This window comes from Streptomyces sp. NPDC096132 (assembly GCF_044763345.1).
Lineage (GTDB): Bacteria > Actinomycetota > Actinomycetes > Streptomycetales > Streptomycetaceae > Streptomyces.
In genome coordinates this window covers 55,580-169,725 of the sequence record NZ_JBIWGA010000004.1, presented here as the reverse complement: position 1 = coordinate 169,725, position 114,146 = coordinate 55,580, and the positions used below count along the sequence as shown (strand labels likewise).

Sequence of the window (114,146 nt, the reverse complement as noted above, 5' to 3'; positions counted from 1 at the left end):
GCGCCCGGAAGCGCCCACCGGCGGACACGGACAAGGCCCCGACCGCCGCGCGCCCGTCCCACCGGCCCGCCGCCCGCCCATGCCCCCGGCACCGACCGCGCGACCACTCAGTGGTGTTCGTCCGCGCGCTCCAGCAGCACCACCGGCTGCCGGGCGAAGAGTTCCGCCACGCGTGCGTGTCCCTCGAAGCGCCGCTCCGGGGCCAGGACGTCGGCCCACCGCCCCGGTGGCAACGGCAGTCGGGTGTCCCGCCAGCCGCCGGCCTCCGCCAGCCGCAGGGACAGCCGGGTGACGGCCGTGACCGCCTCGCCGGAGCGCGCGAACGCCAGGCAGTGCTGCGCGGCCGGTCCCTCGGCGGTGAGCGGCTCGTACGTCGCCGCGGTCCCGAAGGCGTCGGGCCGGCGCCGGCGCAGCCGCAGCGCGGCCCCGGTCAGCTCGGCCTTGGGGCCGGGGTCCTCGGGCGGGAACCGTACGGGACGCCGGTTGTCCGGGTCCACCAGGGCGAGGTAGTCGCCCTCCGTGCCCTGGTAGACGTCCGGCACCCCCGGCATCGTGAGATGCACCAGCGCCGTACCGAGCACGTTGGCCCGGATGTGCGGCTCCAGCGCGTCACGCAGGGCCGCCACCCGCGCGCCGGGCGCCCCGCACGGCCCCGCCGCGACGAACGCGGCCACCGCCTCCTCGTACGGCGGCTCCTGCTCCGTCCAGCTCGTGTACAGGCCCGCCTCGCGCGCGTGCTTGAGCAGTGCCTCCTGGACGCGCTCGGGGGCCGCCGGGCCGAGTCCGAAGACCGTCTGCCAGGCCGCCCACGCCAGCTGCCCGTCCGGCACCTCCTCCTCCGCGCGCGTGGCCTCCTCCAGGACCTCCCCCCAGCGGCCCGGGCACTCGGTGAGCACGGCCAGCGCGGCCCGTACGTCGGCGCTGCGCTTGGTGTCGTGCGTCGACACGACCGTGCCGGCGGCCGGCCAGTCGCGCTGCACGCGTGCGCAGTACGCGTGGAAGTCCTCCGGGGACACCCACGGGCGGCCCGGCTCGCCGCCCACCTCGTTCGCCGCGAGCAGCGGCACGTACCGGTAGAACGCCGTGTCCTCCATCGACTTGGCGCGCAACGCGGACGCGGTCTGCGCGAACCGGTCCCGGAACTCCGCGCGCCGGGGCCCCTCCCCGCCGAGCACCAGCGCGCGCACCACGTCGACCGCGCCCGCCTCCTCCGGCACCACGAACGCGTGCCGGGCCTGGGCCGCCGCCTCCTCGGTGACCACGGCGGCCGCGTCGCCCGAGGCGTACGGCCGGTAGACCTCCATCCGCACCAGCAGCTCCTCCAGTGCCGTGCGCAGCGCCCACGGCGCCCGGTCGCGCAGGGCCGGGTCCGGGGCGCTCGCGCACACCCGGGACGCGAGCCGGGTCAGCCGGTCCAGCTCGGCGGCCAGCTCGTGCCTGAGCACCTCGTACGCCGCCCGTCGCGCGGTCGCCGCCCAGTCGCCGCCGCGGTCCGTCTGCGGGGCCGCGAAGCGCCGGTAGAGGGCCAGCAGGTCCCGGGCTCCCGCGGGGTCCGTGAAGAGGCCGTCCACGCGGCGCAGGGCGTCGTAGCCGGTGGTGCCGGCCACGGGCCAGGAGTCCGGCAGCCGCTCGTCGTCCGCGAGGATCTTCTCGACGACCGTCCAGCGGCCCCCCGTGGCCTCGTGCAGCCGCTCCAGATAGCCGTCGGGGTCGGCGAGGCCGTCCGGGTGGTCGATCCGCAGACCGTCGAACACGCCCTCGTGCAGCAGCTGGAGGATCTTGCCGTGGGTCGCCTCGAAGACCTCCGGGTCCTCCACCCGCACCCCGATCAGCTCCGAGATGCTGAAGAACCGCCGGTAGTTCAGCTCGGTGCGGGCCAGCCGCCACCACACCGGCCGGTACCACTGGGCGTCCAGCAGCCGCGGCAGCGGCAGCTCCTCGGTGCCCTCGCGCAACGGCAGGACATGGTCGTAGTAGCGCAGCACACCGCCGTCCACCCGCAGGTGCTCCAGCTCGGCGCCGACGGGACCGCCGAGCACCGGGACGAGCAGCCGGCCGTCCCGTGCCTCCCAGTCGATGTCGAACCAGCGCGCGTACGGCGACTTCGGGCCCTCCCGCAGCACCTCCCACAGGGGGCGGTTGTGGCGCGGGACCATCGCCATGTGGTTCGGCACGATGTCCACGACCAGCCCGAGCCCGTGCTCCCGCGCGGTGCGCGCCAGCGCCCGCAGCCCCTCCTCACCGCCCAGCTCCGCGCGCACACGCGCGTGGTCCACGACGTCGTAGCCGTGCAGGGAACCCGGTACGGCCTCCAGGACCGGTGACAGATGCAGATGCGAGACGCCGAGCGAGGCCAGGTACGGCACGGCGGCCGCCGCGGCCGCGAACGGGAACGCGGGCTGCAGCTGCAGCCGGTAGGTGGCCGTGGGCGGACGGGAAGCGGGGCGCGCAGGGGTCATGAGAACCTACGTACCCGCCCTGCCCCCTTTCGTGTCACCGCCGTCACCGGGCGGGCGCTCAGGCCGGCCGCTGCAGCACCGTCATGCTCCGGTCCACCAGCGTCAGCCGGTCCCCGGCCTGCACCTTGCGGCCCCCGCCCTGCGCGACCGCCTCCGGGTCGGCGGTGTCCACCACCACCTGCCACTGCCGCCCGTGGTCCACCGGCACCAGGAACTCCAGCTCCTTCGGCGACGCGTTGAACAGCAGCAGGAAGGAGTCGTCGCTGATCCGCTCCCCGCGCGGGCCCGGCTCCGAGATCGCGTTGCCGTTGAGGAACACCGACAGCGCCGAGGCCTGCGCCCGCTCCCAGTCCCGCTGGGTCATCTCCTTGCCCTCCGGGGTGAACCAGGCGATGTCCGACAGCTCGTCGTGGGTGCCCTCCACGGGCCGCCCGTGGAAGAAGCGCCGCCGCCGGAAGACGGGGTGCTCCCGGCGCAGCCGCGTCAACGCGCGCGTGAAGTCCAGCAGCTCGCTGCCCGGCTCCTCGGCGTCCGGCCACGCCACCCACGCCAGCTCGCTGTCCTGGCAGTAGGCGTTGTTGTTGCCCCGCTGGGTGCGCCCGAACTCGTCCCCGTGGCTGATCATCGGCACGCCCTGGGACAGCAGCAGCGTGGCGATGAAGTTGCGCATCTGCCGGCCGCGCAGCCCCAGCACCCCGGGGTCGTCGGTCTCGCCCTCCACCCCGCAGTTCCAGGACCGGTTGTGGCTTTCGCCGTCCCGGTTGTCCTCCCCGTTGGCCTGGTTGTGCTTGTCGTTGTACGCCACGAGGTCGTGCAGGGTGAACCCGTCGTGGCAGGTCACGAAGTTGATCGAGGCCAGCGGGCGGCGGCCGTCGTCCTGGTAGAGGTCGGAGGAGCCGGTCAGCCGGGAGGCGAACTCCGCGAGCGTGCGCTGCTCGCCCCGCCACAGGTCGCGCACGGTGTCGCGGTACTTGCCGTTCCACTCCGTCCACAGCGGCGGGAAGTTGCCCACCTGGTAGCCGCCCTCGCCCACGTCCCACGGCTCGGCGATCAGCTTCACCTGGGAGACGACCGGATCCTGCTGCACCAGGTCGAAGAACGACGACAGCCGGTCCACCTCGTGGAACTGCCGGGCCAGGGTCGCCGCGAGGTCGAAGCGGAACCCGTCCACGTGCATCTCGGTCACCCAGTACCGCAACGAGTCCATGATCATCTGCAGGACGTGCGGGGACCGCATCAGCAGCGAGTTGCCGGTGCCCGTGGTGTCCATGTAGTAGCGGGGATCCTCCGCCAGCCGGTAGTAGCGCTGGTTGTCGATGCCCCGGAAGGACAGCGTCGGCCCCAGGTGGTTGCCCTCGGCGGTGTGGTTGTAGACCACGTCGAGGATCACCTCGATCCCCGCCTCGTGCAGGGCCCGCACCGCCGACTTGAACTCCAGCACCTGCTGGCCGCGGTCGCCCCAGGAGGCGTAGGCGTTGTGCGGGGCGAAGAAACCGATCGTGTTGTAGCCCCAGTAGTTGTTCAGGCCCATGTCGACCAGCCGGTGGTCGTTGACGAACTGGTGCACCGGCATCAGCTCCAGCGCCGTCACCCCGAGCTTGGTCAGGTGTTCGATGATCGCCGGGTGCGCGAGAGCCGCGTAGGTGCCGCGCAGTTCCTCCGGCAGCCCCGGATGGCGCATCGTCAGGCCCTTCACATGGGCCTCGTAGATCACCGTGCGGTGGTACTCGGTGCGCGGCAGCCGGTCGTCGCCCCAGTCGAAGTACGGGTTGACCACCACCGAGGTCATCGTGTGCGGCGCGGAGTCGAGGTCGTTGCGCCGGTCGGGGGAGCCGAAGGGATAGCCGTACACCTCCTCGCCCCAGCGGACCGCGCCGCCGACCGCCTTCGCGTACGGGTCGAGCAGCAGCTTCGCCGAGTTGCAGCGCAGCCCGCGCGCGGGATCGTACGGACCGTGCACCCGGAAGCCGTAGCGCTGCCCGGGCATGACGCCGGGCAGGTACGCGTGCCGGACGAACGCGTCGCTCTCCCGCAGTTCCACCGCCGTCTCCGAGCCGTCGTCGTGCAGCAGACACAGCTCTACTCGGTCCGCGGCCTCCGTGAAGACCGCGAAGTTCGTGCCGGCGCCGTCGTACGTGGCACCGAGGGGGTACGCCTCTCCAGGCCAGACCTGCATGAAACGACTCTTTCAGGTGTGCCGCCGCGCCGGGGGCGCCTTGCCGTCGAGTCTCCCGGAAAGTAATGGAACCACCTGCGCCTTACGCCCCTCTTACCTGTCGACCAGCGCATACGCCGGCATACGGCGCATGACGAATCAGTGGGGCAGATCAACGTACTCCCGGGCAACAGGGGGAGTAGGGGGCAATTGTGCGCACGACAGTGCGTCGCCACCTGGGCAAGGTGGTGGCGGGTACGGCCATCGCGGTGGCCGCGACAGCCGTGATGGTCGCGATCACCCTGCCGGGCACGGCGGGGGCGGACGACAAGGGAGGCAGCGGGACCGGACAGAGCGCCGGGCAGGCGGCCGCCGCCGGCGACAGCGGCTCGGTGCCGGCGGGCGTCGTCGAGGCCGCGCCGGACGAGGGCGACAAGGGCGTGGGCGGCGACCCGCTCACCGACGACGAGATGCAGCGGGCCGAGCGCCTCGCGCTCAGCCGTCAGCAGTTCAACGCCGGCCAGAACGTCGAGGGCGAGCGCGGCCCGCAGAACCTGGGCGTGGAGCTCGCCGCTCCCGACGCCGACGAACTCGACGACCCGGACGCGCCCCGGCGCGCCGAGGTGACGTTCTACGACTACAAGAACGACACGGTCGTCACCAAGACCGTCAACCTCGACACCGGCAAGGTCGAGAACACCGGCACCCAGCGCGGCGTCCAGCCGCCGCTGAGCCCTGCCGAACAGGACGAGGCGGCCCGCGTCCTCATCGCCGACCCGCTCGGCGCCGGCCTGAAGGCCGACTACAAGGACGCCACCGGCAAGGAACTCACCTCTCCGGACCAGCTGGAGCTGTCCAGCATGATCTACCACTCGGTGCCGGGCGCCCAGCCGGCCGCACTCGACAAGTGCGGCGAGCAGCGCTGCGGACGGCTGCTGCTGAAGGCGAAGAACGGCCCCTGGATCGACACCCGGTCCCTGGTGATCAACCTGAGCACCGGCAAGGTCACGAGGCTCGACGGCTGACACGGCCCGCACGTCCACTTTTCCCAACCGCCATCTCCTGCCAGGGAGTCATGTCCTCATGCGCGTCACCAGAATGAGCCGTACCCAGAAGGGGGCGGCCGTCGGCCTGTCCCTGGCCGCGCTGGCCGCCGGCGCGACCGCCGGGGCCGGCCCCGCCGTCGCCCAGCCGAAGACCGCCCCCGCGGCGGCGGCCGCCGCCGACTGCAGCGCCGCCTACCGCATCGAACAGAAGCTCTCCACCGGCACCACCTGGCGCATGTGCTGGCGCTTCGAGGCCAAGTCCGGGCTCGTCCTGGAGAAGGTCACCTACCAGCCGCCCGGCGAGACCAAGCCGATCCGCGTGCTGACCAGCGCCAAGATCGCCCAGATCCATGTGCCGTACGACGACGGCAAGGCCGAGTACAACGACGTCACCGACTACAACTTCGGCTCCGGGCTGGTCAATCTGGCCCCCGCCGAGTGCCCCGGCGGCACCATCAAGACCATCAAGGTCCCGCAGCCCGGCGAGCCCAGCACGAACGTCAAGGGCATGTGCACCACGACCCGTTCGCGCGGCCACGCCTACCGCATGCAGGCCGACAACAACAAGGTCTACCAGGCCCAGGGCAAGGACCTGCTGATCTACACGGTCAACAAGGTCGGCTGGTACGAGTACATGACCGAGTGGCGCTTCTCCGACGACGGCACGGTCAACATGAACGTCGGCGCCACCGGCAGCCTCTCGCCCTTCGACTACGACGCCGGCGACGGCCGCGGCTGGCCCATAGGCAAGGGCGCCAAGGCCTACGCCACGAGCCACAGCCACAACGTCTTCTGGCGGCTCGACTTCGGCCTGGACGGCTCCTCCGCCAACAAGATCGAGCAGTACGACTCGGTGGTCAGCGCCCCCGCGAGCGGCCAGCAGGGCCCGACCAACAAGACCACCCGCACCCCCGTCACCAAGGAACTCGCGGGCGACGCCAAGAACATGCGCTGGTGGCGCGTGGTCAGCAACATCGGCAAGAACAAGGACGGGCACGCGCGCAGCTACGAACTCGTCCCCGGCGCCACCACCAAGTACCCGGGACGCAGCTTCACCAAGCACGACGTCTACTTCACCGAGTACAACAAGTGCGAGATGTACGCCACCAACAACCCCCTCAACTGCGGTACGGGACACCCGAAGGCCGTCGACGGCTGGGTGAACGGGCAGACCCTCAAGCACCCCGTGGCCTGGGTGAACGTGGGCTTCCACCACGTCGCGCGCGACGAGGACCAGCAGCCCATGCCGGTCCACTGGCAGGGCTTCTCCATCGCCCCGAGGGACGTCACGGCCATGAATCCGCTCACGCCGCCGGCGCTCAAGGGGGAGAACGGCGACCCGTTCCCCGACAGTTGAGAAACGACCTGCCCATCCGGCTGCACCGCTGACCGGTCCCGGAGTACCCTTCCTTGATCGTTGAGACGGGGAGAGCTCAACGGAGCGGAAGGCGGTGCTTGGGTGGGCTCGGGAGGGCTGGAGCTGCCCCCTGGTGACGAGGGTCACGAGGGGAGCTCCGCAGACGTCCCGCCCGGAACGGTGTCCCTGGCCCGGCCGATGGAGACGAACGCCATCGGACCGGAGCTGGACTGGGACGCCGACGCCTGGCGCGAGGTGCGCACCCGCGCCCAGCGGGCCGGCCGGGCCTACATCTGGCTGAACCTCGTCGAACAGCGGCTGCGCGCCGTGGTGGCCGCCGTGCTGCGGCCCATCTACGAACCCGTCCACGGCGACGAGTGGGTGGTCGCCGCGGCCGGCCCCGCCGGGCAGGAATGGGTCCAGCGCGCGGTCGCCGTCCGCGAGGTCAGCCGTCGCAAGGGCTACCTGCTCGACCCGGCCGACGACAACGTGATCTCCTTCCTCACGCTGCCGCAGCTGCGCGAGCTGATGGTGCAGCACTGGCCGTGCTTCGAGCCGTACCTCGACGACCGCCGGGACGTCGAACTCGCCCTGGACGAGCTGGAGGTGACCCGCAACGTCGTCTCCCGCAACCGGGCGCTGTCCGAGGCGGTGCTCAACCAGGCCGAGCGGGCCTCCGCGCGGCTGCTGGAGATGCTCGGCACCGGCGGCGACGTGCCGTCCGCGCGCCGGCTGCCCGTCGACGCCGTCGAGGACCTCGTCGGTGACCGCTACGCGGACGTGGTCGCCGTCCACTCCGACCGGGTGCGGCTGCTGCGCCAGTTCCCCGCCGAGGACATCTTCGACGGCTCACGCCGTATCGACGCCATCGGCATAGGCCTCAACCTGCTCGTGCAGAACTTCTCCGGCCGCCGCCTGGTCCGCCTCGCCGAGGCCGGCGCCCGGGTCCGGCTGCTCTTCCTCAACCCCGCCTCCAGCGCGGTCAAGCGCCGCGAACGCGAACTCGGGATGAAACGGGGCGAACTGAGCCGCGCGGTGGAGATGAACATCCTCCACATGCGCCGCGTCCGCTCCCGGCTGCGCGATCCGGGCGCCTTCCAGATCCAGGTGTACGACGAGACGCCCCGTTTCACCGCCTACCTCGTGGACGGTGACGGCACCGACGGCATCGCGGTCGTCCAGTCCTATCTGCGGCGCATGCGCGGCATGGAGGCGCCCGTGCTGGTGCTGCGCAACGGCAACCGCGTGGTCAAGTCGGGCGAGCTGGACGAAGGGGGCCTTTTCGCGGCCTACCGCGAGGAGTTCGAACTGGCCTGGGCGGATTCACGACCGGTGTCCTGATTCGTCCCGTACTCGGGCGGCCCCCGCGCTGCCCCGTCGGAGTGGTAAGCGGAACGCGGTCCTCTGATTGTCAGTGGCGCATGCGAAGGTGGAGACCACTGGGGGAAGCACCACCAAGAAGGGGGGCCATCATGGCCTGGTACCGGGAGCTGCTCGTCGGCTTCGACCTGGAGACGACCGGGACGGATCCGCGCGAGGCGCGCATCGTCACAGGCGCCGTGATCGAGGTCAGGGACGGGCAGGTCCTGGGACGCAAGGAGTGGCTCGCGGACCCGGGCGTGGAGATCCCGGCCGACGCGGTCGCGGTGCACGGGATCAGCAATGAGCGGGCCGCCGCCGAGGGCGGCCCCGCCGACCGGGTCGCGGACGCCATCGCCGACGTCCTGACGGGCTACTGGCGCACCGGAGTGCCGGTCGTCGCCTACAACGCGGCCTTCGACCTGACCCTGCTCTCCGCCGAACTGCGCCGCCACGGCCTGCCCTCCCTGCGGGAGCGGCTCGGCGGTCTCGATCCGGCGCCGGTCGTCGACCCGTACACCATCGACCGCTGGGCCGACCGCTACCGCCGCGGCAAGCGCAACCTCGAAGCGGTCTGCGCCGAGTACGGCGTCACCCTCGACTCCGCCCATGACGCCTCCGCCGACGCCCTCGCCGCCGCCCGGCTGGCCTGCGCGATAGCCGCCCGCCATCCGAAGGTCGGCGCCCTCGGTCCGGCGGAGCTGCACCGCCGCCAGATCGAGTGGTACGCCGAGTGGGCGGCGGACTTCCAGAGCTTCCTGCGCCGCAAGGGCGAGGCGGACGCGGTGGTGGACGGCTCCTGGCCGGTGCGGGAGCCGGCGGACAGCCCCACCGTGTAGGGCGTGCTCCGGGCCACGGCTTGGAGGGCGTACTCCGACCCCGTCCTGGAGCGGCGGGTTCAGAAGGAGTACCAGCGCACCGCCTCGTCCCCGTCCCGCAGGGACGCCACCCTGCGCTCGAACTCCTCCAGCGCCCTGGGGTTGGTGGGCGCGTGCTGGGCGACCCAGGCGCAGCTCGCCGTCTCCCGGGCGCCGCGCAGCACCGTGCAGCCCTCCCACTCCCGTACGTCCCAGCCGTAGGCCTTCGTGAAGGAGTCGTAGGCCTCGGCGGGCAGGCCGTAGCGGTCGCGGGACAGGGCCATGACCACCAGGTCGTGCTCCCGCAGATCGGCGGAGACGGTCTCCAGGTCGACCAGGACCGGGCCGTCGGGGCCCACGTGCACATTGCGCGGCAGGGCGTCGCCGTGGATCGGGCCGGGCGGCAGGTGGGGGGTGAGCGCGGCGGCGGCCGCGGCGAAGCCGTCGCGGCGCTCGCGCAGATACGCCGCGTCCGCCGGGTCGATCGCCTCGCCGGCGAGCCGCAGCCAGCGCTCCACCCCGGACAGCAGATCGCGCGGCGGCAGTCCGAAGGAGGGGGTGGGCAGGGCGTGCACCAGGCGCAGGAGTTCGGCCAGATCCCGTGGCTCGGCGGGCCGTACGGGGTCCGGCAGCCGGTGCCACACCGTCACCGGGTGCCCCTCGACCAGCAGGGGTGCCGGTTCGGCCGCCCGCACGGCGGGGACGCCGGCCCCAGCCAGCCAGGCGGCGATGTCCAGCTCGCGCCGGGCGCGGTCCAGGAGCTCGGCGTCCCGGCCCACCTTGACCACCAGGTCACCGGCGGCGAACACTGCGTTCTCCCCCAGGGCGAGGAGCCGCGCGTCGCGTGCCGGACCGGGCAGCACCCCTGCCGCGGCCAGTACGTCCCGCGCCCTTGCCTCGTCCATCGTCCGCCTCCGTGTCGTGTCCGGTTCCGGTCAGTCTCGCATTCGCACAGGTCGGGACGGGGGCGCGGTCCCTTGACGGGACAGCGCGCGGTCACGACCATGAACACGCCAATCGGTCGCGCGAAGGGGATGATTCCGTGACATTGGTGGTGGAGGCCCGGCGGTCACCGCGCCGCACCTCCGATCGCGGCGCGTGGTTCCTCGTCCTGCCCGCCCTGATCCCCATCCTGGTCCTCAGCGTCGGCCCGTTGCTCTACGGGATCCTGCTGGCCTTCACCGACGCCCAGTCGGGCCGCACCGCGCCCACACAGTGGATCGGCGGTCTCAACTTCTCCGACCTGCTGCGGGACACGCTGTTCTGGGAGTCGTTCCGGATCGGCCTGGTGTGGGCGATCGGCGTGACCGTCCCGCAGTTCCTGCTCGCCCTCGGCCTCGCCCTGCTGCTGAACCAGGACTTACGGCTGCGCTGGCTCGCCCGTGCCCTCGCCATCGTCCCCTGGGCGATGCCCGAGGTCGTCGTCGGCGTCATGTGGCGGCTGGTCTACAACCCGGACGCCGGCATCCTCAACGAGACCCTGCGCGACCTCGGCCTGGGCGACGGCCGGGACTGGCTCAGCGGGCTCGCGACCGCCCTGCCCGCGGTGATCGTCGTCGGCGTGTGGGCGGGCATGCCCCAGACCACCGTCACCCTGCTCGCCGGACTGCAGAACACCCCGCGCGAACTCCACGAGGCGGCGGCGGTGGACGGCGCGGGCGCCTGGCGCCGCTTCCGCACGGTCACCTGGCCCGCCCTGCGGCCCGTCGCCCTCGCGATCACCGCCCTCAACCTCATCTGGAACTTCAACTCCTTCGCCCTGGTCTATGTGCTGACCAGCGGCGGCCCCGGCGGCCGCACCCGGCTGCCCATGCTCTTCGCCTACGAAGAGGCCTTCCGCTACGGCCAGTTCGGGTACGCGGCGGCGATGGGCTGTGTGATGGTCGCGGTGATCTCGGTGTTCCTGGCCCTCTTCCTGGTGGGCCGGATCAGGGGAGGTGACACGAGGTGAGGACCCGCCCCACGGCCCGTGCCGGTCAGTACGCGGCCCTGCTCGCCTACCTCGTCTTCCTCGCCCTCCCCTTCCTCTGGCTGCTGTCGATCGCCTTCAAGCCGCCGCGCGAACTGGGCAGCCTGCACCCCACCTGGATCCCGAGGAACCCCACCCTCGCCAACTTCCGCCAGGCCTTCGACGAACAGCCGCTGCTGCAGGCCGCGTTCAACTCCCTGCTCGCCGCGCTGAGCGCCGCCCTGATCGCCGTGTGCGTCGCCACACCGATGGCGTACGTCATGGCCAGGCACCGCACCCGGCTCGCGCGCGCCGCGACCGGCTGGGTGGTGGTCAGCCAGGCCTTCCCGTTCGTGCTGGTGATCATCCCGCTGTTCCTGGTCCTGAAGAACCTGCGGCTGATCGACTCCCTCGCAGGGCTGGTCATGGTCTACGTGGTGTGGGCACTGCCGTTCGCGCTGTGGATGCTCGTCGGATACGTCCGAGCCGTCCCCGTCGAGCTGGAGGAGGCGGCGGCGGTCGACGGTGCCGGGCGGCTGCGGACCCTGGTGTCGGTGACGGCGCCGCTGCTCGCCCCGGGGATCGTGGCGACGGCGCTGTTCGCGTTCATCACCGCGTGGAACGAGTTCTTCTTCGCGCTGGTGCTGCTGAAGACACCGGAGAAACAGACCCTGCCGGTCGTGCTGACCCACTTCATCGGGGCGGAGGGCGTGGCCGATCTCGGGCCGCTGGCCGCCGCCGCGTTCCTCGCCACCCTTCCCTCGCTGGTCGTCTTCGCGCTCATCCAGCGGCGGATCACGGGCGGCATGCTCGCCGGGGCGGTGAAGAGCTGATGCGGACCAGACTGCTGTGCCTGGCCCTGCTGCTGCTCCTCGCGGGCTGCTCCTCGGGCGGCGGCGGGCGCGACGACGCTCCCGTCACCCTCCGCTTCCAGTCCCTGGCCTGGCAGGAGGAGTCCGTCGAGGCCAACAAGGAACTGGTGAAGGAGTGGAACGCCACCCACACCGACGTCAAGGTCGAGTATGTGCAGGGCAGCTGGGACAGCGTCCACGACCAGCTCCTCACCTCCTTCGAGGGCGGCGAGGCACCCGACGTCATCCACGACGCCTCCGACGACCTCGCGGACTTCGCCTACGGCGGCTACCTCGCCGAGCTGACCGGCCTTCTGCCCGCCCGCCTCAAGTCCGACATCCCGCAGCGCAGTTGGGAGACGACGACCTTCGGCGGCGGCGTCTACGGAGTGCCCTTCCTCCAGGAACCACGGGTCCTCGTCGCCAACGCGACCTGGCTGAAGCGGTCCGGCGTACGGATCCCCACCCCCGAACACCCCTGGACCTGGGCCGAGTTCAGGACGATCACCGAGCAGCTGAGCGGCGACGGCAGGTACGGCGTCGCCTGGCCGCTGAAGGATCCCGTCTCCGCCACCCTCAACCTCTCCCTGTCGGCGGGCGGCCGGCTGTTCCACCGCGACGCGGACGGCAGGGTGACCGTCCGCTTCGAGGCCGGCGACGAGGTCGTCCCGCGCACCGTCCACGACCAGGTCGGCACCGACCGCAGCGCCTCGCCCACCACGCTGGGCAGCGGCGGCTCGGACACCCTGCCCGGCTTCTTCGGCGGCAGGTACGCCATGGTCCCGCTCGGCTTCTCCTACCGCCAGCAGATCGCCCAGCAGGCGCCGAAGGGCTTCGACTGGCAGGTGCTGCCCGCACCGGCCGGCGTCGACGGGCTCGCCCAGGGAGTCAGCCCGCAGACGCTGTCCGTGGCCGAGGACAGCCCGCACAAGAAGGAGGCCGTCGCGTTCATCGACTTCCTGCTCCGGCCGAAGAACATGGTGCGCCTCGCGCTCGGCGACTGGATGCTGCCCACCGGCACCGAGGCACTGAAGGACCCCGCCCTGCACACCACCGAGAACGACTGGGCGACCGGCACCGCCCTCGCCGGCCGGCTGCGCCCGGCGCCCGCCCAGTCGGTCCGCGGCTACCCGGAGTGGAAGGACAAGGTGGCCACGCCGGCCTTCCAGGAGTACTACAGCGGCGCCATCGACCTCGACGAACTGCGCACCCGACTCGAGCGGGACGGAAACCTGGTGCTGGCCCGCTACCAGCGCTGACCTGCGACGATCCAATTACGTTGCACGAGACGGTTCGTCTCGCCTACGGTCGACGGCATGACCGATCGCGCCCACATCGCCATGTTCTCCATCGCCGCCCACGGCCATGTGAACCCCAGCCTGGAGGTGATCCGCGAGCTCGTCGCGCGCGGGCACCGGGTCACCTACGCCGTCCCGCCCGTCTTCGCCGAGAAGGTCGCCGCCACCGGCGCCGAGGTCAAGCCGTGGCACTCCACCCTGCCCTCGCCCGACGACGACCCCGCCGCCTGGGGCAGCACCCTCCTCGACCACGTGGAGCGCTTCCTCGCCGACGCGATCCAGGCACTGCCCCAGCTGGCCGAGGCCTACGACGGGGACGAGCCCGACCTCGTCCTGCACGACATCACCGCCTACCCCGCCCGCGTCCTCGCCCACCGCTGGGGCGTCCCCGCCGTCTCCCTCTCGCCCAACCTCGTCGCCTGGGAGGGCTACGACGAGGAGGTCGGCGCACCGCTGTGGGCCGAGCCCAAGCGCACGGAGCGCGGAAAGGCCTACTTCGCCCGTTTCCACGCCTGGCTGGAGGAGAACGGAATCACCCGCCACCACGACGACTTCGTCGGCCGCCCGGACCGCTCCGTCGTGCTGATCCCCCGGGCACTGCAGCCGCACGCCGACCGGGTGGACGGGTCCGTGTACCGCTTCGTCGGCGCCTGTCAGGGCGACCGTGCCGCCGAAGGGGAGTGGACGCGGCCCGCGGACGCCGAGAAGGTCGTCCTCGTGTCGCTGGGGTCGTCCTTCACCAAGCGGCCGGACTTCTACCGGGAGTGCGTGCGCGCCTTCGGCGACCTGCCCGGCTGGCACACGGTGCTCCAGATCGGCAGGCACGTCGGCGCCGACGAGCTGGGCGCCGTACCGGAGAACGTGGACGTGCGTTCCTGGGTGCCGCAGCTGGCGGTCCTGAAGCAGGCCGACCTGTTCGTCACGCACGCCGGCGCGGGCGGCAGCCAGGAGGGGCTGGCCACGGCGACGCCGATGATCGCCGTACCGCAGGCCGTGGACCAGTTCGGCAACGCGGACATGCTGGTGGGGCTCGGGGTGGCCAGGCGACTGGACACGGCGGACGCGACCGCGAAGGCGCTGCGGCAAGCGGCGCTCGCCCTCGTCGACGACCCCGAGGTCGCCCGCCGGCTCAAGGACGTCCGGGCGGAGATGGCCGAGGAGGGCGGTACGCGCCGCGCGGCCGACCTCATCGAGGCTGAACTGCCCGTCCCCCAGCGGTAGTCCGGCCGCCGCTCAGAGGTAGGCCGGGGTGTCGATGCGCGCCTTGTAGACGATCGGGCCGCTCCCCGGTCCGGCCACCGCGCCCGCGAGCGCCCCCTTCAGCAGGCTCCGTCTGTCCATGTGTCGTCCTTCCCCCGTCGGCAACGCGTATGGTCCGCGGGGTCAGATGACACGGGAGGGCCCGTCGGTTCCCCCGGAACCGACGGGCCCTCCGCCGAAGCGGCCGCGATCAGACGGTCAGCCGCTCGTCCTTGTCGTCCTGAGCCGCCGTCGGCGCGATCGCCTCCGAGGACTCGTCGTGGGTCATGTCCGGCAGCCACCGCAGCCACGTCGGCAGGTACCAGTTGCGCTCGCCCAGCAGCGCCATCACCGCGGGGAGCAGCACACCCCGGATGATCGTCGCGTCGATCAGCACCGCGGCCGCCAGGCCCACGCCCATCTGCTTCATGGACTGCATGGACAGCGTCCCGAAGATCGCGAAGACGGCGACCATGATGACGGCGGCGCTGGTCACGACACCGGCCGTGGTGACCACGCCGTGCTGGATGGCCTCGTTCGTGGTGCGGCCCCGCAGCCGTGCCTCACGGATCCGGGAGACCACGAACACGTGGTAGTCCATCGACAGGCCGAACAGGATCACGAAGAGGAACAGCGGCAGCCAGGTGACGATGGCGCCGACGCCCTCCGCGCCCACCAGCGAGGCGCCCCAGCCGTGCTGGAAGACGGCGACGAGGATGCCGTAGGCGGCGCCCACCGACAGCAGGTTGAGCACGATCGAGGTGATCGCCACCGTCAGGGAGCGGAACGACAGCAGCATCAGCAGGAAGGCGAAGACCACGACGAACGCGAACACCGGGACGACCGAGCCGACCAGCTGGTCGTTGAAGTCCTGGTTGCCCGCGACCTGTCCGGTGATCGGCGCCTGCACGCCGTCGACCTTGCCGAGCGTGGCCGGCCGCACCTCGTCGCGCAGCTTGTCCAGGCTCGCGCCCGCCTTGTCCTGGTCGGAGCCGCCGACCAGCGGGACGTAGACGAAGGCGACGTTCTGCGCGTCGTGCAGCTTGATCTCGACCGGGCCGCGCGAGGCACCCGTGCTGACCGCCTGCTCCTTGAAGCGGGCGAGCGCGTCCTTCACCTCGGAGGAGTTGATGTCGTCCGCCTTGACGACGACCGTGGCCGGCTCGGAGCCGCCCGGGAAGGCCTCGTTGACCCGGTTGTACGTCTGCACGATCGGCAGCGAGTCGCCGAACTCCTGGTCCAGCGTGAGGTTCTGCGTCTTCATGCCGACCGCCGGGGCGGCGACGGCGAGCAGCGCGCCGGCCGCGACGACGACGGAGAGCACGGGCTTGGCGAGCACACCCTTGAGGACGGCCGACCAGAACCGGCTGCCGTTGTTCCCGCCGGTGCGCCGCCGCAGGAAGGGGATACGGCCCTTCTCCACCCGCTCGCCGAGCAGCGACAGCAGGGCGGGCAGCACGGTCACCGAGCCGACCATCGCGACCGCCACCACCATCAGCGAGGCCAGGCCCATCGCCTCGAACGTGGCGAGCCCGGTGAACAGCATGCCCGCCATCGCCACGCACACGGTGACACCGGAGACGATCACGGCCCGGCCGCTGGTCGCCGCCGCGATCCTGAGCGCGGTCTCCGCGTCCCGGCCCGCGGCCCGCTCCTCGCGCTCACGGCGCAGGTAGAACAGGCAGTAGTCGACGCCCACGGCGAGACCGACCAACAGCATCACGGAGCTGGCGGTGTCGTCCATCGGCTGGAAGTGGCTGACGATCGCCATCAGACCGGTCGTCGCCATGATCGCGGTGACCGCAAGCGCCACCGGCAGCAGCGCCGCGACCAGCGCACCGAACGCGATCAGCAGAATGCCCAGCGCCACCGGCACCGCCGAGAGCTCGGCCTGCTGGAAGTCGTCGCCGAACGCGTCGTCGAACGTCTTCATCATGCTGGCGCCGCCGATCTCCTCGATCCGCAGCGAGGAGTGGTCCTTCTGTACGCCCTCGACGGCCTCGAGCACCGGCTCGACCCGCTCACCCGCGGTCTCGGACTCGCCGCGCATGTCGAACTGGACGAGCGCGCTGCGGCCGTCCTTGGAGATCGTGTCCGTGTCGTACGGCGAGGTCACGTCGGTGACCTTGCCGGTGCCCTCCACGGCCTTCACGACCGCGGCGACGGCGGACCGGAACTCCGCGTCCGTGGCCTTGAGCGACCCGTCCTTCGCCTGGAGGAGCACGGTCTCCCCGGCCGGCTCCTCGATCCCCGCGTCCTCGACGATCTTCGCGGCGGTGTGGGTCTCGCCCCCCAGCTGGTCGCTCTCCTTGACCTCGACCGTGCCCGCCGCCGAGCCGATCCCCATGGCCAGGACGACGAACAGCACCCAGATGCCGACAGCGGCCCATCGGTGGCGTGCGCTCCAGCCGCCGGCCCGGGCTGCAAGGCCCCGTACCCGCGTATTTCCGTTTGCCATGACGGGCCTGCCCCCTCGTGAGCGGTGGCAGCCCCCTGCCGCCACCTTTCGATTCGAAGGTATGCGCCGGATAAGGGCATCTCGTCGTGCTGCCCGGTGAAGTGCGGGCCGACCGGGTCCTCCCCTCGGACCGGGCCGGCCTCACCGCAGGGGAGGAGGTGGGCCCTTACATCTATCTTGTGATCTAGGGGGCGGGACCCAGGGTTCGGCTCCTAGGGTGGGCGCATGACGACGACGTACGCGGCCCTGCTGCGCGGCATCAACGTGGGCGGCGCCAAGAAGGTCCCGATGGCTGACCTCCGCACCCTCCTGCAGCGGCTCGACTACGGCGACGTACGCACCTACCTCCAGAGCGGCCAGGCCGTCTTCTCCTGTGCCCACGGCGACGAGGAGAGCCTCGCCGCCGAGCTGGCCGGGGCGATCGAGGAGCACTTCGGTTTCGGGGTGGACGTGATCGTGCGCGACCACGCGTATCTGAAGAGGGTCGCGGAGGCCTGTCCGTTCCCGGCCGCCGAACTCGAGGCCAAGCAACTGCACGTCACCTACTTCTCCGCGCCGGTCGAGGCCGAGCGCTACGCGGAGATCGACCGCGCCGCCCACCTCCCCGAGGAGTTCCGCCTCGGCGACCGCGCCCTGTACCTGTACACCCCGGAGGGCCTCGGCCGCTCCAAGCTGGCCGAGACGCTGTCCCGGCCCCGCCTGAACAAGGGGCTCGTCGCCACGACCAGGAACTGGAACACGGTCGTGAAACTCGTCGAGATGACGGAGTCCTGATCATCCCCCCGATCATTTGACGAGCTGTCCGTACAACCGCGGTCGTGGGTGTGCGAGGCTCGGAGGATGCGCTACATCATCATCGGGGCAGGGGCGGTCGGCGGCACCGTCGGCGGCCGGCTGGCGGAGGCCGGGCAGGACGTCGTCCTGGTCGCGCGGGGCGCGCACGCGGCGGCGCTGCGGGAGGACGGGCTGCGGCTCAGGGTGCCGGAGGGCGAGCTGACGCACCGGCTGCCCGTGGTGGCCGGACCGGCGGAGCTCGGCGTGCTGCGCGCCGACGACGTCCTCGTCCTCGCCGTGAAGACGCAGGACAGCGAGGCGGCGCTGCACACCTGGGGCCCGGCCTCGGTCGAGGGCGGCGGCACGGCCGCCGAGCGGCTGCCGCTGGTCTGCGCGCAGAACGGCGTCGAGAGCCAGCGCCTGGCCCTGCGCCGCTTCCGGCACGTCTACGGCGTCTGCGTCTGGCTGCCCTCCACCCACGTCGAACCCGGCGTGGTCTCCGCCGCCGGCGCCCCGCTCACCGGCATCCTCCACCTCGGCCGGTACCCGCACGGCACCGACGACACGGCCCGCCAGATGGCCGCCGATCTGGAGAAGGCGCACTTCGAGGCACCGGTCGTCGAGGACGTGGCCCGCTGGCAGTACGCCAAGCTGCTGTCCAACCTGGGCAACGCGCTGGAGGCGGTGAGCGGGCCGGCCGACGACCCGGAGGCCCAGGCGCTGTTCGCGCGGGTGCGGGCGGAGGGCGCGGCCGTGCTCGACGCGGCCGGGATCGCCCACGTCAGCCCCGAGGAACAGCGTGCGGTGCGCGGCGACAAGGTCACCCTGATGCCCCTGGACGGCGTCCCGCGCGGCGGCGGCTCCTCCTGGCAGTCCCTGAGCCGGGGCGCCGGCACCATCGAGGCCGACTACCTCAACGGCGAGATCGCCCTCCTCGGCCGACTCCACGGCGTCCCGACCCCGCTGAACGAACTGCTGCAACGACTGGCGAACGAGTTCGCCCGGGAGCGCCGGGAGCCCGCTTCCCTGCCGGTGGCCGAGCTGACGCGCCTGGCCGACGAGGCGGTGGCCCGAGCGGACCGGTGAAGGCGCGGTGATCATTCAGCGCGCGGGGGCACGGACCCTTCAGGCCCCGACCGGTGAAGGCGCGGTGATCATTCAGCGCGCGCGGGGGCACTGAGCCGTCAGGCCCCGACCGCCGTCAGCGCCGGCCGCCGTGCCGCGTCGTACCGCTCCAGCAGGACCCGCGCCACCTCCGGCGCCGGGCCCAGCACATCGGCCAGGACGTCCGCCTCCGCCGCGCCCCGCGCGATGCGGTCCGGCAGGAAGCCGGGGGCCAGGACGTACGGCGCGACCGCGACCCGGGCGCAGCCCAGCTCGCGCAGCTCGCGCACCGCGTCCTCGGTGCGCGGCAGGGATGCGGAGGCGAACGCAGGCCGCACGGCGCACCAACCGGTGTGCCGCCACTCCCGCGCGATTGCTGCGATCACTGCGATCGCCTCCGGGTCCGTGGACCCCGCCGAGGCCAGCACGACCCCGGTCGAGGACTTGTCGGCGGCGCTCAGGCCGGCCTCGTGCAACCGCCGTTCCAGCGCCGACAGCAGGAGCGGGGACGGGCCCAGCACCTCCGCCTGGCGGATCCGCAGCTGCGGCGGCGCGTCCCGCAGGACCGCCGGGATGTCCGCCTTCGCATGGAAGGCGCGGGTCAGCAGCAGCGGCAGGGCGATGACGTCACGGACGCCCTCCGCCGCCAGTGACTCCAGCACCCCCGCAACGGAGGGGATGTTGAAGTCGAGGAAACCGGTCTCCACGCGCAGCCCGGGCCGCAGCGACCGCACCCGCCGTACGAGGGCGTGGACGGTCGCCGCGTGCCGCGGATCGCGGCTGCCGTGGGCGATGACGAGAAGAACCGGTTCCCTGTGCATACGCCGTCGCTCAGCCCTTCACCAGCAGACCGCGGCTGCGCAGCACCCGCCGCTCCAGCGGGCTGAAGATCAGCAGGTCGATGGCGATGCCGACGAACAGGATCAGGATGATCGCCTCGAACACCATGGACATCGAACTGGTGTTGCGGCCGTTCTCCAGGAGCGCGCCCAGGCCGATGCCCAGGTCGGGGGAGGTGGCGATGATCTCCGCCGCCATCAGCGAGCGCCAGGAGAACGCCCAGCCCTGCTTCAGACCGGCCAGGTAGCCCGGGAGCGAGGCCGGCAGGACGATGTGCCAGGCGCCCCTCAGACCGGTGGCGCCCATCGTGCGGCCCGCCCGCAGGAACAGCGGCGGCACCTGGTCGATGCCGGACACCAGACCGTTGGCGATGGACGGCACGGCACCCAGCAGGATCACCGCGTACATCATCGAGTTGTTCAGCCCCAGCCAGATCACGGCCGGCGGCACCCACGCCACCGACGGCAGCGACTGCAGACCGGACAGGATCGGGCCGATCGCCGCCCGCACGAACTTCACCCGCGCCACCAGCAGACCCAGCGGGGTGCCGATGGCCAGCGCGAACAGGAAGCCGAGCAGACCGCGCGAGACACTGGTCCAGACGTACTCGAGGAGCTTGCCCTCCAGCCAGGCGTCCTTGAACTCGGTGCCGACGTCGGCGGGCGAGGGCAGCTTCGACGGGTCGTCGACGATCTTGAAGGTGATCAGCGCCTGCCAGACCACGATCACGACCGCGATGGCGATGATCGGCGGCAGGATCTTGTTGGTGAACGTCTGCCGCAGGGAGTTGCCGCTGACGGCCACGGTGTCCAGGGCGTCCAGACCCGCCTCCACCGAGGCGATCTGCCCGGCGCTCTCGGTGCCGGCGTCCGTCGTCTTCGTCTCAGTGCTGGCCATGACGGCGGATCTCCCCACGCAGGACATCGGTGATCTCGAGGGACAGTTCGGCGACGGGGGCGTCCTCGATGCGGCGCGGCTGCGGAATACCGACCGTCCACTCGCGCGCCACCCGGCCCGGCCGGGAGGACAGCAGGATGACCCGCTGCGCGAGGCGGACCGCCTCCCGCACGTTGTGCGTGACGAACAGGACCGACAGACCGGTCTCCGCCCAGATCCGGGTCAGCTCGTCGTGCAGCACATCACGCGTGATCGCGTCGAGCGCCGCGAACGGCTCGTCCATCAGCAGCAGCCGCGCGTCCTGCGCGAGCGCCCGCGCCAGCGCCACACGCTGGCGCATACCGCCCGACAGCTCGTGCACCCGCTTGCCGTACGAGCCCTTCAGCCGCACCAGCTCGAGCAGCTCCTCGGCCCGGCCGCGCCGCTCGTTCTTGGGAACCCCGCCCAGCTTCAGGGCGAGTTCTATGTTCTTGCCCGCGGTCAGCCACGGGAACAGGGCGTGCTCCTGGAACATCAGAGCGGGACGCCCGTCGGTCGTGATGCTGCCCGACGACGGGTCGTCGAGACCCGCCACCAGGTTCAGCAGCGTGGACTTGCCACAGCCGGAGGCACCCAGGAGGGTGACGAACTCTCCCGGCGCGACATCGAGGGTGATGTCGTCCAGGACGAGTTGCTGCCCGGCGGGCCCGGCGAAGGACTTCGAGACGTGCTCGATGCGGGCGGCGTACTCCACCGACTCGGCGCCGGCCGCCTTGGCGAGGGTGGTGGCCATGGTCGTCACCTCCTGGGAACTCATCCGACTTACGGGTTACTGGACGCCGAGACCGGCGTCGTCGACCGTGCTCTCACCCTCGGCCTCGAGGACCTTGTTGAGGATCGTCAGGTCGTAGATGCCCTTGAGCAGCGGGTCCTCCAGCAGACCGGCCTTCACCGCGTGCTCGGCCTCGGTGTTGAGGGTGGAGGCCAGCGGGTCGTTGGTGAACTGGATCGACTTCCACGCCGGGTCCAGGACGTCGGCCGGCAGCTCCTTGCCGGAGTCCACCTTCAGCTGGGCGTTGGCCGCGGCCTTCGCCTCGTCCGGGTTGGCGTTGATGTACTTGTTGGTGTCGACCGAGGCCTTCAGCACCGCCTCGACGGCCTTCGGGTGCTCCGTGAGGAACTTCTGCGACACGATGATGTTCGTGATCACGAACTTCTTGTCGGGCCACAGCGACGCCTCGTCGAGCAGCACCTTCGCACCCTCGGCGACCAGCTTGGACGCGGTCGGCTCCGGCACCCACGCGCCGTCGATGGAACCGGCCTTGTAGGCGTCCGGGGTGACCTTGTTGTCGGTGCGGACGACCGAGACGTCGCCCTTGCCGCTCTCGGCGTCGACCTTCCAGCCCTGCTCCGCGATCCAGTTGAGGAACGCCACGTCCTGCGTGTTGCCCAGCTGCGGGGTCGCGATCTTCTTGCCCTTGACGTCCGCCAGGGTCTTGATCTTCTTCGGGTTGACCACGAGCTTCACACCGCCGGAGGCCGAACCGCCGATGATGCGCAGGCTCTTGCCCTCGGACTTGGTGTAGCCGTTGATCGCGGGGGAGGGGCCGATCCAGCCGATGTCGATGGAGCCGGAGTTCAGCGCCTCGATCTCCGACGGGCCGGCGTTGAAGATCTGGTACTGGGCCTTGGTGGCCCCGAGCGCCTTCTGGAAGTAACCCTTCTGCACGCCGACCAGCGCGGTCGCGTGGGTCAGGTTGCCGAAGTAGCCGATCTTGACGGAGTCGAGACCGTCGATCTTCTCGGCGCCGGCGGCGACCTTCTGGTTGGACGAGTCGTCCTTGGCCTCGGATCCGTAGCCGCAGGCGGCGAGGGTGAGGAGGGGGAGAGCGGCTACGGCGGCGAGGCCGCGGCGAAGAAGCGTTGAGCGGTTGGCAGGCACGGGAGGGGTTCCTCTCGTTGGCCCGGCGGTCACGGACTTTCAGGTCGTGGCCGGGTAATCGGCAAAGGGTCTTCGTCGCTTCCGGGACGTCGGGTGGGGGGACGGGGCGCGCAAGCGGTGCGCGTACGTCAACACACACATCGCGCTACTCCGCCCTGCCCGCTGCCGAGGGCGCCGCTGCCGACACGGCCGCCCTCCTTCGCGAACGTCGCGTAGAAATCCGTCGGGTTCATGTCTCAGAAGTCCCAACCGTCGTCGTCGGACTCGTCCTTGACCGGTTCGGGGGAGGCGAACGACTCGCCGACCATTCCGGCGGTGAGCGTCGTGCCGTCCGCCGGGTCGATCAGGATGAACGATCCGGTGCGCCGCGAGTCGGCGTAGGAGTCCACCGGCAGCGGCTCCGCGGTGCGGATCTTCACCCGGCCGATGTCGTTGGCGACGAGCTGTCCCGGGTGCGGGTGCAGGGACAGGTCGTCGAGCGTGAGCCGGGACGGGATGTCCTTGACGATCGCCTTGACCGTGCGGGTGCCGTGCTTGATCAGCACCCGGTGTCCGACGGTCAGCGGCTGGTCGGCGACATGGCAGACCGTGGCCTCCACGTCCTGGGTGGTGGCGGGCGCGTCCTTGCTGGGCACGATCAGGTCGCCGCGCGAGACGTCTATGTCGTCCGCCAGCAGCACGGTCACCGACTGCGTGGTCCACGCCACGTCCACCGGCTCGCCCAGCAGGTCGATCCCGGAGATCGTCGACGTACGGCCGGACGGCAGGACGGTGACCGGGTCGCCCACCCGGAAGGTGCCCGCCGCGATCTGGCCCGCGTAGCCCCGGTAGTCCGGGTGCTCGGCGGTCTGCGGCCGGATCACGTACTGCACGGGCAGCCGCGCGTGGCAGTGCGCCAGGTCGTGGCTGACGGGAACGGTCTCCAGGTGCTCCAGGACCGTCGGGCCGCCGTACCAGTCCATGTTCGCGGACGGCTCCACCACGTTGTCGCCGGCGAGCGCGGAGATCGGGATCGCGGTGACCTCCGGGACGCCCAGCTCCGTCGCGTACGCCGTGAACTCCTCGGCGATCGCGGCGAACACGGCCTCCCGGTAGTCGACGAGGTCCATCTTGTTGACCGCGAGGACCACGTGCGGGACGCGCAGCAGGGCCGCGATCGCCGCGTGCCGGCGGGTCTGCTCGACGACGCCGTTGCGGGCGTCGACCAGGATCACCGTCAGCTCGGCCGTGGAGGCACCCGTCACCATGTTGCGGGTGTACTGCACATGGCCGGGCGTGTCGGCGAGGATGAACCGCCGCTTCGCCGTGGCGAAGTAGCGGTAGGCCACGTCGATGGTGATGCCCTGCTCGCGCTCGGCGCGCAGACCGTCCGTCAGCAGCGCCAGGTCGGGGCCCTCCTGCCCGCGCGAGGCGGAGACCCGCTCCACGGCCTCCAGCTGGTCGGTGAGGACCGACTTGGAGTCGTGCAGCAGCCGTCCGACGAGGGTGGACTTGCCGTCGTCGACGGAACCGGCGGTGGCGAACCGCAGGAGCGTGGTGGCCGAGAGCTCCTCGGCGGTGATCGTGCTCATGGCTAGAAGTACCCCTCGCGCTTGCGGTCTTCCATCGCGGCCTCGGACATCTTGTCGTCGGCACGCGTGGCGCCGCGCTCGGTGAGCCGGGAGGCGGCGATCTCGGCGATGACGTCGTCGAGGGTCACCGCGTCGGAGTCGACGGCACCGGTGCAGGACATGTCACCCACGGTCCGGTAGCGCACGAGCCGCTTCTCGACCGTCTCCCCGTCCTTGGGGCCGCCCCACTCACCGGCGGTCAGCCACATCCCGGACCGCTGGAACACCTCCCGCTCGTGCGCGAAGTAGATCTCCGGCAGTTCGATCTTCTCGCGGTCGATGTACTGCCAGACGTCCAGCTCGGTCCAGTTGGAGAGCGGGAAGACGCGGACGTGCTCGCCGGGGGCGTGCCGGCCGTTGTACAGGTTCCACAGCTCGGGGCGCTGGCGGCGCGGGTCCCACTGGGAGAACTCGTCGCGCAGGGAGAACACCCGCTCCTTGGCCCGGGCCTTCTCCTCGTCGCGGCGCCCGCCGCCGAAGACCGCGTCGAACTTCTCCGACTGGATCCTCTCGGTGAGCGGCAGGGTCTGGAGCGGGTTGCGGGTGCCGTCCGGGCGCTCCTTGAGGACACCCCGGTCGATGTAGTCCTGCACGGACGCGACATGCAGCCGCAGACCGTGCTCGGCGACGACCCGGTCGCGGTACTCGATGACCTCGGGGAAGTTGTGCCCGGTGTCCACGTGCAGCAGCGAGAAGGGGACCGCCGCCGGGGCGAACGCCTTCAGCGCCAGGTGCAGCATGACGATGGAGTCCTTGCCGCCGGAGAACAGGATCACCGGGTTCTCGAACTCGCCCGCCACCTCGCGGAAGATGTGCACCGCCTCGGACTCCAGCGCGTCGAGGTGGCTGAGGGCGTACGGACTGGCCGTGCCCTCCTGAGCCGTGGCGACGGTCGTCACACCAGTCCCCTTTCGCTGAGCAGGGCGTACACCGACGCCGCGGACTCCCGCACGGTCTGATCCTGGGACTCGATCCGCAGATCGGGCGACTCGGGCGCCTCGTACGGGTCGTCGACGCCGGTCAGCCCGGTCAGCTCGCCCGCCGCCTGCTTGGCGTACAGGCCCTTCACATCGCGTACGGAGCACACCTCGACCGGAGTCGCCACATGCACCTCCAGGTACGCCGACCCGCCCTCCTGGTGGCGCTTGCGCACCGCCTCCCGGCTGTCCGCGTACGGCGCGATCACCGGCACGAGCGCCTTCACGCCGTTACGGGCAAGCAGCTCGGCGAGGAAACCGATGCGCTGCACGTTGGTGTGCCGGTCCTCGCGGCTGAAGCCGAGGCCCGCCGAGATGAACTCGCGGATCTCGTCGCCGTCGAGCACCTCGACGCGGTGGCCCTCCTCACGCAGCCGGCCGGCCAGCTCGTACGCGATGGTGGTCTTGCCGGCACTCGGCAGACCCGTGAGCCAGACGGTGGCTCCGGTCGTCACGTGGTTCTCCAATGTCTGTGTCATGGGGGGTCAGCCGTGCAGTCCGCACTCGGTCTTGGCGCGTCCCGCCCAGCGGCCGGCGCGTGCGTCCTCGCCCTCCAGGACCCGGCGGGTGCAGGGGGCGCAGCCGACGGAGGCGTAGCCGTCCATCAGCAGGGGGTTGGTGAGGACACCGTGTTCGGTGACGTACGCGTCGACGTCGTCCTGGGTCCAGCGGGCGATGGGGGAGATCTTGACCTTCTGCCGCTTCTCGTCCCAGCCGACGACCGGGGTGTTCGCCCGGGTCGGGGACTCGTCACGGCGCAGGCCGGTGGCCCAGGCCTGGTATCCCGCGAGGCCCTCCTCCAGCGGCTTCACCTTGCGCAGCTTGCAGCACAGGTCGGGGTCGCGGTCGTGCAGCTTCGGCCCGTACTCGGCGTCCTGCTCGGCGACCGTCTGCCGCGGGGTGAGCGTGATGACGTTGACGTCCATCACGGCCTCGACCGCGTCCCGGGTGCCGATGGTCTCGGGGAAGTGGTAGCCGGTGTCGAGGAACACCACGTCCACACCCTTGAGGACCCGGGAGGCCAGGTGGGCGACGACCGCGTCCTCCATGGAGGAGGTCACGCAGAAGCCCTTGCCGAAGGTGTCCACCGCCCACTGGAGGATCTCCAGGGCGGACGCGTCCTCCAGGTCACGGCCGGCCTGCTCGGCGAGTGCCTTCAACTCCTCGGTCGTACGGCCTTCCTGAACCGTCGTCATATCCGATCCCCTCCCGTTTCCGTGCGCTGAACGCCCCGGGCGAGCAGCCCGAGGAACTTCAGCTGGAATGCGCGGTTGCACGCCGCGCATTCCCAGGCGCCGTGGCCCTGCTCGCTCGGACGCAGGTCCTCGTCGCCGCAGTAGGGGCAGTAGAAGGGGGCGGCCCGCTCGCTCATGAGAGGGCCTCCTCGCCGGCGCGCGCCGCCCAGGTCGCGAACCGCTCGCCGTCCTCGCGCTCGTCCTGGAACCGCCTCAGCACGCGCTCCACGTAGTCCGGCAGCTCCTCCGAGGTGACCTTGAGACCGCGGACCTTGCGGCCGAAGCCGGCCTCGAGGCCGAGCGCGCCGCCCAGGTGCACCTGGAAGCCCTCGACCTGCTCGCCGTTCTCGTCCAGGACCAGCTGGCCCTTGAGACCGATGTCCGCCACCTGGATACGGGCGCAGGCGTTGGGGCAGCCGTTGATGTTGATGGTGATCGGTTCGTCGAAGTCCGGGATGCGGCGCTCCAACTCGTCGATCAGCGAGGAGCCGCGCTGCTTGGTCTCGACGATGGCGAGCTTGCAGTACTCGATGCCGGTGCAGGCCATGGTGCCGCGCCGGAACGGCGACGGCTTGGCGGTCAGGTCCAGCGCCTCCAGGGCCTCGACCAGTGACTCGACCTGCGCCTCCTCGACATCGAGGACGATCATCTTCTGCTCGACCGTGGTACGGACCCGGCCGGAGCCGTGTGCCTCGGCGAGGTCGGCGATCTTCGACAGCGTGGCGCCGTCGACGCGACCGACCCGCGGGGCGAAACCGACGTAGAAACGGCCGTCCTTCTGGCGGTGCACGCCCACGTGGTCGCGCCAGCGCTCCACCGGCTGGGCGGGGGCGGGACCGTCGACCAGCTTGCGCTTGAGGTACTCGTCCTCCAGCACCTGGCGGAACTTCTCCGCGCCCCAGTCGGCGACCAGGAACTTCAGGCGGGCGCGGGTGCGCAGACGGCGGTAGCCGTAGTCGCGGAAGATCGAGATGACGCCCTCGTAGACGTCCGTGACCTCGTCCAGCGGGACCCAGGCGCCGAGCCGGACGCCGATCTTGGGGTTGGTGGACAGGCCGCCGCCGACCCACAGGTCGAAACCGGGGCCGTGCTCGGGGTGGTTCACCCCGACGAACGCGATGTCGTTGATCTCGTGCGCCACGTCCAGGAGCGGTGAGCCGGAGATCGCGGACTTGAACTTGCGGGGCAGGTTCGAGAACGCCTTGTTGCCGATGATCCGGCGCTGGATCTCCTCGATGGCCGGGGAGCCGTCGATGATCTCGTCCTCGGCGATACCGGCCACCGGCGAGCCGATGATCACACGGGGTGTGTCGCCGCAGGCCTCGGTGGTGGACAGACCGACCGCCTCCAGGCGGTTCCAGATCTCGGGGACGTCCTCGATGCGGATCCAGTGGTACTGGACGTTCTGCCGGTCCGTGATGTCCGCGGTGCCGCGGGCGAACTCCTGCGAGATCTCACCGATCACCCGCAGCTGTTCGGTGGTCAGCCGGCCACCGTCGATGCGGACGCGCAGCATGAAGTACTTGTCGTCCAGCTCCTCCGGCTCCAGGATCGCGGTCTTGCCGCCGTCGATCCCGGGCTTGCGCTGGGTGTACAGGCCCCACCAGCGCATACGGCCGCGCAGGTCGTTCGGGTCGATCGAGTCGAAGCCGCGCTTGGAGTAGATCGTCTCAATGCGTGTCCGCACATTGAGACCGTCGTCGTCCTTCTTGAACTGTTCGTTGCCGTTGAGCGGGGTGAAGTGACCCGCGGCCCACTGACCCTCACCGCGGTGACGGCTCACCTTGCGGCGGGGCGCGGAGGCGGCAGGGTTCTGCGGGGTGGCGGCCATGGTGAATACGTCCTTCGGGACAGGCGGAAAGCGGCTCTTACCTGCGCGTACGGGCGCATGAGGGCATACGTGCGCATCATTGCGCAGGGGGGAGGCTGGAACGGGGGCGGCGGGGCTGGGGCTGTACTCAGCGCGCCGGACAGATGGCGCTGGACATGCGGCCGAGATCGACGTGCCGTCGACTCACCAAGGCAATTCCAGTTCCAGACATGACGGAAGCGTGTCACGGCGATCTGGACACAGTCCAGCTTTATCCGCCATGTGGACACCCTTGTCCCGAGATGTGAGACAAGGGTGTCGTCGATCACATGGGCTGCGCAGACCCTTGTCCACGCAGGTCAGAACGGGTATGCGCGCCCGGTCAGGCGGGGTGCGCGCCTGGCCAGGGGCCCGGCGCGGCGACCTGAGGCTGTTCCTCCACCTTGGTGTCGAACAGCTTGAATCCCCGGCGCTGGTAGTTCGCCATGGCGTGTTCGCCGTCCAGGCTGCAGGTGTGCAGCCACACCCGCTTGGTCTGCGGCAGCTCCGGCCGGCGGTCCCCGAGGTCCCAGGCGCGGGCGGTCCCGTACGACAGCAGGTGCCCGCCGATCCGCCGCCCGCGGAAGGCCGGGATCAGCCCGAAGTACGCGATCTCCACGACCCCGTCGTCCTGCGGCTCCAGCTCCACGTATCCGGCGGGTGTGCCCCGGTCGTAGGCGACCCACGTCTCGACCCCCGGACGCGCCAGGTGCTCCGCCCAGCGCGCGTACGGCCACCCCAGCCGGTCGATCCAGCGGATGTCCCCGCCGACGGACGCGTACAGGAAGCGGCTGAACTCGGGCGAGGGCACCTCGGAGCGGACGATCCGGACGTCACCGTCCGGCGCGGCGGCCGGAAGGAGATCGGTCGGCGCGGTCTGCTCCAGGGACCAGGTGGTCACGGGGATGTTCGTCATGCGGTCAGGGAATCATCGCGCCCGAGGATCTGTCGATCGCGGTCCATGGGTCGGGCCACCCGGGCCACCCGACCCGTCTCTCGGCGCTACCGGGCCGATCCGTCGACCGAGCCCAGTGGTGTCGCGAACAGCATCCGTCCCGACTGCGTCCAGACCTCGCCGGTCTCCGCCCAGTAGGAGAGGGACTCGGTGTGGCCGCTCCAGCAGTCGTGCGACTCGGCCGTGCCGCACTCCGCGGCCTCCGCGCCCTCGGTGGTCTGCCGCCACAGCACCCCGTGCCGCTCCCGTGCCCCGGCCGCCCGGCTGACGTACCACTCGCCTTCGTACGACAGCACGCCCCGCACGCCGGTGAGCTTCGTCTCGTACGCCTCCGACGCCCGTACCCGCCCGTCGGTGCCCGTGGCGAGCAGGCCCTCGTGGCCGTCGGCCGTGCTGAACGGGTACCGCCACAGCCGGGCCGAGCGGTCGCCGCCGTCCAGGGTCCACTCGCCGGCGACCAGGCTGTCCGGGGCCGTGCTGCGGTCGAGGGAGACGGTGGTGGGGCGCGGGGAGTCCGAGGCGCCGTCGAGCCGGTAGGAGCCGACGGCCGGCAGGACGAACCGGTAGCCGTGCGCCGACCAGCCTCCGGTCACCCGGCCGACCGCCTCGCCGGTGACATCGGCGCGCTGGACGCGGTTCATGTCGTACACGTACAGCGCGGACGAGTCCCCGTCGTCGGCGGTGACCAGCAGCTTGTCCTGGTACCAGACCATCCCGGAGACGTGCGAGGCCAGCCCCCGGTAGTCGCGGCCGCCGTCCACGGGGACGGCCAGCAGCACCCAGGTGTACGAGAGGCGGTCCAGGTCGTTGGCGTCGACGAAGGCGACCCGGGCCAGGCCCCGGTCGTCCGCCGTGCCGCCGCTGCGGGACCAGCCGGAGAGGATGACCCGGTTGGTGCCCCAGACGCCGTCGTCGTCCGCGTCCCCGGAGGTGGTGACCGCGCCCGCCTGCCAGCCCTCGGTGTCGTCCGCGTTCCAGCAGTACGCACGCGTGGCCGCGGGGGAGACCGGCAGGTCCGCGCGCTCGGCCGTCGAGCAGCCGTCGGCGTTGCGCAGTGCCCGGTCGGCACCGGCCAGCACCGCGCCCACCCCGACCGGCTTGCCCATCCCGGCGGCGAGCCGGTCCAGGTCGGCCTGCGGAACCAGCTCCTCCGTCAGCGCCGTCCGCTGCGTCCCGGACGCGGCGAGCGGCTTCAGGGGGCCGGGGCCGTCGTCGGTGACCGTGGCCTGGGAGGCGCTGATCATGGTGGCGGCGGCGGTGAGCGCGAGGGCGGTTCCGGCCAGGAAGGCGCGTACTGCCCTGCCCCGCCTGCGCCGGCGGTGTCGGCCGCGATGTCTCATTCGTCCTCCCGAGGCGGGCCAACTGCGCCTGATGATCCGTACGTTGACCGAGGAGCAGGTGGGGTGACCCGTAGAGGGATGCTACGGCAGTCGACCGCCCTCCCGGACGAAGACCTCGCAAATATGCGGAAGATGCCACCGGGTGCAGCATTGTTGCTACCGTGGGGATTTCGTTCACTACAGCACGTGTGCGGGCCGCGTGGGTGCCGTCAGTGGATACGGGCCCGCTCCCGCAGCACCGCGGGCGCCGTGGAGTGGGGCAACAGGCCCGCCGGGTCGGCCGGGAGCAGCAGTTCGACCTCCGCCTCCTCGCAGAAACGATACGGCCGGTGTTCCAGGAAACCCCCGAGATACCGCCGTACCCGCGACATCTCGGCCCGTACCGTCACCGTGCGCGCCGGGTCGCCGAACATGTCCTCGGCCAGGCCCGACGCACTGCGGCCACCCCGGTGCACCGCGAGGAGGTACAGCAACTCGGCGTGCCGCGGACTGAGTTCGTGGGACCAGCTGCCCGCGCCGCCCGACACCGTCACCGACCAGCGACGCGACCGGGCCAGGTCCAGCACGATCCGGGTGGCACCGCGCGGCGACCGCTCGCCCGCCTCGTCCACCGCCCGCACCAGCCAGCCCCCGGCCAGCGGCTCCAGCGCGCACAGCCCCACCGCCGGCAGCCACCGCCGCCCCGCCGAGGGCGTCTTGGGCAACGCGATCCGGTTGACGTACGGCATCCCGGTCACCGCCGCCGTCCAGCCGTCCGCGTCCACCACCGCCGCCCGGCCGCCCAGCCGGGCCAGCACCGGCGCCGCCACCGCCCGCAGCCGCTCCAGCGACCCCACGTGCAGCTCGCGCAGCCTGGCCTCGGCGAGCTTCGCCACCGAATCGACCCAGGCCAGCGTCGCCGGATGCATCGTCTCGAGCGGCCCGCTGACGTCGACCACACCGAGCAGCCGGCCGTTGCGCGGATCGGAGATCGGGGCGCCCGCACAGGTCCACGTGCCGTGCGTCCGCACGAAGTGCTCACCGGCGAACACCTGCACCGGCCGGCGCACCACCGCCGGCGTCCCCACCCCGTTCGTGCCGACGACGCCCTCCCCCCAGTCCGCGCCCAGCTCGAACCCGAGCCCGTCGGCCTTGCGCAGCACGGGAGAACAGCCCTCCCGCCACAGCACCCGGCCCTCGTCGTCGGCGACCACCATGATGTGCTGCGCGACGTCCGCCACCGACAACAGGCCCTCCCGCAGCACCGGCAGCACCTCCCGCAACGGCGACTCCTCACGGCGGCGCCGCACTTCGTCGGCGCTCAGCAGCCCGGCGGACAGCCCGTTGTCGGGATCCACCCCGCTGCGCAGCATCCGCTCCCAGGACTGCTCGATCACCGGGCGCGGCGCGACCCGCGCCCGCTGGCCGGCCAGCCGCGCGTCGCGCACCTCGTTGAGCACCCGCGCCGCCCGCGCGGCGTCGACGGCCACGAGCTGCGCCACGTTCATCGGCGAGTGGGCCACAAGAGCCTCCCGGGAGGATCACGAAGGAGACGACCGGACATCAGGTTTCCGCACCGACTGTTTTCAGTCGTGCCGAAGGCCCCCATCTTGCCGTCCGCCCCGGCCGGAGGGGTGTACTCCGGTCACAACCACCAACAAGTTGCAACCCCCTGCAACCCTGGTGAACATCCACACCGTGTCCGAAACTTGAGCCACGCCGTCCCGAGCGGCGATTCTGGCCTCGCAGGGCCAAAGCTGCGGGGGTGGTGCCGTGTCGGCGCAGCACCACCCCCGCTCCCTGTCTCCGCAGCTCAGCACCCCGTCAGACACGGGGTGCGGCCCGCTCCACGACAGCCGCCAGATCCAGACTGTGCGGAAGCGTCCCGAACGCCGCGCCCCCGTCCCCGCCGAGCCGCGACGCACAGAAGGCATCAGCCACCTCCGGCGGCGCGAACCGGACGAGCAGCGCCCCCTGGAGCACCAGCGCGAACCGCTCCGCCAGCCGCCGCGCCCGCGCCTCCACCCCCTCCAGATCGGCCAACTCCGTCAACAGCCCCTTGATCGCCCCGTCCAGCCGGTGATCGGCCCCGCGCGCCCGCCCCACCTCCCGCAGATACGCGTCCAGCGCCTGCGGCTCCCGCTGCAACGCCCGCAGCACATCGAGGGCCTGCACATTGCCCGCACCCTCCCAGACCGAGTTCAGCGGCGACTCGCGCACCAGCCGCGGCATCCCCGACTCCTCGACATAGCCGTTGCCGCCCAGACACTCCGCCGCCTCCACCACCAGCGGGGCACAGCGCTTGGTCACCCAGTACTTGGCGGCCGGCACCGCGATCCGCAGCAACGCCCGCTCCTGCTCGCCGCCGTCGTCACAGGCCGCCGCCAGCCGCAGTCCCAGCGTCGTCGCCGCCTCCGACTCCAGCGCGAGATCGGCCAGCACATTGCGCATCAGCGGCTTGTCGACGAGCTTCCCGCCGAACGCCTCACGGTAGGTGCAGTGGTGGACGGCCTGCGCGACCGCCGCCCGCATCAGCCCCGCCGACCCCAGCACACAGTCCACCCGGGTCGCGGCGACCATGTCGATGATGGTGCGCACCCCACGCCCCTCCTCCCCGACCTGGCGCGCCCACGTCCCGTCGAACTCCACCTCGCCCGACGCGTTCGACCGGTTGCCCAGCTTGTCCTTGAGCCGCTGCAGCAGGAAACGGTTGCGCGTGCCGTCCTCCAGCACCCGCGGCACCAGGAAGCACGTCAGGCCCTCCGGAGCCCGCGCCAGCACCAGGAACCCGTCCGACATCGGCGCCGAGCAGAACCACTTGTGCCCGGTCAGCGCATACGTCCCCGCCTCTGCCAGCGGCACGGCGGCCGTCGTGTTGGCCCGTACGTCGCTGCCGCCCTGCTTCTCCGTCATCCCCATCCCGAACAGCGCCCCCGCCTTCAGCCGGGCGGGCCGCAGCTCACGGTCGTAGATCGTGGACGTCAGCCGGGGCTCCCACTCGGCGGCCAGCTCCGGATCGGTGCGCAGCGCCGGCACGGCCGCGTGCGTCATCGACAGCGGACAGCCGTTGCCCGCCTCGACCTGCGTCCACACCACGAACCCCGCCGCCCGCCGCACATGCCCGCCCGGCCGCCCCCACGCGGCCGTCAACCCGGCGCTGACACCCTTGCCGAGCAGCCGGTGCCACGCCGGATGGAAGTCGACCTCGTCGACCCGGTGCCCGAACCGGTCGTGCGTACGCAATGTCGGCGGATGCTCGTTCGCCTGCACCGCCCACTCCTGCAACTGCGCCGACCCGGCGGCCCTCCCCAGCGCGGACAGCTCGCCCTGCGCCTCCTCCAGCAGCCCGGGATCCAGGTGCCGCTCCACGGCGGACACCAGGGCCCGGTCGGTGCCGTAGACGTCGTACCCGCTCAGCGGAGGGGGCTGGTTGGTCACGGTGTGCGTGCTGCCTGCCATACCGCGAACCTACCCCCGGGTACGTCCCTCATGGCCACCCGAGCCCCGCGTGCCGCTCCCCGGCCGGGCCACGCCGCCTTGCCGGAGGTGAGTGCGGACCCGAACGGCGGATACCTTTAGGGCGTGCAGCCAGCAAGACAGTCACCCGAGCAACCCGGAGGCCCCACGGGACGCCTCCACCGGGCGCGTGCCCTCTACCGGAACGTCTCCAAGCGGCGGACCGCCTGGCTGCTGTTGAAGGACACCGTCAACTCCTGCATCGAGTACCGCATCCTCGGCCTCGCCGCCGAGGCCGCGTTCTTCACCCTCCTGTCCGTGCCGCCCCTGCTGCTCAGCCTCATCGGCCTGCTCGGCTACGTCGACGACTGGACCGGCACCGACTCCATCAGCAGCCTGGAGAGCAACCTCCTGGAGGCCTCACGCACGGTCCTGTCCGACAAGGGCGTCAGACAGATCGCGCAGCCCATCCTCGACGACGTGATGAAGGGCGGCCGGCCCGACGTCATCTCCATCGGCTTCCTGTTCGCCCTGTGGTCCGGATCGCGGGCCGTCAACGTCTTCATCGACACCATCACCGTCATGTACGGCCTCGACGGCGTACGCGGCATCGTCAAGACCCGGCTGGTGGCGTTCCTGCTGTTCATCGCGGCCCTGCTGATCGGCTCGGTCGCGCTGCCCCTCATGGTCGCCGGACCGGACGCCGTGGTCAGGATCGTGCCCTGGTCGGCCACCGTCGTCCAGGTCCTGTACTGGCCGGTCGTGATCGTCCTGTCCATCGCCTTCCTGACCACCCTCTACCACGTGTCCGTGCCCGTGCGCTCCCCGTGGATCGAGGACGTCCCCGGCGCCCTGGTCGCCCTCGCCATGTGGGTCCTCGGCAGCTTCCTGCTGCGCATCTACCTGACGAACACCATCGAGGGCGCCACGATCTACGGCTCCCTCGCCGCCGCCGTCGCCGTCCTGCTGTGGATCGGTGTGTCCGCCTTCGCCGTCCTGGTCGGCGCCGCCGTCAACGCCGCCATCGACCGCGTCTGGCCCGCCGCCGCGACGGCCGCCGCCCGCGCCGCCAACGAACGGATGCGCGAGGAGGAGGCCGCCGAGTACGTCGCGCGCATGGCGGCCGCCCGCTCCCACGACGACGACCCCGACGACCCGGACATGCCGTCCGAGTTCCCCGAACGCTGGTCGCGCTTCCTCCCCCCGGACGACGTCACGGGCCGCCTGCGCACCCACGCCAAGAGCTCCCCCAAGCCCAACGGCGCGAACGGCGCGAACGGCGCGAACGGCGCGAACGGCGAGGAGCCGCCGCAGGGCGGGAGGTGAGGAGGGGCGCCCCCGCGGGGGATGACCCAGGGTGCCCCACGGCAGATGCCCCGCGGGGGATGCCCCACGCAGGCCTCACGCCTTCCAGACGCCCGCCCCCGCCGCCTCCCGGGCGAACTCCCCGAAGTCCCGCGCCTCGCGACCGAGCACCTCGCGTACACCGTCGGAGAGACGGGAGTTCCTGCCGTCGAGCAGCGACTCGAACAGTTCCACCAGGAACTCCACTTCCTGCGCCGGCACCCCGAACCCGGCCGGCCGCTCCCCGTACCGCCGTGCCGGCACCGGCGTGTACGTCAGCTCACGCCCCGCCGCCCGCCCGACCTCCGCCACCGCCTCCCGGAAGGTCGGCAGCCGCGGCCCCGACACCTTCAGCGCCCGCCCCGCGTACCGGTCCCCGTCCGTCAGCGCCGCCACCACCACATTGGCGACGTCCCGCAGGTCCACGAACGGCTCACGCACCTCCCCGCCCGGGAACACCAGCTCCCCGCTCTGCCGCAGCTCCTCCACCAGCGGCCCCTCACTGAAGTTCTGCGCGAACCACGCGGCCCGTACGACCGTCCACCGCGCGCCCGACCCGGCCAGCGCCTCCTCGGTGGGCCGGGCCCGCTCCTCGCCCCGCGCCGACAGCAGCACCAGCCGCCGCACCCCGAGCGACACCGCCTCCCGCGCGAACAGCCCCACGTCCCGTGTCGCCTCCGCCGAGCCGACGTCCGTCGGACGCACCAGATACGCCGCGTCCGCGCCCCGCAGGGTGTCCGCCCAGGTCGAGCGGTCCAGCCAGTCGGAGCCCCGGGCGCGCGAGGCCGCCCGCACCGTCAGCCCGGCCGCCTCGGCGGACCGCGCCACCCGGCCGCCCGTACGACCGGTCGCGCCGCCCCCGCCTGGTACCGGGCGCTGGCCGACCCGGTCGTGGGCCGCGTCCTGCGCCTCGTCCAGGACGACCCGGCGCACCTCTGAACCGTGGCGTCCCTCGCCGCCAAGGCGGGCGTCTCCCCGGCCGCCCTGGCCCGCCGCTTCACCCACCTCGTGGGCGAACCCCCGATGACCCACCTCACCGGCCGGCGCCTCGCCCTCGCCGCCGACCGTCTGCGCACCACCGACGACACCCTCGACGCCATCGCCCGCCAGGTCGGCTACGGCAGCGCCTTCGCCCTCTCCAGTGCCTTCAAGCGGGTGTACGGCGTCAGCCCGCAGGAGCACCGGACCCGGACGGCGTGACGGCACGTGAGGAGCCGTGGCTCCTGGTGACCGGTCCCGGCGGTGACGGCCAGGCCGGCCGCGACGGCCGCCGGTGCCGTGTCCGGCGGGCGGCGTAGCCTGGCGTACGTGTACGAGGAGCGGCCCTCCCGCCTGGCCGGGGCGGTGGTCTGGACGAACACGCCCGTGCCGGGGCCCGGCGCACGGCCCGTGCTGCCCGACGGCTGCATGGACCTGCTGTGGAACGACGGCAGGCTGCTCGTCGCGGGCCCGGACACCCACGCGTACGTCCCCGACGGACCGCCCGCGACCTGGGCCGGCATCCGCTTCTTCCCCGGCACCGCACCCGCCCTCCTCGGCGTACCGGCCCACGAACTGCGCGACCGGCGGGTGGAGTTGGCCGACCTGTGGCCGACGGCCCAGGTGCGGCGCCTGACCGGCCGGATCGCCGCGGCCGCCCATCCCGCGTCGGCGCTGGAGGAGGTGGCGCTGGAACGGGCCGCGCCACCCGACCCCGAGCTGCGCCGCCTGGTCACCGCACTCGCCGAGGGCCGCCCGGTCTCCGCCACGGCCGATGAACTCGGCCTCGGGGCACGCCGGTTGCACCGCCGCTCCCTCACCGCCTTCGGCTACGGGCCCAAGACGCTGGCCCGGATCCTGCGGCTGCGGCGCGCCCTCGACCTGGCCCGCGCGGGAGTGCCGTACGCGGACACGGCGGCCCGCACGGGATACGCCGACCAGGCCCATCTCTCCCGTGATGTAAGGGAGTTCACCGGGACGACGCTGAGCGACCTACTGCGAGGGTAGCGGCGCGAACAGGTCGACGCCGTTGCCGTCGGGGTCGTGGACGACGGCGTACCGCTGGCCCCAGAAGGCGTCCCACGGCTTGAGTTCGCCGTGATGACCGGCGCCCACCAGCTCCTCGTACACCGCGTCCACGTCGGAGGGGCCGTCGCAGCGCAGCGCGAGCGAGGCCCGGCCGCCCCCGGACGGCGGGCGCCAGCCGGGGTGGAAGGAACGGACCGTGTCCTCGGTGTCCAGCATCAGCCGCAGCCCGCCCGGCAGCCCGGCCTCGCTGTGCGGCTCCCGCTCGGCTCCGTCGGGGAACGCGAACCCGAGCCTGCGGTAGAAGGCGACGGAGGCGGCCATGTCGGAGACGACCAGCCCGATGGCATCGAAACGTGTACTCATGCGCCCAGGCTAGGCAGGACGCGAGCGACCGGTCTTGAAGGAAACGGACACCTGAAGGCGTCCGTCAGCTGAAGGCGACCGGCCCGTTCGGGGTGTCCACCGTGAAGGAGAAGGCGGCCGGGCCCTCGGTGACGAGGAGGTCGGTGCCGAGAGCGGCCAGCAAGGGGCGGATCTCGTCGGGTGCGGGAGCCGTGGCGGTCAGCTCACGCAGCGGCGTGACGGGCAGGCCGGAGTCGGACGGGTGGGTCGCGGTGCCCCAGTCGATGAGGAAGGGCACCAGACCGGAGGGGTGCGGCGAGCCCCCGTCGGTGAGCCGCCAGCGCAGCAGGCTGCCGTCGGGGCGGCGCCGGCTCATGTCCCGCACGTCACCCGGGTCGTACCCCTGCGCGCGGGCGGCCGCGACCGCCGCGTCCAGGTCGGCGGGGCTGATCGCCCAGGTCAGGGTCCGCGGGGCGGCCAGGCCGTCCACGCCGAAGGGGCGCGGGCCCGACGGCGCGGGCTGGTCCGGATCGGGACCGAGGATCTCCAGATAGGCGCGACCGCCCAGTCCCACCAGGTGGTTGCGTGTGCCGTGCCCGATGTGCACCCCGCCCGGCGCCGGCGCCACTCCCGTGCGCCGGGTGAACTCGGCGACCGTCGCCGCCAGATCGGGCGTTGCGAGGACGATGTGGTCGAGACGTGCGGGAATGGTGTTCATCCCGCCCGAGCCTACGCGCCCCGCCATTGAAAGGCCGCGCCTGTGGGACACCTGTGCGGCAGGATGGCCCGCATGATGCGTACCCTGCGCGCCCTCCCGGCGCTGTCGCTGCTGCCCCTGCTCCTCACCGCCTGCGGTGACGAGCAGCCGGGTGCGGCGGCGGACCCGGACGAACTGGCCACCAGGGCCCAGGCGTTGGGGATCGCCCCGGAACTCGTGTACACCACCGACGTCCAGGGCTACACCCTCGCCCAGCAGTCCGTCGGCGTGTACGGCGACGACGGTTTCTCCGCCGCCTACGTCTCCCGCGAGAGCGGCAAGTTTCTCCAACTCGCCGTGGACCGCGGCACCTTGACCGCGGCGAGCTGCCCCGACCAGCCGGTCGCCGGCACCGACGGGACGTCCACCACCTGCGAACGCGATGGCGACACCTGGTACCGCACCACCGACGGCCACAGCGAGTACGCCCGGCCCGAGAAGGACCTCGTCATCCGGATCAGCGGCGACGGCGTATCCCGCGACGACCTGCGCGAGGCCGCCGAGAACACCCATCGCCCCACCGCCGGCGAACTCGACACCCTCCTGCCCTCCGCCCCCGCGCGCGGCGAGCCGGTGGAACGCGGCGACCTGCCGCCGGTGGGGGACGGCGCACCGAACAACGACGTTGGCGCGGGCGGCTGAGAGCGAAGCCGCCGAGGCGGGGTGGGCCGGATCCCGAAAATTTCGCCCCGATGATCTCCCTGGGACACGGCCCGTCCCGGTCATAGGCTCGGCCGCATGACCGCCCGCCTGCTCGTCTACACCCGCACCACCGCCTACCGCCACGACTCCATCCCGGCCGGGATCGCCGCCATACGCACACTCGGCGACTTCGACGTGGACGCGACCGACGACCCCGCCGCCTTCGAACAGTCCCTGGACGGGTACGCGGCGGTCGTCTTCCTCTCCACCAGCGGCACGGTGCTGACCCCGGCCGGGCGGGAGCGGCTGGCGGCGTACGTGGAGGCGGGCGGCGGGTTCGTCGGGGTCCACGCGGCGGCCTGCACGGAGTACGACTGGCCTTACTACGGTGCGCTGTTGGGGGCGTGGTTCGACCGGCACCCCGAGTACCAGCCGGGCAAGGCCGTCGTCGAGGACCGGGACCATCCGGCCACCCGGCACCTCCCCGCCGTATGGGACTTCGTCGACGAGTGGTACGACTTCCGCTCCAACCCCCGTGGCGGGGTGCGGGTGTTGGTGTCCGCCGACGAGTCGTCGTACGACGGTGGCGGCATGGGCGCGGACCACCCCCTGGTGTGGTGCCGGGAACAGGGCGCGGGGCGCGTCTTCTATACGGCGCTCGGGCATGCCTCCGAGGCGTACGACGACCCGGACTTCCGCGCTCACCTCCTCGGTGGCCTCGACTGGGCGGCGCGGCGGGTATAGAGCGAGGGCCTTGCGCAGAGCGAGGGCTTAGTGGCACGGGCGCCCGAAGCGGCCCCGGCCCGGCCCGTCCCATCCCGTCCCACGCGGTCCCCGTACGATCCGCTCTCGGCCGGGACGCCGCCGCCCAGGGCGTGGACCGACCCGGGTCGGTCCACATCGGCCGACAGGCCTCGCCGTGGCCGCCCCGCGACCGTGACCCTTGCCCATGCCAAGCAGAACGAGCCGCCCCAGGGGGAACCACGGGGGCCGGCGGTTCGGAGAGGAAGACTCCATGAGCATGCGCAATCGGGCGGTCGCCACGGTGGCGGCCGCGTTGCTGGTCGCCGGGGGCACCGCAACGGCCGTGGCACCGGCGGCGAACGCCGCCCCGTACCACGGAATCGACGGCAACGGCGTGGTCCAGGACGACTGGCAGGACGAGGAGAACCTCGGCGTCGACGACTACGCCAACAGCAACGCCGTCGCCCTGTGGGAGACCGTCCTGTACGCGGACGGCGCCCAGTACGAGGACGAGGACGGCGACTGGCACCCCTTCACGAAGCGCCAGATCGACGGCTCGTTCGGCCCGGAGACCGAGTCGGCCACCCAGTGGTGGCAGGACCGCCACGGTCTCCCCGACAACGGCGTCGTCACCAGCGACTGCTGGGACTCCGCGCAGAACCGGCTCCACACCGCCGCGCGCAGCACCGTGCAGTACTGGGGCAGTGCGCGAGTCGTCTCCTTCAAGAGGGTCGGCGGTCAGTACCGGGTGAAGCTCAGGGGTACCGGGGCCTGGAAGACCGCGTACTACGACAGGGTCGGCTGAGCACGCCGTCGCCCGGGGGGCGGGTGACCGAGGGGCCATCCGCCCGGGTCACCCGCCCCCCGGGGGCAGAAGCCACAGCAGCCCCACCACCATCAGGGCGATGACGGCGAACGCCGCCAGCGCGGCCGTCCGCCAGCGCCGGTACTCGACGCCGGGCGGGACCGGCGCGGCCTCCGGCGGCCCGACGGGCACCGACGCGTCGTGCGGCCAGGTCGGGTCGGCCAGGTCCCACAGCGCCAGCAGCCGCGCCTGGTCCACTCCCGCCAACCGGCACAGCGCCTGCACCGCTCCCCTCGGCGGCTGTTTGGCCCCGCTGAGATACCGCTGCCAGGACGATTTGCTGTACGCGGTCCGCCGGGCCAGTTCGGCGAGGCTCAGGCCCGTACGGTCCTTCAGGCCACGCAGTTGCTCGACCAGGTGCCGTGCCTCCCTCGGCAGCGCATCCGGCAGCGGCCGCCAGCGCGTCATGGTCGCCCCCCCCAAGTGCTCGCCGCCACGCCGTGCCCGGGCGGACGGCCCCTCCCCGCCGCATCGTTCGACGCCCCGTTGTCCCGGCCAGTTCCCTTCCTCCGTTTATGAGCGGGTGTGAACGAATCCGGTCGGTACGCTTCAGAAGCGGTTCGACCCGTCGCGCGGACGCGCCGTGCTCGCCCGTTCCACCAGCCGCGTCGACAACTCCGTCCGTGTCCCCTCCGGACGCTCGCCGTCCATCATCCGCACCAGCAGCCGCAGCGCCGTCGCCGCCATCTCCGCCAGCGGCTGACGGACGGTGGTCAGGGCCGGGGTGGTCCAGCGGGACTCGGGCAGATCGTCGAAACCGACCACGCTGATGTCGTACGGGATCCTCAACCCCCGTTCCAGGACTGCCTGGTAGACCCCGAGGGCCATGTGGTCGGAGCAGACGAAGACGGCCGTCGGCGGCTCCGGAAGGTCGAGGAGTTCATGCATCCGCCGGTGGGCCACGGACTCCTCGAAGCCGCCGTTGCGCACATACTCGGCGCGGTGCGGCAGGCCCGCCGCCGCCAGCGCCGAGCGATAGCCGGCCACCCGGGCGCTGCTGCACATCTTGCGGCGAGGCCCGGCCACCACGGCGATCCGTTCATGCCCGAGCGCCAGCAGATGCTCGGTCGCGGTCACCCCGCCCTGCCAGTTCGCCGCCCCCACCGACACCACCCCCGGCGGCGGCTCCACCACCGGATCGATCATCACGAACGGGGTGCGGTGCTGCTCCAGCCAGGCGTACTGAGAGTCCGTCAACTCCGCCAGGTTGAACAGCACTCCGGCCGATCCGCGCACGGTCAGCTTGTCCAGCCAGCCGCGCTGCGGCCGGCCCACCCGGGTACGGGACAGGGCCGCGGAGACCACCACGTCCAGACCCGCGTCGTGCGCCGCCTCCTCCACCCCGTGCAGGACGGCCCCCGACCAGGAGCTCTCCAGCGAGTGCACCACCAGGTCGACCAGCCGGGGCGGCTTCGAGGCGTCGAAGCGCGGTCTGCGCACATAACCGAGCCGGTCCAGCGCCTCCGTGACCCGGCGTCTGGTCTCGGGGGCGACGTCCTCCCGGCCGTTGACCACCTTGGAGGCGGTGGGTACGGAAACCCCCGCCTCACGGGCCACGACCGCCAGCGTCGGACCGGCCGTCGCACTCGCACTCTCCGTGCGCACCATCCGGAACCCACCTCTCCGGCCCGCCCGAGGGCCAGCGAAAGCTCGACCAGCGCCCTTTCGGAGCCGACCCGAACAGACGGCTCACAGAAAGCGCTTGCTATCCTAGGGGTGGCTCGGCGAGGCGTGAAGACGTCGGGGATCGCTGGATCTTGGGCCCCCGAAGTTTCGAAAATCGGGGTGGGGGTGGCGGCGCTGCGTCATCCGGGTGGTACGCACGTCAGCCGGAAGTCCCGGAAGTCCGCCGTGAACGACGCGTCGACGAGATCCCGTACGTGGATACCGGCCAGCGTCCCCGTGAAGCGCAGCCGGCCGCCGTGGTCGTCGGACAACCGACCGCAGTCCAGCGGCGGCCCGACCGGTGTGCGCACCCCCTCACGGACGTACCAGAAACTCGCCTCCACGCCCTCCACCGTCACACCCAGCGTGACCGCCCCCCTCACGTCGACGTCCACGACAGCGGCCTGCCGCGCCCCCGTCTCGTCCCGCTCCACCAGGCTCAGTACGGTCCGGCCCCCGCCCCGCCACTGCTGTCCGCGCTGCGGCTCACCCGGGGGCTCCGCCCAGGTCAGCTCGAGGGAGAGGTACGCCTCCGCGTCGTAGCGCAGGATCAGACCCGCGGCCTGCGTGAAGGTGAACGGCCGTGCCTCGACGGTGACTTCGGCGGTGGCCCGGTGCTCGGTGAGGCGCTGGGCGAGCAGGCTCTGCGCCCAGCGGGACTCCGGCCCCTGGCGCCCGCGGAGCCGGATCCAGCCCGGGCGGGAATCGACGTCCGCCCACGACGGGTCGGGCGGTTCCCGCAGGCTGCTCCAGGGCCAGCCCAACGGGTCCTCGGGGGAGGGGCGTTGAGGAGGCCGACGGTGGGGGGCGGCTCTCGGTACGGCGACCTCGACCGCCGGGTGCCAACCGCCCTGCCGCAGCCGGGGTCTGCCCTCGGCGTCCCACGTCACCGCCTGGATCGCGGTCTCGCGGCCGAGCGTGCAGCGGGGACCGTCCGGGGTCGACAGGGGGCGGGCCGTGAGGTGGCTCAGGAACCACTCCCCGTCCGGCGCCTGCACCAGCTCGCCGTGTCCCGCCTTCTGCAGCGGCAGCCCCGGATCGTCGCGGGACGTCAGCAGCGGGCGGTCGTCGAGTTCGTACGGGCCGGTGAGGCGGCGGCTGCGGGCGGTGCGCACACCGTGCTCGAAGCCGGTCCCGCCCTCGGCCAGGATCAGGTGGTACCAGCCGTCGCGCCGGAGCAACTTCGGCCCCTCCACGAGCCGTTCGTGCTGGAGCAGAAGGTGCGTGGCGCCCAGCGGGGTGAGGGTCTCGCGGTTCAGCTCGGTGAGGACGATGCCGGCGAAGCGCTGTCCGCCGGGCCGGTGGTCGTTCTGGAGGTTGAGCAGCCAGAGCCGCCCGTCCTCGTGGAAGAGGGCGGGGTCGAAACCGTGACCGGCGACCCGGCGCGGTGGCGTCCAGGGCCCGTTCACTTCGGGTGCCGTGGTGACGTACGTGTCCTGGTCGAAGTACGGCGTGCCGACAGACCGCACGACCGTGTAGACGATCCAGAAGCGTTCGCCGTCCCAGCTCAGCGACGGCGCCCAGATGCCGCCCGAGTCAGGGACCCCGGCCAGCGTTCCGCCGGGTGCCGCTCCCTGGACGTGGCCCGCGTACTCCCACTGCGCCAGGTCGCGGGAACGGTGGACCGGGATGGTCGGGAACCACTCGAAGGAACTGGTCGCCACGTAGTACCAGGCGCCGACCCGGATCAGGGACGGGTCGGGCGCGAGGCCGCGGATGACGGGGTTGCGGGCGACGGTCGGCTGTATGCAGTCGGTGACGCTCTGCATACAATCTGCGGTCGACTGTACGGTGCCGCCCGTATCCGGCTCGGCGCCTACGGTATGCGGCTCAGTGCCCCCGGCCTCCAGCTCGGCGTCCACAGAACTCACTTGAGCGCCCCCAGAGTGACCCCGGTCCGCCAGTACCGGCGCATCGCGACCATCACGACGGCCATCGGCACGATGGAGAGCAGGGCTCCGGTCAGGACCAGTCCGGTGAGGTCGACGCCGGACTCCATACGCTTGCCGCTCCAGTTGTACAGGCCCAGGTTGAGCGTCCAGTTCTCCTCGCCGCGCAGGACGGTGAGGGGGAGGAAGAAGGCGTTCCAGGTGTTGACGAAGGCCAGCAGGAACACCGTGGCCCCGCCCGTGGTCATCATCCGCAGCACGATGCTGACGAAGATGCGCAGCTCACCGGCGCCGTCGAGCCGCGCCGCCTCCAGGAGTTCGTAGGGGATCGTCGCCTCGGTGTAGACCTTGGCGAGGTAGACGCTGAACGGGTTGATCAGGCAGGGGACCAGCATCGCCCAGGGGGTGTCGACCATGCCGATCGCCGAGAACAGCAGATAGAGCGGCAGGGTGAGCAGGGCGAGCGGGATCAGGAACGAACCCACCACGCACGCGAAGACCAGGTTGCGGCCCGGGAAGTCGAAGCGGGCGAGGCCGTAGCCGGTGGCGAGGGCGATGACCGTGCCGCCGAGGGAGCCGACGCCGGCGTAGAGCAGGGAGTTGGCGGTCCAGCGCAGGAAGATGCCGTCCTCGTACGTGAACAGCTGATGCAGGTTGTTCCACAGGTGCCAGCCGGAGAACCACAGACCATTGCTCTGGTAGAGCCCGATGCGGTCCTTCGTCGCGGCCACGATCAGCCAGTAGACGGGAAACAGGCTGTAGACACTGGCCAGCACCAGGCCGATCAGCACGAACCGCTGGCCGCCCCTTCCGCGGGCTGCCGGGTCGGGGCGGCTGAGCCTGCGGACGCTGTGCGTCCTGGGGCGGTCCTCGGTGAGGGTCATCAGTCGGCCTCCTTCGAAGTGAGCCGGTAGAAGAGGAAGGAGGCGACACCCAGGATGAGGGCCAGCAGTACGGACAGGGCGGCGGCGTAGTGGTAGTTGCTCGCGTTGAACGCCTGGTTGTAGATGATCATGATGGGGGTGAAGCTGTCGTCCACCGTCTGCGGGGTCACGTTCCGGAACAGGGCGGGCTCGTTGAAGATCTGCAGCATCTGGATGATGGAGAGCAGACCGGTCAGGACCAGCGCCCCGCGCACATAGGGGACCTTGATGCTGCGGGCGATGCGGATCTCGCTCGCGCCGTCCAGACGGGCGGCCTCGAACAGCTCGCGGGGCACGGCCTGCAGCGCCGAGTAGATGATCACCATGTTGTAGCCGATGCCGTGCCAGGTGAGCAGGTTGCCGATGGACGGCCACACCAGGGACGGGGCGAAGAAGTTCCAGTCGAAGCCGAGGGCCTTGCCCAGCGTGGTCAGCGGGCCGACCTCGGGGCTGTAGAGGTTGACCCACACGATCGCGGCCACCACGCCGGGAATCATGTACGGGACCAGCAACATGATCCGGAAACGGCCGGCGGCGCGTGACGTGAGCGTGTCCAGCAGCAGGGCCAGCACCAGGCTGATGAGCAGCATCAGCGGGATCTGCACACAGGCGAACAGCACCACGCGCAGGATCGAGCCGAGGAACGCCGAGTCGGTCAGCCCCTGTTCGTAGTTCTCCAGCCCGGAGAACCTCTCCGTGGAGCCGCCCAGCCCGAGCCCGGACTGCTGGGTCCGGTACAGCGACTGGTGGACGGCGTAGCCGATCGGGACCAGATACAGGAAGACGAAGCCGAGCTGGAAGGGCACCGTGAACGCGGCCCCCTTCCAGCGCAGTGAGCGGATCATCGGCCGGCGCCTCAGCCCTTGACGCTGATGCCGCGGGACTTCAGGTCGGCGACCGTCCACGCCTGCATGTGCGCGAGGAGGTCGGTGACCTTCTGCTGCTTGGCGACCACCTTGCCCCACTGGCTCTGCAGCTCCGTGAACATCGCGGTCCAGTCGGGGCCGAAGGTCCAGTCGCTGGTGACCGTGGAGAGGCTGTCGGTGACGACCTTCTTGGCGGGCTCGTAGTTCGTGCCGAGCAGCTTCTGGGAGATCGCCTGGTCGACGTAGTCGGCGCTGTCGGACAGGCCGGGCATGACGCCGCTGCCGGTCTGCGGGTTCGCCATGCTCTTGACCGCCCCCGTGTCGGTGGACAGCCACAGCGCGGCCTCCGCGGCCTGCTTCTTGTACTTGCACTGCTCGGTGACCAGGTTGATGTTGGCGCTCTGGTTGGTGCCGGCCGGCGTCTTCGCGGCCTCTCCCTTGTACGTCGGCCACGGAGCCAGCGCCCACTGGCCGAAGGACTTGGTGAAGCTGTTCACCATGCCGCCCATCTGCCAGGTGGAGATCTGCCGGGTGACGGTGCCGCCGTCGTCGTAGTTCTGCTGCAGGGCGGCGTAGTCGGCGAACGACAGCTTGGAGTTGAGGTCGTTGTCGATGACCTGCTGGATCACCTCGGCGGCCTTCAGACTGCCCTCGTCCTGGAAGTTCACCTTCCAGGAGTTTCCGTCGATGGAGTACCAGTGCGCGCCGGCCTGCATGGCGAGCACCTCCAGGGTGCTGGGGTCCTCACCGGCGTAGTTCGTGACGTGGATGCCGTGCTTCTTCAGCACCTTGCCCGCGGCGATGAAGTCGTCCCAGGTCGCCGGTGCCGTCAGGCCGTACTTCTTGAAGACGTCGGTGCGGTAGATGGTGAAGGCCGGCGCCGCGCTGGTGGGCACGCCGTAGACCTTGCCCTGCACCTGGGCACCCGCCCAGGCACCGGGCAGGAACTTGTCCTTGCCCGACCCGACGTATGCGCTGATGTCGGCCAGGGCGCCCTGCGACACCCAGCTCGTCACGTACTCGGCCGTGTTCTGCAGCAGACAGGGCGCGTTCTTCGCCTTGATGGCGTTCGCGAGCTGCTTCTGCATGGTCAGCTGGTCGGTGACCTTGGTGTACTTGAGCTGGACGTCCTTGTGCGACGCGTTGAACATCTTGACGATCGTCTCCTGGCCGTTCGCCCAGCCCCAGAAGGGGAGGGTGACCGGGCCGGACGCCGAGGAGTCCCCGTCGCCCGACCCGCCGCAGGCGGAGAGCAGACCTGTCAGCGCGAGTCCCGCGACAGCGGCGCGGGCGAACCTTCTCCGGGGGCTGGTGGAGTTCATCTGACCGTGATCCTTCGGGAAGTAGGCGTCTCGGAAGAAACGAGAACGGCGGCTCGGTACTGGCCGGGAACGCTGGCCGGCACATCGGCTGCGGCATCGGCTCGCGCTCGTGGGGATCGGCCGAAGCGGAGAGTGCGTAGAAACCGGTTGCTGAGGACCGTAGGGCGTGCGGTCCGGCCTTATCAAGGGGTGTGCGGGAAAAAGTTGCCGAAAGGGAGAGAATTTGAGATGTCGATGCAGGTCAAGTGGGGGAAACCGTTTACGAGAGGTCGTCGCTCAGCCGGGCGTGACGGGCCGGAGGCGCGACAGGCCGGATTCCCGTCGGTGACGGGCGCGTGACGGCTCCGGATCCCTGTCGACAGGGCCTACGAGACTGTCCTGGCCGGCTGCTGATCCGCGCCGTCGGGAAACCGGCGAGGGCCCGCCGCCTCTGTGCCGGCCATGCGCTCGTCCGCGTCAGGCGACGCGGGCCAGATCCGCGTGCCGCACCTCGTGCGCCGGCGGCAGCCCCCCCGCCAGGCGCTCCAGTTCCTCGACGACGATGCGGCCGAGCCGCTCCAGCTCGTTGCCGAGGGAGCCCGCGATGTGCGGGGTGAGGAACACGTTGGGGAGGCGGTACAGGGGTGAGTCGGCGGGCAGTGGCTCGGGGTCGGTGACGTCCAGGACCGCGTGCAGCCGTCCGGAGACCAGCTCGTCGGTGAGCGCGCAGTGGTCGACGAGGGCGCCGCGGGAGGTGTTGATCAGTACGCCGCCGTCCCGGACCAGGGCGAGACGGGCGCGGTCCAGCATGTGGTGGGTCTCGGGGATGTCGGGCGCGTGCAGGCTGACGATGTCGCTGTGCCGCAGCAGGTCCTCCAGGGAGAGGAGCCGGGCGCCGAGTTCGGCCGCCTCGGCCACGTCGACGTACGGGTCGTGGAGGAGGACCTCGAAGTCGTACGGGCGCAGCAGTTCCAGCAGGCGGCGGCCCACCCGGGAGGCCCCGATGACGCCGATCCGCCGGCCGAGGTTGCCGGTGGCGGCGGTTTCGGCGGGCGTGGGCTGGGCGTGCGTCCGGCGATAGCGCTCGCGGTGGGTGAACGCGTCCTTCCCCGCGAGCAGGATCATCGCGAGCGTGTACTCGGCGACCGGTACGGCGTTTCCGGTGACCGCGCTGGAAACGGTTACCCCACGTTTCCACAGGGCCTCCCCGATCAGTGAGCGCACGGACCCCGCGGCGTGCAGCACCGCGCGCAGCCGCGGCACGGCGGCGAGCGCCTCCGTGTCGAGGTGGGGGCAGCCCCAACCGGTGATCAGGACATCGGCGGTGGCCAGCGCCGACGCGGTGGCGGGGTCGGCGAAGTCCCGTACGACAAGGGCGGGATCGATCTCCGCCGTCCGTCGCAGCCGGGCCAGCAGCGGGGCGGGGAACAGCAGGGGGAGGTGCACGGGATCCATGGCGAACACGGCCCTGGGCAGCTGGGCGCTGGGCATGACACTCCTGAGGCGCGTAGGAAACGTTTACTGAAGGCGGGTTCTACCGTAGGTCCGCTCTGGAGACGTGGTCAATCGGTCGGATGGATCGTCCGGCGGGAAATCTTTCGGCTGGGTTCCGCGGTAAAGAGCCACTTCAGAGCTGCTGTCGGCGTGGCGGGGCGGGCGTGTGCCGCTCACGTGGAGTGAAGGAAGGGTCCCGCAACCGGTTGTGAGGGCGTTTCTCCGAAAGCGGTACGGGGCCGGCTTGTGGAGCAGCGGGCTGGGCGGGGCGGTGGTCACTGGAGGTCACGATCGCGCCGATCTCTGAGTATGTGCAGGTCAGAAGGTTGTGCGTGGAGAGCGTCGGGGGTCTTCGAGGCTCGGTGGGGGCGGCTGCGGCCCGTGCACAGAGTTTTCGAAAGTCTGTGAGGCCTCTTGACGCGCTTCTGTGAGCGGAACAAGCTCTGGCCCATCCGGTCATGGCAACCGGTTGCCATGCGGTGCTCGGTGCTCCCGCTCGCCGCACCCGTAACTGCGCCGCCCGTGTCCGCCGGACCGGTCACGCCGCAGCCCGCTCCCTCGACACAGAAGGCGAGGCCCTCATGCGTTCCCACCCCGCAGCCCACCCCGGCCGCCGCCGTTTCCTCGCTCTCGCGGCCGGCACCCCCCGTCATCGGCCTTCAGGTGGCCGTGTCCGTGATGTACGTCGCGCCGATCCTGCTGATCTTCCTCGTCACCCAATGCTGCTTCGTCGCCGGGATGTCCACGTCCGGGCTGAAGTAGCTCGCTGGCACTGGCCCGTGCGACCGGTCATCCGCACCTGCCCCGAGTAACCGATTTCCACCGACCCGCCGCCCTTCCCTGCCCCCTGCCTGCCTGCCTGCCTGCGCCTGGCCTGTCGCAAGGAGTCACGCTTGACTTCTCCCCCGCCTAGAGGCGGGGGATTCCAGTGGTCGCCCGCTGGGTTTCCTGCTTCACCGACGACCGCCCCGTCCGGGAGGACTCCCGTTGAGGTCTTACACCGTCTCCACAGGCTGCTGCCGCCAGCCCGGCGGCCAGGATGTTGCGCGCCGCGTTCGCGTCGCGGTCGTGCACGACACCGCAGTTGTCGCACGTCCACTCGCGGACGTTCAGCGGCAGCTTCTCGCGGACCGTGCCGCAGTTCCCGCACAGCTTGGAGCTGGGGAAGAAGCGGTCGATCACGACGAGTTCGCGCCCGTACCAGGCGCACTTGTACTCCAGCATCGAGCGGAGTTCCGTCCAGGCCGCGTCGGAGATGGCGCGAGCGAGCCTGCCGTTCTTGAGCAGGTTGCGGACGGTGAGGTCCTCGATCACGACCGTTTGGTTCTCACGGACGAGTCGAGTCGACAGTTTGTGGAGGAAGTCCCTACGGCGGTCGGTGATCCGCGCGTGGACGCGGGCGACCTTGCGTCGGGCTTTCTCCCGGTTGGCGGAGCCCTTCGCCTTCCGGGACAGCTCCCGTTGGGCGCGGGCGAGGCGGGCCCGGTCCCGGCGCTCATGCCTGGGGTTGGCGACCCTTTCCCCGGTGGACAGCGTCACGAGGGACGTGATCCCGGCGTCGATGCCGACTGCCGCATCGGTAGCGGGGAGCGGAGTGATGGTCTCCTCGGCGAGCATCGAGACGAACCAGCGGCCCGCGCTGTCACGGGACACGGTCACCGTGGTCGGCTCCGAACTTTCCGGGAGAGGGCGCGACCAGCGGATGTCCAGCGGCTCCGCCATCTTCGCCAGCGTCAGCTTCCCGTCACGCCACTTGAACGCACTGCGGGTGTATTCGGCCGACGCACGGGACTTCTTACGGCTTTTGTAGCGAGGGTACTTGGCCCGCCTGGCGAAGAAGTTCCCGAACGCCGCTTGAAGGTGCCTCAGTGCCTGCTGGAGCGGAACCGACGACACCTCGGCCAAGAAGGCGAGTTCCTCGGTCTTCTTCCACTCCGTCAGCGCGGCGGACGACTGCACATAGGAGAGGCGACGATGCTTGCCGTACCAGGCCCGAGTGCGTTCCTCCAACGCCTTGTTGTACACGAGGCGGACGCAGCCGAACGTGCGCGACAGCTCAGCCGCCTGCTCGTCGGTGGGGTAAAAGCGGTACTTGAATGCCCGCCTGACCTGCTGGGTCATATCTCACATTCTATCAGATTCCGTGTGAGTAAAGAGTGTCGGTCGGTGTCCGATGAACGTCGTCCGTCCTGGAGGTGGTTCGCCTTTTCCGTCCCGCTCTGCGGGAGCTTCGATTCCTCCCCGGCCGAAGCCGGGAGTGTCCACGAAGGAGAGCCCCTATGAACACGCCCCTGTCCCGCCGTACCGCCCTCCAGGCCGCCGGTGCCACCGTGCTCGCCGCCGGACTGTCCGGCGGCCTGACGGCCACGGCGGCGCACGCGGACGCCGACACCTCCGCCCCGAAGCTGGTCACCTACCCCCGCCCGGCCACCCTGCCGACCAACACCAGCTTCAAGGTCCGCGTCCGCACCGCTCCCGACGGCGAGTGGCAGACCCTCGACATCTACCGGCCCCAGCTCGAGGAGATCAACGCCACCACCGGGTCCGGCAAGGTCTACAACACCTCGATGGTGTACTTCGACTTCCGCGGCTGCGTCGAGGTGGAGGTCACGTACCTCAAGGGCGGCACCACCAAGGCGAGAGTGCGGCCGAACGCGCTGGGCATCACGCCCGAACTCCTCGGCGACACCCTGCGGTTCACGCTCGACGAGCCGAGGGACGTCGTCGTCCAGATCAACGACGAGATCTTCGACTGTCTGCACGTCATCACCAACCGCGTCGACCCCCACCCGCCCTCCGCCGACGACCCCGACGTCATCTACTTCGGTCCCGGCGACCACACCGTCACCGGCAACGTGCTCACCGTGCCCAGCGGCAAGACCGTCCATCTGGCGGGCGGAGCCGTCCTGCGGGCCCAGGTCTACTTCAAGGACGTGGAGAAGGCCGCGCTCACCGGCCACGGCATGCTCTACGCCGGCCCCGGCGGGATCCTCTGCGAGGGCAGCAGGAACATCCGGGTCGAGGACGTCATCATCATGAACCCGAACGGCTACGCGGGCACGTTCGGCGAGAGCGAGAACGTCCATGTGAACAAGGCCCGTTCGTTCAGCTCGAAGGGCAACGGGGACGGCTTCGACGTCTTCTCCTCCAGCGGGATCGTCTTCGACGGCTGCTTCATGCGCAACTCCGACGACTGCTTCGCGATCTACGCCCACCGCTGGAACTACTACGGCGACACCCGCGACATCACCATCCAGAACTGCACCCTGTGGGCCGACGTCGCCCACCCCGTCAACGTCGGCACCCACGGCAACACCGACGCCCCCGAGGTGATCGAGAACCTCGTCATCAAGAACGTCGACGTCCTGGACCACCGCGAACCCCAGATGAACTACCAGGGCTGCATCGCCCTCAACCCCGGCGACTCCAACCTGATCAGGAACGTCCGCATCGAGGACGTACGGATCGAGGACTTCCGCTGGGGCCAGGTCATCTACATGAAGGTGATGTACAACCCGAAGTACAACACCTCGGTCGGGCGCGGCATCGAGGACGTCTACGTCAAGAACCTCAGCTACACGGGCACCCACGCCAACCCGTCGCTGTTCCTCGGCTACGACGCCGACCACGCCGTCAAGAACGTCACCTTCGAGAACCTGGTGATCAACGGGCAGGTCATCGCCGACTCGATGAAGAAGCCCAGCTGGTACTACACCACCGACGCCATCCAGTGGTTCTACAACGAGCACGTGATCAACCTGAAGTTCCTGACCACCGCCGAGGCGGAGGCGGCCGCACAGTGACCCCGATCAGCCGCCGCGGCCTGCTCAAGTCCTCCACTGCGCTGCTGCTCGCCGCGGGCACGAACACCCTGTTCGTCCCCGCGGCCCGGGCGGCGGCGGACGGCACGGGCGACTCGCCGGCCTTCACCTTCACCCACCCCGGCCTGCTGCACAGCGCGGCCGACCTCGCCCGTATGAAGGCGGCGGTCGACGGTCGGCAGTCGCCCGTCCACGACGGCTTCCTCGCGCTGACCGCACACAGTCGATCGCAGACTGCATACACCATTCAGAACACCGGCCAGATCACCTCCTGGGGCCGAGGCCCGTCCAACTTCATGAACCAGGCCGTCGCCGACTCGGCCGCCGCCTACCAGAGCGCCCTCATCTGGGCCGTCACCGGAGACCGCGCCCACGCCGACAAGGCCCGCGACATCCTCGACGCCTGGTCGGCCTCCCTGACGATCGTCACGGGCGCCGACGGCCCGCTCGGCGCGGGACTGCAGGCCTTCAAGTTCGCCAACGCCGCCGAGCTCCTGCGCCACACCGGTTACGACGGATGGGCGGACTCCGGCATCGCCCGCTGCGAGGACTCCTTCCTGAACGTCTGGTATCCGGCGATCTCCGGATACATGCTCTACGCCAACGGCAACTGGGACCTGACGGCCATTCAGTCCATCCTGGCCATCGGCGTGTTCTGCGAGGAACGCACCCTCTTCGAGGACGCCCTGCGCTTCGCCGCGGCCGGCGCCGGAAACGGCGGCGTCGCCCACCGTGTCGTCACCGCCGACGGCCAGGGCCAGGAGTCCGGCCGCGACCAGGGCCACGAACAGCTCGCCGTCGGCCTGATGGGCGACGCGGCCCAGGTCGCCTGGAACCAGGGCGTCGACCTGTGGGCGTACGACGCGAACCGCATCCTCGCCAACGCCGAGTACGCCGCCCGCTACAACCTCGGCGGCGACGTCCCCTTCACACCCGACCTCGACCGCACCGGCAAGTACATCAAGAAGACGGTCTCGGCGACCGGCCGCGGCACCCTGCCCCCGATCTACGAGATGTACTACGCCCACTACGCCGGCGTCCGCGGCCTCGACACCCCGTACACGAAGGCGGCCGTCTTCCGCGGCACGGCCGGCGCCCGGGTCGTCGAGGGCAGCAACGACGACCTGCCCGGCTGGGGCACCTTCGCCCATGCCGGCGCGACCGCCCCCGGCCCCGCCGTCCCCGCACCCCCGGCCGGCGTCACGGCGACGGGGGAGGGGGAGGCGGTGACGGTGTCCTGGCTGCCCTCCGTCTGGGCGACCGATTACACGCTCCTGCGCGCCACCGACCCCGACGGCCCCTACGAGCAGCTCGCCACCGGCGTCACCGAGCCGACGCACACCGACACCGGCGTCCGCCGGGGACGCACCTACCACTACACGGTCACCGCCTCCAACTCCCTGGGCGTGAGCGGAACTTCGGCCGTCGCCTCGGCAGCCGCCGGCCTGCCCGCGCCCTGGGCCACCGCTGATGCCGGCGCCGTGCGCACCCCCGGGTCGGCCGCGTTCGACGGGGAACGGTTCGTGCTGGAGGCATCCGGAACCGCCGACACCTACCGCGTCGCCCACCTGCCCCTGCACGGCGACGGCACGGTCACCGCCCGCATCGTGTGGCCGCTCAGCTCCCAGTACTCCAAGATCGGCGTCACCGTCCGGGCCTCCCTGGACGCGGACGCCCCGCACGCCTCGATGCTCGTCCAGGGGCTGCCGCTGCACACCTGGAGCGGCGTGTGGACCGTCCGCCCGAGCCGGGGGGCGCCCGTCTCGGCCACCGGCAGCACGCCCGTGCCCCCGTCCCAGCAGGAGGCGATCACCACCAAGGCCTCCTTCCCGATCTCGAACCTCGGCGCGCTGCCCGAGTCGGCGACCCCGCTCGAGGCGCCGTACGTCGAGGGCGCGGGCGACGGCTACCGGCTGCGGGCCCCGTACTGGGTGCGCGTGACGCGGAAGGGCCGGCGCCTCACCGGCTCGATGTCCGCAGACGGTATGCAGTGGACCGTAGTCGGTACGACGGAGGTCGACGGTATGCCGCACCTCGCATACGCCGGTCTCGCCCTGACCTCCTCCCTCGGCATCGACGAGGACTACGCCGAAACCGGAACCGGCGCCTTCGACAACGTGAGCGTGACGTGCACCCACGGAGACGCCTGGCGCACACCGCGCCCCGCCCGCACCGCCACCGACCTGCGCGCCGCGGCCGCGGCCGACGGCGTCCGGCTGACGTGGACCGACCCCGACCTCTCCGCCCGTTACACCGTGCTGCGCGCCCCGCGCCCCGACGGGCCGTACCGCACGCTCGCCACCGCCGTCGGGCCGGTCGGCTTCGGCACCCGCATCCGGTACACCGACGCGACCGGTGCGCCCGGCACGACGTACCACTACGCGGTCGCCAAGACCAACTGCGGGGGACGAGGCCCTCGTTCGGACGCGGTCGGGGCCGTCGCCCCTTCCGCCGACGGTCTCCAGGGCGGGTCAACCCCCGCCGAGGACACGGCACTTCCCGCGCTGCCCACGCCGTGGACGGGTGGCGACCTCGGGGACGTGGTCGCCGACCGGCGGGACTACGGCACCCTCGGCGTCGTAGCCGTCCTCACACCCGGCAGCACGGTCCACGCCGACGGGACGTTCGTCGTCAGTGGCGCCGGAGTCGATCTCAACGTCAACTCCCAGGGCATGACCGGGCAGTTCGTCCGACAGACGGTCACCGGCGACTGCGAGATCACCGCCCGCCTGCTGTCCCGTGAGGGCGCGAGCGCCGACCGGGTGGGGCTGCTGATGGCCAAGTCGCTGTCGCCGTTCGACCAGGCGGCCGGAGTGATCGTCACCGGCGGCACCAGCGCCCAGCTCATGCTGCGGCCGACGGTGGCCGGCGCCTCGGCCTTCACCGGGACGACCGCCGTCCAACTGCCCCTCCTCCTACGGCTGAAGCGCACCGGAACCACCTTCGCAGCCTCCCTCTCCACCGACGACGGCGTCACCTGGACCCCCCTCGCCGCAGGCGCGATCCCCGGCTTCGGTGACGCCCCCTACCACGTGGGCCTCGTGGTCTGCTCCCGCAGCCAGACGGCCCTCGGCACCGCACGGTTCGGCGAGGTGATCGTCACCTCGCCGTAGACACCGGGATCCCCCACGGATCCCCCACGATGGGAGCCGCACACCCATGAGCCGCACATCCCCCCACCACCGGCAGGACGAGCCGACGCAGGTGAGCCGCCGCGGTCTGCTGAAGACCGCCGGCGGTCTCACCGCGGCCCTCGCCCTCGGCGCCGGAGCCACCTCGGCCGCCACCACCGCCGACGCCGCGCCCGCGACCTTCACCCACCCGGGCATGCTGCACAACGCGGGTGACATCAACCGGGCCAAGGTCAGGGTCGCCGCCGGCACCGACCCCTGGCTGTCCGGCTGGAACAAGCTGACCGCCAACTCCCACTCCCAGTCCACCTGGACCCCCCGGGCCACGGCCACGATCATCCGCGGCGGCACCGGCGAGAACTACGGCCTCCTCTACAACGACATCGCCGCGGCCTACCAGAACGCCCTGCGCTGGCGCGTCGGCGGCACCGAGGCCAACGCCCGGTGCGCCGCGAACATCCTCAACGCCTGGGCCACCACCCTGACTTCGGTCACCGGCAACGCCGACCGGTTCCTCGCCGCCGGGATCTACGGCTGGCAGTTCGCCAACGCCGCCGAACTCATGCGGGACTACGACGACTTCGACCTCGCCGCGTTCCAGAGCATGATGGAGGACGTCTTCTACCCGCTCAACAACAGCTTCCTGACCCAGCACAACGACGCCTGCATCACCAACTACTGGGCCAACTGGGACCTGTGCAACATGGCCTCGATCCTGGCCATCGGCATCCTCAACGAGGACTCCGCCAAGTACGACCAGGCCGTCACCTACTTCAAGTCGGGTGCCGGGAACGGTTCGATCGCGCACGCCGTGCCGTACCTGTACACCGACGACGACGGCTACGCGCTCGGCCAGTGGCAGGAGTCCGGCCGCGACCAGGGGCACACCGTCATGGGCATGGGCCAGATGGGCGCGATCTGCGAGATGGCCTGGAACCAGGGCGACGACCTGTACTCCTACGACAGCCGCCGCTTCATGAAGGCCGCCCAGTACGTCGCCAAGTACAACCTCGGCGGCGACGTACCCTTCACGACCTACACCTGGGGCAGCGGACAGAACTGCGCACAGCAGTCGCAGACCGCGATCTCCGCCTCCTCCCGCGGCCAGGTCCGCCCGGTGTGGGCCATGCTCCACTTCCACTACAACCGGCGCCTGTATCTGGACGACAAGTACATCTCGCAGATGTACTACGACCTCGTCGCCCCCGAGGGCGGAGGCGGGGACTACGGGTCCACCAGCGGTGGCTACGACCAGCTCGGTTTCGGCACCCTCATGTACGCCAAATAGCCCTGCTACAGGCTCGTGCACCGGAATACCCCGCACCGGTGTGGTGCTCTGGTACTACCGGTGCGCGAGCGCGGCGAAGGGCTGGTGAGCAGATGGCGGCAGACCAGACGAACCCCGTGGCCGAGGACCAGGAGGACCCCGACCCGGTCGTCGGAACCCCCTACGGGGCGGTACGAGGACGGTACGAGCACGGCATCGCGGTCTTCCGGGGGATCCCCTACGCGGCACCCCCCTTCGGACCCCGCAGGTTCCGGCCGCCCGGACCGCCCGAGCCCTGGGAGGGGGTGCGCGACGCGGGCGCCTTCGGGCCGACACCGCCGAAACCGCCGTACTCCGAGGCCTTCGCCCAGTACCTGTCCGACCCGGTCGTGCCCGGCGACGACTGTCTCAACCTCAACGTATGGACGCCCGAGCCCGGGCCGGGCGCCCGCCTCCCCGTCCTGGTGTGGCTGCACGGCGGCGCGCTGACCAGGGGTTCCTCGGCCGTGGCGGTGTACGACGGACGGCACTTCGCCCGCGACGGAATCGTGTTCGTCTCGGTCAACTACCGGCTCGGGGTGGAGGGCTACGGACTGTTCCCGGACGCCCCCGCCAACCCAGGCCTGCGCGACCAGCTCGCCGCGCTGCACTGGGTCCACCGGTCCATCAGGGCCTTCGGCGGCGACCCCGACAGGGTCACCCTGGCCGGACAGTCCGCCGGAGCCATCAGCATCGGCGCGCTCGTCGCCGCCCCGCAGGCCCAGGGCCTGTTCCGGCGGGCCGTCCTGCAGAGCGGGGCGCCGGAGGCCTTCGAACGCGACAAGGTACGCCGCATGGTGCGCCGTATGGCCACCCGGCTGAAGATCCCCGCCACCGCCGAGGCCTTCGCCGCGGTCGACCGCGATCTGCTGCTGCGCACGCAGGCCGACGTGGGCAGACTCAGCAGCCCCGTCCTCGGCGGGCCCGCCTTCGGCGTCGTCGTCGACGGGGACCTCGTCCCGCGCGATCCCCTCCAGGCCCTCGTCGACGGCGACGCCGCCACCGGAACCGACCTCCTCCTCGGCTGGACCCGCGACGAGTACCGCCTGTGGCTCGTCCCGGGCGGCCTGCTGGAACGCGTCGACCGGCTCGGCGCGGTCGCCCTGGCCGGAGCCATGGCCCGCTGTCACTGCGGTCACGAGGTGCCCCGCGGGTACCGCGCCCTGCACCCGGAGTCCGGCACGGCCGAGATCGTCGGCCAGATGGTCACCGACCGCCTGCTGCGCCTGCCCCTGCACCGCCTCGCCGACGCCCGCCCCGGAACGTCGTACGTCTACGAGTTCGCCTGGCCCTCCCGTCGCCCCGGCCTCGGCGCCTGCCACGCCCTCGAACTCGGGTTCGTCTTCGACACCGGTGACACACCCGAGTCCGCGAAACTCGCCGGAGAGGGAGCCCCACAGGAACTGGCCGACGACATGCACGCCGCGTGGGTGCGGTTCGCGGCGACGGGCGACCCGGGGTGGGAGCCGTGGGACGCGCGGCATCCCGTGCGGGTGTTCGGCGACTCCGCGCATACGGACGACGGTGGATCGTATACCGCATACGGTCTCCGTGATCGGGAGCTGGCCCTGTGGACGACTGCCTCCATCCCCGCCCGGCCCGACGACGTACCGGCCGCCACGCCCGAGCCGCTCACCGACGGCCGGATCATCCGCAGTACGGAACTCAGATCGGCCGTACGCCGCCTGCGCCGCCCCGGAGGAGTGGGGCGCGACTGAACCGCGCCTCACCGCACAGCCAGCGACCCTTTCCCCACCCCCGCCACCGAGTCCCGCACCACCACGTGCGTTCCCAGCAGCAGGTGCTCACCCGGTGCGTCGGGGGCGCGGTTGAGGACTGTGCGCACCGCGAGGCGGCCGAGCTCCTCGTAGGGGACGTGCACCGTGGTCAGGGAGGGATGCAGGTCGCGGGCGAAGGGGATGTCGTCGTAGCCGGCCAGCGACACGTCGCCGGGGACGTCCAGGCCGGCCTCGTGGAGGGCGGTCAGGGCGCCCGCCGCGACCATGTCCGTGGCGGCGACGACCGCCGTGAAGTCCAGGCGCCGCTCCAGGGCCCGGCGCAACAGGCGGTGACCGGTGTCGCGGGTGAAGTCGCCGTGCAGCACCAGAGCCGGGTCCACGTCGATGCCGCGGGCCCGGTGGGCCTGGGTGTAACCGCGTTCACGGCCCAGCGCCGTGGTGTGGTCCGGTTTGCCGCCGAGGAACAGCACCCGCCGGTGCCCCTGGGCGAGGACGTGCGCGACCAGGGCGAAGGCGCCGCCCTCGTTGTCGTACTCGACGACCGTCACCGGCGCGCCCGGACCCAGCGGCGGGCGCCCGCACAGCACCAGCCGGGATCCCGCCGAGGCCAGCGAGTCGGCGATGCGGCGGGTGCGCTCGCGGTACTCCGGGGTGTCGGCGGCGCCGCCGACCAGGATCACGGCGGTGGCCCGCTGGGCCCGCATCGTCTCGACGAAGTCCAGTTCGTGCCGTACGTCGCCCTCCGTGCTGCACACCAGGCACAGGTGCCCCAGCCGGTGCGCCTCGCGCTCGACGCCGTGCGCCATGTGCGCGAAGGACGGCCCGGTGATGTCCTCCAGCACGAACGCCAGGGTGGGCGTCCCGGCCCCGGCGACCGCCTTGGCGCGGGCGTCGGCTACGTAGTCCAGTTCGCCCACGGCCTGCAGGACCCGGGTGCGGGTCTCGGCGCTCACCGGGTACACCCCGCCGAGCACCCGCGACACGGTCGACGCGGACACCCCCGCCCGGGCCGCCACGTCTCGGATGGTGCTGCGCGCCGCGTCCGCGCTCTTTCTGGTCATCCCGCCCCTCCCCTCGGAAACACCGGCAGCAACCGGTTTCCATGAGCGGAGGCTAGCAGCGGTCGCCCGCGTCGGCGGAGATCTACGACGTTCCCAGTGTGCGGGCGATCGACGCCACCGCCCGCGGGCCGACCCGGCAGCAGCCGCCGATCAGCCGCGCGCCCGACTCCCGCCAGCCCAGGACCTGTTCGGGGGTGAAGGTGGAGCGGCCGTTCCACGCCCGCGCCCGGGCGTCCCAGACCTCGCCGCTGTTGGGGTAGACGACGACCGGCTTGCCCGTGACCCGGGCCGCCGTCGCCACGGCCGCGTCGACGTCCTCGGGGGCGCAGCAGTTCACGCCGACCGCGATCACCTCGTCCACGTCGGCGGCCAGGGCGAACGCCTCGTCCAGAGGCTGTCCGGCCCGCGTCCGTCCACCGTCGACCGTATACGAAAGCCAGGCCGGTACCCCGAGCCCCCGTACACCGCGCAGCAGCGCCTGCGCCTCGTCGGCGTCCGGCACCGTCTCCAGCGCCAGCACATCGGGCCCGGCCGCGGCCAGCACCTCCAGCCGGGGCCGGTGGAAACGTTCCAGCTCCTCGACGCTCAGCCCGTAGCGGCCCCGGTACTCGGAACCGTCCGCGAGCATCGCACCGTACGGCCCCACGGACGCGGCCACCCACAGCGGGTGCGCGCCCCCCTTGTCACGGGCCTGGCGGGCGGCCTCCCGGGCCAGTTCCACGCTCAGCGCCAGCAGCCGGGCAGCCTCCTCGCGGGCGATCCCGCGTCGGGCGAACCCCTCGAACGTCGCCTGATAGCTGGAGGTGATCGCCACGTTCGCGCCGGCCTCGAAATAGGCGAGGTGCGCCTCGGTGATCGCCTCGGGCCGCTCGGCCAGCAGCCGCGCGGACCACAGCTCGTCGCTCAGGTCGTGCCCGGCGGACTCGAGCTGGTTGGACATGCCGCCGTCGAGGACCACGGTTCCTGCGGCAAGGGCTGCGGCGAGCGGTGCGCCGTGCGGGGGAGCGGTGTCGCTGGTCATGTCATGACGCTAGTCGAAGGAGTGGCGGGACGACCGTCCCCGTCCAGTTCGTGAACAGATCGCCCACCATGTGGGAGACGGTCTCGCTAGCCTTGGGGGATGCCGCCACACACCGACACCGACCTCGTGACCGCCGAAGCCGCTGAGTTACTCGGCTCCTCCGGCGGATCCGTCGTCCTCTCCCCGCTCAGGCACAACCCGAAGAACGGCGTCACCGGCGGTGTCTGGACCGTGTCCGCGGGAGACCGTTCGGCCGTGCTCAAGGTGCTCACCCGCGCCAAGGAGACGGAGGGCGGCTGGGCCGCCTCGGACGACCCGCGGCACTGGAACTACTGGCGTCGCGAGGCCGAGGTCTACGCGTCCGGGCTCGCCGCGCACTGGCAGCCGTACGGCATCCGCGCTCCCCGGCTGCTGGCCTGCGTCGAGCGGCCGGACGGCGACCTGGCGCTGTGGCTGGAGCACGTGCCGGGCGAACCGGCCACGGCATGGCCCCTCGCCCGGCACATCGAACACCTCCGCCGGCTGGGCCGGGCCCAGGGGGCGGCCCAGCCGGCCGACCGGCCGTGGCTGACGCGGCGCTTCCTGCGGCAGTACGTCGAGAGCAACACCCTCGGCCAGGAGCTCCTCGACGACGCCGCGGCCTGGCGGCAGCCCCTGGTCCGCGACCACTTCCCGCCCGGCCTGCGCGCCGGCATGGTCCGCCTGCACCACGACCGGGAATGGTTCTTCGACGTCATGGAGAGGCTTCCGCGCGCCTTCGGGCATCTCGACATGTGGCCGGCGAACGTCCGCTCGTCGGACGGGACGGACTCCGTGGCGCTCGACTGGGCCTTCGCCGGCGACGGCGCGCTCGGGGAGGACCTCGGCAACTACCTCCCGGACACCGTGTTCGACCTCTTCCTGCCCGCGGCCCGTCTCCCCGCGTACGCGGCGGCCGCCTACGACGCGTACCTGCACGGCCTGCGGGAGAGCGGGTGGCGTGGTGACGAACGGCTCGTACGCCTCGCGGTGTGCGCCTCGGCCGTGAAGTACGACTGGCTCACCGCCCGCATGCTGGCCCGCGCGGGCGAGCGGCAGCTCGACTACGGCGGCGAACGCACCGTGTCGCCCGAACTCCGCTACCGTGAACGGGGGTTGACACTCGCCTTCCTCGGCGAATGGGCGGCGGAAGCACGCGTGCTGGCTCCCCGGCTCGGATTTCCCGAGGCCCCCAGCGGCAGATAGCGGCGCTCCTGCGCCGTCTGCGGCCCGCCGCACCTGCGCCGCGCGCCGTCCCGCCGCTCCTACGCCGCGTGCCGTCCGCCCGCCCGGCGGGGCCGGGCCCGTCGGCGCAGTGTCATCGGCATCCCGAGCCCCGCGAGCAGTCCCGCGGCGAGCACATACGGCCACCACCCCATGTCCCCGCTCATGCCGGTGTTCGCACTGCGGGGCTCCGCCGCCACCGCTTTGGAGGAGGCCCGATTCCGGGCGGAGGGCGACGGGCTCGCGGTGTCGGCGGTGAGCAGGACGTCGTTGCCGTCGCCGCCCCGGTAACTGATCCGGTACACGGTGTCGGCGAGTTTCACCTCGGCGCCTTCCCGCAGCCCCTCGAAGGTGCCGGAGACCGCGCCGCGCCCGGTGTGATCGAGAACGGCGATCTCCTTCGCCGCTTCCTCCGCCTCCGCCTTCGCCGACAGATCGAGCCCGCCTGCCAGCCGCACCCGCCCGCCCACCTTCAACGGCCGTTCCCCCAGGACGAGATGGCCCTGCCCGTTCTGGGTGTAGTCACCACTCACCGTCAACCCGCTCGTGACCACACCCTCGTTGGTCACGGACCCCCTCACCGCGCCCTTGCCGACGAGCGTGCTCGTCACCCGCAGCGCCGAGCCGCCCATGTCCAGCCGCGCGCCCGCCGAAGTGAGCCTGATGGCACGGCTGTTGACGAGGGTCGCTCCGGAGCGCAGGGCGAGGGTTCCCTTCCGCACCGTCGTCGTGCCGGTGTACGTCACCGAGGATCCGGTGAGGGTCGTGGTCGCCGCCCCGGACTGGACGAGTGCGCCGCTCCCGCCGATCGTCGACAGGGAGACCGGTGTTTTGGTGTTCCGCACGACGAGCGTGCCGTCGTTCACGATCCGCCGCCGGGTCGTGCCGGTGAGCAGTGACCCGTCTCCGCCCGCCGCACCCGACCCCAGCCGCAGCACCGCGCCCTTCTCCACGGTGGTGGAGCCGTCGTAGTACTGGGCGGCCGCGAAGGTGACGTCGTTCCCCTTGGTGCCGGCGATGACGACGTCCCCGGCGCCGGGTGCGGCGAGCGTGTCGTGGTACTTGCCGCCGCCGATGGGCGCGCCGAGCGTCACCGGCCCGTTGTAGTCGAAGGTCAGCAGGGACCGGCGCCCGCTGCGCTCGTGGAGATTGATGTAGACGGTGTCCTTCGTGCCCGGCATGAAGATCCGGTGCGTGGTGCCGTCGCCCCACCGCACGTCCGCACCCTCGATGTTGGTGCCGCGCTTGTTCAACTGATGGGGGATCGCCCGCCAGTTGATGCCGGGATCGCTCAGGGACGGGTTCGTGTCACCGCCCCGGTCGCTGTAGCTGTACTGCCCGGTGAGGACGACCTTGCTGCCGGGCCGGCTGTGGACGTTGACGTCGCTGCCGTACTCCCGCTGGTAGAAGTCCTGGCGCAGGGTGATCGTCTGGTACAGCGGGGTGTCGATGATCCAGGAGCCCTGGTTGAGGATGGCGCGGGCGTTGGGCAGCGACACGGGGTACTCGGGGCGGCCGACGGCCATGCCGGTGCCGTTGTCGATGACCCCGGAGAAGGGGTGTGTGCCCGCCAGGTCGAGGGTGCCCCACATGTTGCGCGGCTGGGTGACCAGACCGGAGCCGCTGATCGTGCCGATGTTGAAGGTGCGGGTCAGCGACAGGCGGAGGGTGCCGTCGACACGGACGTTGAGCTGGTTGAGCCGATAGCCGGGGGTGTCGTACGGGAAGTGGCCGATGAGACCGGTGCCGCCGCCCGTGCCGTACTGCAGGGTCGCCCCGCGCTCGACCGTGATCGCGGGCGGGTCGGGTCGGGTGACGGTCGTGTACGGGTGGTTGCCGCCCTGGGTGCGCACCACCTGCCGCTGCCGGGCCTTCGGCAGGGTGAAGTCGCTGTCCCTGGTGAGGATCAGCGTCCCGCCGCCGCGCACGGTGAGCGTTCCCTGGCCGCGGAAGACGCCGTCGTACGTCGTCGTCCCGGACGGCACGGTGACCACCGTGTCGCCGGTGAGGGTGACGTCCCGGTTCGCCCGTACGTCGGCGGTGACGTCCCGGACGCCGGCGGCCGCCGCCGGGGGAGCGGTGGCCAGGAGGGCGGCGACGGCCGCGAGGGCGCCGGCGGCCGCTGCTGAGGTGTGGAGGGGGCTGCGCACGGTTCGGAGACGGATCACGGCCGCCACCGATAACAGAAATTTCGTCTCCTGCCGCTCGGAGAGCGGTCGCGCCGCCGGAATCCTCCAGGCCGCGCCGCAATCCTCCGGAAAAGGCTTTCTATCAAGTCCCGCCCGACCCGTTGACCTGCTCGTAACACACCCTTACCTTTTCGGCGTTCGTCATTCCACATGTCGTTCGCAGTTCCGAACGCCCCTCTCGCGAGAGGCAACCGCGTGCACCCCAACCCGCTCGTCCCGCACCGCGCCGACCCCCAGATCCACCGTCACACCGACGGCTTCTACTACTTCACGGCGACCCACCCGGACTACGACCGCATCGTCCTGCGCCGCTCCCGCACCCTCGCCGGTCTCGCCACCGCCGACGAGTCGGTCATCTGGCGGGCCCATCCCACCGGGGACATGGGCGCGCACATCTGGGCGCCGGAACTCCACCGCGCCGACGACTCCTGGTACGTCTACTTCGCCGCGGCCCCCGCCGAGGACGAGTGGGCGATCCGCGTCTGGGTCCTGGAGAACACGAACCCCGATCCGTTCCAGGGGAGTTGGACGGAGAAGGGGCGCATCGAGACGGCCTGGGACACCTTCTCCCTCGACGCCACCACCTTCACCCACCGGGGCACCCGGTACCTCGCCTGGGCGCAGCAGGACCCCACCCGTGAGGGGCACAACACCGCGATCCTGCTGTCCGCGATGGCGAACCCGTGGACCCTGACGGGTCATCAAGTCATCCTGTCCGCCCCCGAGTACGACTGGGAGTGCGCCGGCCACCAGGTGAACGAGGGCCCGTACGTCCTGCAGCGGGGCGGCCGGATCTTCCTCACCTACTCCGCGAGCGCCACCGACCACCGCTACTGCGTCGGCCTGCTCACCGCCGACGCCGACGCGGAACTGCTGGACCCGGCGGCCTGGTCCAAGTCCCCCGTGCCGGTGTTCACGAGCAGCGCCTGGGCCGGTGTGTACGGCCCCGGCCACAACGCGTTCACGGTCGCCGAGGACGGCGAGACCGACGTCCTCGTCTACCACGCCCGCTCCTACCAGGAGATCGACGGCGAACCGCTGGACGACCCCAACCGCCACACCCGGATCCAGACCTTCGGCTGGAAGCCGGACGGCACCCCCGACCTCGGCGCGCCCGTCGCCGAGACCGTGAAGGAGAGTGCGTGAGATGAGACGTGTGTACGCCACCCTGCTCGCCCTCTGTCTGGCGCTGATCGGCGCCCTCGCCACCGCCGGGCCCGTCCAGGCGGCGGCCCTGACCGTCCCCAACGGCGTCCAGTTCACCGACACCTCCGGCAATGTCGTGCACGCGCACGGCGGCGGGGTCATCAAGGTCGGCAGCTACTACTACTGGTTCGGCGAGGACCGCAACGCGGACAACACCTTCCGGTACGTGGACGCCTACCGTTCCACGGACCTGAAGAACTGGGAGTTCAGGAACCACGTCCTGACCCAGTCCAGCGCCTCCGAGCTCGCCACCGCCTACATCGAGCGGCCCAAGGTCGTCTACAACGCGTCCACCGGCAAGTTCGTGATGTGGATGCACAAGGAGAACGGCACCGACTACAGCGAGGCCCGCGCGGCCGTCGCCGTCTCCGACACCGTCGACGGGACCTACACCTACCAGGGCAGCTTCCGCCCGCTCGGGTCCTACATGTCCCGGGACATCACCACGTTCGTCGACACCGACGGAACCGGTTACATGGTCTCCGCCGCCAACGAGAACTACGACCTGCACATCTACCGGCTCACCGCCGACTACACGGCCATCGACAGCCTGGTCGCCAACCCCTGGGCGGGCGGACACCGCGAGGCGCCGGCCCTGTTCAAGCGCAACGGCGTCTACTTCATGCTGACCTCGGGCGCCACCGGCTGGAACCCCAACCAGCAGCAGTACGCCACCGCGACCAGCCTGTCCGGCCCCTGGTCGTCGATGACGAACGTCGGCGACTCCACCGCCTACGGCTCGCAGACCGCGTATGTCCTCCCGGTCCAGGGCACCTCGGGCACCTCCTACCTGTACATGGGCGACCGCTGGGGCAACTCCTTCAGCGGCACCGTCAACGACTCCCGCTATGTGTGGCTGCCGCTGACCTTCCCGACCTCGAGCACCCTGTCCATGTCCTGGTACCCGGAGGTCACCGTGGACACGGCCGCCGGGACGGTGACCGGCACCAGCGCCACCTACAACACGCTAGTCGCCCGGCACTCCTCCAAGTGCGCCGACGTGACCAGCCAGTCGCTGTGGCAGGGCACCCAGATCAAGCAGTACACCTGCAACGGCGGCAACAACCAGAAGTACTGGTTCAAGTCGGTGGGAAGCGGTTACTACCAGCTGGTGGTGCGCAACAGCTCCCTCTGTGTGCAGGAGAACGCCAACACCGTCTCCCAGGAGAACTGCGACGGCTCGGCCACCACCCAGCAGTGGTCCGTGACCGCCGGCGGCAGCTATGTGAACATCAAGTCCCGGGCGAGCGGCGAATGCCTCGACGTGAACGGCGCGTCCACCGCCAACTCGGCCGCGATCATCACGTACACCTGCAACGGCGGCACGAACCAGCAGTGGACACAAGGAACATGACGTGACGTCAGGCGAGCAGGTCGATCGCGTCGATCGACGTGCCCGCGCTGAGGAAGGACGTCGTCCCCGAACCGCTCGCCACGTAGATCTTCAGCTGGTTGTAGGCGCTGGTGTCCGTCAGCCAGGCGGACGCCGGCACGCTGTAGGTGAACGTGTAGTTGTTGCCCCGGTAGGAGCCCACGGTCAGCGACCGGGTGCTCGGCTGGGTGGGCGGGGAGGGGACGGCCGACGTCCAGGTGTCGTTGACGACGATCTGGGGGCGGCCGTTGGCGTAGGCCGTCGTCACGCCGATGCGCAGGGTGTGCGCGGCGGCGGCCTGGGCGGCGGTCAGTCTGAAGTAGACGATGATGCCGCTGTTGACGTCCTTCCACAGGTAGCAGGGGAAGGCGGACGTCTCGGTGCCGCTGCCGATCACCACGTTCCCGGTCCAGGACGCCGCCCGGACGTCGGAAGGGTGCGCGTACGTCATCAGGTCGGCGTTCTTGAAGCCGCCCGGCGTGCCGTTCCAGTCGCCGATCCGCCAGATCGCGCTCGCGTTGCCCGGGTCGTTGGAGGACGGGATGGCGATCGTGTTCAGGGTGGTCGTACCGCCGGCGGATACGGTCACCTGTGTACTGTATACAGCCAACTCGCCCTTGTAGACGGTCAGTGTGTACGTCCCCGGCAGTATCCCGGCGACCGAGAAGTACCCGTCCGAGGCCCGCGCCGACCCCCAGTACTGGGCGGCCGAGTTGGCGAGCCCCACCGCGTACGGGTACGCCGTGTCGCGCCCGCTGATGCCGACGCCGGCGACCCGGCCCCGGCCGCTCGCGGCGACGTACCCGGAGATGCCGAGGGAGTCCGCCCAGGACGTGGTCAGGGTCCCGGGGAAGAGCGACGAGGACGGCGCGCCGCCGTCCGTGAGGGCGATGACGTAGGGGCCCTGGAGGCCGAAGCGCTGGGCCTCGGTCTGGTTCTCGCCGTAGTACAGGATCTCGTACAGGCCGCCGCCGTCGGCGCTCTGGTGACGCAGCAGGGAGCGGTAGAAGGGGCCGCCGGAGGCCTTCTCGTGGTTGCTGCGTACGATCCACAGTCCGACGGATCCCGTCGACCAGCCGATGTAGTTGTAGTCGATCACGCGCAGCTTCGAGTAGTGCTTGGAGCGGGTCTGGCCGTCGGACTTCGCGAACACGTCCGAGGCCTCGATGGTGGAGGACGTGTAGGTGTAGGAGTCGGGCTCGTCGTTGAGGAACAGGCCCTTCTTCACGCGGACGATGTAGCGGGTCGCCGAGACCGAGGTGTCGGCCTTGTTGGTCCACAGGTAGACGTTGTTCTCGCCGCTGCGGGCCGCGTAGTAGTGCTTGAGCGTGCCGTAGGTGACCGAGATCAGGATCGTCGATCCGGACTGGGCGATCGTCACCGTCGAGGTGCCGAGACCGGATTCGATGTGCGAGTTCTTGCCGTCGTAGCCCTGGTACTCGGTGCCCTTGTAGACCAGCGAGGTCAGGTCGCCGTTGGTCTTGCTGACCTTGAAGACCAGGCTCGCGCCGGTGTCGACGACGTAGTTCGAGCCGTCGTCGCTCCAGCCGAAGGCCGCGGCGGACGCGGGGGCGGCGAGCGGGCCGGCCAGGGCGGCCGAGCCGGCGGCTGCCGCGGTGCCGAGGACGAAGGCGCGGCGTCGGACCGGGTGGGGCTCGGATCCGGACATGGGGGGGCCTCCTTCGGGAGGTGTGGGGTGTGCGGGTGTGGGAGAGAGTGACAGTTGAATCGATTTCGCGAAAGGGCTTTCGCTTGCGGGAGGTTGGCAATCTTGTGAAATCGGTTCAGAGTCTAGAAAGCGCTTGCAGGAGGCGGTACGGTCCAGCCGCCAGGACTGCCACCGTGACGGAGGAGCCTCGAGTGAGACGTTTCAACATCGCCGTGCCGGCGGCGCTGACGCTGACCGCCGTCCTGACGGCGGTCCCCGTCTCCGCCCAGGCGCACGAGCGCCGGCCCGCCCCCCTCGGCATCGACCACTGCACCGCCACCGCCTGCCACTTCGACGTCCCGCCCGGCACGTACGACGTCAAGGTCGTCCTCGGCGGCGGCGCCGACTCGAGCACGAGCGTCAGCGGCGAGACCCGGCGGGCGCTGCTCCCCGAGACCGCCGTCCCGGCCGGCGAACGCGTCGCCCGCAGCTTCACCGTCGACGTCCGTACGCCGGAGGGCGAACCGACCGGCGCCGAGGGAACTCCCGGCCTGGATCTGGCATTTGGCGGTACGGCACCCGCCCTCGCCGACATCCGGGTGACCCCCGCGCGGCACGCCCGGCAGATCTTCCTCGTCGGCGACTCCACCGTCTGCGACCAGCCCGGCGACCCCTACACCGGCTGGGGCCAGGAACTGCCGCAGTATCTGCGCAAGGGCGTCTCGGTCGCCAACTACGCGGACTCCGGGGAGAGTACGGTCACCTACCTGCAGAACCCGCAGCTGTGGGCCACCGTCCAGCCGCTGATCCGACCGGGCGACCTGGTCCTGATCCAGCTCGCGCACAACGACAAGACGACCGACGAGGTGACGTACCGCGCGAACCTGGAGACACTGGTGGCAGGGGTCCGGGAGAAGGGCGGCAGGCCCGTCCTCGTCACCCCTGTCGTGCGCCGCTGGTTCAACGCCGACGGCACGCTGAACAACGGAACGGCCCTGCTGGTCAACGGACTCGGCGTCGACCACCCGGCGGTGATCCGCTCGGTCGCCGCCACGCAGGACGTACCGCTGATCGACCTGACCGCGAAGACCAAGGCGCTGGTGGAGTCGCTGGGCGTCGAGGGCTCCAAGGCGCTGTACCTGTACAACGAAAAACGCGACAACACGCACACCTCCGTGTACGGCGCCACGGTCTACGCGGGCCTGGTCCGCGACGAACTCGTGGCGCAGCGTCTGGTGCCGAGGGGCACTGTGCGGGTGGGATGAACTCCTGGGGGCGCCCCGACCGGAACCGGGACGCCCCCAGGTCCTGCCCCCGGGCTCCCGGTTCCCGCACGGGAACGGGGCTCCCAGCTCCCGCACCAGCCGCGCGCCGAGAGAGAAACCGCCGATGCAACTGCCCCCGCCCGATCCCGCCCTCAGCCCCCGCACCGGCTACACCCGGGCCCACTGGGAGGCGGCCGCCGACGCCCTGCTGGCCGCCGTGGAGCCGTACGCCACCGAGGACCTCGCCCTCTACCACTTCCCCGGCGACCGGCAGAGCTGGGCGGGCCGTCTCTCCGACGGTCTGGAGGGGTACGCCCGCACTCTGCTCCTCGCCGCCTTCCGCCGTGACGAGACGGCGCTTCAGCGGTACGCGGACGGACTGGCGGCCGGTGTGTCCGGCGTCTGGCCCCGTATCGAGGACCGGAGCCAGCCGCTCGTCGAGGCCGCGTCCGTCGCCCTCGCGCTGCGGCTGACCCGACCCCTGCTGTGGGACCGCCTGGACGACTCCGTACGCCACCGCGCGGCCGCCTGGCTCGGCGACGCGCTGACCGCCGAACCCTGGCCCTGCAACTGGGAGTTGTTCCCCGTCACGGTCGGCGGCTTCCTCCAGGAGATCGGCTACGAGGCCGAGGCGTCCCGCAAGGCGGTCGACCGCGGTCTGGAGCGGATCGAGGAGTGGTACGTCGGCGGCGGCTGGTACACGGACGGCGACGGCCGTAAGTACGACTACTACAACGGCTGGGCGATGCACCTGTATCCGGTGCTGCACGCATGGCTCGCGGACGACAGTCGACTGCTGACTGTATACGGTGACCGGCTGGAGGCCCACCTCGCCGACTACGCCCGCCTGTTCGGCGGCGACGGCGCCCCCGTGCGCCAGGGCCGCTCCCTCACCTACCGCTTCGCGACGACCGCCCCACTGTGGCTCGGCGCCCTGACCGGCCGCACCCCGCTGCCGCCCGGCGAGACACGCCGGCTGGCCTCGGGCACGCTGAAGTACTTCCTGGAGCGGGGCGCAGTCGACGAGCGCGGCCTGCTCACCCTCGGCTGGCACGGCCCCGACCCCTCCGTCCTGCAGGGCTATTCGGGTCCCGCCTCCCCCTACTGGGCGAGCAAGGGCTTCCTGGGCCTGCTGCTGCCCCCGGACCACGAGGTGTGGACGGCGCCGGAGGAGCCGGGCCCGGCGGAGCGGGAGGACGCGGTCACGCCGGTCGGCGCGCCCAACTGGCTGCTGCAGTCGACCCGTGCGGACGGCCTGGTCCGGCTGCACAACCACGGCAGCGAGGACGTCCGCTACGACCCGTACTACACACGGCTGGCGTACTCGACGGTGACGGCGCCTTCGCCCTCGTCCTCACCGACGCCCTCATCGTCGTCCTCAGTCACGTACGACAACAGTGTGATCGTCGGGGACGACCCGAGTCGTACGGGTATCGAGCCGCTGGGCGTGGGGGAGGGCTGGGTGGCGTCGCGGCACACCGTGGGCGGCGGGGTGCGGGTCACCAGTGTCGTGCTGGCGCACCGGGCGACGGAGGTACGGGCGCATCTGGTGACAGGGGCGGAGCCGGGGACGCCGGTACGGGTGACGGGGTGGGCGGCCGCGGAGGGGGTGCGGGCCGACCTCGCCCCGATCTTCGGCCTGGACGATTCCGCCGGACCCCTCGCAGGTACTACTGGACCCCTCACAGGTACTACTGGATCCCTCACAGGTACTACGGGAGAGGGCGACACCCTCTTCGTCGCGCTCGCCCGGCTCACCGCCGAGCCGGCACCGGTACCCCTGGAGGAGACGGTCTCGGTGCGGGTGGAGGGACAGGACCGGATCCATGTCCGCTGGAGCGGGGGCCCCGAGGTCCGGGTGAGCGTCTCGGGGAACGCGGTGAGCACCACGTTCTGAGCCCTCGGCTGCACGCCGGGCCCCGGCGCGGCCGGGGCCCGGGGGCCGGATCATCCGTCTCAGGGCTTGAGGCGGGCGATCCGCAGGGTCTTCGTGGTCGGCGAGGCCCCGCTGAGCGGCTTCGCGTACGTCGGGGTCACGGGGGCGTACGCCCAGGTCAGGGTGGAGTCCTTGAGGACCGCGATGTCGCCCGTGATGCGGGTGCTCACCACCTTGTCCGCGCTCTGGAACTTGCCGTTCCAGTCGATGAGACGCAGATGGGTGCCGGTGAAGGTGCCGGTGCAGGTCCCGGAGGCGCACTTGGCGTTCTTCAGCGACTCCCAGGACAGCAGGAGCCGGTCCTTGCCGTACGGGGCGATGTGGACGTTCACGTTCTCCGTGCCGGCCGCGCTCGTGAGGTACACCGCCTTGCCGGGACCCGAGTTGCGGTTCTTCATGAAGGCGACGGCGACCTGATGGGTGCTGGTCTTCGGCTTGACCGTCCAGCCGCGGCCGCTGGAGTCGTCCGGGTTCTTCTTCGCGGAGGCGGCCCCGCGCGAGGCGAACGCGGTGGCGTAGCGGCCGGTGGAGGACTTCACGAGGTCGCCCGTGCGGCCGGGGAAGGTCCCGCCGCAGTAGCCGGCCCAGCACTGCTCGCGCTGTACGACCGGGGCGACGTCCGGGGCGGCGATCCCGGTGGAGACGAACAGCCCCGAGCGCCAGTCGTCGAAGCAGAGGGAGGTGAAGGCGCCGGAGGTCTCGGCGTGCAGCGCGATGCCCTCGTTGTGGCTGCACCCCCAGCCCCAGCCGCCGCTGAGCTTGGACCCCTTGGCGCTGATGTAGGTCAGCTTGTCGCCGTAGTGCCCGTCGGCGAAGCCGCCCGCGCCGTGCACGACGAAGTAGGCGCCGTACTTCTTGCCGTTCCAGGTGAGCTGACCGTCGAGGGTGGGCGACGTGTCGTGGGAGGCGGTGCCGGTGAGCTTGGTGCGGAACGTCTGCTTGCCGTTCGTGTAGCGGACGATCGCGGCCGCCGTCTCCTTCCACTTGTTGGTGTCGGAGACACGCGTGAGCAGCGCGAAGCCGTCGTTGTGCGCGACCAGGCCGCCGACTTCCTTGGCGCCCTTGACGACCGTGTCCGCACCCGAGCGCTTCCCGGCGGCGGTCAGCGGGGTGACGTGGATGCCGTCCGCGGCGGGCCAGGCCACCCGCAGCGTGCCGTTCGGGGCCACCGCGGTCGTCGTCCGGGTCCACTCGCGCGTGTTGTTGTAACCGGCCGAGAGGTAGGGGAACTTGGCGGTGAGGGCCACGGCCGTGGTGGTGGGGGTGAGGTTCGGGGCGGCGGTGGTCGTCGCGGCCCCGGCGGTGGCGTACCACGCGCCGGCGAGCACCCCGGCGGCCGCGAGGGCGCCGATGGCGGGCTTGCGGGCCGCGCGGATGCGGCGGTGGCGCGTTGTCCGTCGTGCAGATGTCATGGCCTGTGGTTGCCACCGGGGCGGGAAAGGGTTGCCGTGACGGGAGAGAATTCCGGGGTACGGGGGACGGCACTGGCCGCACCGGGGTTTCTCCGTTGCAGCGGGTGACGGCGTGCACAACAATCCGGGCATGACTTCTGCCATCCGCCACGTGACGATCGACTGCTCCGACGCCTACGCCCTCGGCAGCTTCTGGTCCGAGGTGCTCGACCAGCCCCTCCACGAGGACGACAAGCCCGGGGACGAGGAGGCGCTGATCGAGGGCGCGGGCCTGCTCTTCGTCACCGTTCCGGAGGGGAAGACCGTCAAGAACCGCATCCATTTCGACCTCGAGCCGCAGGACCGGACCCGCGAGGAGGAGGTCGAACGCCTGCTCGCCCTCGGCGCCACGCTGGTCCACGACCACCGCAGGGCGGACGGCAGCGGGTGGGCCTTGCTCGCGGACCCGGAGGGCAATGAGTTCTGCGTGGAGCGCAGTGCGGCGGAGCGGGCGGCCACGGCATCCGGCTGAGCGGCGCCGTCGCCCGGGCCCGCCCGATGTCGTCGGCCGTTGTTCGGCGGGCGCCGAAGGGTCGGACCCCTAGCGTGGACGTATGCCCGTGACCCCGTTCGCCGCCCTTCACCACGCCGACGCGCCGCTCCTGCTGCCCAACGCCTGGGACCATGCCTCCGCGCTGGCCCTGGCCCGAGAGGGCTTCCCGGCGATCGGCACGACGAGTCTGGCCGTCGCCGCGGCCGCCGGGCTGCCCGACGGGACGGCGGCGACCCGTGACGAGACCCTCCGCCTCGCCCTGCTCCTCGGCTCGGAGCCCTTCCTCCTCTCCGTGGACGCGGAGGACGGGTTCAGCCAGGATCCGGACGAGGTGGGGGAGTTCGCGCGGCGGCTCGCCGCCGTGGGAGCCGTCGGCGTCAACCTGGAGGACGCGCTGGGGCCTGCCGACCGGCACGCCGCGAAGATCGCCGCCGTCAAGCGCGCCGCACCCGGCCTCTTCGTCAACGCCCGTACGGACACGTACTGGTCGGGCGCCGACGAGCGCGAGGACGACACCTGGCACGAAACCCTGTCCCGCCTCGACACCTACCGACAGGCGGGCGCGGACGGCGTGTTCGTCCCCGCGCTGACCGACCCGCGGCGGATCGCCGACCTCGTCGCCCGCCTGGACGTGCCCCTCAACATCCTCTACTCGCCGGCCGGCCCGACCGTCCCCCACCTCGCCGACCTCGGGGTGCGCCGCGTCAGCCTCGGCTCGCTGCTCTACCGGCGGGCCCTGGGCGCGGCCCTGGAAGCGGTCACGGACATCCGTGACGGCCGGACACCAGGGGGGCGGACACCGACGTACGGCGACGTCCAGGCCCTGGCGGAAACGGACCCTCTCGGCTGAGGCCGCGCTCACAGGCCGGTGCCCGAGCCGCTCGGGACCTTCCCTGCCGGGAGGTCAGTCGTCCTCGGACTCCGCTCGGGCCCCGTCGTGCGTGTCCTCGCGGGGCCAGTACGTCAGGGCCGTGTGCAGCGCGTCGATCGCCTTGTCCCACGACCGCTGTACGTCCCGGGGCGCGCCGAACGACCCGCCGGCCTCCAGGGCGCAGTACCCGTGGAAGGTGCTGCGCAGCAGGCGGACGGCGTCGGTGAGGTCGGGTTCGGTGAGGCCGTAGGCGCGGAGCATGCCGTGGGTGATCTCGGCGGTGCGGCGCAGGGCGGGGGAGTCGACGACGAGTTCCTGGTCGATACGGATCTGCGCGGCCGCGTACCGTCCCGGGTGCTGGAGGGCGTACTCCCGGTAGGCCCCGGCGAAGGCGGCGAGCGCGTCCTTGCCGGCCAGCCCGGCGACGGCCACCGCGATCCGGTCGATCATCTCGCCGCCCACGAACAGGGCGAGCCGGGTCCGCAGGTCCTTGAGGTTCCTGACGTGGGAGTACAGACTCGCGTCCTTCACGCCGAAGCGCCGGGCCAGCGCCGAGATGGTGACGCCGTCGGAGCCGGCCTCGTCGGCCAGCTCGGCGGCGGCCGCGACGAGACGGTCGGTGGTGAGGCCGGCGCGGGGCATGGGGGACCGCCTGGTGTACTCGACTCGGGCTTTGAGCAGGTCAGGGGGAATCCTAGAGGCGGCCGGGCCGGCGTGCCCGGAGGCCCGAGTGCGCGAAGCAGCGGCCCGCCCCCGACCCCGGTCCGCCCCGGCCCCCGAGGGCTCCCGCCCTGGGACGGGCCGGGGCGTCCCGCTCAGCCGATCGGCGCGTACAGCACGCCCAGCTTGTCCACCTCGTCGCCCGAGCGGCCCGTGAAGCCGACGATCTGCCAGCCGGTGGGTGCCGTGAAGGTCGTGGTGTCGCTGGTCGCCGTTCCGGCGGACAGGGTGCGTGCCTTGTCGGTGGTGAAGGCGGCGGAGAAGATCCTTGTGTGACCGTCCTTCTGACCCTGTGTCAGCTTCACGGACGTGAGGTGCTCGCCGGCCGCCAGGGTCAGGGAGGTCGCGGTGCCGCCCGTGCCGCCGTGGGTGAGCGTCGTGCCCCCGTCGTGCGTCAACGCCACCGCGTCCAGGCGGGATCCGCCCCGCAGGGTCAGGGTGCGCGGAGCCGGGGCGGTGGGCAGGTCGTCCGCGTCGTTGAACGCCGTGCCGTGCGGACCGCCGAAGAAGTCACTGGCCCGCAGGGAGGAGTTGAGGGTGTAGGAGAAGTCCACCGTGTGCGGGAAGTGGTCGGAGAGATTGCCGCCCGCGGAGTCCAGGAACGACGCCCACTCGTTGTTGTAGCGGGTCGCCGTCAGGGACAGCAGCCTGCTTCCCCGGTAGAAGACCTTGTCCACCACCTCGCAGTCGTTCGTCGGCGCCGTCGTCGGGCACAGCAGCGCGTCCGCGCCCTGCGTGGGCCGGACGCCGCCCTTCACCAGCTGCACCCACGCGTCCGTCAGCCCGTTCTCGTCGGCCAGAGTGCGGATGTTGTCGCCGCTGCGGGTGTACCGGGTGTTGGTGTCACCCATCACGATCACCGCGTTGCCCGAGGAGTTCGCCTGGATGAAGTCCGACAGCTGCTCGATGTTGGCGCGGCGCGCGGCCAGCGCGTCGTCGGTGTCGTCGGCGTTGGTGTGCACGTTGTAGAGGTCCACGAAGACGCCCTCGGCCAGCCGCACCCGGGCCAGCGTGAAGCCCTTCGGGGTCAGGCAGTTGGTGCCGGTGCAGTCGTTCCAGCGCACCCGCTCGAAGTCCTGGAAGGCGTAGTCGGAGAGCGTGTTGAGTCCGTCGCCGATGCCGGCGCCGCCGCTGGTCGCCGTGCGGTACGGATGGTTGTCACCCGCGTACAGCGCCGCGTGGTAGTTGAAGTCCTCCTGGACGTTGACGATGTCGTAGGCCGTCAACCGGGGTGAGATCAAAGGGGTGTTGGTGGCCGGGTGGCCCGAACTCAGGCCCTCGGGCAGGCCCGCGACGTTGTAGGTCAGGACGTTGAACGTGCCCGTCGTGGCGGCGGCGGAGTCCGCCTGGGCGGGTGCGGCGGCGGCCGCGGTCAGGCCGGTCAGGGCCAGGACGGCGGCCGCGAGGGTGCCGATGAGTCGTCTCATGTGGGGGTGTCTCCGGTCGGGGGAGCGGCAAGAGAGCTGAACAGTGCTCAAGATTGGGGCCGACCGGTGTGACGCACAAGGGTTGTCGAGGAAACAGTGAGTGCCGGGACGAAATCGCTTGCTGCCCTCCCCTCCGCGGGGCCGCCGTCGGAAGCGGACCGGCGGCCGCGGCCCGGCCGGGGTCACGCGTTCGGATTGATCCCGTTCGACAGCCCGGTGTACGCCGGCTTCGCCCCGTAGCTCTCGTTGTACGGCAGTGCCGCCCCGTATCCGCTGAACGTGCCCGGCACCCACGAGTACTTGTCGGTGACGCCCCACAGGGTGACGCCGGCGCAGCGCGGCACACCGAGGCAGTTCTCGCTCGCCGTCTTGTAGTCGGTGGACTGCTGGGCGAGTTCGGCGGAGGAGGCGGGCAGCGGGATGCGGATGTCCAGTTCGGTGACCGACACCTCCAGGCCGAGGTCGGAGAACCGCTTCAGGTTCGGCTTCATCGTCGACGGCACCTTGCCCACCTCGAAGTGAGACTGGAAGCCGATGCCGTGCAACGGCACACCCTGCGCGAGGAGTTGCTTGGCGAGCGCGTACAGGGCGTCGCTCTTGGCGTTGTCCGCCTCGATGTTGTAGTCGTTGATGTACAGCTTCGCGTTCGGATCGGCGGCGTGCGCCCACTTCAGCGCGTTGGCGATGTACCCGGTGCCCAGCTTGGTCTGCCACAGCGAACCGCGCATCGAACCGTCCTCGTTGAACGTCTCGTTGACCACGTCCCAGGCGTACACCTTGCCCTTGTAGCGCCCGACCTCGGTGTCGATGTGGCTCTTGAGGATCGTGTTCAGCTCGCTCGCCGAGAAGTTGCCGTTCTTCAGCCAGGACGGCAACTGCGCGTACCAGACGAGGGTGTGGCCCCGTACGCCCTGGTTGTGCGCGGCGGCATGCGCCACCAGCCGGTCGGCGGCGGCCCAGTTGAAACTGCCCCGGCTCGGTTCGACGGCGTCCCACTTCATCGCGTTCTCCGCCGTCACCGAGTTGAACTCCCGGTCCAGGACCGTGGTGTACGACGAGTCGGAGGTCAGCGGGGTGTCGCCGACCGCCGCGCCGATCTTCACGCCGCGCCCGTCCGCGTAGCCGCGCAGGGTGGTGGCGGCCGAGGCGTCGGGCGTGAGACGCGGCAGCGCCACGGCCGCCGTGGCGACGAGCGCGCCCGCGACGGCGAGCGGGACGGGACGCAGGAGGCGGCGACGGCGCCGGTGGTTCACCGGTGTGTGGGGCACGGCTGCTCCTCGGAGCTGGGGGAGTGGGGATGCGGGTCTTCCCCTGTGTGTCGCCGCCGGGGAACGTAAGGTTGCCGGGAAATCGGAGGGGGACGAGTGGCGTACAGGGCGCGCAGCGGCGGCCGATCGCAGCGGACCGTCACCGGCAGCGGACCCCGACCCCTCTGGCGGCAGCGGGACTTCGGGATCTTCTGGGCCGCGCAGACGCTCTCCTTCCTCGGTGACTCCTTCGCGCTGATCGCCCTGCCCCTGCTCGTCCTCCAGGCCACCGGCTCGCTCGCCCGGATGGGCCTGCTGACGGCGGTCGGCGGCGCCGCCTCGGTCGTCGCCGCGGTGTTCGCGGGGGCGGTGGTCGACCGGGTGGACCGGCGCCGGCTGCTCATCGCCTGCGACCTGGTCCGGATGGTGCTCTACGGGCTGATCCCCCTGGTGTGGCTGTTCGGACCGCGGATCTGGCTGCTCTACGCCGTGCTGCCCCTGTGCGAGGCCGTGGGCATGCTGTTCGCGGTCGGCTACGTCACCGTCGTCCGCGGTCTGGTCGGCACCGGGCAGCTCACCGAGGCCAACGGGCGCCTCAACGCGACCGCCGCCGCGGCCGGCGTCCTCGGCCCGCTGTGCGCCGGCCTGCTCGCCGCCTGGACCGGCCCGGCCGCCGCGGTCGGCGTGGACGCGGCCAGCTTCGGCGCCTCCGCCGCCTGCCTGGCCGTCGTACGGATCCGCAGGCGGCCACCGGACGAGCGGGCACCCGAGCGGGCGGGGCTGTGGCGGGACCTGCGGGCCGGGGTGGCCTTCCTGTACGGCCATCCCGTACTGCGCGCCCTGACCGCCCTGCTCTTCGTCTTCAGCTTCCTCACCCTCGGCCTCAACGACCTGGTCATCTACCACCTCAAGCACGATCTCGGCCACGACGACGGCACGGTCGGCACCGTCATGGCGACCGGGGCGCTCGGCACCATCGCCGGGTCCCTGCTCGTCGCCCCCGTGCGCCGGAGGCTCGGCTTCGGACCCACCTGGACGGCGGCGGTCGCGGTGAGCGGGATCGCCGTCGCGGGGCTGGGCCGGGCACGGGACGTGCCCGTCGTCGGCGCCCTCGCCGCCGTCTTCCTGGCCTGCGTCGCCGTGGCCGGCACCTGCTCGATGTCCCTGCGCCAGGAGGTGACCCCGGAGCCCCTGCTCGGGCGCGTCACCTCCGCCTTCTGGACCCTCCACTACGCGGCGGCCCCGGTGGGCGCGGCCGTCCTGACGTGGACGGCGGAACACCACGGGACCGCCCCCGTGGCGCTCGCGGCGGGCGGCGCCTGCGTCCTGGTCGCGGGGGTCGCGCTGCTGACACCGATACGCGGGGCGGGACGGGGATGACGGGCCGCCGCCGTGGACGCTCGAGCGCCCTCCGGCCGCGGTGGCCGAAGGGCGCTCTACGGTGCCGAAGGGCTCAGACGCCGATGTCGAAGAAGAAGAGCTGCACCAGGCGGTGGCTGCCGTGCTCCCCGGAGAAATGCTGGTACGACGTGGCCGAGTGCAACAGCTTGGCGTCCCAGATCACGAGCCGGTTGTACTGGCCGGAGATCGACTCGACGAGCTCCCAGTTGTCCCCGTTCTCGAGGTTGTACGCGTCGTAGACGACCGAGCGCGCGGCCTCGACAGCCTCGGGGCTACCGAGGCGAGCCTCTTCCTTCGGGTGGTTGGGGGCGCGCCGGCAGCCGTAGGTCCTGTCGCGCCAGAAGCTGGTACCGGCGCCGGCGGGCGGGTTCGGGTTCAGGTAGATCGCGGCGGCGTAGGTCTGCGAGTCGTGGTGCCAGACCAGCGGGTCGTCGTGCGCGGTCTGCTGGAAGACGCCGTTGGCGTTGTGGCCGAGCCATTCGGTGACCGGGGTGCCGAGCAGCCGGGAGAACTCCTCGCGCAGGCCGGGCCAGAGGAACCGGTGGTCGCTGCGCAGGCCTTTGAAGTACCGCGCGTCGGTGTGGTAGCCGGTGCTCAGCGCGATCCCGCGCACCTCGTCCGGGTCGTCGAGGAAGTCGTCCACGGACAGCAGGTGCGGGGCGGAGGGGGTGAACATCCGCTTGGCGGAGGGCTTGCGCTGTGCCTCCCTGAGGGTGTCGGCGGGTACCTGCATCGGCAGCCGCGCGGAGCCGCTGGAGATGAGGTATCCGCCGTCACCGCGATCCGCCAGGACGACGGCGACCTCACCGCCGAAGTGGACCTGATCGCCGGGGATGAACGCCATGGCCGGACTTCCTTCGTCGTGCGGTGACTGACACTCGAAGGTTACCGGCCGACTTGTCGGGATTGATGTGCTTGGTTGCTTAAATAGCTATATCGGAGTATTCGCGGATGCCGGTCATCCGTTCACGCCGGTGTAGTGCTTGAGGCTCCACCGCCACAGCAGCCGGGCGCCGAGGTACGCCAGCGCGCCCAGCAGCGGGGAGGCCGCCGCCAGCCAGTAGGGGACGATGGTCTCGTGGCCGTGGCCCGTGAGGACGGCGGCCGGGAGGTAGGCGACGAACGCGAGGGGAAGGCCGTAGGTGAGCAGGCCGCCGACCGCCCGGGGGAGCACGTTCAGCGGGTAGCTGCCGAAGGTGCCGAGGAGTTCCTCCAGCCAGCTGCCCCAGTAGTCGGCGGCCGGAAAGCGCAGCGAGGCGCCGGCCAGAGCAGTGAACAGGGCCGCCTCCAGGAGCATGCCGCCGATGACCGACACCACCAGGTACGTGATCCGGCCCGACGTCCAGTCCAGGTCGCTGCGGCTGAGCGCGCCCGCCATCAGCCCCACCGCGACCGTCAGGTCACCGATCGCGTTGGTCGGGAAGTAGGACAGCTGGACCTGGCGGTGCACCGGCATCGGACGCACCAGGTAGGTGTCGATGACTCCTTCCTGGATGTGCCGGCCGAGACCGAACGTCCGGCCCAGGAACAGCACGAACAGCCCGTGCGCCAGCATGCGGGTCGCCGGGATCAGCAGCACCTCGGAGCTGTCCCAGCCGCCCATCCCGGTGAACCGGGTCAGCAGCACCGTCGCGAAGACGATGACGGACACCTGCCAGACCGCGCCGATCGCGATCATCATCAGGAACTCGGAGCGGTACTCGAGTTGGGAGCGGAAGTTCAGGCGCGTGATGCGCCACGCGATCCGTACGGCGTTCAAGCGCATCAGCCTCCTTGGGAGATGACACGGCGGCCGGCCTGCCGCCACAGGAAACGGGTGACCAGCGCGAGTACGACGACCCAGGCGGCCTGGATCGCCAACTGGCCCGGCGCGTCCGAGAGTTGGATGCGGCCCACGTACAGCGACAGCGGCACGCTGAGGGTCGCCTGGAAGGGCAGGAAGGAACTCAGGGTCACGAACCAGTCGGGGAAGAACCACAGGGGCGCGTACACCCCGGCCAGCAGGTTCTGCGCGAAGATGAGGATCATGACGGCGGCGCCGTTGCGCAGCGTCCAGAAGCAGAGCTGGTCGATGACCAGCATGACGTAGTACAGCACCCACTGGCCGAGCAGCAGGCTCAGCGCGAACACGCCGCCCGCGGCCGCGGAGTGGGGCGGCTGCACGACTCCGGCCGCCAGGCACACCGCGTACCCGGCCAGCGCCCAGGCGAGTCCGTACAGCTGCTCGCCCAGCGCGCGCAGGGCGTAGTACCGGCCGGGCGCCAGCGGGCGCAGGTACCAGTACACGATGGTGCCGAAGTGCATGTGCTGCAGCACCGTGTCCCGGCCCGCGTACTGGTCCAGCATGCGCAGCCGGGACGCCAGTACCGCCAGCACGGCGTACGTGACCGCCTGGTCGCGGCTCATGCCCGCGGTCGTACCGGTCTGGGCGTACAGGCCGTTCCACAGCGACGCCACCAGCACCACCTGGACGGACAGCCGCAGCAGGGACGCGGTGATCCGGGGCGGGGTGTTCAGCTCGCCGAGCGGGGTGACGCGGGTGGCGCGCCACCCGTGCACGACGGGCCGCCTGTGCAGGACGGCCATCACGCCTCCCCGGCCTGCACGTAGGCCGCGCGCATCACGTCCTCCAACTCCGCCTCGTCCAGGGCGATGTCCGTCACCTCGTACCGCTCGATGACCGACTTCAGCGCCTGGTGCACGGTCGGCGCGGTCGCGCCCTCGGGGCCGAACACCACGCGTGCGCCCTCGCGCCGGACCACCGCGATTCCCGGCAGCGCGGTCACCTCGGTGTGCGGGTCGGCGAGCGTGGCCCGCACCTGCCAGGTGGAGCCGAACTTGCGGCGGATCTCGTCGAGCGTGCCGTCCAGCACCAGCCGCCCGTGGTTGATCAGCACCACCCGTTCCGCGAGCCGCTCGACCTCCGTCATGTCGTGCGTGGTCAACAGGACCGTACGGCCCCGCTGTTCGACCTGATGGCGCAGGAACTCGCGCACCTGCTCCTTGACCACCACGTCCATGCCGATGGTCGGCTCGTCGAGGAAGACGACCGGCGGATCGTGCAGCAGCGCGGCCGCCAGGTCGCTGCGCACCCGCTGGCCGAGGGAGAGATGGCGCACGCGGGTGTCCCAGAAGGAGGACAGCGCGAGCAGGTCGTCGAACTCCTCGAGGCGGGCGGCGTGTTCGGCCTTCGGCACCTCGTAGATGTCCCGGAGGATCGCGAACGACTCACGCACCGGGAGGTCCCACCACAGCTGGGTGCGCTGCCCGAACACCGCCCCGATGTTACGGGCGTTGCGTTCCCGCTCCTCGTACGGCACGACGCCCGCGACGCGCGCCTCGCCGGAGGTGGGGGTGAGGATGCCGGTGAGCATCTTGATGGTGGTGGACTTGCCGGCGCCGTTCGGGCCGAGGAGGGCGAGGAGTTCGCCCGAGTCCACGTCGAAGGTGATGTCGCTGACCGCGTGCTTGGCGACCCGCTCCGGGTTGACCAGGGAACGCAGCGCTCCGCCGAAGCCGGGTCGGCGGACGGTGGTGTGGAAGGTGCGGGACAGACCGCGCACCTGGATGGTGCCGCTCACTCGTTCAACCTCCAGTGAAGCGCGGCCGGCCGGCGGGGAGCCGGACGGCCGCGGGAGACGTCATCACCGTGTCGGAATGCCGATCACATGGTCAATCGATTAATTGACTCCTGTCAGCGTCGGTCGGTCGGCGTGAAGACGAACGAGAACTCGGCGGGCGCCACGTCCAGGAAGTACTGCGGCAGCGGGCCCGGGCCGCAGGACTGCGAACCGAGTCCGTGCTGACCGTGGTCGAGGTGGACCCACACCGTGTCCCCGGGGACCAGGTCCGGACGGTGCCGGGCGGCGTCCAGCTGCTCGCTCGTCCAGCGGCGGGCGCTGAAGAAGAACACCGGGTCGCCCTCGACGCGCAGCCCGCCGAGCTCCGCCCAGCGGACGTCGGCACGGGCGCCGTTCTCCTGCGGACGGACGTACGGGGTCTGCATACGATCCACCGTCGACTGCCAACGGCCGACCGCCGACGCCATCCTGCTGTCCGGATACGCCTCACCCGGACCCCCACCGAACCAGGTCACCGCGTCGGTCGCGGCCCCGGACAGCCCGAGGCGGACACCGAGACGGGGCAGCGGGACGGTCCAGTCGCCCTCGGGTGTGACGGATACGGTCAGCTGTACACGGTCGCCGTCCGACGTCCACCTGTATACCGTCGACAGGCCCACCTCGGCGGCGGCCGGCGCCACCCGGGTCCGTACCGTCAGCGCCTCGTCGTCGACCTCCACCGCGTCCAGCCGGTGCCGCATGCGGTGCAGGCCCAGCTTGCGCCAGAGCTCGCCGTGGCGGATGTCCGACTGCCAGGCCGCGCCGTCGTCGTTGTCGGTGGTCGCCCGCCACACGTCCAGCCGCGGGCCCTCGGTCAACGCCACACCGCCGAGGGAGCGAAGGGCACCGGTGTGGGCGTCGAAGGAGGCCGGGCCCAGGGTGATCAGCCGCCCGTCGGACACCGGCCGGGCGGTCTCGGTGACGGCCGGCACGGTCCGTGCCGCGACCGGCACCTGGCCCCAGGCCACCACATGGCCCGCGGGCGCCCAGGCCGTGTCCTCGGCGAGCATGGCCCGCACCGTCCAACCCGTCTCCGCGCCGGCCGGCGGGACCGCCGGGGGCGGCGGCAGCTTCACGTCCGCCGACTCGCCCGCCCCGAGCGCCGGCACGGCCAGCGTGCCGGAGGCGACCGTCTCGCCGTCCGCCTCGAAGGCCCAGGTGAACGTCAGCGCCGACAGGTCGGCGAAGTCGTGCTTGTTGGTGACCCGGACCGTGCCGTCGCCGGAGCTCTCGACGGCGACCGGCTCGATCACCTTCTTGAACTCGACGAGACCGGGGGAGGGGGCGCGGTCGGGGAAGACCAGGCCGTCGCAGACGAAGTTCCCGTCGTGCAACTCCTCGCCGAAGTCGCCGCCGTAGGCGTAACCGAGCTCGGGACGCCGGATGCCGTGGTCGATCCACTCCCAGACGAAGCCGCCCTGGACCCGGTCGTGCGCCTCGAAGATCCTCTGGTAGTCGACGAGTCCGCCCGGCCCGTTGCCCATGGCGTGGGCGTACTCGCAGAGGATGAAGGGGAGTGCGCGGCGCTTGAGCGTGCCGCCGTCGAGGCGGCGGCCGATCCGGTCGACCTCGGCGTGGTCGGCGTACATGCGCGAGTACATGTCGGTGTCGCGGCAGTCGATGTCGCCCTCGTAGTGCACGAGGCGCGAGGAGTCGCGGGCGTGGATCCACTCGGCCATCGCGGTCAGACCGCGGCCGGTGCCCGCCTCGTTGCCGAGGGACCAGATGACCACCGACGGGTGGTTCTTGTCCCGCTCGACCATACGGACGGCGCGGTCCAGCAGGGCCGGCGTCCAGCGGTCGTCGTCGACGGGGTTGTCCCGCCAGTCCTGCTCGACGAAGCCGTGGGTCTCCAGGTCGCACTCGTCGATCACCCACAGCCCGTACTCGTCGCACAGGTCGAGGAAGGCGGGGTGGGGCGGGTAGTGGGAGGTGCGGACGGCGTTGACGTTGTGCCGCTTCATCAGCAGCACGTCCTCGAGCATGGTCTGCGGGTCCAGGGCGCGTCCCCGCTCCGGGTGCCACTCGTGCCGGTTGACGCCCTTGAACAGGACCGGCCGCCCGTTGACCTTGATCAGGCCGTCGGCGAGCTCCACGGTCCGGAAGCCGATCCGCAGCGGTACCCGCTCGCCCTCGGTGGCGAGGACGCCGTCGTACAGGTGGGGGGTCTCCGCCGTCCACGGGCGGACCGGGACGGTGGCCGTCTCCCCGGTCGCGACATCGATGTCCAAGGCGGGCACGGTCACCCGCCCGTCGACGTCGGAGTCGACGCGCAGGGTGCCCCGGCCCGTGACGTGGTCGTAGGAGGAGTGCACGAAGAAGTCGAGCACGCCGCCCGCCGGTCGGTGCAGCAGGGTCACGTCACGGAAGATGCCCGGCAGCCACCACTGGTCCTGGTCCTCCAGGTAGGAGCCCGCCGACCACTGATGGACCCGCACCGCCAGTACATTGTCCGCAGTCTTCAGCAGATGGCCGACCGCGAACTCGTGCGCCAGCCGCGAGCCCTTGAACTCGCCGAGTTCCACGCCGTTCAGCCACACCCGGGCGCAGGACTCGACGCCGTCGAAGCGCAGGACGGCGCCGCCCTCCGACAGGTCCGGCCAGTCCGCCGGCAGGTCGAAGACCCGCAGATGGTCACCGGTCGGGTTCTCGGTCGGCACGCGCGGCGGATCGACCGGGAACGGGTAGAGGTGGTTGGTGTAGATCGGCGACCCGAAGGCGCCGTCGCCCTGCAGGACCCAGTGGCCGGGGACCGTGACCTCGGCCCAGTCCCCGGCGTCGTGACCGTCCTCGGCGAAGGAGTCGTCCTCGGCGTCCGCCGTCTGCGACAGACGGAAACGCCAACTGCCGTTCAAAGAGAGTGACTTCGCGTCCGAGGCGGCGTACCAGGCGCGGGGCGCGAGCGCCCCGCTGCCCGGTGAGACGTCCTCGACGTAATCGACGGCCGTCGTGGTGCCGGTGGTGCGGAAGGACATCTGTCTCCTAGCTCAGCCCTTGATGCCGGTCTGCGCGATCCCCTGCACCAGCCAGCGCTGGAGGAAGAGGAACACGAGCACCAGGGGCAGGATGGAAATGGCCGTGGCCATGAAGATCAGGTGGTAGTTGACGGTCTGGTTGGTCGCGTACGACGAGAGCGCGACCTGGACCGTCCACGCGCTGGGGTCCTGGCCGATGACCAGGGGCCACAGGAAGGCGTTCCAGCCCGCGATGAAGGTGATCGTCGCGATCGCCGCGAAGAAGTTCAGCGAGTTGGGCACCACGACGCGCCAGTACGCGCCCCAGTAGCTGAGTCCGTCCACGCGCGCCGCCTCCTCCAGCTCCTTGGGGAACCCCAGGAAGTACTGCCGGAAGAGGAAGCAGGTGAAACCGCTGAACAGGCCCGGAATGATCAGACCGCGGTAGGTGTCCACCCAGCCGAGCGACGAGACGAGCACGAAGCTCGGCACGAAGGTGACGGCCGTGGGCACCATCAGGGTGGCCAGGACGGTGTAGAAGACCTTGTTGGCGTGCTTGTACGGGATGCGGGCGAGGCCGTATCCCGCCAGCGAGCAGATCAGCAGGATCCCCGTGGTGTGCAGGACGGCGACGACCAGGGAGTTCCACATCGACTGGGCGAAGTCGACCGTGACGTCGTCGAACGGCTCTGTGATGTTGCCCCACTGGATGTCCGTGGGGAACCACTTCCACTCCTCGCCCGTGATCTCCGGGTCCGTCATGAGGGCGTTGCGGACGATCAGATAGAACGGGATCAGGAAGAGGACCGCGGCCACGCTCGTCGCGACGTACAGACCGGTGTTGCCCATGACGCCGCCCCGGCGCCTGGCCTTCGCCGGCTTCGTGACCTCGGGTGCTGTGGTGGTCACTGGGACTCGTCCCCCCTTCCGAAGCCCATGATCTTGCCCTGGAGCAGGGTCACGAGGCAGATGAGCGCCGTCAGGAGCAGCGCACCGGCACTGCCCGCGCCGTAGTTCTGGTTCTCGCCCAGGGCCATCTTGTACAGCTCGACCAGCGGCGGCATACCCCATGTGGCCTTGCCGAGCAGGATGTAGAACTCGTCGAAGGCCTGGTACGCGGCGATGAGCAGCAGCAGGATCACCGCGGTCGACGTCGCCCGCAGTTGGGGCAGCGTGATGTAGCGGAAGGTCTGCCAGCCCGGCTTCGCGCCGTCGATGGCGGCGGCCTCGTACAGCTCCTGCGGAATGTTCTGGAGCGCCGCCAGGAAGAGGATCATGTAGAAACCGGACTGCAGCCACAGCCGGACGGTCACGATGACCAGCCAGTACCACGGCGGGTCGGGATTGCTCAGCCAGGCGATGTTCTCGACCCCGAACCAGCCGATGACCGTGTTGGCCAGGCCGAAGCGGACACCGTTGAAGATGGACATCTTCCAGATCAGCGCGGCGGCGGCGTAGCTGACCGCGGTCGGCAGGAAGAAGACCGACCGGAAGAACGCCCGCATGAACCGCAGCCGGTTCACCAGGAGCGCCAGTCCGAGCGACAGCGCCCAGGTGGTCGGCACGATGAACGCGGCGAACACGGTGAACGCGAGCAGGGAGTTCCGGAAGTCCGTGTCCGACAGGATCTGCCGGTAGTTGTCGAGGCCGACGAACTCGCTCGGCGTGACGGTGAACCGTGCCTCGAAGAAGCTGAGATACAGGCTCCAGCCGATGGGCACGAAGACGAAGATCACCAGGCCGATGAGGAACGGCCCGGTGAAGAGCCAGAAGTTGAAGGTGCTGTTCGCCCGCAGGCCCCGCCGCGGCCGGTCCTGGGAGACCTTGGCCGGGGCGGGGGAGGCGACCCCGTGCGTGGTGGTGGTCGACATGTCGAGATCCGTCCGGTGGCCTATCCGAAGAGCTTCGTGAGCTCGGCGTCGACCTTCTTCTCGGCGGCGGCGAGCTGGGCCTTCGGGTCACCGTCCTTGCGGACGGAGTTCGCCATCACGTCGTTGACCGCCGCGATCATCGCCTGGGTCCAGCCGATGTTGTCGAAGTGACCGAACTCGTTGAAGAGCTTGACGCCCTCGGCCGGCAGGCCGGTCTTCAGCTTGGTGGCGGACTGGGCGATGGAGGTGCGCGGCGGGATGTGGAAGCCGTAGGACAGGGCCCAGTCCTCCTGGTACTCCTTCTGGTCGATCCACAGCCACTTGACGTACTCCTTGGCGGCCTCGACGTTCTCGCCCTTGGCGTTGACGAACATCGACCAGCCGCCGTTGGTGACCGACTGCTTGCCCGCGGAACCGACCTTCGGGAAGGGGAAGATGCCGATGTCGTCGCCGAGCGCCTTGATCATCGCGGGCATGGCCCACATGCCGCACCACTGGATCGAGGTCAGACCCTGGGTGAAGGCCGACGGGTCCCACCAGTCGGTGGGGGCGTCGAGCAGCAGGTTGCCGCTGGTGAACAGGCCACGCAGCTGCTTCAGGCCGTCGGCGACCGCGTCCGTGTTGAAGGCGGGCTTGTTGTCCGCGGTGAGGGTGTCCGCGCCGGCCGACCAGATCAGCGGGTTCTGCACCGTGGTGATGTCGTTGCCGAGGAAGGCGCCCTTGACCTTGCTGGTGGTGAGCTTGTCGGCGGCCTCGATCAGCTCCTCGAGGGTCTGCGGTACCTCGATCTTCGCCTTCTCGAACACCGAGGGCCGGTAGAAGAAGAACTGCGGGTCGTCGATCATGCGGACGCCGTATATCTTCCCGTCGACCGTGTGCGACTGGATGTCGGCCGGGTTGAAGTCGTCCTTGACCGGCTCGATGATGTCGGTGAGATCCGCCACCTGCCCGCTCTTGATGAGCTGGATCTGCGGGTGGAACTCGAAGACGTCGGGCGCGTTCTTGGTGAGCAGCGCGGCGAACAGCTTCTGCTCGAAGGTGTTGCCGGTGATCCACTGGGTGGTGACGTTGGCGTCCTTGTAGGCCTTCGCGTACCGCTTGATGGCCTGCTCGGTGCCCGCCTCGCCGTAGGCGTGGAAGTACTGGACGAGCGCGTCGCCCGAACCCCCGCTGCCACCTCTGCCGTTGTTGCCGCCACAGGCGGCCAGGGTGCCTGCCGCGGCCATGCCCGCGGCGGCCCGGAAGAGAGAACGGCGGGACCAGTTGTTGCTCATTGCCGACATGGTGACGTCCTTGTCTCGAAATGCGGCTACGGCTCAATGCCTCGACGCCAGGTGGCTCAATTCCTGTCGCGGAGCGGGACGTTAACCTTCGGCTAAGGCTTCGGCAAGGGGTTGGACGAAGTCTGTTCGAAGCGTTGTGATCGGTTCGGGATCGCGAACCGATGGGGCTGAATCGTCTGGTGTAGAGCGTCGGCAAGTGGGTAACGCGGGCGCGGAAAAGGGGAAGTCGACGCCGTCGCGGGCCGGTTCGGGGCAGCGAGGTGAGGGCCGCCGGGTCAGGTCCGGCGGCCCTCGGCTCAGGGGGTGGTCACCGGGGTGTCCGGACCTCGCCGGTGACCTGTCCGCCGCCGGTCGGCAGCCGTCGTCGCCCGGCGTCCCCGGTGCGGGCGGCGGCCGTGGTCGGCCCGGAACCGTCGTACGTCGGATGGCCCACGGCATCCCTTCCGTCAGCGTGAAGGTGGTGCGGTTCGGTGGTTCATGAGGTCGGTGCGGTACGGCTCTTCGCCGCGGTCGTGCGTTTCGTGCTCCTCTGCCCGACGGACTGCAGCGCCCCCTCGAGCGCGAACGTCGCCGCACCCAGACAGGCCGGGTCGGTGGGGATCGGGGAGAGGACGATCCGGCTGGCGGCCAGCGGCCGTTTCAGCGCGTGCCGGGCGACGGCCTCGCGCACCTCGCCGAGGAGAGGTTCGCCGAGCCGGGCGGCGACCCAGCTGCTCAGGACCACCACCTCGGGGTTGAGCACATTGACCAGGTTGGCGATACCGGCGCCGAGGTAACGGGCCGTGTCCCGCACCACCTTGACGGCGACCGGATCCTTCGCGGCGACTCCGGCCGCCAGGGCGTCGATGGTCGCGGTCTGGTCGTCGGGGTGCAACAGGGGGCTCTGCGGGCTGAGTTCACGCAGGTTCTGCATGATGCCGGGCGCGCCGACATAGGTCTCCACACAGCCGTGGTTGCCGCAGCGGCACAGCCGGCCGTCGAGCACGAGCGTGGTGTGCCCCCACTCGCCCGCGCTGTTGCTGACCCCCCGGTGCAGTCCGCCGCCGAGGAGGAGTCCGGCGCCGACGCCCGTGCCGAGGTTGACCACGACCGCGTTCCCGTGCCCGCGCGCCGCCCCGAACCACAGCTCGGCGACCGCGCCGGCCCGCAGCGGGTTGTCCAGGTACAGGGGATACGCGATGTGTTCGGCGAGCAGGTCGAGCAACGGCACGTCGTGCCAGTCCCAGTTGGGCGCGTACTCGGCGATGCCCGTGTCCCGGTCCACCTGCCCCGGCACGCTGACCCCGACGCCGAGCACCCGGGCGGCCTCGATCCCGGCCTGCGCGACCACCGAGCCGACGGCCGTGGCGACATGGCTGACCACCTGCTCCGGGCGGCTCTCGCCCGGCCGCATGTCCTCCTCGGCACGCGCCAGGACGTTCAGCGCCAGGTCGAACAGCTCGACATGGACGTACGTCTCCGCGATGTCGACGCCGATCAACGCGCCCCCCGACGCGTTGACGGCCACGAGGCCCCGGGGGCGGCCGCCCGCCGAGTCCTCGAACCCGACCTCCGTGATCATGCGGAGGTCGAGCAGCTCGCCGACGAGGGTGGCGACCGTGGCGAGGGACAGACCGGTGGCGGCCGCCAGCTCCTGCCGGGAAGTGGGCGAGGAGGCGATGATCTGGCGCAGCACCTCGTAGCGGTTCGCGGTGCGGATGTCCCGTGATGTGCCGCGCTTCATCGAGCTCCCTTCGCCACCGGCACCGATGCCGGTAACGGGCGACGGCACCGGCGCGGCGACAGGCTATGGCGTGCCACGACGTTCGACAAGGGGTTAAGAAAGGGGCTGTACAAAGTCCCGGCGCGCAGGTGGCGGGTTCAGGCCCCCAGGACGTCCCGCACGAAGGCGTTGGTGAACTTCCCCGTGGGATCCAGCTGCCGTGCCAGCGCCGCGAAGTCCCCGATCCGGGGATACCGTCCACGCACCACGGCGGCCGGGATCCCGAACACCTTCCCCCAGTGCGGCCGCGGGGAGAACGGCTCCAGCGCGGCCTCCACCTCGCGCACCACCGGCAGCACCGCCGCCGTGTCCGCGATCCAGGTGAAGTGCACCGCCACCGTGTCCCGGCCGTACGCCGGACTCAGCCACTGCTCGTCGGCGGCGACCGTACGCACCTCGCAGGTCTGCAGGACACGGGCGACCGTCTCCCGGATCCCGTCGATTGCATACAGCATCCCGTCGGCGGTCGACCGTGGCAGCAGATACTCGCTCTGCAGCTCCTCCCCGCTGCTCGGCGTGAACTCCGCCCGGAAGTGCGGCAGTCGCTCGTGCCAGGGCCCCGGCACCCCGAACTGCTCGGTGCAGTTGACCGCCGGCATCCCCGGCACCGGATGCAGCGCCTCGGTCGCGGGCGCGGCCCACGGGAAGGCGCCGAGGGGCTGGTCGGTGCGCCGCTTCAGCCACACCTGCCGGAAGCCGGGCGCACCCCAGTCGGTGAACAGGCTCACGCTGTACGCGGCCGCCGCCACCGTCTCGAAGTCCAGCCCGTCCAAGGGCAGTTCGGTGAACACATGCTGTTCGACCCCGTAGCCGGGCTCCAGGTCCAGGGTGAGCGCGGTGACCACGCCGAGCGCGCCCAGGGAGGTGACGGCCCCGCCGAACCGTTCGTCGCCCCGCCCGATCACGACGGTCGAGCCGTCGGCGGTGACGATCTCCACCTCCCGCACGGCCGAGGCCAGCGAGCCGTTGCGCACCCCCGACCCATGGGTGCCGGTCGCCACCGAACCGGCCACGGAGATGTGCGGGAGGGACGCCATGTTGGGCAGGGCGAGCCCGTGCGCGTGCACCCGCCGGGCCAGCTCCGCGTACCGCACACCGCCGCCGACCCGCACCGTCCGGGCCGCCGTGTCCACGTCGACCTCGGCCGGCAGGGCGTCCAGCGACAGCAGCACCCCGTCGGCGCCCGGCTCGGCGATCGGGTTGAACGAGTGCCCGCTGCCCAGCACCCGGACCCGCCCGCTCCTCGCCACGAGCGCGCGCAGCGCGTCCGGCGAGTCCGGGCGGTGCAGCTCCCCGGCGGCGAAGACGATGTTGCCCGCCCAGTTGCGCCACGGCCGGCTCGACGCCGCCCCGCCGCGCTCCACCCCGTCCGTCACGGTTCCGCCCATCCGACTGCCCGCCCTTCCCGAGGAGATCGAGAACCACGAGATTCCCTGGTCGAACCTACCTTGCCCGCAACACGAGGCCCCCCGCCCCCACCCCCGCGCCGCCGGGGGCATACCGTGAGGAGTCGTACGTCCGAGCCGGGAGGAGAGAGGGATGGGCAGCCGTACCGCGCTGGTCGAGGATCTGATGGAGCGGTTTCCGCACGTGCCGCGGGAGGCCGTCTTCAAGGAGGACCTCCTGCGCGGAGGAGTGGCCTTCGACCCCTCCGCCCTGAGCGACAACGAGTCGGGCGAGGTCAAGCCGAAGTCGTACTTCATCTTCTCCTTCGACCACGGCACCCTGCCCGAGCTCGGCGAGGCCGCGCTGCGCCGCCCGCCGGAGGAGATCATCCTCACCGGCGGCCCGTACGACCTGCGGCGGACCGTCGTGTCCGTGCGGGTGAACCCGTCGTCCCCCTACCGGGTCGCCGCCGACGACGAGGGGCTGCTCGGGCTCTACCTCGACGGGAAGCGCATCGCCGACGTCGGTGTGCCGCCCATGCCGGAGTACTACCGGCACACGCTCTCCAACGGGAAGTCCGTCATGGAGGTCGCCCCCACCATCCAGTGGGGCTACCTGATCTATCTGACCGTCTTCCGGGTCTGCCAGTACTTCGGCGCCAAGGAGGAGTGCCAGTACTGCGACATCAACCACAACTGGCGCCAGCACAAGGCCGCCGGCCGACCGTACACAGGAGTCAAGGACGTCGAGGAGGTGCTGGAGGCCCTCGAGATCATCGACCGGTACGACACCGCGAAGGCGTCCACCGCGTACACCCTCACCGGCGGCGCCATCACCAAGACGGTCGCCGGGCGCGACGAGGCCGACTTCTACGGCCACTACGCCAAGGCCATCGAGGAGCGCTTCCCGGGCCGCTGGATCGGCAAGGTCGTGGCCCAGGCGCTGCCGCGCGACGACGTACAGCGGTTCAAGGACTACGGCGTGCAGATCTACCACCCCAACTACGAGGTGTGGGACCGCCGGCTGTTCGAGCTGTACTGCCCGGGCAAGGAGCGCTACGTCGGCCGCGACGAGTGGCACAAGCGGATCCTCGACTCCGCCGAGGTGTTCGGCGCGCGCAATGTCATCCCCAACTTCGTGGCGGGCGTGGAGATGGCCGAGCCGTTCGGCTTCACCACCGTCGACGAGGCGATCGCGTCGACCACCGAGGGCCTGCGCTTCTTCATGTCGCAGGGCATCACGCCCCGCTTCACCACGTGGTGCCCCGAGCCGACGACCCCGCTCGGCAAGGCCAACCCGCAGGGCGCGCCGCTGGAGTACCACATCCGGCTCCTGGAGGCCTACCGCTCCACGATGGACGAGTTCGGACTGTCCTCGCCCCCCGGCTACGGCCCGCCCGGACCCGGCCGCGCGGTGTTCTCCGTGAGTTCCTTCATGGACAGTCTTCCGGCGCAGGAGACCGCGGCCGTATAGTCCCGGCACCGCCGTCGAGCAGTTTCCGGCACCGCCGTTGAGCACAGAGCGGTCCGCGTCCGTACTTCACGGCGGAGAAGTGGGCGCGGCCGCCTGCCGATGCCCTGTCCGGACGTCCTGACATGACATCTGAACAGGGCGCTTGTCAGTTGTGTGAGAAACGTGAAATCCTCGGTGCCTGCCGCGAGGTTCCCCCCAACTCCATTGCCGTCATGGTGAGTTGACCTCGCATTTGGATGCAGGAGACCCATGCCCGACCTGCCGACCCCGAAGGACGCCGCGGAGGCCGCGCTGTTCTCCGAGTGCTGGGACGCCGTCCTGTCGTATGCGGACCTGTGCACGTCCGGCTCGACCGCGGCCAACCAGCTGGCCCGTGAGGCGTTCGCGCTCGGCATACACGAGGCCCGCGCCGCCGAGGACGGTACCGCGCGCAATGCCGGCCGCCGCTCGTCCCGGCTGCCCCGGATCCCCATGCTGCTGACCGCCGTACGCAACACGGCGGCCGCCTGGGAGGCCGAGGGACAGGGCCACAAACTCGACCCCGATCTGCGCCTGTGGCTCAACTCGGACAAGGCCTGGCGCTACACCGGCCCGCCCCTGAGCCGCCCCATCGCCCTGCGCGGACTGCGCGACATGGGCGAGTCGGACGCCACCCTGCTGTGGCTGGCGGAGGTGGAGGCGCTGCCGCTGCGCGCCGTCGTCCGCCGCCAGGGCCTGGACCCGGACGCCTCCGTCGAGGAACTGAACCAGGTGCGCGGCCTGTTCCGGGACCGCTGCCACCGCAACCACCTCGACACGCCGATGAGCGCGGAGTGCCGTTCCTACGTCCGGCTGCTCGACGCCGTCACCCGCTCACCCGGCGCCGAGACCCCCGACGACCTCTCCCGCCACCTCGCCACCTGCGTGGAGTGCGCCGAGGCCGCCGCCTGTCTGCGTCTGCACGGCGGCGGGCTGCCCGCCGCCCTCGCCGGCGGGGTCATCGGCTGGGGCGGCCTCGCCTACCTGGAGCGCCGCCGACGCGCCGCCGAGGTCCGCCTGGGCGTACGCCCCGACGCCCCGGACCCGGAGGGCGACGCGGAGCGGGCCGCCGCGAACAAGGCGCGCTTCCGGCGCAACGGGCTGCTCGCCGCCGCCGTGCTGGTCTCGGGACTGGCGCTCGCCGCGTCGCTGATGCCCTTCGGCGACGGCGACATGGAAACCGGTGTGCAGGGCGCCCCCACGGACAGCACCCCGGTGGCCGGCTCCGGCTCCGCGCTGCCGTCCGCGGCTCCCGCGACCTCCGCCGCGCCGTCCTCCGCGTCCCCGACGCCGTCCCGCAGCGACACGCCGAGCGCGCCCGAGGACGAGAAGCCCGACCCCGAACCCCAGGGCACCTCCTCCTCCACCGCCGGCACGGGCGGAGGCTCGGACGCGGCCGTCTGCGCGGTCCGCTACGACCTCGTCAACCAGTGGCCCGACGGCTTCCAGGCCACCGTGACGGTCACCTCGCCCACCGCCCTGGACTCCTGGCGCGTCGCCTGGTCCTTCGAGGACGGGCAGCGGGTCGACCAGATGTGGGACGCGAGCGTCGCCCAGAACGGCACCCGCGTCACCGCCACCGCCGCCGACTACAACCGGTCCGTCCCCGCGGGCGGCACCCTCAGCTTCGGCTTCCTCGCCTCCTGGCAGGACACGAACCCGGCACCGGCCGAGTTCACGCTCAACGGGCAGGAGTGCACCGACTCCTGACCCGACCGCGGAAGAAATGGGGTGGCGTCCGCCCGTAAGGCTCCCTAACCTGACGGGGTCGTACGAGGACCAGAGGAACAGGAGGTGTGACCGATGACTGTCACCGACACGAGGGCCGCGCGCCGCGGCCGGACGATCATCCACTCCACCTCCGCGGTCTCCGGCTGACCACGTTCCTCACCTCGCGCCTTCGAGCGCCGCCGGGGCCGCCCTGTGAAGGGTTCCCCTTGTCTTCTTCCTCCTCCTTTTCGGCTTCGTCGCACCCTCTCGCCTCCCACGGCTGGGACGAGGGACGGGAAGCCGAGTTCATCCCCTACGCCGAGCAGGGACTCCTGCCCGGCCGTGTCGTGCGGGTCGATCGGGGCCTGTGCGATGTCGTCACCCCGGACGGCCTCGTCCGGGCCGACACCGAGTTCGTCGTCCCCCGCGACCCGATGAAGGTCGTCTGCACCGGCGACTGGGTCGCCGTCGACCCCGAGGGGGCCGATCCGCGGTACGTGCGGACCCTGCTGCCCCGCCGTACCGCCTTCGTCCGCTCCACCTCCTCCAAGCGGTCCGAGGGGCAGATCCTCGCCGCCAACGTCGACCACGCCGTCGTGGCGATGTCCCTGGCCGTGGAACTCGACCTCGGCCGGATCGAACGGTTCCTGGCGCTCGCCTGGGAGTCCGGCGCGCAGCCCGTCGTCGTGCTCACCAAGGCCGACCTGGTGCCCGACCCGGTCGCGCTGTCCTACCTCGTCCAGGACGTCGAGACCAGCGCGCCCGGCGTGCCGGTGCTCACCGTCTGCGCCCGCGACGGCGAGGGCGTCGAGGAACTCGCCGACCTGCTCGGGCGGGGCACGTCCGTGCTGCTCGGCGCGTCGGGCGCGGGCAAGTCCACGCTCGCGAACGCGCTCGTCGGCGCCGATGTGATGGACGTCCGGGCGACCCGTGACCAGGACGGCAAGGGGCGGCACACCACGACCACCCGCAATCTGCTGCCGCTGCCCGGCGGGGGCGTCCTCATCGACACACCCGGCCTGCGCGGGGTCGGCCTGTGGGACGCTGGCAGCGGTGTCGGGCAGGTGTTCTCCGAGATCGAGGAGTTCGCCCGGGACTGCAGGTTCCAGGACTGCGCGCACGACTGCGAACCGGGGTGCGCGGTGCGCGCCGCCGTCGACGAGGGGGAACTCCCCCAGCGGCGGCTGGAGAGCTACCGCAAGCTCGTCCGCGAGAACCAGTGGATCGTCGCCAAGTCCGACGCCCGGGTACGGGCCGGCATCCGCCAGGACTGGAAACGCAAGCAGGCGCAGGGCCGGGCGGCGGGGGACGCCAAGCGGGGCCGCAGCCCCTGGCAGCCCGCCCCGCCCCGCTGACCGCCTCCCGCACCACCGTCATGTCCGATTTCCGCTAGCAGGGTTCCCGTCGCGGGCGAAGACTGGAACCCATGACGGGCCAGGACACCAGGTACGACACGCCGTACGACACCAGGTACGAGGCGGTGCGCAGCCGGGACGCCCGGTTCGACGGGGAGTTCTTCTTCGCCGTCGAGACCACCGGCATCTACTGCCGGCCCAGCTGCCCCGCCGTCACCCCGAAGCGGCACAACGTGCGCTTCTTCGCGACGGCCGCCGCCGCGCAGGGCTCGGGCTTCCGGGCCTGCCGGCGGTGCCGCCCGGACGCCGTGCCCGGCTCGGCCGACTGGAATGTGCGCGCCGACGTGGTGGGCCGGGCCATGCGGCTGATCGGGGACGGCGTGGTCGACCGGGAGGGCGTCGCCGGGCTCGCCGCCCGGCTCGGCTACAGCGCCCGCCAGGTGCAGCGTCAGCTGACCGGCGAACTCGGCGCGGGCCCCGTCGCCCTCGCCCGCGCGCAGCGCGCCCACACCGCGCGGGTCCTGCTCCAGACGACCGGCCTGCCGGTCACGGAGATCGCGTTCGCGTCGGGCTTCGCCAGCGTGCGCCAGTTCAACGACACGGTCCGGGCCGTGTACGCGGCGACCCCGACCGAGCTGCGGGCCGCCGTCCGCACGTCCCGCCGTACGGCCACCCCGGCCGCCGGGATCCCGCTGCGGCTCGCCCACCGCGGCCCCTACCGGGCGGGCCCGGTCTTCGACCTGCTGGAACAGGAAGCCGTGGCCGGGGTGGAGGAGGTGAGCGGACCGGCCGGCGCGCGGACGTACCGCCGTACGCTCCGCCTCCCCTACGGCACCGGGATCGTCGCCGTCGACGAGCGGCCGGGCGACCCGGGCCGCGCCTCGGCGCTCCATCCCGGCGGCTGGCTCGACGCCCGGCTGCACCTCACCGACCCGCGCGACCTCACCACCGCCGTCCAGCGACTGCGCCGGCTGTTCGACCTGGACGCCGACCCGTACGCCGTCGACGAGCGGCTCGGCGCCGACCCGCGGCTCGCCCCGCTCGTCGCCGCCCGGCCCGGACTGCGGGCTCCGGGGGCCGCCGACCCGGAGGAGTACGCCGTACGGGCCCTGGTCGGCCGGACGGAGGCCGAGCTGCTCGTGCGCGCCCACGGCAAGGCCCTGGACGCGCCCTGCGGCACCCTCACCCATCTCTTCCCGGAACCGGCCGCCCTGGCGGAGGCCGTCGGCCCGCTCGCCGTCGCCCTCGCGGACGGGACCGTACGCCTCGACCCCGGCACCGACCGGGACGAGGCCGAGGCCGCCCTGCTCGCCGTACCCGGTCTGGACGCCCGTACCGTGGCGGCCATCAGGGCCCGGGCCCTCGGCGACCCCGACGTCGCGCCGCCCGGGGTGGACGTACCCGACACCTGGCGTCCCTGGCGGACGTACGCCCTTCACCACCTGCGTGCAGCGGAGGAAACCCCATGACCCCCCTGACCCCCCTGACCCCCACGACCGCGCACGGGCCCGTGTACTGGACCAGCGTCGGCAGTCCGCTCGGTCCACTGCTCCTGACCGCCGACGCCGACGGCGCGCTGACCTCGCTGTCCGTGCCCGGGCAGAAGGGCGGACGCAAGGTCCAGGACGCCTGGCGGCAGGACCCGGGTCCCTTCCGGGCCGCCGAGGAGCAACTCGCCGCCTACTTCGCAGCCGAGCTGAAGGAGTTCCGGCTGGAGCTGCGCGCCGAGGGAACGGCATTCCGCGAACGGGTGTGGGCCGCACTCGACACCGTCCCCTACGGGGCGACCACGACGTACGGCGAGATCGCCGCCCGCGTCGGCGCCTCCCGGGCGGCCGTACGGGCCGTCGGCGGGGCGATCGGCGCGAACCCTCTGCTGATCCTGCGCCCCTGTCACCGCGTCATCGGCGCCGACGGCTCCCTCACGGGCTACGCGGGCGGCCTGGAGCGCAAGATCCGGCTGCTCGAGCTGGAGGGGGTGGCGCGGTGGTGAGGTGCTGGGGTGAGGCCCTGGCGTGAAAAAGGTGCCGTCGGAGGCGTCGGAAACGGCCCCTGACGGCCCTCGGCGAGGGCTTGGGATCCGGAGCGCGACACCACCGGCCCCACCGTCGCCGTCCCGCGCCCGCGCCCGTCAGACACTCACCCGCGCCCTCCCGCCACCCGGCCCGAGCCGGCCTTCCGTGTCCGCCGCACGTAGGTTCTCCCCAGCGCCGGACGAGCGACAGGGGAGTAGGTAATGGATCGTCACATACGCACCGTGGACGACGTGTTGACGCTGCTGGACGGGCTGTTCGCGCCGGACGCCGACCGGTGGACGGCCTACGGGGCCTCCTGGTGGGACGGCTTCTACGCGGATCGGTCCAAGCCCGTCCCGTTCTTCGTGGCGAAGCCCGACGAGAACCTGGTGTCGTACCTCGACCGTGGCCTGATCGCACCCGGCCGTGCCCTCGACCTCGGCTGCGGACCGGGCCGCAACGCCCTGTACCTCGCCTCCCGGGGCTTCGAGGTGGACGCCGTGGACCTCTCCCCGACGGCCGTCGCCTGGGCCGAGGACCGGGCCCGCGAGGCGGGGGCGGGGGCCGGCCGGATCCGGTTCCACTGCGGCGACGTTTTCGCCCTCACCGCGGCCGGTTCCGGCCTTGACGGCCCCTACGACCTGATCTACGACTCCGGCTGCTTCCACCACCTGCCACCGCACCGTCGGATCAGCCACCTCGCCCTGCTGGACCGCGCCCTGGCCCCCGGCGGGCACTTCGCCCTCACCTGTTTCGCCTCCGGCCGGATGGGCTCGGAGCTCCCCGACGAGGCCTTCTACCACCGCTCCCGTCTGGAGGGCGGCCTCGCCTACACCCCCGAGTCACTGCGCCGGATCTTCCGCGACCTGACCGAGATCGAGCTGCGCGGCATGCGGGAGCAGAAGGCCGAGTCGCCCACCTTCGGCGAGCCCTTCCTCTGGACGGCCCTGTTCCGCCGGCCCCAACCACTTGCGCGTCGCGTCACCCCCACAGCACCGCGCCCAGCCACGCGCCCATGATCAGCAGGCAGGTGAACAGTTCCGCCAGGACGCTCCAGCCGGCCGAGCGCATCGCCGTGCGTTCGGCCGCGCGGGCCTCGCCGTGGCGGCCCAGGCGGAGGCGCTCGGAGAGGTAGACGCCGCCCACGAAGCCGGGGATCGCGCCGAGCACGGGCAGCAGGAAGAAGCCGAGGAACGCGCCGACCCCGGCGTACACCGCCATCCGGGGCGTCGCGCCGCTCTCCCGCAGTCGGCGGGGCGGCAGCGCCCAGCGCACCACCTGGCTCAGGAACAGTGCGACCGTGGCGCCCACGAGCACCCACCAGGCGACCGGCTGCGGATCCTTCAGCGCCCACCACAGGACCGCGGACCACACCAGCCACGACCCCGGCACGCCGGGCACCAGCACTCCGCACAGGCCGAGCAGGATGACCAGACCGACCAGCAGGAGTTCCCACGCTCCCATCTGCCCAGAGTGCCGGAATCAGCAGGAACCCGCAGGTCAAGAGGTACGCGGGCGCGGGGCGCGGCTAGTGCTCGCGGGTCACCCAGCCGCGCTCGTACGCGACCCAGCCCAGCTGTAGCCGGGTGGAGACGCCCGTCAGCTCCATCAGCCCCTTCACCCGGCGCTGTACGGTCCGCAGGCCCAGGTCGAGCTGCTTGGCGACGCTCGCGTCGGTGAGCCCGGCCAGCAGCAGGGAGAGGATCTCCAGGTCGACGGCGTCGGGGCCGGCCGGACCCTGCTCCACCACACCGCCCGCGCCGAGCCCGAGGGGCAGGGCGTCCCGCCACACCGCCTCGAACAGACCCGACAGGAGCTCCAGGAGGCCGCTGGCGTGCACCACCAGGGCGGCGGGCTCCGCCGAGCGGCCGGTGAGCGGCACCAGGGCGAGCGAGCGGTCGGCCACGACCAGCTTCGTCGGCACCCGCTCCACCACCCGCACCTGCTCGTCGCGGCCGAGCGCGGCGGTCAGTTCCGTGACACCGTCCGGCTGACGCAGGACCTCGCGCTCGAGGACGACGCGGTAGCGCACCCCGCGCTCGGCCGCCCGCTCCTCCGCGTCGTTCTCCACCCCGGTCACCGCCACCGGGGTGCCGGTGACCAGCGCGCACACCTCGTGGCTCGCGCCCAGCTGGATCTGCAGGAAACGCTGGGTGACCGCCGCCGCGCCCGTCACCACCTCGACCAGGTCGTGCACCGACGGTTCGGTGGCCGTCGCCCGGTACTCCTCGGCGAGCAGCGCGGCCGCCAGCTCCGCCTTCTCCAGTTCGTGCCGCTGCTGGGTGAGCAGCGCGCCCAGGGCGACGCCCGGCGGCGCGGCGACCCAGCGGCCGGGCCGGCCCGAGGACTGCGCCGCGAGACCGTGCCGCTCCAGCCGGCGCAGGGCGCGCTCGGTGTCGTACTCGCCGAGGGCCAGCCGGCGCGCCAGGTCGGGCACGTCGGCGGCGCCCACCGACACCAGCGCCCGGTACGCAGTCTCGTGCGTCTCGTCGAGCCCAATCGCTCCCAGCATCGGGTGCGGTCCCTTCTTCCACGGTCAAGGGGCGGCGATCCAAGGGGTGGCGGGAAACGGTCACGGCGTAAACCCGCCGCCGCACATCATCGCCGTACCGCAGGTCACTCTGCCAAGGTGTGGCCACGGCGGGAAGACGTGATCATCCACAGCGCATCTCCAGGAACGCCGTGCACACTTCGGCTCCGGGCCGGGCACAGCTCTGCCCCGGAACGTGGTCCGGGCTCATGACGCGCAGGGGCGCATAGGGGATCTGAGCACGGGTCACCTCAAGGTCGCCGGGCGGTTCTCCCGTGGGGGGTGGGACCGCCCGGCGATCGTCGCCCCTGAACCCCCGTACGCATGTTCGGCGGTGGAGACGGTGGCGCATTTTCCGGATGCCCCGTTTTCATACGGCCCGTGCGGTGGACAATTAGGGGCATGAGCCAGCAGGGGGGAAGGCCCACCGGTCCCGAGGACGACTGGTGGGGGCAGCTGTACGACGACTCCACCGCGGACATGGGCCCCGCGCCCACCGCCGACTCCCTCGACGACCGCTTCGCCTCGGCGGCGGGAGCGGTGCGCTCCGCGGGTCCGGCGGACACCGTTCCGCAACCCCGTACGGAACAGCCCGTACGGGACGGGCAGCCGGCCGACTGGTGGCTGCCCGAGGACCCGGCGCCGGGAGCCGGACCGGGATCGGGGCCGGGGCCGGGGGCGGGGGCGGAGCCGGGACCTGGGGCGTCGGCAGCTCAGGCCACGGTCCCACCGCCGCGCAACGGCACCACGCCCACCGCGGAAACCGCTCGCGACACGGCCCGGGCGCCCGCGGACGCGCCTCCCGCGGACGCGACCCCCGAGCCCCCGGCTCCGGCGGACGCGGCTCCGGCGGGCCCTGCTCCCGAGACCCCGCCGTCCCCGGTTCCGAATGCCTTCCCGCCCGGTCCGCTGCCCCCCGGCTTCCCTCATCAGGCGCCCGCGGACCCCGCCCCCGAGGCGCCCCCGGCCGACGCGCCGACCGTGTCCGTCAGCGGCACCGCCGGCCCCCTCGTGCCCACCGAGACCCCCGAGCCCCGGACCGCCACCGCCCTCGACCTGCCCGTCCTGCGGGACCGGCCCAAGGCCTACGTCGGCTCCCGGCCCCCCACCTACGACGCCGAGCCCACCGCCCTCCCGCCCGCCGACCCGGACCGGCTGGACGACCTGGTCGCCGACACCGTATTGGACGGGGCCCGGTACGGGACCTGTGCGCTGCGGGCCGCGTCGGTACGGGGGGACTCCGCGCGGTACCGGGGTGAGCCGCGCCGGGATTCCCTGCTCACCGCCCGTTTCGGCACGGGCGCGCAGGCGCTGCTGCTGGTCGCGATGGCGACCGGCGCGCGGGCGACGCCGGGCGCGCACCGGGCGGCCGCCGAGGCGTGCCAGTGGATCGGGCGGGCCGTGGGCCGCAGCCACGTCCGGCTCGCCCAGGACATAAGGGCCGGCCGGCGCGGCGACCTGAAGTCGGGACTGCACCGCCTCACCGACCGCAGCCTCGGCCGGCTGCGCGCCAGCGCCGCCGAACAGGGCCTGGAGCCCGACGAGTACACGGCCACCCTGCGCTGTCTGCTGCTGCCCGCCGACCCCGGGTGCCGCACCCGCGTGTTCTTCGGCGTGGGCGCCGGCGGACTGTTCCGGCTGCGCGGAGGGGAGTGGCAGGACATCGAGCCGCGGGTCGGCGAGATCGCCGGGGAACCCGTCGTCGGGTTCGGGTCGCTGCCCGCCGAGACACCCGACGGCGACCGCCTCACCATGGACCTCGGCATCCCGACTCCGCCCAGCCCCTTCGACGCGCCCCCCGAGCCGCCCCGCGACCCCTTCCGCTTCCGTGCCTCCGTAGCCCGTCCGGGTGACACCCTGCTGATGTGCACGGGCGGCCTCGCCGACCCCCTGCGCGGCGAACCCGAACTCTCCGCCCACCTCACGCAACGCTGGTCGGACCCCACCCCGCCCGGGCTCGCCGCGTTCCTCGCCGACACCCAGGTGCGGGTCAAGGGCTACGCCGACGACCGTACGGCCGCCGCCGTCTGGGAGGCGTGACGGCGCTGCCGCGGCCACTGTGGAGGGAGGTACCCGAGGCAGGACAGTGAAGGGGTGCGTCCGGTCATGGCCAAGCAGAACGTCGCCGAACAGTTCGTGGACATCCTCGCCCGCGCCGGGGTCCGACGCCTGTACGGGGTGGTCGGGGACAGCCTCAACCCCGTGGTGGACGCGGTGCGCCGCAACTCCGCCGTCGAGTGGATCCAGGTCCGCCACGAGGAGACCGCCGCCTTCGCCGCCGGCGCCGAGGCGCAGATCACCGGCCGGCTGGCCGCCTGCGCGGGCTCCTGCGGCCCCGGCAACCTGCACCTCATCAACGGCCTCTACGACGCCCACCGCTCGATGGCCCCCGTCCTCGCCCTCGCCTCCCACATCCCCTCCGCCGAGATCGGCCTGGGCTATTTCCAGGAGACCCACCCGGACCAGCTCTTCCGCGAGTGCAGCCACTACAGCGAGCTGATCTCCAGCCCCCGGCAGATGCCCCGGCTGCTGCACACCGCCATCCAGAACGCGGTCGGCCGCGGCGGCGTCAGTGTGGTCTCCCTCCCCGGTGACATCGCCTCCGAGCCCGCGCCCGAGAAGTCCGCCGAGACCGCCCTCGTCACCACCCGGCCCACCGTCCGCCCCGGCGACGCCGAGATCGACGCACTGGTCCGGATGATCGACGAGGCCGGCAAGGTCACCCTGTTCTGCGGCAGCGGCACGGCCGGCGCGCACGCCGAGGTCATGGAGTTCGCCGGGAAGATCAAGTCGCCCGTGGGGCACGCCCTGCGTGGCAAGGAGTTCATCCAGTACGACAACGAGTTCGACGTCGGGATGAGCGGTCTCCTCGGCTACGGCGCGGCCTACGAGGCCACCCACGAGTGCGACCTGCTGATCCTGCTGGGCACTGACTTCCCGTACAACGCCTTCCTCCCCGACGACGTGCGGATCGCCCAGGTCGACGTCCGGCCCGAACACCTGGGCCGCCGCTCCCGGCTGGACCTCGCGGTGTGGGGCGATGTGCGCGAGACGCTGCGCTGTCTCATCCCGCGGGTGCGGCCCAAGGACGACCGGCGGTTCCTCGACCGGATGCTCAAGAAGCACGCGGACGCGCTGGAGGGGGTGGTGAAGGCGTACACCCGGAAGGTGGAGAAACACGTTCCGCTGCACCCCGAGTACGTCGCCTCCGTCCTCGACGAACTCGCCGACGAGGACGCCGTGTTCACCGTGGACACCGGGATGTGCAACGTCTGGGCCGCCCGCTATCTCACCCCCAACGGCCGCCGCCGGGTGATCGGTTCCTTCTCCCACGGCTCCATGGCGAACGCGCTGCCCATGGCGATCGGCGCCCAGTTCACCGACCGCCGACGCCAGGTCGTGTCGATGTCCGGCGACGGCGGATTCACCATGCTGATGGGCGACTTCCTGACCCTCGTGCAGTACGACCTCCCCGTGAAGGTCGTGCTGTTCGACAACTCCTCCTTGAGCATGGTCGAGTTGGAGATGCTGGTCGCCGGACTGCCCTCGTACGGCACCCACAACAAGAACCCCGACTTCGCCGCGGTGGCCCGCGCCTGCGGGGCCTTCGGGGTACGGGTGGAGAAGCCCAAGCAGCTCGCCGGCGCGCTCAAGGACGCCTTCCGGCACAAGGGGCCGGCCCTGGTCGACGTCGTCACCGACCCCAACGCCCTGTCCATCCCGCCGAAGATCAGCGCCGAGATGGTGACCGGTTTCGCCCTGTCCGCCTCGAAGATCGTCCTGGACGGCGGGGTCGGCCGGATGCTCCAGATGGCCCGCTCCAACCTCCGCAACGTTCCCCGCCCCTGAAGCGTGCCGCTACGAGGCGGCGATCGCGGAGCGCAGGATGTCCGTCGCGCACCGCGAACGCATGATCGACCGGCCCCGTTCGGCTCGCGCCCGGCGCTCGTCGTCGTGGTCGACGTAGTACCGGCAGAGGTCCACGATCTCCGCGTAGTCGCCGAAGGCCGCTCCGTCGGCGAACGGTGCCTCCTCCTCCGGGCCGCTGCCGCGTTCGGACACCACGAACCTGCCGTTGGCCAGAAGGTAGGACACCCGCACGATCTCGAAGACCTTGGCCTCGTAGAAGTGAACGTTCAGGACGATCTTCGCCCTGGCGATCAGGGCGTCACGCTCGTCGCCGTACAGCCCGAACCGCGCCACCGCGTTCAGTCCGGCGGCTTCGAGCTGCCGGATCGTCTCCAGACGGCGCTCGTTCAGCGAGCCGACGAACAGCACGTCGATGTCCTCCTCGGGCGCCGGGCGCATCCGTTCCAGTTCCGGGACGTGACCGATCGGGACGTGATGGACGTCGTGCACACCCATGCGCTCGAGTGCGCGGATGTTGAGAGTGCTGTAGTCCCAGACCGTGTGCTTGCGGAACAGACGCAGCAGTTCCTCGGTGACCCACGGCGATCCACCCTGGATCTGCTCGAGGTTGTACAGGATCGCGTCGTCCGGGATGTCGACGGGGTACGACGGAAGCAGATTGCATCCGAGGACGATGTGCCGGCGGCCGGCCGGCCGGGGGTCATGGGTGAGGACGCTGTCATGGCCGAGGCGCGACAGCGCGCAGTGCACCGTCGTGGCGACCTCCTGGAACGCCTCCCAGTGCTGGTAACCGGGCGGGCGGAGAATGGTGACGGCGTATCGCATGGCCATCACCATAGGTGAATTGTCCGCCTGTGCGGCTTTCTCTCGCGGTCGCGTCAGGGCGTGTACGGCTGCCATGCGCGCGCCGACGTGTCGTAGAGGTACCGCGGCAGCCCCTCGACGGCGCTCGTGCGGAACGGGCGGCCGTGGTCGTCGATGCGGACCGTTCCGGTGCGGCCCTGGGAGGACCAGTCGAGTTCCAGGTACCAGGCGCAGTCGCAGGTCTTCGTGCGCGCCGTGACCAGCAGCACCTCCGGGTCCTGCGCGGACACCCGGTAGGGCAGGCGGATCGCCGGGATCGGGGTGCCCGCGTCATTGCCGGCGACCGGGTGTGCGATCGGGCGGTCCTTGTCCAGGTCGACCGCGAAGTACCGCTCGCTGAGCGAGCTGCCGCATCCCTGGTCCATCGCGTAGACGGTGCCCGGCGCGGGCGTGGCCCGGCCGGCGACCCGGACCCGCAGCGCCGTCAGCACGACGGCCGTGGAGCTGCGGCCCTGCACCGAGATCTCCACGTTGGTCTCCCGCCCGTGCACGGCTCCCTGGGCCGTCGCCCAGGGCCCGGCGTCCTGCTCCGCCGGGGGTGGCGGCACCCGTGCCGGCGGCTTGTCGACGACGTAGTCGTGATCGCAGCCGAGCGCCCAGACCTGGGAGTCGGCGGTCCAGGCGAGCGGCACGCCCGACGCCGGGGCGGCGGACGTCGGACCGGCCGAGGACGGGGCGGACGGGTCCGTGTCCGTCCGGCCGGGGGAGGGCGCGAGGGCGCCGGGGGTGAGGGAGACGGTGGGCGTGAGGGAGGAGTGGGGTGCCGTCGTGGGCGTCGTAGGAGTCGACGACGGGTCGGCGGAGGACGGGGCCGGAGCACTGGAGGCCGGGCGGCCGTCGCCGGGCAGCGCGGACAGCGTGCCCAGGGTGGCGAGCAGCACACAGCCGACACCGAGAAGGACCACGCCACGACGCCGGCGGTACCAGGGGCGGAACCCGGCCTCCTCGCCACCGGACGCCGGCCCGCCTGCGACCGCACCCTGCGGCGCTGCCTCGTCCGGGGTGTGCGCGACCCCGGCGGCCGGGCCGTGCGCCGCTGCCTCGTCCGGCGCCTGCGCGGTCGCGGTGGTCGAGTCCTGCGCCGCTGCCTGGTCCGGGGTTTGCGTGGTGGTGGTGTTCGGGCTGTGCGGCGCTGCCTGGTCCGGGGTTTGCGTGGTGGTGGTGTTCGGGCTGTGCGGCGCTGCCTGGTCCGGGGTTTGCGTGGTGGTGGTGTTCGGGCTGTGCGGCGCTGCCTCGTCCGGTGCCTGCGTCGTCGCGGTGGCCGAGCCAGGCATCGCTGCCTCGTCCCGCGCTTGCGCGGCTGTGGCCGTCGGCTCCTGTGTCGTCGTCTCGTCCGGCGCCTGCGATGCCCATGCCCCCGCCGCGCCCCGGCCCCGCTGCTGGCGGGACGCCGCCGCGTGCAGCCAGCGGCGGTGCAGTTCGAGGCGTTCCCCGGGGGTCGCCCCGCAGAACTCCGCGAGCCGTTCCACGGGGGCGAAGTCCTGGGGTACGGCCTCTCCGGCGCAGTAGCGGTGCAGTGTCGAGGTGTTCATGCCCACGCGGCGTGCCAGGGAGCCGTAGCTGCGTCCCGTACGCGCCTTCAGTTCCGTCAGCAGTGCCGCGAACTCCGTGACGTCCTCACCGCTCGACACCGTGGCCCCCGACCTCGTCCCGGCCCGGGCGGTCATCCCAGGCACTCGTATACCTGCACGTCAGATGGGCTGGGATGGTTCCACCACCGCCGATCGGGCGAAGGGCGTTGCCCCGGAGCCCCGGCTCGGCCGATGCTCTTGGTGTCGCCGGACGGACCCGGCCGGGCGGACCACCCGGCGCCCCGGCGGCACGTCGCATCCACCCACCCACTCACGGGGGACACCCATGCCCAAGCACACCCGAGCAGCCGCGCTCACGGCGCTCGCCACCGCCGGACTCACCCTCGCCACCGTGCTCGCCGCTCCGGCGGGCGCCGCCCCGAGGGTGCCCGGCTTCCTCGCCGCCAAGGACCTTCCGCCGCACCCGAGTTCCCCCTGGACGGCCGGCCGGGTCACCGCCGGCGTTCCGGAGGAGGTGGAACTGGACCGCTGCCTGGGCATGGCGCTCGGCGGCGGCCGGGACACCTGGTACCGCGACTTCCGCACCGACCTCGACACCTCGGCCCGCCAGGTCACCGTCGAACTGCCGAGCGTCAGCGCGGCGAAGGGCCGGTTCTCGCGGCTGAACCGGGACATCAGGTCCTGCCCCGTCCGGATCGAGCGGGCCGACCCGGAGATCGAGGCCAGGCTCAAGGACTACGGCAAGGTGAACGTCGAGGAGGGCGCCCGGGTCTACGGCCTGCACACCGAGACCTCCTGGGGTGCGACCGACATCCGCCTGATCTCCGTCGGCCGTGACGGCCGGACCGTGACGGTCGTGGACTGGGGGCAGCTCGGCGACTTCGGGGACGCCCCGGTGAAGGCCTTCAAGAAGACGACGGCCAAGGCCGTCAACAAGCTCCACTGACCGGAAACGGGACGCGCACCTGACCGCCGCGACCCACCGCATTCCGGCCAACTTCGCCCGTCCGGGTGGTTGCGCGGGCGCACGCCCCTCCCGCGGGCGCCCGTGCCGCCGTACGGCGGCGGCCGCGGCCGGAATCGGGGTCCGGCACGGGTGCTGCGGGCGTGCCGTGGGCTCCGCACTCGTGTCCGGCGGGGTGCTGCCGCGGTGCCGGTGCCCCGCTTGCCCGTCCGGGCCCCGCCGCCCGGCCCGTACAGGCCCCCGGGTGCGCCCCCGGGGACCGGTCGAACATGGCCGAACATCCGGGCGTGGACGATTCGACATGACTGGCGCCGTGCCGACCGGGCAAGGATCCCCGTGAACGTGTTCGAGCAGGAGGGGAACCGACATCGGCACGCGGGCGGGGGTCATGAAGAGGCAGGCACGAGGCAGCGGTCCGACGACGATCGCGAGCACCTCGGCGGCGGAACGGAACACGGAGACCGCGGAGACGGACGACGCCGTGGACACGCAGCTCAGTCGCAGACTCGGGCGGGCGGACCTGCGGGCGGTGCCCGAGGCGCGCCGCGCGCTGCGCGAGCTGTTGCGGGGGTGGGGGAAGCCCGGGCGGTCGGAGACGGCGGAACTGCTCACCAGCGAGCTCGTCACCAACGCGCTCGTGCACACCGACGACGACGCGGTCCTGACGGCCACCGTGTCACCGGCCGGCCTCAGGGTGGAGGTGCGGGACTCGGTGCCGGGCCGCCCGCGGCCGAGTGTGCCGAACGCCGACGACAGCACACACGGCCGCGGGCTGGTCCTGGTGCAGTCCCTCGCGGACTCCTGGGGGGTCCGGGCGCAGGGGGCGGGGAAGGTCGTCTGGTTCGAGCTGGCCGCCGGAGCGGCCTGAGGCGGAAACGCCACGGGAAGGGGGCGCGACCGCCGAGGTCGCGCCCCCTTCCCGTGGTGTCATCGGCCGGTCGTCAGCCGAACTGCTGCTCCAGGTCCTTGAGCTTGCGCTCCAGGGAGTCCAGCCGCGGCAGTGCCATGGTGTCGTCCTCCGCCGTGAGGTCGACGGAGTACGCGTCGGAGGACTGGCGGACCGGCTGCAGGGAGGGCCGCTGGCGGACGGGCAGCTGCTCCGCCGCGTTGGCTATGGCAGGCTCCGCGGACAGCCGCTCGGCCCCGGCGGGCTCCAGCGCCGCCGCCTGGCCCGGCTCCAGCTGGCGGCCACCGCCACCGCCGCCGCCACCCCGGCCCGGCCAGCGGCCGTGGCCCCGGCTGATCGCCTTCAGCTGGGCCCGCTCCAGGCGCTGCTCCTCGCGGCGGCGCAGCTTCGTCTCTTCCTTGCGGACCTTGTCCTCACGGACCTCCTCGACGGCCTCGTCCAGGCTGCGCACGCCCTCGAGGAGCATCAGCGACCACGCCTTGTAGGTCTCACGGGGGGCCCGCATCCAGCGCACGACGCGGATCTGCGGCAGCGGACGGGGCACCAGGCCCTGCTCGCGCAGCGCGGCGCGGCGGGTCTGCTTCAGGGCCCGGTCGAACAGCACGGCCGCCGAGAGCGACATGCCGGCGAAGAAGTGCGGGGCGCCCGCGTGCCCCAGGCCCCTGGGCGCGTGCACCCAGTTGAACCACGCGGCGGCACCGGCGAACGTCCACACGAGTATCCGGGAGCCGAGGGCCGCGTCACCGTGGGAGGCCTCGCGCACCGCGAGGACGGAGCAGAACATCGCCGCGCCGTCCAGGCCGAACGGCACCAGGTATTCCCAGCCGCCGGAGAGGCCGAGGTTCTGTTCGCCGAATCCGACCAGGCCGTGGAAGGAGAGCGCGGCGGCGACGGCCGCACAGCAGAACAGAAGGACGTAGGAGGCGGTGCCGTATATGGCCTCCTTGCGCCTGCGGCGCTCCTCGCTGCGCTCCCAGGAGTCGTCGGTCTTGGCGTGCTCCCCGGACCGCTTGCTGCGCGCGAGCACCGCCACCGCCGCCAGCATGCCCAGGAGCAGTACGGCGCCCGGAAGCAGCCAGTTCAGCGATATGTCGGTCAGTCTCATCTGGGGTCCCTTGCATTGGGATAGGGCGTAACGCCCGCCATAGTGGCCCAATCCCGCCGTCCCTCAGGGGGTTTCGGGGCAAGAGGCCGCCAAGGAAGTGCAAGGGGATGCCCAGGGCGACGTTCTGCTCGAACTGCCGCTTGAGGGGCGGGAGTTGAGTTCGAACAAGACTACCCGTACGGATGGTTCCACGGAAAGTTCCCGGGACTCGTGAGGAAATTGTGAATCAGCTGTAACCGCGGGGAAGTCTCGTCCGGGTGATCTTACGTGACCCCCGAAGGGGCCTTCCCCTCGGGGGGGTGTCTGAGGGGGGCTCAACTGGCGGCGGCCGCCGTGAGCTTGCCGACCCGGTCCGCGTCGCAGGTGCGCGGGCAGGTGGCGCAGGTGTCCTCCGGGCGCACCGTGTAGAACATGCAGCAGCTCGCCCGGTCCCGGGTGGGCAGCGACTCGCCGTCCGGACCGGTCAGTTCGCGGAAGGCCGCCGAGCCGACGTACGGCTTGGTGGCGCCCGGCAGCAGCAGCTCCAGCTCGTGCCGGGCCCGTTCCCGCTCGCCCTCGCCGAACAGATGGGCCACGTACCACAGGCCCTCGACGATCTCGTCCGTGACCATGCCCCACAGGGCGCGCCCGCGCCGCCGCGCCCGTGGCCCGAACCCGGCGAGCACCGGCTCGTGGTGCTCGGCCACCGCCGCCCGTACCTCCGAGCGCAGCGCCTCCTCGTCCGGGACCACCCGGGCGCCGGGCAGCGCCGCCGCCGGGTCGCCCGGCAGACAGGCGAACGACGTGGGCGGGTGGACGGCCATCCGCATGCCGTCGCCGGTGCGGTCGTACGAGACGTGCGTCACGGGATAGCGCGGCACCCGGCGGTGCAGGAACCAGGGCACGGTGATCAGCAGACAGGCCGGCCAGGCGTACCGGTGCAGTCCGAAGCTCGCGATCACGTCCGGGCGCGCCCGCTGCCCGTAGTCCCGTACGACCTGGGCGTCGTCCCAGGCCAGGAACGCGTCCAGGGCCGCCCCGCCCGCGGCGAGGTCGGTCGCGGCGACCCAGCCGCCGCCCCGGGGCGGCGGCGCGCCGGGTTCCAGCTCCGTGACGGTCAGGCCCGGGTAGACCTCCGTGAGGCGGGCGTAGGACTCCGCTGTGACCGACGGGGCTGAGGGCATGCCGGGACCACCGTTCCGGGAGTGACGTCAGGGACCTGGAGGGGCACAAGGGCCCGCTTTTGAAGGTAAGCCTAACCTTACCGATTCTCCTCGGGATTTGAACTGACGGCCAGTACGCCTAAGGTGCTTGACGGGCGAGTAACAACCCGCCGTAATCTCCCCAAGTACCGACACGTCCGCAGGAGGACCCGTGAAGCAGGGCACGCAGGGCTCCGCCGGAACGGGGATCCCCCGGGAGGACCCCGCCCGGGCCCGGGTCCCGGCCCAGCAGCGCGCCGCCTCCTCCCAGGAGCTGGACGGGGAGCGGTGCGGTCCGCAGGGCGCCGCCCGCGGCGAGCACACGCACAGCGAGACCCCGATCCCGCGCCCCCGCACCGTCGTCCAGCGCGCCTCCGTGCGCGGGCAGATCCTCGACGCGCTGCGCACCGCGCTGGTCTCCGGGGAGCTGCGCCCGGGCGAGGTGTACTCGGCGCCGGTGCTCGGCGAGCGTTTCGGGGTCTCGGCGACCCCGGTGCGCGAGGCGATGCAGCAGCTCGCGATGGAGGGCGCCGTCGAGGTCGTGCCCAACCGGGGCTTCCGGGTGGTCGAGCGCGGCGCACGGGAACTGGCCGAGCTGGCCGAGGTACGGGCCCTGATCGAGGTGCCGGTGATGCTGCGGCTGGCCCGTACCGTGCCGGCCGAGCGCTGGGCGGAGCTGCGGCCCCTGGCGGAGGCGACGGTACGGGCGGCGCACTCCGGCTGCCGGGCGACGTACGCCGAGGCGGACCGTGTCTTCCACCGGGCGCTGCTCGCCCTCGCCGGCAACGAGCAACTGGTCGCCGTGGCCGAGGACCTGCACCGGCGCGCCCAGTGGCCGCTGGTCGGCGGTCCCGCCTCCCGGGGCCGCGCCGACCTCGCCGCCGACGCGGCCGAGCACCTGGCCCTGCTGGACGCCCTGTCGGCAGGCGAGCCGGAGACCGTACAGCTGCTGGTGCGCAAGCACTTCGCGGGCGCGGCCTGAGCCCCCGACCGGCGCCCGCCGTCACATCCGGCCGACCGGATCGTGACGCCGGACGGGAGGCGACCTACGCCGTCGCCGCGGGCGGTGCCAACTGCCGGGCCAGCCAGGTCGGTACGCCGCCCAGCAGCCGGAACAGCCGCCGCGCCTCCTCCCGCAGGCGTGAGGCCTCCGGCTCGACCTCGGCGTCCGCGAGGGAGGCGAGCGCCGGGGCGGTGCCCACCAGGTATCCCAGCTCCTCCCGGATCCGCAGGGATTCGGCGAAGCCGTGCCGTGCCTCCGCCACCTCCCCGTCCCGCAGGGCCAGTCCGGCGAGATGGCGCCAGGTGAACGACAGCAGCAGCTCGTCGGAGTGCGCCGCGGCCGCCGTGTGGGCGCGCCGGTACGCGGCCCGTGCGGCCTGCGGGGACCGCGAGATGTTCTCCGCGATCAGCCCCCGGCGGAAGTCCAGCAGCCCCCGCCCCGCCGCGTCCGGCGGGATCAGCGCCGCCGCCCGGCCGAGCGCGGCCCGCGCCTCGTCGACCCGGTCGCGCACCCCGTGCAGGGTGGCGGCGTAGGCGAGTTGCCCCCGTTCGCAGGCGGCCGCGCCGCGCTCCTCGTCGCTGTGCGCCAGCGCCTCCGCGCTGCGCAGCGCGTCCTCGGCGTCCTGCCAGCCCTGTTCGGTGTACAGACACCGCTCGACCAGCAGCGAGGCCCGCTGGATCGAGCCCGCCGCGGTGTCCTGCGGGAGCAGGGCCGCCGCGTCCGCCCAGCAGGCCCGTGAGCGCAGTCGCCACACCGCGGTCCGGAGGGGGTCGTCACCTGCGGTCGTTCCGGTACCAGACATGGCGGAGTACGCCACGTTGCCCTCCCCGAGCGCGCCGTCGAGCCTTGAGTGAGTGGTGGCGGCATCTCAGCACGAATCGCGGCACCGGGCCAAGGGGGCGGGTGAAGGATTTCACAAAGTCGTGGGACTGTCCGCCCCCCGAGGTTTCGACGGGCGGGTACCGCTGTCAGCTCATGCGCAGCGCCAGGAAGAAATCCAGCTTGTCCTCCAGCCGCGACAGATCACGGCTCGTCAACTGCTCGATCCGGCCGACCCGGTAGCGCAGCGTGTTGACGTGCAGATGCAGCCGGGAGGCGCACCGCGTCCACGAGCCGTCGCAGTCCAGGAACGCCTCCAGCGTCGGTATCAGCTCGGCGCGGTGCCGCCGGTCGTAGTCGCGCAGCGGGTCCAGCAGACGCGCCGTGAACGCCCTGCGCACGTCGTCCGGCACGAACGGGAGCAGCAGCACGTGCGAGGCCAGCTCCTGGTGGCCCGCCGCGCAGACCCGGCCGGGCCGGGCCGCCGCCACCCGCCGCGCGTGCCGGGCCTCCTCCAGCGCCCCGCGCAGCCCCTCCGCCGAGTGCACGGCCGCGCTCACCCCCAGCGTGAGCC

At 71.6% G+C, this 114,146-nt stretch carries 95 protein-coding genes and 2 pseudogenes (1 of these 97 cut by a window edge); 39 read left to right on the top strand and 58 right to left on the bottom strand.

What is annotated here, in order from left to right:
* Positions 1–107: 107 nt before the first annotated feature.
* Together treY and glgX are read right to left on the bottom strand one after the other, a co-directional pair.
* Entirely contained in the window at positions 108–2,459 is a 2,352-nt protein-coding gene (gene treY, locus ACIRF9_RS11435; protein ID WP_403819314.1) for a malto-oligosyltrehalose synthase, read from the bottom strand.
* A 58-nt stretch (positions 2,460–2,517) separates the two neighbouring features.
* The gene (gene glgX / locus ACIRF9_RS11430) at positions 2,518–4,635 is read right to left on the bottom strand and encodes a glycogen debranching protein GlgX (protein WP_403819312.1); all 2,118 of its coding nucleotides are present in this window, start codon (positions 4,633–4,635) and stop codon (positions 2,518–2,520) included.
* 191 nt (positions 4,636–4,826) lie between these two features.
* On the opposite strand from glgX, the gene ACIRF9_RS11425 reads away from it, so the two are divergent.
* From ACIRF9_RS11425 to ACIRF9_RS11410, 4 genes are all read left to right on the top strand, one after another.
* Positions 4,827–5,639, top strand: a complete 813-nt coding sequence (locus ACIRF9_RS11425) for a Tat pathway signal sequence domain protein (RefSeq protein WP_403819310.1) — start codon at positions 4,827–4,829, stop codon at positions 5,637–5,639.
* Positions 5,640–5,697: 58 nt separating this feature from the next.
* Positions 5,698–7,017, top strand: a complete 1,320-nt coding sequence (locus tag ACIRF9_RS11420) for a copper amine oxidase (protein WP_403819308.1) — start codon at positions 5,698–5,700, stop codon at positions 7,015–7,017.
* 102 nt (positions 7,018–7,119) lie between these two features.
* The gene (locus ACIRF9_RS11415; protein ID WP_403819307.1) at positions 7,120–8,358 is read left to right on the top strand and encodes an SAV2148 family HEPN domain-containing protein; all 1,239 of its coding nucleotides are present in this window, start codon (positions 7,120–7,122) and stop codon (positions 8,356–8,358) included.
* Between the two features lie 131 nt (positions 8,359–8,489).
* Positions 8,490–9,215 carry a 3'-5' exonuclease gene (locus tag ACIRF9_RS11410; protein ID WP_403819305.1) on the top strand — a complete coding sequence of 242 codons (726 nt, stop codon included), beginning with the start codon at positions 8,490–8,492 and terminating at the stop codon, positions 9,213–9,215.
* A gap of 59 nt (positions 9,216–9,274) precedes the next feature.
* Here the strand turns inward: ACIRF9_RS11410 and ACIRF9_RS11405 are convergent, their stop codons facing one another.
* Positions 9,275–10,138, bottom strand: coding sequence for a phosphotransferase enzyme family protein (locus ACIRF9_RS11405; RefSeq protein WP_403819303.1), 864 nt, complete (start codon positions 10,136–10,138; stop codon positions 9,275–9,277).
* A gap of 137 nt (positions 10,139–10,275) precedes the next feature.
* Here ACIRF9_RS11405 and ACIRF9_RS11400 point away from each other — a divergent pair, with 137 nt between their 5' ends.
* The 4 genes and pseudogenes from ACIRF9_RS11400 (at position 10,276) to mgt (ending at position 14,551) form a co-directional block, all read left to right on the top strand.
* Positions 10,276–11,184 carry a carbohydrate ABC transporter permease gene (locus ACIRF9_RS11400; RefSeq protein WP_403819301.1) on the top strand — a complete coding sequence of 303 codons (909 nt, stop codon included), beginning with the start codon at positions 10,276–10,278 and terminating at the stop codon, positions 11,182–11,184.
* Positions 11,181–12,014, top strand: a complete 834-nt coding sequence (locus ACIRF9_RS11395) for a carbohydrate ABC transporter permease (RefSeq protein ID WP_403819300.1) — start codon at positions 11,181–11,183, stop codon at positions 12,012–12,014. The genes ACIRF9_RS11400 and ACIRF9_RS11395 overlap by 4 nt, the downstream gene beginning before the upstream one ends.
* Positions 12,014–13,291, top strand: coding sequence for an ABC transporter substrate-binding protein (locus tag ACIRF9_RS11390; RefSeq protein WP_403819298.1), 1,278 nt, complete (start codon positions 12,014–12,016; stop codon positions 13,289–13,291). The genes ACIRF9_RS11395 and ACIRF9_RS11390 overlap by 1 nt, the downstream gene beginning before the upstream one ends.
* A 14-nt stretch (positions 13,292–13,305) precedes the next feature.
* Positions 13,306–14,551, top strand: a pseudogene (gene mgt / locus ACIRF9_RS11385) (macrolide-inactivating glycosyltransferase).
* Between the two features lie 12 nt (positions 14,552–14,563).
* Here the strand turns inward: mgt and ACIRF9_RS11380 are convergent.
* Entirely contained in the window at positions 14,564–14,671 is a 108-nt protein-coding gene (locus ACIRF9_RS11380; RefSeq protein ID WP_403819296.1) for a twin-arginine translocation signal domain-containing protein, read from the bottom strand.
* Between the two features lie 109 nt (positions 14,672–14,780).
* Complete coding sequence (locus ACIRF9_RS11375) at positions 14,781–17,027, bottom strand: MMPL family transporter (RefSeq protein ID WP_403819294.1); 2,247 nt, start codon at positions 17,025–17,027, stop codon at positions 14,781–14,783.
* 225 nt (positions 17,028–17,252) lie between these two features.
* Between ACIRF9_RS11375 and ACIRF9_RS11370 the strand changes: the two genes are divergently transcribed.
* Entirely contained in the window at positions 17,253–17,801 is a 549-nt protein-coding gene (locus ACIRF9_RS11370; RefSeq protein WP_403819293.1) for a DUF1697 domain-containing protein, read from the top strand.
* 66 nt (positions 17,802–17,867) lie between these two features.
* Entirely contained in the window at positions 17,868–18,887 is a 1,020-nt protein-coding gene (locus tag ACIRF9_RS11365; protein WP_403819291.1) for a ketopantoate reductase family protein, read from the top strand.
* 98 nt (positions 18,888–18,985) lie between these two features.
* Here ACIRF9_RS11365 and ACIRF9_RS11360 read toward each other — a convergent pair whose 3' ends face one another.
* The 15 genes from ACIRF9_RS11360 to ACIRF9_RS11290 form a co-directional block, all read right to left on the bottom strand.
* Positions 18,986–19,726 (bottom strand): sirohydrochlorin chelatase, encoded by a 741-nt coding sequence (locus tag ACIRF9_RS11360; protein ID WP_403819289.1) that lies wholly within the window; start codon positions 19,724–19,726, stop codon positions 18,986–18,988.
* A gap of 10 nt (positions 19,727–19,736) precedes the next feature.
* A complete protein-coding gene (locus ACIRF9_RS11355) occupies positions 19,737–20,642 on the bottom strand; it encodes an ABC transporter permease (protein ID WP_403819287.1) in 906 nt (301 codons plus the stop codon).
* Complete coding sequence (locus tag ACIRF9_RS11350) at positions 20,629–21,414, bottom strand: ABC transporter ATP-binding protein (protein WP_403819285.1); 786 nt, start codon at positions 21,412–21,414, stop codon at positions 20,629–20,631. Before ACIRF9_RS11350 ends, ACIRF9_RS11355 begins: the two co-directional genes overlap by 14 nt.
* A gap of 36 nt (positions 21,415–21,450) precedes the next feature.
* On the bottom strand, positions 21,451–22,563 hold the full coding sequence (locus tag ACIRF9_RS11345; RefSeq protein WP_403819283.1) for an aliphatic sulfonate ABC transporter substrate-binding protein: 1,113 nt from the start codon (positions 22,561–22,563) through the stop codon (positions 21,451–21,453).
* A 236-nt stretch (positions 22,564–22,799) separates the two neighbouring features.
* Positions 22,800–24,134 carry a sulfate adenylyltransferase subunit 1 gene (locus ACIRF9_RS11340; protein WP_403819282.1) on the bottom strand — a complete coding sequence of 445 codons (1,335 nt, stop codon included), beginning with the start codon at positions 24,132–24,134 and terminating at the stop codon, positions 22,800–22,802.
* Between the two features lie 2 nt (positions 24,135–24,136).
* A complete protein-coding gene (cysD, locus tag ACIRF9_RS11335; RefSeq protein ID WP_403819280.1) occupies positions 24,137–25,072 on the bottom strand; it encodes a sulfate adenylyltransferase subunit CysD in 936 nt (311 codons plus the stop codon).
* Positions 25,069–25,605, bottom strand: coding sequence for an adenylyl-sulfate kinase (cysC, locus tag ACIRF9_RS11330; protein WP_403819278.1), 537 nt, complete (start codon positions 25,603–25,605; stop codon positions 25,069–25,071). Before cysC ends, cysD begins: the two co-directional genes overlap by 4 nt.
* 30 nt (positions 25,606–25,635) lie before the next feature.
* Positions 25,636–26,346, bottom strand: a complete 711-nt coding sequence (locus tag ACIRF9_RS11325; protein ID WP_403819276.1) for a phosphoadenylyl-sulfate reductase — start codon at positions 26,344–26,346, stop codon at positions 25,636–25,638.
* Entirely contained in the window at positions 26,343–26,522 is a 180-nt protein-coding gene (locus ACIRF9_RS11320) for a hypothetical protein (RefSeq protein ID WP_403819274.1), read from the bottom strand. Before ACIRF9_RS11320 ends, ACIRF9_RS11325 begins: the two co-directional genes overlap by 4 nt.
* Positions 26,519–28,216 (bottom strand): nitrite/sulfite reductase, encoded by a 1,698-nt coding sequence (locus ACIRF9_RS11315; RefSeq protein ID WP_403819272.1) that lies wholly within the window; start codon positions 28,214–28,216, stop codon positions 26,519–26,521. The genes ACIRF9_RS11320 and ACIRF9_RS11315 overlap by 4 nt, the downstream gene beginning before the upstream one ends.
* Positions 28,217–28,343: 127 nt before the next feature.
* Positions 28,344–28,427, bottom strand: coding sequence for a putative leader peptide (locus ACIRF9_RS11310; protein ID WP_310591794.1), 84 nt, complete (start codon positions 28,425–28,427; stop codon positions 28,344–28,346).
* Positions 28,428–28,577: 150 nt separating this feature from the next.
* Positions 28,578–29,150: a GNAT family N-acetyltransferase gene (locus ACIRF9_RS11305; RefSeq protein ID WP_403819270.1), complete on the bottom strand. Its 573-nt coding sequence runs from the start codon at positions 29,148–29,150 to the stop codon at positions 28,578–28,580.
* Between the two features lie 86 nt (positions 29,151–29,236).
* Complete coding sequence (locus ACIRF9_RS11300) at positions 29,237–30,529, bottom strand: hypothetical protein (protein ID WP_403819268.1); 1,293 nt, start codon at positions 30,527–30,529, stop codon at positions 29,237–29,239.
* 209 nt (positions 30,530–30,738) lie between these two features.
* The gene (locus tag ACIRF9_RS11295; RefSeq protein WP_403819266.1) at positions 30,739–32,031 is read right to left on the bottom strand and encodes a GAF domain-containing protein; all 1,293 of its coding nucleotides are present in this window, start codon (positions 32,029–32,031) and stop codon (positions 30,739–30,741) included.
* 301 nt (positions 32,032–32,332) lie between these two features.
* The gene (locus tag ACIRF9_RS11290) at positions 32,333–33,967 is read right to left on the bottom strand and encodes an acyl-CoA dehydrogenase family protein (protein ID WP_403819264.1); all 1,635 of its coding nucleotides are present in this window, start codon (positions 33,965–33,967) and stop codon (positions 32,333–32,335) included.
* 123 nt (positions 33,968–34,090) lie between these two features.
* On the opposite strand from ACIRF9_RS11290, the gene ACIRF9_RS11285 reads away from it, so the two are divergent.
* The gene (locus tag ACIRF9_RS11285; RefSeq protein ID WP_403819262.1) at positions 34,091–35,290 is read left to right on the top strand and encodes a YihY/virulence factor BrkB family protein; all 1,200 of its coding nucleotides are present in this window, start codon (positions 34,091–34,093) and stop codon (positions 35,288–35,290) included.
* Positions 35,291–35,365: 75 nt separating this feature from the next.
* Here the strand turns inward: ACIRF9_RS11285 and ACIRF9_RS11280 are convergent, their stop codons facing one another.
* Entirely contained in the window at positions 35,366–36,136 is a 771-nt protein-coding gene (locus ACIRF9_RS11280; RefSeq protein ID WP_403819907.1) for an NmrA family transcriptional regulator, read from the bottom strand.
* Positions 36,137–36,163: 27 nt separating this feature from the next.
* On the opposite strand from ACIRF9_RS11280, the pseudogene ACIRF9_RS11275 reads away from it, so the two are divergent.
* Both ACIRF9_RS11275 and ACIRF9_RS11270 read left to right on the top strand, forming a co-directional pair.
* Positions 36,164–36,508 (top strand): annotated as a pseudogene (locus ACIRF9_RS11275) (helix-turn-helix domain-containing protein); the annotation flags it as partial.
* A gap of 108 nt (positions 36,509–36,616) precedes the next feature.
* Entirely contained in the window at positions 36,617–37,294 is a 678-nt protein-coding gene (locus ACIRF9_RS11270; protein ID WP_403819904.1) for a helix-turn-helix domain-containing protein, read from the top strand.
* On the opposite strand, the gene ACIRF9_RS11265 is transcribed toward ACIRF9_RS11270, so the two are convergent.
* Positions 37,280–37,678 carry a VOC family protein gene (locus tag ACIRF9_RS11265; RefSeq protein WP_403819260.1) on the bottom strand — a complete coding sequence of 133 codons (399 nt, stop codon included), beginning with the start codon at positions 37,676–37,678 and terminating at the stop codon, positions 37,280–37,282. The genes ACIRF9_RS11270 and ACIRF9_RS11265 overlap by 15 nt on opposite strands.
* Positions 37,679–37,742: 64 nt before the next feature.
* A complete protein-coding gene (locus ACIRF9_RS11260; protein WP_403819258.1) occupies positions 37,743–38,375 on the bottom strand; it encodes a VOC family protein in 633 nt (210 codons plus the stop codon).
* Between the two features lie 72 nt (positions 38,376–38,447).
* Between ACIRF9_RS11260 and ACIRF9_RS11255 the strand changes: the two genes are divergently transcribed.
* The 3 genes from ACIRF9_RS11255 to ACIRF9_RS11245 all read left to right on the top strand — a co-directional run bounded on the left by ACIRF9_RS11255 (position 38,448) and on the right by ACIRF9_RS11245 (position 40,605).
* Positions 38,448–39,056, top strand: coding sequence for a hypothetical protein (locus ACIRF9_RS11255; RefSeq protein ID WP_403819256.1), 609 nt, complete (start codon positions 38,448–38,450; stop codon positions 39,054–39,056).
* A gap of 96 nt (positions 39,057–39,152) precedes the next feature.
* Complete coding sequence (locus ACIRF9_RS11250) at positions 39,153–39,800, top strand: ThuA domain-containing protein (protein WP_403819254.1); 648 nt, start codon at positions 39,153–39,155, stop codon at positions 39,798–39,800.
* A gap of 271 nt (positions 39,801–40,071) precedes the next feature.
* Positions 40,072–40,605 carry a peptidoglycan-binding protein gene (locus tag ACIRF9_RS11245; protein ID WP_403819252.1) on the top strand — a complete coding sequence of 178 codons (534 nt, stop codon included), beginning with the start codon at positions 40,072–40,074 and terminating at the stop codon, positions 40,603–40,605.
* Positions 40,606–40,653: 48 nt separating this feature from the next.
* On the opposite strand, the gene ACIRF9_RS11240 is transcribed toward ACIRF9_RS11245, so the two are convergent.
* The 8 genes from ACIRF9_RS11240 to ACIRF9_RS11205 all read right to left on the bottom strand — a co-directional run bounded on the left by ACIRF9_RS11240 (position 40,654) and on the right by ACIRF9_RS11205 (position 50,924).
* Entirely contained in the window at positions 40,654–41,073 is a 420-nt protein-coding gene (locus ACIRF9_RS11240; protein ID WP_403819250.1) for a helix-turn-helix domain-containing protein, read from the bottom strand.
* A 141-nt stretch (positions 41,074–41,214) separates the two neighbouring features.
* Positions 41,215–42,273 carry a LacI family DNA-binding transcriptional regulator gene (locus tag ACIRF9_RS11235; RefSeq protein WP_403819249.1) on the bottom strand — a complete coding sequence of 353 codons (1,059 nt, stop codon included), beginning with the start codon at positions 42,271–42,273 and terminating at the stop codon, positions 41,215–41,217.
* Positions 42,274–42,470: 197 nt separating this feature from the next.
* Positions 42,471–44,099 carry a family 43 glycosylhydrolase gene (locus ACIRF9_RS11230; protein ID WP_403819247.1) on the bottom strand — a complete coding sequence of 543 codons (1,629 nt, stop codon included), beginning with the start codon at positions 44,097–44,099 and terminating at the stop codon, positions 42,471–42,473.
* A 98-nt stretch (positions 44,100–44,197) separates the two neighbouring features.
* Positions 44,198–45,103 carry a carbohydrate ABC transporter permease gene (locus ACIRF9_RS11225; protein WP_403819245.1) on the bottom strand — a complete coding sequence of 302 codons (906 nt, stop codon included), beginning with the start codon at positions 45,101–45,103 and terminating at the stop codon, positions 44,198–44,200.
* Positions 45,103–45,987 (bottom strand): carbohydrate ABC transporter permease, encoded by an 885-nt coding sequence (locus ACIRF9_RS11220; RefSeq protein WP_403819243.1) that lies wholly within the window; start codon positions 45,985–45,987, stop codon positions 45,103–45,105. The genes ACIRF9_RS11225 and ACIRF9_RS11220 overlap by 1 nt, the downstream gene beginning before the upstream one ends.
* Before the next feature lie 11 nt (positions 45,988–45,998).
* Complete coding sequence (locus ACIRF9_RS11215; protein WP_403819241.1) at positions 45,999–47,330, bottom strand: ABC transporter substrate-binding protein; 1,332 nt, start codon at positions 47,328–47,330, stop codon at positions 45,999–46,001.
* Between the two features lie 456 nt (positions 47,331–47,786).
* Positions 47,787–48,800, bottom strand: a complete 1,014-nt coding sequence (locus ACIRF9_RS11210) for a hydroxyacid dehydrogenase (protein WP_403819239.1) — start codon at positions 48,798–48,800, stop codon at positions 47,787–47,789.
* A 912-nt stretch (positions 48,801–49,712) separates the two neighbouring features.
* On the bottom strand, positions 49,713–50,924 hold the full coding sequence (locus tag ACIRF9_RS11205) for an RNA-guided endonuclease InsQ/TnpB family protein (RefSeq protein ID WP_403819237.1): 1,212 nt from the start codon (positions 50,922–50,924) through the stop codon (positions 49,713–49,715).
* Positions 50,925–51,082: 158 nt separating this feature from the next.
* On the opposite strand from ACIRF9_RS11205, the gene ACIRF9_RS11200 reads away from it, so the two are divergent.
* The 4 genes from ACIRF9_RS11200 to ACIRF9_RS11185 all read left to right on the top strand — a co-directional run bounded on the left by ACIRF9_RS11200 (position 51,083) and on the right by ACIRF9_RS11185 (position 58,779).
* Positions 51,083–52,606, top strand: coding sequence for a glycosyl hydrolase family 28 protein (locus ACIRF9_RS11200; protein WP_403819235.1), 1,524 nt, complete (start codon positions 51,083–51,085; stop codon positions 52,604–52,606).
* Positions 52,603–55,737 carry an alginate lyase family protein gene (locus ACIRF9_RS11195; RefSeq protein WP_403819234.1) on the top strand — a complete coding sequence of 1,045 codons (3,135 nt, stop codon included), beginning with the start codon at positions 52,603–52,605 and terminating at the stop codon, positions 55,735–55,737. Before ACIRF9_RS11200 ends, ACIRF9_RS11195 begins: the two co-directional genes overlap by 4 nt.
* A gap of 46 nt (positions 55,738–55,783) precedes the next feature.
* Entirely contained in the window at positions 55,784–57,043 is a 1,260-nt protein-coding gene (locus tag ACIRF9_RS11190; protein WP_403819232.1) for an alginate lyase family protein, read from the top strand.
* Positions 57,044–57,135: 92 nt separating this feature from the next.
* Positions 57,136–58,779: a carboxylesterase/lipase family protein gene (locus ACIRF9_RS11185; protein ID WP_403819230.1), complete on the top strand. Its 1,644-nt coding sequence runs from the start codon at positions 57,136–57,138 to the stop codon at positions 58,777–58,779.
* Between the two features lie 8 nt (positions 58,780–58,787).
* On the opposite strand, the gene ACIRF9_RS11180 is transcribed toward ACIRF9_RS11185, so the two are convergent.
* Positions 58,788–59,861, bottom strand: a complete 1,074-nt coding sequence (locus tag ACIRF9_RS11180; RefSeq protein ID WP_403819229.1) for a LacI family DNA-binding transcriptional regulator — start codon at positions 59,859–59,861, stop codon at positions 58,788–58,790.
* 82 nt (positions 59,862–59,943) lie between these two features.
* The gene (gene mmuM, locus ACIRF9_RS11175; RefSeq protein ID WP_403819228.1) at positions 59,944–60,882 is read right to left on the bottom strand and encodes a homocysteine S-methyltransferase; all 939 of its coding nucleotides are present in this window, start codon (positions 60,880–60,882) and stop codon (positions 59,944–59,946) included.
* Positions 60,883–60,981: 99 nt separating this feature from the next.
* Between mmuM and ACIRF9_RS11170 the strand changes: the two genes are divergently transcribed.
* Complete coding sequence (locus ACIRF9_RS11170) at positions 60,982–62,106, top strand: aminoglycoside phosphotransferase (protein ID WP_403819226.1); 1,125 nt, start codon at positions 60,982–60,984, stop codon at positions 62,104–62,106.
* A 59-nt stretch (positions 62,107–62,165) separates the two neighbouring features.
* On the opposite strand, the gene ACIRF9_RS11165 is transcribed toward ACIRF9_RS11170, so the two are convergent.
* On the bottom strand, positions 62,166–64,274 hold the full coding sequence (locus tag ACIRF9_RS11165; protein ID WP_403819901.1) for an autotransporter: 2,109 nt from the start codon (positions 64,272–64,274) through the stop codon (positions 62,166–62,168).
* Between the two features lie 189 nt (positions 64,275–64,463).
* Between ACIRF9_RS11165 and ACIRF9_RS11160 the strand changes: the two genes are divergently transcribed.
* Together ACIRF9_RS11160 and ACIRF9_RS11155 are read left to right on the top strand one after the other, a co-directional pair.
* Positions 64,464–65,459: a family 43 glycosylhydrolase gene (locus tag ACIRF9_RS11160; protein WP_403819224.1), complete on the top strand. Its 996-nt coding sequence runs from the start codon at positions 64,464–64,466 to the stop codon at positions 65,457–65,459.
* A 1-nt stretch (position 65,460) separates the two neighbouring features.
* Positions 65,461–66,873, top strand: a complete 1,413-nt coding sequence (locus ACIRF9_RS11155; protein ID WP_403819223.1) for an RICIN domain-containing protein — start codon at positions 65,461–65,463, stop codon at positions 66,871–66,873.
* Positions 66,874–66,880: 7 nt separating this feature from the next.
* Here the strand turns inward: ACIRF9_RS11155 and ACIRF9_RS11150 are convergent, their stop codons facing one another.
* On the bottom strand, positions 66,881–68,560 hold the full coding sequence (locus tag ACIRF9_RS11150) for a rhamnogalacturonan lyase B N-terminal domain-containing protein (RefSeq protein WP_403819221.1): 1,680 nt from the start codon (positions 68,558–68,560) through the stop codon (positions 66,881–66,883).
* Between the two features lie 191 nt (positions 68,561–68,751).
* Between ACIRF9_RS11150 and ACIRF9_RS11145 the strand changes: the two genes are divergently transcribed.
* Both ACIRF9_RS11145 and ACIRF9_RS11140 read left to right on the top strand, forming a co-directional pair.
* Positions 68,752–69,804 (top strand): rhamnogalacturonan acetylesterase, encoded by a 1,053-nt coding sequence (locus tag ACIRF9_RS11145; protein WP_403819219.1) that lies wholly within the window; start codon positions 68,752–68,754, stop codon positions 69,802–69,804.
* Between the two features lie 124 nt (positions 69,805–69,928).
* Positions 69,929–71,701: a DUF2264 domain-containing protein gene (locus ACIRF9_RS11140; RefSeq protein ID WP_403819218.1), complete on the top strand. Its 1,773-nt coding sequence runs from the start codon at positions 69,929–69,931 to the stop codon at positions 71,699–71,701.
* A gap of 59 nt (positions 71,702–71,760) precedes the next feature.
* Here ACIRF9_RS11140 and ACIRF9_RS11135 read toward each other — a convergent pair whose 3' ends face one another.
* Positions 71,761–73,152 carry a hypothetical protein gene (locus ACIRF9_RS11135; RefSeq protein ID WP_403819216.1) on the bottom strand — a complete coding sequence of 464 codons (1,392 nt, stop codon included), beginning with the start codon at positions 73,150–73,152 and terminating at the stop codon, positions 71,761–71,763.
* Positions 73,153–73,282: 130 nt separating this feature from the next.
* Between ACIRF9_RS11135 and ACIRF9_RS11130 the strand changes: the two genes are divergently transcribed.
* Positions 73,283–73,663 carry a VOC family protein gene (locus ACIRF9_RS11130; RefSeq protein WP_403819215.1) on the top strand — a complete coding sequence of 127 codons (381 nt, stop codon included), beginning with the start codon at positions 73,283–73,285 and terminating at the stop codon, positions 73,661–73,663.
* An 82-nt stretch (positions 73,664–73,745) separates the two neighbouring features.
* Complete coding sequence (locus tag ACIRF9_RS11125) at positions 73,746–74,534, top strand: isocitrate lyase/phosphoenolpyruvate mutase family protein (protein ID WP_403819213.1); 789 nt, start codon at positions 73,746–73,748, stop codon at positions 74,532–74,534.
* Between the two features lie 54 nt (positions 74,535–74,588).
* On the opposite strand, the gene ACIRF9_RS11120 is transcribed toward ACIRF9_RS11125, so the two are convergent.
* The 3 genes from ACIRF9_RS11120 to ACIRF9_RS11110 form a co-directional block, all read right to left on the bottom strand.
* A complete protein-coding gene (locus tag ACIRF9_RS11120; protein WP_403819211.1) occupies positions 74,589–75,197 on the bottom strand; it encodes a TetR/AcrR family transcriptional regulator in 609 nt (202 codons plus the stop codon).
* Between the two features lie 173 nt (positions 75,198–75,370).
* A complete protein-coding gene (locus ACIRF9_RS11115; RefSeq protein WP_403819209.1) occupies positions 75,371–76,702 on the bottom strand; it encodes a jacalin-like lectin in 1,332 nt (443 codons plus the stop codon).
* Positions 76,703–76,884: 182 nt separating this feature from the next.
* Positions 76,885–77,970, bottom strand: a complete 1,086-nt coding sequence (locus ACIRF9_RS11110; RefSeq protein ID WP_403819207.1) for an endo-1,4-beta-xylanase — start codon at positions 77,968–77,970, stop codon at positions 76,885–76,887.
* A 96-nt stretch (positions 77,971–78,066) separates the two neighbouring features.
* Between ACIRF9_RS11110 and ACIRF9_RS11105 the strand changes: the two genes are divergently transcribed.
* Positions 78,067–79,329 carry an MFS transporter gene (locus ACIRF9_RS11105; protein ID WP_403819206.1) on the top strand — a complete coding sequence of 421 codons (1,263 nt, stop codon included), beginning with the start codon at positions 78,067–78,069 and terminating at the stop codon, positions 79,327–79,329.
* Positions 79,330–79,402: 73 nt separating this feature from the next.
* Here the strand turns inward: ACIRF9_RS11105 and ACIRF9_RS11100 are convergent, their stop codons facing one another.
* The 11 genes from ACIRF9_RS11100 to ACIRF9_RS11050 form a co-directional block, all read right to left on the bottom strand.
* Positions 79,403–80,194 carry a DUF6445 family protein gene (locus ACIRF9_RS11100; protein ID WP_403819204.1) on the bottom strand — a complete coding sequence of 264 codons (792 nt, stop codon included), beginning with the start codon at positions 80,192–80,194 and terminating at the stop codon, positions 79,403–79,405.
* Positions 80,195–80,308: 114 nt separating this feature from the next.
* Entirely contained in the window at positions 80,309–81,115 is an 807-nt protein-coding gene (locus tag ACIRF9_RS11095) for an ABC transporter permease (protein ID WP_403819202.1), read from the bottom strand.
* The gene (locus tag ACIRF9_RS11090) at positions 81,115–81,936 is read right to left on the bottom strand and encodes an ABC transporter permease (RefSeq protein WP_403819201.1); all 822 of its coding nucleotides are present in this window, start codon (positions 81,934–81,936) and stop codon (positions 81,115–81,117) included. The genes ACIRF9_RS11095 and ACIRF9_RS11090 overlap by 1 nt, the downstream gene beginning before the upstream one ends.
* Positions 81,936–82,931, bottom strand: a complete 996-nt coding sequence (locus tag ACIRF9_RS11085; RefSeq protein ID WP_403819199.1) for an ATP-binding cassette domain-containing protein — start codon at positions 82,929–82,931, stop codon at positions 81,936–81,938. Before ACIRF9_RS11085 ends, ACIRF9_RS11090 begins: the two co-directional genes overlap by 1 nt.
* Before the next feature lie 113 nt (positions 82,932–83,044).
* Positions 83,045–85,945 carry a glycoside hydrolase family 2 TIM barrel-domain containing protein gene (locus ACIRF9_RS11080; RefSeq protein ID WP_403819197.1) on the bottom strand — a complete coding sequence of 967 codons (2,901 nt, stop codon included), beginning with the start codon at positions 85,943–85,945 and terminating at the stop codon, positions 83,045–83,047.
* Positions 85,946–85,957: 12 nt separating this feature from the next.
* Entirely contained in the window at positions 85,958–86,833 is an 876-nt protein-coding gene (locus ACIRF9_RS11075; RefSeq protein WP_403819196.1) for a carbohydrate ABC transporter permease, read from the bottom strand.
* Positions 86,830–87,795, bottom strand: a complete 966-nt coding sequence (locus ACIRF9_RS11070) for a carbohydrate ABC transporter permease (RefSeq protein ID WP_403819194.1) — start codon at positions 87,793–87,795, stop codon at positions 86,830–86,832. Before ACIRF9_RS11070 ends, ACIRF9_RS11075 begins: the two co-directional genes overlap by 4 nt.
* A 20-nt stretch (positions 87,796–87,815) precedes the next feature.
* Positions 87,816–89,078 carry an ABC transporter substrate-binding protein gene (locus ACIRF9_RS11065; protein WP_403819193.1) on the bottom strand — a complete coding sequence of 421 codons (1,263 nt, stop codon included), beginning with the start codon at positions 89,076–89,078 and terminating at the stop codon, positions 87,816–87,818.
* Between the two features lie 307 nt (positions 89,079–89,385).
* On the bottom strand, positions 89,386–89,511 hold the full coding sequence (locus ACIRF9_RS11060) for a hypothetical protein (protein ID WP_403819191.1): 126 nt from the start codon (positions 89,509–89,511) through the stop codon (positions 89,386–89,388).
* Between the two features lie 42 nt (positions 89,512–89,553).
* Positions 89,554–90,801, bottom strand: a complete 1,248-nt coding sequence (locus tag ACIRF9_RS11055; protein ID WP_403819189.1) for an ROK family protein — start codon at positions 90,799–90,801, stop codon at positions 89,554–89,556.
* Positions 90,802–90,938: 137 nt separating this feature from the next.
* A complete protein-coding gene (locus ACIRF9_RS11050; RefSeq protein WP_403819187.1) occupies positions 90,939–92,228 on the bottom strand; it encodes an FAD-binding protein in 1,290 nt (429 codons plus the stop codon).
* A gap of 151 nt (positions 92,229–92,379) precedes the next feature.
* Between ACIRF9_RS11050 and ACIRF9_RS11045 the strand changes: the two genes are divergently transcribed.
* The 6 genes from ACIRF9_RS11045 (at position 92,380) to ACIRF9_RS11020 (ending at position 99,816) form a co-directional block, all read left to right on the top strand.
* On the top strand, positions 92,380–93,699 hold the full coding sequence (locus ACIRF9_RS11045; RefSeq protein WP_403819186.1) for a radical SAM protein: 1,320 nt from the start codon (positions 92,380–92,382) through the stop codon (positions 93,697–93,699).
* Positions 93,700–93,948: 249 nt separating this feature from the next.
* Complete coding sequence (locus tag ACIRF9_RS11040) at positions 93,949–95,427, top strand: cellulose binding domain-containing protein (RefSeq protein WP_403819185.1); 1,479 nt, start codon at positions 93,949–93,951, stop codon at positions 95,425–95,427.
* A 227-nt stretch (positions 95,428–95,654) separates the two neighbouring features.
* A complete protein-coding gene (gene rsgA, locus ACIRF9_RS11035; RefSeq protein WP_403819184.1) occupies positions 95,655–96,782 on the top strand; it encodes a ribosome small subunit-dependent GTPase A in 1,128 nt (375 codons plus the stop codon).
* A 71-nt stretch (positions 96,783–96,853) separates the two neighbouring features.
* Positions 96,854–98,251 (top strand): bifunctional transcriptional activator/DNA repair enzyme AdaA, encoded by a 1,398-nt coding sequence (locus tag ACIRF9_RS11030; protein WP_403819183.1) that lies wholly within the window; start codon positions 96,854–96,856, stop codon positions 98,249–98,251.
* Positions 98,248–98,775 carry a methylated-DNA--[protein]-cysteine S-methyltransferase gene (locus tag ACIRF9_RS11025; protein ID WP_403819181.1) on the top strand — a complete coding sequence of 176 codons (528 nt, stop codon included), beginning with the start codon at positions 98,248–98,250 and terminating at the stop codon, positions 98,773–98,775. The genes ACIRF9_RS11030 and ACIRF9_RS11025 overlap by 4 nt, the downstream gene beginning before the upstream one ends.
* 243 nt (positions 98,776–99,018) lie before the next feature.
* Positions 99,019–99,816: a class I SAM-dependent methyltransferase gene (locus ACIRF9_RS11020; protein WP_403819179.1), complete on the top strand. Its 798-nt coding sequence runs from the start codon at positions 99,019–99,021 to the stop codon at positions 99,814–99,816.
* Here the strand turns inward: ACIRF9_RS11020 and ACIRF9_RS11015 are convergent.
* Together ACIRF9_RS11015 and ACIRF9_RS11010 are read right to left on the bottom strand one after the other, a co-directional pair.
* Positions 99,779–100,261 carry a DUF456 domain-containing protein gene (locus ACIRF9_RS11015; RefSeq protein ID WP_403819177.1) on the bottom strand — a complete coding sequence of 161 codons (483 nt, stop codon included), beginning with the start codon at positions 100,259–100,261 and terminating at the stop codon, positions 99,779–99,781. The two genes, ACIRF9_RS11020 and ACIRF9_RS11015, sit on opposite strands and share 38 nt — an antisense overlap.
* Positions 100,262–100,325: 64 nt before the next feature.
* Entirely contained in the window at positions 100,326–101,309 is a 984-nt protein-coding gene (locus ACIRF9_RS11010; protein ID WP_403819175.1) for a helix-turn-helix domain-containing protein, read from the bottom strand.
* Between the two features lie 420 nt (positions 101,310–101,729).
* On the opposite strand from ACIRF9_RS11010, the gene ACIRF9_RS11005 reads away from it, so the two are divergent.
* Both ACIRF9_RS11005 and ACIRF9_RS11000 read left to right on the top strand, forming a co-directional pair.
* On the top strand, positions 101,730–103,367 hold the full coding sequence (locus ACIRF9_RS11005; protein ID WP_403819173.1) for a PP2C family serine/threonine-protein phosphatase: 1,638 nt from the start codon (positions 101,730–101,732) through the stop codon (positions 103,365–103,367).
* A 66-nt stretch (positions 103,368–103,433) separates the two neighbouring features.
* Positions 103,434–105,176, top strand: coding sequence for a pyruvate dehydrogenase (locus ACIRF9_RS11000; protein ID WP_403819172.1), 1,743 nt, complete (start codon positions 103,434–103,436; stop codon positions 105,174–105,176).
* Positions 105,177–105,185: 9 nt separating this feature from the next.
* Here the strand turns inward: ACIRF9_RS11000 and ACIRF9_RS10995 are convergent, their stop codons facing one another.
* Both ACIRF9_RS10995 and ACIRF9_RS10990 read right to left on the bottom strand, forming a co-directional pair.
* Entirely contained in the window at positions 105,186–106,022 is an 837-nt protein-coding gene (locus ACIRF9_RS10995; protein WP_403819171.1) for a glycosyltransferase, read from the bottom strand.
* Positions 106,023–106,075: 53 nt separating this feature from the next.
* On the bottom strand, positions 106,076–107,728 hold the full coding sequence (locus ACIRF9_RS10990) for a helix-turn-helix domain-containing protein (protein WP_403819169.1): 1,653 nt from the start codon (positions 107,726–107,728) through the stop codon (positions 106,076–106,078).
* A 190-nt stretch (positions 107,729–107,918) separates the two neighbouring features.
* Between ACIRF9_RS10990 and ACIRF9_RS10985 the strand changes: the two genes are divergently transcribed.
* Together ACIRF9_RS10985 and ACIRF9_RS10980 are read left to right on the top strand one after the other, a co-directional pair.
* The gene (locus ACIRF9_RS10985; protein WP_403819167.1) at positions 107,919–108,539 is read left to right on the top strand and encodes a hypothetical protein; all 621 of its coding nucleotides are present in this window, start codon (positions 107,919–107,921) and stop codon (positions 108,537–108,539) included.
* A gap of 406 nt (positions 108,540–108,945) precedes the next feature.
* Positions 108,946–109,425, top strand: coding sequence for an ATP-binding protein (locus ACIRF9_RS10980; RefSeq protein ID WP_403819165.1), 480 nt, complete (start codon positions 108,946–108,948; stop codon positions 109,423–109,425).
* Positions 109,426–109,498: 73 nt separating this feature from the next.
* Here the strand turns inward: ACIRF9_RS10980 and ACIRF9_RS10975 are convergent, their stop codons facing one another.
* Both ACIRF9_RS10975 and ACIRF9_RS10970 read right to left on the bottom strand, forming a co-directional pair.
* A complete protein-coding gene (locus tag ACIRF9_RS10975) occupies positions 109,499–110,569 on the bottom strand; it encodes a DUF2637 domain-containing protein (RefSeq protein WP_403819163.1) in 1,071 nt (356 codons plus the stop codon).
* A gap of 314 nt (positions 110,570–110,883) precedes the next feature.
* Positions 110,884–111,732, bottom strand: coding sequence for a (2Fe-2S)-binding protein (locus ACIRF9_RS10970; protein ID WP_403819161.1), 849 nt, complete (start codon positions 111,730–111,732; stop codon positions 110,884–110,886).
* Positions 111,733–111,922: 190 nt separating this feature from the next.
* On the opposite strand from ACIRF9_RS10970, the gene ACIRF9_RS10965 reads away from it, so the two are divergent.
* Positions 111,923–112,732, top strand: coding sequence for a GntR family transcriptional regulator (locus ACIRF9_RS10965; RefSeq protein ID WP_403819159.1), 810 nt, complete (start codon positions 111,923–111,925; stop codon positions 112,730–112,732).
* Positions 112,733–112,796: 64 nt separating this feature from the next.
* Here the strand turns inward: ACIRF9_RS10965 and ACIRF9_RS10960 are convergent, their stop codons facing one another.
* On the bottom strand, positions 112,797–113,570 hold the full coding sequence (locus ACIRF9_RS10960; protein ID WP_403819157.1) for a hypothetical protein: 774 nt from the start codon (positions 113,568–113,570) through the stop codon (positions 112,797–112,799).
* Between the two features lie 151 nt (positions 113,571–113,721).
* Positions 113,722–114,146, bottom strand: the 3' end of a protein-coding gene (locus ACIRF9_RS10955) for a PucR family transcriptional regulator (RefSeq protein WP_403819155.1). It continues 1,267 nt past the right edge of the window; the window shows 425 of its 1,692 coding nt (coding positions 1,268–1,692); its start codon lies off the right edge, out of view; its stop codon occupies positions 113,722–113,724.

What these genes read in the sequence shown, in the direction of transcription:
- ACIRF9_RS11410 (WP_403819305.1), top strand. Translation starts at nt 8,490, where the DNA reads ATGGCCTGGTACCGGGAGCTGCTCGTCGGCTTCGACCTGGAGACGACC.
- ACIRF9_RS10970 (WP_403819161.1), bottom strand. Translation starts at nt 111,732, where the DNA reads ATGCCCTCAGCCCCGTCGGTCACAGCGGAGTCCTACGCCCGCCTCACG.
- ACIRF9_RS11325 (WP_403819276.1), bottom strand. Translation starts at nt 26,346, where the DNA reads ATGACGACGGTTCAGGAAGGCCGTACGACCGAGGAGTTGAAGGCACTC.
- ACIRF9_RS11350 (WP_403819285.1), bottom strand. Translation starts at nt 21,414, where the DNA reads ATGGCCACCACCCTCGCCAAGGCGGCCGGCGCCGAGTCGGTGGAGTAC.
- ACIRF9_RS11255 (WP_403819256.1), top strand. Translation starts at nt 38,448, where the DNA reads ATGATGCGTACCCTGCGCGCCCTCCCGGCGCTGTCGCTGCTGCCCCTG.
- ACIRF9_RS11290 (WP_403819264.1), bottom strand. Translation starts at nt 33,967, where the DNA reads ATGGCAGGCAGCACGCACACCGTGACCAACCAGCCCCCTCCGCTGAGC.
- ACIRF9_RS11155 (WP_403819223.1), top strand. Translation starts at nt 65,461, where the DNA reads ATGAGACGTGTGTACGCCACCCTGCTCGCCCTCTGTCTGGCGCTGATC.
- ACIRF9_RS11315 (WP_403819272.1), bottom strand. Translation starts at nt 28,216, where the DNA reads ATGGCCGCCACCCCGCAGAACCCTGCCGCCTCCGCGCCCCGCCGCAAG.
- ACIRF9_RS11065 (WP_403819193.1), bottom strand. Translation starts at nt 89,078, where the DNA reads ATGTCGGCAATGAGCAACAACTGGTCCCGCCGTTCTCTCTTCCGGGCC.
- ACIRF9_RS11405 (WP_403819303.1), bottom strand. Translation starts at nt 10,138, where the DNA reads ATGGACGAGGCAAGGGCGCGGGACGTACTGGCCGCGGCAGGGGTGCTG.
- ACIRF9_RS11310 (WP_310591794.1), bottom strand. Translation starts at nt 28,427, where the DNA reads ATGTCTGGAACTGGAATTGCCTTGGTGAGTCGACGGCACGTCGATCTC.
- ACIRF9_RS10990 (WP_403819169.1), bottom strand. Translation starts at nt 107,728, where the DNA reads ATGACCGCCCGGGCCGGGACGAGGTCGGGGGCCACGGTGTCGAGCGGT.
- ACIRF9_RS11365 (WP_403819291.1), top strand. Translation starts at nt 17,868, where the DNA reads ATGCGCTACATCATCATCGGGGCAGGGGCGGTCGGCGGCACCGTCGGC.
- ACIRF9_RS11205 (WP_403819237.1), bottom strand. Translation starts at nt 50,924, where the DNA reads ATGACCCAGCAGGTCAGGCGGGCATTCAAGTACCGCTTTTACCCCACC.
- ACIRF9_RS11320 (WP_403819274.1), bottom strand. Translation starts at nt 26,522, where the DNA reads ATGAGCGAGCGGGCCGCCCCCTTCTACTGCCCCTACTGCGGCGACGAG.
- ACIRF9_RS11040 (WP_403819185.1), top strand. Translation starts at nt 93,949, where the DNA reads ATGCCCGACCTGCCGACCCCGAAGGACGCCGCGGAGGCCGCGCTGTTC.
- ACIRF9_RS11210 (WP_403819239.1), bottom strand. Translation starts at nt 48,800, where the DNA reads ATGCCCAGCGCCCAGCTGCCCAGGGCCGTGTTCGCCATGGATCCCGTG.
- ACIRF9_RS10975 (WP_403819163.1), bottom strand. Translation starts at nt 110,569, where the DNA reads ATGAGACTGACCGACATATCGCTGAACTGGCTGCTTCCGGGCGCCGTA.
- ACIRF9_RS11300 (WP_403819268.1), bottom strand. Translation starts at nt 30,529, where the DNA reads ATGAGACATCGCGGCCGACACCGCCGGCGCAGGCGGGGCAGGGCAGTA.
- ACIRF9_RS11250 (WP_403819254.1), top strand. Translation starts at nt 39,153, where the DNA reads ATGACCGCCCGCCTGCTCGTCTACACCCGCACCACCGCCTACCGCCAC.
- ACIRF9_RS11090 (WP_403819201.1), bottom strand. Translation starts at nt 81,936, where the DNA reads ATGGCCGTCCTGCACAGGCGGCCCGTCGTGCACGGGTGGCGCGCCACC.
- ACIRF9_RS11010 (WP_403819175.1), bottom strand. Translation starts at nt 101,309, where the DNA reads ATGCTGGGAGCGATTGGGCTCGACGAGACGCACGAGACTGCGTACCGG.
- ACIRF9_RS11130 (WP_403819215.1), top strand. Translation starts at nt 73,283, where the DNA reads ATGACTTCTGCCATCCGCCACGTGACGATCGACTGCTCCGACGCCTAC.
- ACIRF9_RS11015 (WP_403819177.1), bottom strand. Translation starts at nt 100,261, where the DNA reads ATGGGAGCGTGGGAACTCCTGCTGGTCGGTCTGGTCATCCTGCTCGGC.
- ACIRF9_RS11305 (WP_403819270.1), bottom strand. Translation starts at nt 29,150, where the DNA reads ATGACGAACATCCCCGTGACCACCTGGTCCCTGGAGCAGACCGCGCCG.
- ACIRF9_RS11160 (WP_403819224.1), top strand. Translation starts at nt 64,464, where the DNA reads ATGTCGTTCGCAGTTCCGAACGCCCCTCTCGCGAGAGGCAACCGCGTG.
- glgX (WP_403819312.1), bottom strand. Translation starts at nt 4,635, where the DNA reads ATGCAGGTCTGGCCTGGAGAGGCGTACCCCCTCGGTGCCACGTACGAC.
- ACIRF9_RS11080 (WP_403819197.1), bottom strand. Translation starts at nt 85,945, where the DNA reads ATGTCCTTCCGCACCACCGGCACCACGACGGCCGTCGATTACGTCGAG.
- ACIRF9_RS11020 (WP_403819179.1), top strand. Translation starts at nt 99,019, where the DNA reads ATGGATCGTCACATACGCACCGTGGACGACGTGTTGACGCTGCTGGAC.
- ACIRF9_RS11355 (WP_403819287.1), bottom strand. Translation starts at nt 20,642, where the DNA reads ATGGCCAGCACTGAGACGAAGACGACGGACGCCGGCACCGAGAGCGCC.
- ACIRF9_RS11115 (WP_403819209.1), bottom strand. Translation starts at nt 76,702, where the DNA reads ATGAGACGACTCATCGGCACCCTCGCGGCCGCCGTCCTGGCCCTGACC.
- ACIRF9_RS11150 (WP_403819221.1), bottom strand. Translation starts at nt 68,560, where the DNA reads ATGTCCGGATCCGAGCCCCACCCGGTCCGACGCCGCGCCTTCGTCCTC.
- ACIRF9_RS11140 (WP_403819218.1), top strand. Translation starts at nt 69,929, where the DNA reads ATGCAACTGCCCCCGCCCGATCCCGCCCTCAGCCCCCGCACCGGCTAC.
- ACIRF9_RS11005 (WP_403819173.1), top strand. Translation starts at nt 101,730, where the DNA reads ATGAGCCAGCAGGGGGGAAGGCCCACCGGTCCCGAGGACGACTGGTGG.
- ACIRF9_RS11025 (WP_403819181.1), top strand. Translation starts at nt 98,248, where the DNA reads ATGACCCCCCTGACCCCCCTGACCCCCACGACCGCGCACGGGCCCGTG.
- ACIRF9_RS11120 (WP_403819211.1), bottom strand. Translation starts at nt 75,197, where the DNA reads ATGCCCCGCGCCGGCCTCACCACCGACCGTCTCGTCGCGGCCGCCGCC.
- ACIRF9_RS11055 (WP_403819189.1), bottom strand. Translation starts at nt 90,801, where the DNA reads ATGAAGCGCGGCACATCACGGGACATCCGCACCGCGAACCGCTACGAG.
- ACIRF9_RS11220 (WP_403819243.1), bottom strand. Translation starts at nt 45,987, where the DNA reads ATGATCCGCTCACTGCGCTGGAAGGGGGCCGCGTTCACGGTGCCCTTC.
- treY (WP_403819314.1), bottom strand. Translation starts at nt 2,459, where the DNA reads ATGACCCCTGCGCGCCCCGCTTCCCGTCCGCCCACGGCCACCTACCGG.
- ACIRF9_RS11100 (WP_403819204.1), bottom strand. Translation starts at nt 80,194, where the DNA reads ATGGCGTTCATCCCCGGCGATCAGGTCCACTTCGGCGGTGAGGTCGCC.
- ACIRF9_RS11135 (WP_403819216.1), bottom strand. Translation starts at nt 73,152, where the DNA reads ATGACATCTGCACGACGGACAACGCGCCACCGCCGCATCCGCGCGGCC.
- ACIRF9_RS11390 (WP_403819298.1), top strand. Translation starts at nt 12,014, where the DNA reads ATGCGGACCAGACTGCTGTGCCTGGCCCTGCTGCTGCTCCTCGCGGGC.
- ACIRF9_RS11230 (WP_403819247.1), bottom strand. Translation starts at nt 44,099, where the DNA reads ATGCAGAGCGTCACCGACTGCATACAGCCGACCGTCGCCCGCAACCCC.
- ACIRF9_RS11215 (WP_403819241.1), bottom strand. Translation starts at nt 47,330, where the DNA reads ATGAACTCCACCAGCCCCCGGAGAAGGTTCGCCCGCGCCGCTGTCGCG.
- ACIRF9_RS11340 (WP_403819282.1), bottom strand. Translation starts at nt 24,134, where the DNA reads ATGAGCACGATCACCGCCGAGGAGCTCTCGGCCACCACGCTCCTGCGG.
- ACIRF9_RS10980 (WP_403819165.1), top strand. Translation starts at nt 108,946, where the DNA reads ATGAAGAGGCAGGCACGAGGCAGCGGTCCGACGACGATCGCGAGCACC.
- ACIRF9_RS11370 (WP_403819293.1), top strand. Translation starts at nt 17,253, where the DNA reads ATGACGACGACGTACGCGGCCCTGCTGCGCGGCATCAACGTGGGCGGC.
- ACIRF9_RS11095 (WP_403819202.1), bottom strand. Translation starts at nt 81,115, where the DNA reads ATGCGCTTGAACGCCGTACGGATCGCGTGGCGCATCACGCGCCTGAAC.
- ACIRF9_RS11225 (WP_403819245.1), bottom strand. Translation starts at nt 45,103, where the DNA reads ATGACCCTCACCGAGGACCGCCCCAGGACGCACAGCGTCCGCAGGCTC.
- ACIRF9_RS11180 (WP_403819229.1), bottom strand. Translation starts at nt 59,861, where the DNA reads ATGACCAGAAAGAGCGCGGACGCGGCGCGCAGCACCATCCGAGACGTG.
- ACIRF9_RS11030 (WP_403819183.1), top strand. Translation starts at nt 96,854, where the DNA reads ATGACGGGCCAGGACACCAGGTACGACACGCCGTACGACACCAGGTAC.
- ACIRF9_RS11235 (WP_403819249.1), bottom strand. Translation starts at nt 42,273, where the DNA reads ATGGTGCGCACGGAGAGTGCGAGTGCGACGGCCGGTCCGACGCTGGCG.
- ACIRF9_RS11260 (WP_403819258.1), bottom strand. Translation starts at nt 38,375, where the DNA reads ATGAACACCATTCCCGCACGTCTCGACCACATCGTCCTCGCAACGCCC.
- ACIRF9_RS10995 (WP_403819171.1), bottom strand. Translation starts at nt 106,022, where the DNA reads ATGCGATACGCCGTCACCATTCTCCGCCCGCCCGGTTACCAGCACTGG.
- ACIRF9_RS11375 (WP_403819294.1), bottom strand. Translation starts at nt 17,027, where the DNA reads ATGGCAAACGGAAATACGCGGGTACGGGGCCTTGCAGCCCGGGCCGGC.
- ACIRF9_RS11420 (WP_403819308.1), top strand. Translation starts at nt 5,698, where the DNA reads ATGCGCGTCACCAGAATGAGCCGTACCCAGAAGGGGGCGGCCGTCGGC.
- mmuM (WP_403819228.1), bottom strand. Translation starts at nt 60,882, where the DNA reads ATGACCAGCGACACCGCTCCCCCGCACGGCGCACCGCTCGCCGCAGCC.
- ACIRF9_RS11200 (WP_403819235.1), top strand. Translation starts at nt 51,083, where the DNA reads ATGAACACGCCCCTGTCCCGCCGTACCGCCCTCCAGGCCGCCGGTGCC.
- ACIRF9_RS11245 (WP_403819252.1), top strand. Translation starts at nt 40,072, where the DNA reads ATGAGCATGCGCAATCGGGCGGTCGCCACGGTGGCGGCCGCGTTGCTG.
- ACIRF9_RS11265 (WP_403819260.1), bottom strand. Translation starts at nt 37,678, where the DNA reads ATGAGTACACGTTTCGATGCCATCGGGCTGGTCGTCTCCGACATGGCC.
- ACIRF9_RS11045 (WP_403819186.1), top strand. Translation starts at nt 92,380, where the DNA reads ATGGGCAGCCGTACCGCGCTGGTCGAGGATCTGATGGAGCGGTTTCCG.
- ACIRF9_RS11185 (WP_403819230.1), top strand. Translation starts at nt 57,136, where the DNA reads ATGGCGGCAGACCAGACGAACCCCGTGGCCGAGGACCAGGAGGACCCC.
- ACIRF9_RS11190 (WP_403819232.1), top strand. Translation starts at nt 55,784, where the DNA reads ATGAGCCGCACATCCCCCCACCACCGGCAGGACGAGCCGACGCAGGTG.
- ACIRF9_RS11380 (WP_403819296.1), bottom strand. Translation starts at nt 14,671, where the DNA reads ATGGACAGACGGAGCCTGCTGAAGGGGGCGCTCGCGGGCGCGGTGGCC.
- ACIRF9_RS11050 (WP_403819187.1), bottom strand. Translation starts at nt 92,228, where the DNA reads ATGGGCGGAACCGTGACGGACGGGGTGGAGCGCGGCGGGGCGGCGTCG.
- ACIRF9_RS10985 (WP_403819167.1), top strand. Translation starts at nt 107,919, where the DNA reads ATGCCCAAGCACACCCGAGCAGCCGCGCTCACGGCGCTCGCCACCGCC.
- ACIRF9_RS11240 (WP_403819250.1), bottom strand. Translation starts at nt 41,073, where the DNA reads ATGACGCGCTGGCGGCCGCTGCCGGATGCGCTGCCGAGGGAGGCACGG.
- ACIRF9_RS11360 (WP_403819289.1), bottom strand. Translation starts at nt 19,726, where the DNA reads ATGCACAGGGAACCGGTTCTTCTCGTCATCGCCCACGGCAGCCGCGAT.
- ACIRF9_RS11125 (WP_403819213.1), top strand. Translation starts at nt 73,746, where the DNA reads ATGCCCGTGACCCCGTTCGCCGCCCTTCACCACGCCGACGCGCCGCTC.
- ACIRF9_RS11070 (WP_403819194.1), bottom strand. Translation starts at nt 87,795, where the DNA reads ATGTCGACCACCACCACGCACGGGGTCGCCTCCCCCGCCCCGGCCAAG.
- ACIRF9_RS11000 (WP_403819172.1), top strand. Translation starts at nt 103,434, where the DNA reads ATGGCCAAGCAGAACGTCGCCGAACAGTTCGTGGACATCCTCGCCCGC.
- ACIRF9_RS11170 (WP_403819226.1), top strand. Translation starts at nt 60,982, where the DNA reads ATGCCGCCACACACCGACACCGACCTCGTGACCGCCGAAGCCGCTGAG.